The 112,250-nt window shown below is 72.1% G+C and carries 105 protein-coding genes, 2 pseudogenes and 1 riboswitch (1 of these 108 running past the window's edge); of the genes and pseudogenes, 50 read left to right on the top strand and 57 right to left on the bottom strand.

Annotated elements, in window-relative coordinates; genetic code table 11:
- Together pgi and ACIPPM_RS07875 are read left to right on the top strand one after the other, a co-directional pair.
- Positions 1–438 carry the 3' end of a glucose-6-phosphate isomerase gene (gene pgi, locus ACIPPM_RS07880; protein ID WP_401444447.1) on the top strand. It extends 1,209 nt beyond the left edge of the window, so 438 of the gene's 1,647 nt are visible here — the last part of the coding sequence; its start codon lies off the left edge, out of view; it ends in the stop codon at positions 436–438.
- 239 nt (positions 439–677) lie between these two features.
- Positions 678–5,513, top strand: a complete 4,836-nt coding sequence (locus tag ACIPPM_RS07875; RefSeq protein WP_401444445.1) for a DUF3320 domain-containing protein — start codon at positions 678–680, stop codon at positions 5,511–5,513.
- 66 nt (positions 5,514–5,579) lie between these two features.
- Here ACIPPM_RS07875 and pgl read toward each other — a convergent pair whose 3' ends face one another.
- From pgl to tkt, 5 genes are read right to left on the bottom strand one after another with little or no spacing between them, the layout of a single operon-like run.
- Positions 5,580–6,362 (bottom strand): 6-phosphogluconolactonase, encoded by a 783-nt coding sequence (gene pgl, locus ACIPPM_RS07870; protein WP_393597376.1) that lies wholly within the window; start codon positions 6,360–6,362, stop codon positions 5,580–5,582.
- Entirely contained in the window at positions 6,359–7,465 is a 1,107-nt protein-coding gene (gene opcA, locus ACIPPM_RS07865; RefSeq protein ID WP_401444442.1) for a glucose-6-phosphate dehydrogenase assembly protein OpcA, read from the bottom strand. Before opcA ends, pgl begins: the two co-directional genes overlap by 4 nt.
- The gene (gene zwf, locus ACIPPM_RS07860) at positions 7,462–9,000 is read right to left on the bottom strand and encodes a glucose-6-phosphate dehydrogenase (protein ID WP_401444439.1); all 1,539 of its coding nucleotides are present in this window, start codon (positions 8,998–9,000) and stop codon (positions 7,462–7,464) included. The genes opcA and zwf overlap by 4 nt, the downstream gene beginning before the upstream one ends.
- A gap of 1 nt (position 9,001) precedes the next feature.
- Entirely contained in the window at positions 9,002–10,120 is a 1,119-nt protein-coding gene (gene tal, locus ACIPPM_RS07855; protein WP_401444437.1) for a transaldolase, read from the bottom strand.
- 34 nt (positions 10,121–10,154) lie between these two features.
- Entirely contained in the window at positions 10,155–12,242 is a 2,088-nt protein-coding gene (tkt, locus tag ACIPPM_RS07850) for a transketolase (RefSeq protein ID WP_401444436.1), read from the bottom strand.
- 388 nt (positions 12,243–12,630) lie between these two features.
- On the opposite strand from tkt, the gene ACIPPM_RS07845 reads away from it, so the two are divergent.
- The 4 genes from ACIPPM_RS07845 (at position 12,631) to ACIPPM_RS07830 (ending at position 15,944) form a co-directional block, all read left to right on the top strand.
- Entirely contained in the window at positions 12,631–13,617 is a 987-nt protein-coding gene (locus tag ACIPPM_RS07845) for a heme o synthase (protein ID WP_393597424.1), read from the top strand.
- A gap of 65 nt (positions 13,618–13,682) precedes the next feature.
- Positions 13,683–13,997, top strand: a complete 315-nt coding sequence (locus ACIPPM_RS07840) for a hypothetical protein (protein WP_393603651.1) — start codon at positions 13,683–13,685, stop codon at positions 13,995–13,997.
- Between the two features lie 76 nt (positions 13,998–14,073).
- Positions 14,074–15,174: an amidohydrolase gene (locus tag ACIPPM_RS07835; RefSeq protein WP_401444435.1), complete on the top strand. Its 1,101-nt coding sequence runs from the start codon at positions 14,074–14,076 to the stop codon at positions 15,172–15,174.
- Between the two features lie 38 nt (positions 15,175–15,212).
- On the top strand, positions 15,213–15,944 hold the full coding sequence (locus tag ACIPPM_RS07830) for a nucleotidyltransferase (protein WP_401444434.1): 732 nt from the start codon (positions 15,213–15,215) through the stop codon (positions 15,942–15,944).
- 1 nt (position 15,945) lies between these two features.
- Here ACIPPM_RS07830 and ACIPPM_RS07825 read toward each other — a convergent pair whose 3' ends face one another.
- The 4 genes from ACIPPM_RS07825 to ACIPPM_RS07810 are packed head-to-tail and all read right to left on the bottom strand — an operon-like array spanning position 15,946 to position 19,551.
- A complete protein-coding gene (locus tag ACIPPM_RS07825; RefSeq protein WP_401444433.1) occupies positions 15,946–16,956 on the bottom strand; it encodes a heme A synthase in 1,011 nt (336 codons plus the stop codon).
- 57 nt (positions 16,957–17,013) lie between these two features.
- Complete coding sequence (locus ACIPPM_RS07820) at positions 17,014–17,784, bottom strand: ABC transporter permease (protein ID WP_401444431.1); 771 nt, start codon at positions 17,782–17,784, stop codon at positions 17,014–17,016.
- The gene (locus ACIPPM_RS07815; RefSeq protein ID WP_401444429.1) at positions 17,781–18,704 is read right to left on the bottom strand and encodes an ABC transporter ATP-binding protein; all 924 of its coding nucleotides are present in this window, start codon (positions 18,702–18,704) and stop codon (positions 17,781–17,783) included. Before ACIPPM_RS07815 ends, ACIPPM_RS07820 begins: the two co-directional genes overlap by 4 nt.
- 31 nt (positions 18,705–18,735) lie before the next feature.
- Complete coding sequence (locus ACIPPM_RS07810) at positions 18,736–19,551, bottom strand: aminoglycoside N(3)-acetyltransferase (RefSeq protein WP_401444427.1); 816 nt, start codon at positions 19,549–19,551, stop codon at positions 18,736–18,738.
- A 183-nt stretch (positions 19,552–19,734) separates the two neighbouring features.
- On the opposite strand from ACIPPM_RS07810, the gene ACIPPM_RS07805 reads away from it, so the two are divergent.
- From ACIPPM_RS07805 to dapD, 9 genes are all read left to right on the top strand, one after another.
- Positions 19,735–20,493 carry a helix-turn-helix transcriptional regulator gene (locus ACIPPM_RS07805; protein ID WP_401444425.1) on the top strand — a complete coding sequence of 253 codons (759 nt, stop codon included), beginning with the start codon at positions 19,735–19,737 and terminating at the stop codon, positions 20,491–20,493.
- Positions 20,490–21,911, top strand: a complete 1,422-nt coding sequence (gene sufB / locus ACIPPM_RS07800) for a Fe-S cluster assembly protein SufB (RefSeq protein ID WP_161146789.1) — start codon at positions 20,490–20,492, stop codon at positions 21,909–21,911. The genes ACIPPM_RS07805 and sufB overlap by 4 nt, the downstream gene beginning before the upstream one ends.
- A gap of 57 nt (positions 21,912–21,968) precedes the next feature.
- Entirely contained in the window at positions 21,969–23,192 is a 1,224-nt protein-coding gene (gene sufD / locus ACIPPM_RS07795; RefSeq protein ID WP_401444422.1) for a Fe-S cluster assembly protein SufD, read from the top strand.
- Positions 23,189–23,512: a non-heme iron oxygenase ferredoxin subunit gene (locus ACIPPM_RS07790; RefSeq protein ID WP_030815347.1), complete on the top strand. Its 324-nt coding sequence runs from the start codon at positions 23,189–23,191 to the stop codon at positions 23,510–23,512. Before sufD ends, ACIPPM_RS07790 begins: the two co-directional genes overlap by 4 nt.
- A 7-nt stretch (positions 23,513–23,519) precedes the next feature.
- Positions 23,520–24,284: a Fe-S cluster assembly ATPase SufC gene (gene sufC / locus ACIPPM_RS07785; RefSeq protein WP_164192634.1), complete on the top strand. Its 765-nt coding sequence runs from the start codon at positions 23,520–23,522 to the stop codon at positions 24,282–24,284.
- Positions 24,281–25,537: a cysteine desulfurase gene (locus tag ACIPPM_RS07780; RefSeq protein WP_401444418.1), complete on the top strand. Its 1,257-nt coding sequence runs from the start codon at positions 24,281–24,283 to the stop codon at positions 25,535–25,537. Before sufC ends, ACIPPM_RS07780 begins: the two co-directional genes overlap by 4 nt.
- An 18-nt stretch (positions 25,538–25,555) precedes the next feature.
- Positions 25,556–26,029, top strand: coding sequence for a Fe-S cluster assembly sulfur transfer protein SufU (gene sufU / locus ACIPPM_RS07775; RefSeq protein ID WP_388991962.1), 474 nt, complete (start codon positions 25,556–25,558; stop codon positions 26,027–26,029).
- Positions 26,026–26,358: a metal-sulfur cluster assembly factor gene (locus tag ACIPPM_RS07770; protein WP_388991959.1), complete on the top strand. Its 333-nt coding sequence runs from the start codon at positions 26,026–26,028 to the stop codon at positions 26,356–26,358. The genes sufU and ACIPPM_RS07770 overlap by 4 nt, the downstream gene beginning before the upstream one ends.
- Positions 26,359–26,483: 125 nt before the next feature.
- The gene (gene dapD, locus ACIPPM_RS07765; protein WP_401444415.1) at positions 26,484–27,470 is read left to right on the top strand and encodes a 2,3,4,5-tetrahydropyridine-2,6-dicarboxylate N-succinyltransferase; all 987 of its coding nucleotides are present in this window, start codon (positions 26,484–26,486) and stop codon (positions 27,468–27,470) included.
- Positions 27,471–27,553: 83 nt separating this feature from the next.
- Here the strand turns inward: dapD and ACIPPM_RS07760 are convergent, their stop codons facing one another.
- The 3 genes from ACIPPM_RS07760 to ACIPPM_RS07750 form a co-directional block, all read right to left on the bottom strand.
- On the bottom strand, positions 27,554–28,018 hold the full coding sequence (locus ACIPPM_RS07760; protein WP_401444412.1) for a hypothetical protein: 465 nt from the start codon (positions 28,016–28,018) through the stop codon (positions 27,554–27,556).
- Positions 28,019–28,123: 105 nt separating this feature from the next.
- Positions 28,124–28,291, bottom strand: coding sequence for a hypothetical protein (locus tag ACIPPM_RS07755; protein WP_401444410.1), 168 nt, complete (start codon positions 28,289–28,291; stop codon positions 28,124–28,126).
- Complete coding sequence (locus tag ACIPPM_RS07750; RefSeq protein ID WP_401444408.1) at positions 28,288–28,704, bottom strand: ATP-binding protein; 417 nt, start codon at positions 28,702–28,704, stop codon at positions 28,288–28,290. Before ACIPPM_RS07750 ends, ACIPPM_RS07755 begins: the two co-directional genes overlap by 4 nt.
- A 214-nt stretch (positions 28,705–28,918) precedes the next feature.
- Between ACIPPM_RS07750 and ACIPPM_RS07745 the strand changes: the two genes are divergently transcribed.
- Complete coding sequence (locus ACIPPM_RS07745; protein ID WP_401444406.1) at positions 28,919–29,677, top strand: DUF6879 family protein; 759 nt, start codon at positions 28,919–28,921, stop codon at positions 29,675–29,677.
- 15 nt (positions 29,678–29,692) lie between these two features.
- Positions 29,693–30,544 (top strand): helix-turn-helix domain-containing protein, encoded by an 852-nt coding sequence (locus tag ACIPPM_RS07740; protein ID WP_401444404.1) that lies wholly within the window; start codon positions 29,693–29,695, stop codon positions 30,542–30,544.
- Here the strand turns inward: ACIPPM_RS07740 and ACIPPM_RS07735 are convergent.
- From ACIPPM_RS07735 to ACIPPM_RS07725, 3 genes are all read right to left on the bottom strand, one after another.
- Positions 30,510–31,100, bottom strand: coding sequence for a TetR/AcrR family transcriptional regulator (locus ACIPPM_RS07735; protein WP_401444401.1), 591 nt, complete (start codon positions 31,098–31,100; stop codon positions 30,510–30,512). The two genes, ACIPPM_RS07740 and ACIPPM_RS07735, sit on opposite strands and share 35 nt — an antisense overlap.
- 42 nt (positions 31,101–31,142) lie before the next feature.
- Positions 31,143–32,564: an alkaline phosphatase PhoX gene (locus tag ACIPPM_RS07730; RefSeq protein ID WP_401444399.1), complete on the bottom strand. Its 1,422-nt coding sequence runs from the start codon at positions 32,562–32,564 to the stop codon at positions 31,143–31,145.
- Between the two features lie 150 nt (positions 32,565–32,714).
- Positions 32,715–34,142 (bottom strand): hypothetical protein, encoded by a 1,428-nt coding sequence (locus ACIPPM_RS07725; RefSeq protein WP_401444397.1) that lies wholly within the window; start codon positions 34,140–34,142, stop codon positions 32,715–32,717.
- A gap of 264 nt (positions 34,143–34,406) precedes the next feature.
- Between ACIPPM_RS07725 and ACIPPM_RS07720 the strand changes: the two genes are divergently transcribed.
- The gene (locus tag ACIPPM_RS07720) at positions 34,407–36,230 is read left to right on the top strand and encodes an endonuclease/exonuclease/phosphatase family protein (protein ID WP_401444395.1); all 1,824 of its coding nucleotides are present in this window, start codon (positions 34,407–34,409) and stop codon (positions 36,228–36,230) included.
- A 76-nt stretch (positions 36,231–36,306) separates the two neighbouring features.
- On the top strand, positions 36,307–37,203 hold the full coding sequence (dapA, locus tag ACIPPM_RS07715) for a 4-hydroxy-tetrahydrodipicolinate synthase (protein ID WP_401444393.1): 897 nt from the start codon (positions 36,307–36,309) through the stop codon (positions 37,201–37,203).
- 87 nt (positions 37,204–37,290) lie between these two features.
- Here dapA and ACIPPM_RS07710 read toward each other — a convergent pair whose 3' ends face one another.
- From ACIPPM_RS07710 to ACIPPM_RS07680, 7 genes are all read right to left on the bottom strand, one after another.
- Positions 37,291–38,451 carry a TerD family protein gene (locus tag ACIPPM_RS07710; RefSeq protein WP_401446360.1) on the bottom strand — a complete coding sequence of 387 codons (1,161 nt, stop codon included), beginning with the start codon at positions 38,449–38,451 and terminating at the stop codon, positions 37,291–37,293.
- 95 nt (positions 38,452–38,546) lie between these two features.
- A complete protein-coding gene (locus ACIPPM_RS07705) occupies positions 38,547–39,536 on the bottom strand; it encodes a zinc-dependent alcohol dehydrogenase family protein (RefSeq protein WP_393603617.1) in 990 nt (329 codons plus the stop codon).
- Positions 39,533–40,399, bottom strand: a complete 867-nt coding sequence (locus tag ACIPPM_RS07700; protein WP_393595949.1) for a carbohydrate ABC transporter permease — start codon at positions 40,397–40,399, stop codon at positions 39,533–39,535. Before ACIPPM_RS07700 ends, ACIPPM_RS07705 begins: the two co-directional genes overlap by 4 nt.
- Complete coding sequence (locus tag ACIPPM_RS07695) at positions 40,396–41,343, bottom strand: carbohydrate ABC transporter permease (protein ID WP_401444389.1); 948 nt, start codon at positions 41,341–41,343, stop codon at positions 40,396–40,398. Before ACIPPM_RS07695 ends, ACIPPM_RS07700 begins: the two co-directional genes overlap by 4 nt.
- A gap of 13 nt (positions 41,344–41,356) precedes the next feature.
- On the bottom strand, positions 41,357–42,730 hold the full coding sequence (locus ACIPPM_RS07690) for an ABC transporter substrate-binding protein (RefSeq protein WP_401444387.1): 1,374 nt from the start codon (positions 42,728–42,730) through the stop codon (positions 41,357–41,359).
- Between the two features lie 212 nt (positions 42,731–42,942).
- Positions 42,943–43,713, bottom strand: a complete 771-nt coding sequence (locus tag ACIPPM_RS07685) for a DeoR/GlpR family DNA-binding transcription regulator (RefSeq protein ID WP_393595946.1) — start codon at positions 43,711–43,713, stop codon at positions 42,943–42,945.
- Positions 43,714–44,009: 296 nt separating this feature from the next.
- Positions 44,010–44,819 (bottom strand): NAD-dependent epimerase/dehydratase family protein, encoded by an 810-nt coding sequence (locus ACIPPM_RS07680; RefSeq protein WP_401444385.1) that lies wholly within the window; start codon positions 44,817–44,819, stop codon positions 44,010–44,012.
- A 238-nt stretch (positions 44,820–45,057) separates the two neighbouring features.
- Between ACIPPM_RS07680 and ACIPPM_RS07675 the strand changes: the two genes are divergently transcribed.
- From ACIPPM_RS07675 to ACIPPM_RS07665, 3 genes are all read left to right on the top strand, one after another.
- Complete coding sequence (locus ACIPPM_RS07675; protein ID WP_401444383.1) at positions 45,058–46,218, top strand: hypothetical protein; 1,161 nt, start codon at positions 45,058–45,060, stop codon at positions 46,216–46,218.
- An 89-nt stretch (positions 46,219–46,307) separates the two neighbouring features.
- Positions 46,308–46,895 carry a TIGR03086 family metal-binding protein gene (locus ACIPPM_RS07670; protein ID WP_401444380.1) on the top strand — a complete coding sequence of 196 codons (588 nt, stop codon included), beginning with the start codon at positions 46,308–46,310 and terminating at the stop codon, positions 46,893–46,895.
- 200 nt (positions 46,896–47,095) lie between these two features.
- A complete protein-coding gene (locus tag ACIPPM_RS07665; RefSeq protein WP_401444378.1) occupies positions 47,096–47,893 on the top strand; it encodes an HAD family acid phosphatase in 798 nt (265 codons plus the stop codon).
- 24 nt (positions 47,894–47,917) lie between these two features.
- Here ACIPPM_RS07665 and ACIPPM_RS07660 read toward each other — a convergent pair whose 3' ends face one another.
- Both ACIPPM_RS07660 and ACIPPM_RS07655 read right to left on the bottom strand, forming a co-directional pair.
- Entirely contained in the window at positions 47,918–49,375 is a 1,458-nt protein-coding gene (locus tag ACIPPM_RS07660) for a peptidoglycan D,D-transpeptidase FtsI family protein (RefSeq protein ID WP_401444375.1), read from the bottom strand.
- 114 nt (positions 49,376–49,489) lie between these two features.
- Positions 49,490–50,263, bottom strand: a complete 774-nt coding sequence (locus ACIPPM_RS07655; protein WP_030815425.1) for an IclR family transcriptional regulator — start codon at positions 50,261–50,263, stop codon at positions 49,490–49,492.
- 176 nt (positions 50,264–50,439) lie between these two features.
- Here ACIPPM_RS07655 and ACIPPM_RS07650 point away from each other — a divergent pair, with 176 nt between their 5' ends.
- The 6 genes from ACIPPM_RS07650 to ACIPPM_RS07625 all read left to right on the top strand — a co-directional run bounded on the left by ACIPPM_RS07650 (position 50,440) and on the right by ACIPPM_RS07625 (position 55,485).
- Positions 50,440–51,966, top strand: coding sequence for an aldehyde dehydrogenase (NADP(+)) (locus ACIPPM_RS07650; protein ID WP_401444372.1), 1,527 nt, complete (start codon positions 50,440–50,442; stop codon positions 51,964–51,966).
- 26 nt (positions 51,967–51,992) lie between these two features.
- Positions 51,993–52,601 (top strand): DUF1349 domain-containing protein, encoded by a 609-nt coding sequence (locus ACIPPM_RS07645; protein WP_401444370.1) that lies wholly within the window; start codon positions 51,993–51,995, stop codon positions 52,599–52,601.
- A 56-nt stretch (positions 52,602–52,657) separates the two neighbouring features.
- A complete protein-coding gene (locus ACIPPM_RS07640) occupies positions 52,658–52,996 on the top strand; it encodes a hypothetical protein (protein ID WP_401444368.1) in 339 nt (112 codons plus the stop codon).
- Between the two features lie 52 nt (positions 52,997–53,048).
- The gene (locus ACIPPM_RS07635) at positions 53,049–53,552 is read left to right on the top strand and encodes a GNAT family N-acetyltransferase (protein WP_401444366.1); all 504 of its coding nucleotides are present in this window, start codon (positions 53,049–53,051) and stop codon (positions 53,550–53,552) included.
- A gap of 75 nt (positions 53,553–53,627) precedes the next feature.
- Positions 53,628–54,347 carry a DsbA family oxidoreductase gene (locus ACIPPM_RS07630; protein ID WP_401444364.1) on the top strand — a complete coding sequence of 240 codons (720 nt, stop codon included), beginning with the start codon at positions 53,628–53,630 and terminating at the stop codon, positions 54,345–54,347.
- Positions 54,348–54,423: 76 nt separating this feature from the next.
- Positions 54,424–55,485 carry an aminotransferase class V-fold PLP-dependent enzyme gene (locus ACIPPM_RS07625; protein ID WP_401444362.1) on the top strand — a complete coding sequence of 354 codons (1,062 nt, stop codon included), beginning with the start codon at positions 54,424–54,426 and terminating at the stop codon, positions 55,483–55,485.
- Positions 55,486–55,588: 103 nt separating this feature from the next.
- Here ACIPPM_RS07625 and thpD read toward each other — a convergent pair whose 3' ends face one another.
- The 5 genes from thpD to ACIPPM_RS07600 all read right to left on the bottom strand — a co-directional run bounded on the left by thpD (position 55,589) and on the right by ACIPPM_RS07600 (position 60,146).
- Positions 55,589–56,488, bottom strand: coding sequence for an ectoine hydroxylase (gene thpD, locus ACIPPM_RS07620; RefSeq protein WP_401444360.1), 900 nt, complete (start codon positions 56,486–56,488; stop codon positions 55,589–55,591).
- 7 nt (positions 56,489–56,495) lie between these two features.
- On the bottom strand, positions 56,496–56,900 hold the full coding sequence (locus tag ACIPPM_RS07615; RefSeq protein WP_388991875.1) for an ectoine synthase: 405 nt from the start codon (positions 56,898–56,900) through the stop codon (positions 56,496–56,498).
- A 26-nt stretch (positions 56,901–56,926) separates the two neighbouring features.
- Positions 56,927–58,198, bottom strand: a complete 1,272-nt coding sequence (gene ectB / locus ACIPPM_RS07610; RefSeq protein WP_401444357.1) for a diaminobutyrate--2-oxoglutarate transaminase — start codon at positions 58,196–58,198, stop codon at positions 56,927–56,929.
- Positions 58,199–58,221: 23 nt separating this feature from the next.
- Entirely contained in the window at positions 58,222–58,740 is a 519-nt protein-coding gene (ectA, locus tag ACIPPM_RS07605) for a diaminobutyrate acetyltransferase (RefSeq protein WP_401444355.1), read from the bottom strand.
- 305 nt (positions 58,741–59,045) lie between these two features.
- Positions 59,046–60,146, bottom strand: a complete 1,101-nt coding sequence (locus ACIPPM_RS07600; protein ID WP_401444353.1) for a pyridoxal-phosphate-dependent aminotransferase family protein — start codon at positions 60,144–60,146, stop codon at positions 59,046–59,048.
- Positions 60,147–60,345: 199 nt separating this feature from the next.
- Between ACIPPM_RS07600 and ACIPPM_RS07595 the strand changes: the two genes are divergently transcribed.
- The 5 genes from ACIPPM_RS07595 (at position 60,346) to ACIPPM_RS07575 (ending at position 65,011) form a co-directional block, all read left to right on the top strand.
- Positions 60,346–61,185: a transporter substrate-binding domain-containing protein gene (locus ACIPPM_RS07595; RefSeq protein ID WP_401444350.1), complete on the top strand. Its 840-nt coding sequence runs from the start codon at positions 60,346–60,348 to the stop codon at positions 61,183–61,185.
- 4 nt (positions 61,186–61,189) lie between these two features.
- Complete coding sequence (locus ACIPPM_RS07590; protein ID WP_401444348.1) at positions 61,190–62,023, top strand: amino acid ABC transporter permease; 834 nt, start codon at positions 61,190–61,192, stop codon at positions 62,021–62,023.
- Positions 62,020–62,802, top strand: a complete 783-nt coding sequence (locus ACIPPM_RS07585) for an amino acid ABC transporter ATP-binding protein (RefSeq protein WP_401444346.1) — start codon at positions 62,020–62,022, stop codon at positions 62,800–62,802. Before ACIPPM_RS07590 ends, ACIPPM_RS07585 begins: the two co-directional genes overlap by 4 nt.
- Before the next feature lie 43 nt (positions 62,803–62,845).
- Positions 62,846–63,937, top strand: a complete 1,092-nt coding sequence (locus ACIPPM_RS07580; protein ID WP_401444344.1) for an amidohydrolase family protein — start codon at positions 62,846–62,848, stop codon at positions 63,935–63,937.
- A 147-nt stretch (positions 63,938–64,084) separates the two neighbouring features.
- A complete protein-coding gene (locus ACIPPM_RS07575; RefSeq protein ID WP_401444341.1) occupies positions 64,085–65,011 on the top strand; it encodes an SCO1860 family LAETG-anchored protein in 927 nt (308 codons plus the stop codon).
- Between the two features lie 19 nt (positions 65,012–65,030).
- On the opposite strand, the pseudogene ACIPPM_RS07570 reads toward ACIPPM_RS07575, so the two are convergent.
- Positions 65,031–65,360: pseudogene (locus ACIPPM_RS07570) on the bottom strand (hypothetical protein); the annotation flags it as partial.
- 20 nt (positions 65,361–65,380) lie between these two features.
- Between ACIPPM_RS07570 and ACIPPM_RS07565 the strand changes: the two are divergent.
- Positions 65,381–65,809, top strand: a pseudogene (locus tag ACIPPM_RS07565) (RNA polymerase subunit sigma-24); the annotation flags it as partial.
- Here the strand turns inward: ACIPPM_RS07565 and cobC are convergent.
- Genes cobC through cobM form a run of 5 tightly spaced genes read right to left on the bottom strand, consistent with a single transcriptional unit; the run spans position 65,797 to position 71,568 of the window.
- A complete protein-coding gene (gene cobC / locus ACIPPM_RS07560; RefSeq protein WP_401444338.1) occupies positions 65,797–66,858 on the bottom strand; it encodes an Rv2231c family pyridoxal phosphate-dependent protein CobC in 1,062 nt (353 codons plus the stop codon). The pseudogene ACIPPM_RS07565 and the gene cobC sit on opposite strands and share 13 nt — an antisense overlap.
- Positions 66,848–67,771: a sirohydrochlorin chelatase gene (locus tag ACIPPM_RS07555; protein ID WP_401444336.1), complete on the bottom strand. Its 924-nt coding sequence runs from the start codon at positions 67,769–67,771 to the stop codon at positions 66,848–66,850. Before ACIPPM_RS07555 ends, cobC begins: the two co-directional genes overlap by 11 nt.
- Positions 67,772–67,829: 58 nt before the next feature.
- Positions 67,830–69,521 carry a precorrin-3B C(17)-methyltransferase gene (cobJ, locus tag ACIPPM_RS07550; protein WP_401444334.1) on the bottom strand — a complete coding sequence of 564 codons (1,692 nt, stop codon included), beginning with the start codon at positions 69,519–69,521 and terminating at the stop codon, positions 67,830–67,832.
- Positions 69,518–70,753 carry a precorrin-6y C5,15-methyltransferase (decarboxylating) subunit CbiE gene (gene cbiE, locus ACIPPM_RS07545; RefSeq protein WP_401444332.1) on the bottom strand — a complete coding sequence of 412 codons (1,236 nt, stop codon included), beginning with the start codon at positions 70,751–70,753 and terminating at the stop codon, positions 69,518–69,520. The genes cobJ and cbiE overlap by 4 nt, the downstream gene beginning before the upstream one ends.
- Positions 70,750–71,568, bottom strand: a complete 819-nt coding sequence (cobM, locus tag ACIPPM_RS07540; RefSeq protein WP_393595924.1) for a precorrin-4 C(11)-methyltransferase — start codon at positions 71,566–71,568, stop codon at positions 70,750–70,752. Before cobM ends, cbiE begins: the two co-directional genes overlap by 4 nt.
- Positions 71,569–71,715: 147 nt before the next feature.
- On the opposite strand from cobM, the gene ACIPPM_RS07535 reads away from it, so the two are divergent.
- Positions 71,716–72,447: a ZIP family metal transporter gene (locus tag ACIPPM_RS07535; RefSeq protein WP_401444329.1), complete on the top strand. Its 732-nt coding sequence runs from the start codon at positions 71,716–71,718 to the stop codon at positions 72,445–72,447.
- Positions 72,448–72,464: 17 nt separating this feature from the next.
- Here the strand turns inward: ACIPPM_RS07535 and cobI are convergent, their stop codons facing one another.
- The 11 genes from cobI to ACIPPM_RS07480 form a co-directional block, all read right to left on the bottom strand.
- Entirely contained in the window at positions 72,465–73,196 is a 732-nt protein-coding gene (gene cobI / locus ACIPPM_RS07530; RefSeq protein ID WP_401444327.1) for a precorrin-2 C(20)-methyltransferase, read from the bottom strand.
- Entirely contained in the window at positions 73,193–74,773 is a 1,581-nt protein-coding gene (locus ACIPPM_RS07525) for a cobyrinate a,c-diamide synthase (protein ID WP_401446357.1), read from the bottom strand. Before ACIPPM_RS07525 ends, cobI begins: the two co-directional genes overlap by 4 nt.
- Complete coding sequence (cobO, locus tag ACIPPM_RS07520) at positions 74,773–75,372, bottom strand: cob(I)yrinic acid a,c-diamide adenosyltransferase (protein ID WP_401444324.1); 600 nt, start codon at positions 75,370–75,372, stop codon at positions 74,773–74,775. The genes ACIPPM_RS07525 and cobO overlap by 1 nt, the downstream gene beginning before the upstream one ends.
- Complete coding sequence (locus tag ACIPPM_RS07515; RefSeq protein ID WP_401444321.1) at positions 75,372–77,375, bottom strand: putative cobaltochelatase; 2,004 nt, start codon at positions 77,373–77,375, stop codon at positions 75,372–75,374. The genes cobO and ACIPPM_RS07515 overlap by 1 nt, the downstream gene beginning before the upstream one ends.
- The gene (gene cobN / locus ACIPPM_RS07510) at positions 77,372–81,022 is read right to left on the bottom strand and encodes a cobaltochelatase subunit CobN (RefSeq protein ID WP_401444319.1); all 3,651 of its coding nucleotides are present in this window, start codon (positions 81,020–81,022) and stop codon (positions 77,372–77,374) included. The genes ACIPPM_RS07515 and cobN overlap by 4 nt, the downstream gene beginning before the upstream one ends.
- Positions 81,019–82,527: a cobyric acid synthase gene (locus ACIPPM_RS07505; protein WP_401444317.1), complete on the bottom strand. Its 1,509-nt coding sequence runs from the start codon at positions 82,525–82,527 to the stop codon at positions 81,019–81,021. Before ACIPPM_RS07505 ends, cobN begins: the two co-directional genes overlap by 4 nt.
- Positions 82,524–83,465, bottom strand: coding sequence for a cobalamin biosynthesis protein (locus ACIPPM_RS07500; RefSeq protein WP_401444315.1), 942 nt, complete (start codon positions 83,463–83,465; stop codon positions 82,524–82,526). The genes ACIPPM_RS07505 and ACIPPM_RS07500 overlap by 4 nt, the downstream gene beginning before the upstream one ends.
- Positions 83,466–83,562: 97 nt before the next feature.
- Positions 83,563–83,695: riboswitch (cobalamin riboswitch) on the bottom strand.
- A 124-nt stretch (positions 83,696–83,819) separates the two neighbouring features.
- Positions 83,820–84,374, bottom strand: a complete 555-nt coding sequence (locus ACIPPM_RS07495) for a hypothetical protein (protein WP_401444313.1) — start codon at positions 84,372–84,374, stop codon at positions 83,820–83,822.
- A gap of 245 nt (positions 84,375–84,619) precedes the next feature.
- Positions 84,620–84,841 (bottom strand): hypothetical protein, encoded by a 222-nt coding sequence (locus ACIPPM_RS07490; protein WP_401444311.1) that lies wholly within the window; start codon positions 84,839–84,841, stop codon positions 84,620–84,622.
- Positions 84,842–84,868: 27 nt separating this feature from the next.
- Positions 84,869–86,134 carry an anion permease gene (locus ACIPPM_RS07485; RefSeq protein ID WP_401444309.1) on the bottom strand — a complete coding sequence of 422 codons (1,266 nt, stop codon included), beginning with the start codon at positions 86,132–86,134 and terminating at the stop codon, positions 84,869–84,871.
- A gap of 141 nt (positions 86,135–86,275) precedes the next feature.
- Positions 86,276–87,043 carry a lysozyme gene (locus ACIPPM_RS07480; RefSeq protein WP_401444306.1) on the bottom strand — a complete coding sequence of 256 codons (768 nt, stop codon included), beginning with the start codon at positions 87,041–87,043 and terminating at the stop codon, positions 86,276–86,278.
- Positions 87,044–87,230: 187 nt separating this feature from the next.
- On the opposite strand from ACIPPM_RS07480, the gene ACIPPM_RS07475 reads away from it, so the two are divergent.
- From ACIPPM_RS07475 to ACIPPM_RS07465, 3 genes are all read left to right on the top strand, one after another.
- Entirely contained in the window at positions 87,231–87,896 is a 666-nt protein-coding gene (locus ACIPPM_RS07475; protein WP_401444304.1) for a class II aldolase/adducin family protein, read from the top strand.
- A 50-nt stretch (positions 87,897–87,946) separates the two neighbouring features.
- Positions 87,947–89,068 (top strand): alpha/beta hydrolase, encoded by a 1,122-nt coding sequence (locus ACIPPM_RS07470; protein WP_401444301.1) that lies wholly within the window; start codon positions 87,947–87,949, stop codon positions 89,066–89,068.
- A 178-nt stretch (positions 89,069–89,246) separates the two neighbouring features.
- On the top strand, positions 89,247–90,650 hold the full coding sequence (locus tag ACIPPM_RS07465; RefSeq protein ID WP_401444299.1) for a hypothetical protein: 1,404 nt from the start codon (positions 89,247–89,249) through the stop codon (positions 90,648–90,650).
- 27 nt (positions 90,651–90,677) lie between these two features.
- On the opposite strand, the gene ACIPPM_RS07460 is transcribed toward ACIPPM_RS07465, so the two are convergent.
- Positions 90,678–91,556, bottom strand: coding sequence for a helix-turn-helix domain-containing protein (locus tag ACIPPM_RS07460; RefSeq protein ID WP_401444297.1), 879 nt, complete (start codon positions 91,554–91,556; stop codon positions 90,678–90,680).
- 188 nt (positions 91,557–91,744) lie between these two features.
- Here ACIPPM_RS07460 and ACIPPM_RS07455 point away from each other — a divergent pair, with 188 nt between their 5' ends.
- Positions 91,745–92,722, top strand: a complete 978-nt coding sequence (locus tag ACIPPM_RS07455; protein ID WP_401444294.1) for an aldo/keto reductase — start codon at positions 91,745–91,747, stop codon at positions 92,720–92,722.
- 63 nt (positions 92,723–92,785) lie between these two features.
- On the opposite strand, the gene ACIPPM_RS07450 is transcribed toward ACIPPM_RS07455, so the two are convergent.
- Together ACIPPM_RS07450 and ACIPPM_RS07445 are read right to left on the bottom strand one after the other, a co-directional pair.
- Complete coding sequence (locus ACIPPM_RS07450; protein ID WP_401444292.1) at positions 92,786–93,196, bottom strand: VOC family protein; 411 nt, start codon at positions 93,194–93,196, stop codon at positions 92,786–92,788.
- Positions 93,197–93,269: 73 nt separating this feature from the next.
- A complete protein-coding gene (locus tag ACIPPM_RS07445; RefSeq protein WP_393595910.1) occupies positions 93,270–94,166 on the bottom strand; it encodes a neutral zinc metallopeptidase in 897 nt (298 codons plus the stop codon).
- A 216-nt stretch (positions 94,167–94,382) separates the two neighbouring features.
- Between ACIPPM_RS07445 and abc-f the strand changes: the two genes are divergently transcribed.
- The 3 genes from abc-f to ACIPPM_RS07430 all read left to right on the top strand — a co-directional run bounded on the left by abc-f (position 94,383) and on the right by ACIPPM_RS07430 (position 97,509).
- Positions 94,383–95,981: a ribosomal protection-like ABC-F family protein gene (gene abc-f, locus ACIPPM_RS07440; RefSeq protein WP_401446354.1), complete on the top strand. Its 1,599-nt coding sequence runs from the start codon at positions 94,383–94,385 to the stop codon at positions 95,979–95,981.
- Between the two features lie 373 nt (positions 95,982–96,354).
- On the top strand, positions 96,355–96,576 hold the full coding sequence (locus ACIPPM_RS07435) for a helix-turn-helix domain-containing protein (RefSeq protein WP_004002281.1): 222 nt from the start codon (positions 96,355–96,357) through the stop codon (positions 96,574–96,576).
- 129 nt (positions 96,577–96,705) lie between these two features.
- Positions 96,706–97,509, top strand: a complete 804-nt coding sequence (locus ACIPPM_RS07430; RefSeq protein WP_401444289.1) for an enoyl-CoA hydratase/isomerase family protein — start codon at positions 96,706–96,708, stop codon at positions 97,507–97,509.
- A 23-nt stretch (positions 97,510–97,532) separates the two neighbouring features.
- Here the strand turns inward: ACIPPM_RS07430 and ACIPPM_RS07425 are convergent, their stop codons facing one another.
- Positions 97,533–98,252 (bottom strand): nucleopolyhedrovirus P10 family protein, encoded by a 720-nt coding sequence (locus ACIPPM_RS07425; RefSeq protein WP_401444287.1) that lies wholly within the window; start codon positions 98,250–98,252, stop codon positions 97,533–97,535.
- Between the two features lie 98 nt (positions 98,253–98,350).
- Between ACIPPM_RS07425 and ACIPPM_RS07420 the strand changes: the two genes are divergently transcribed.
- From ACIPPM_RS07420 to amaP, 5 genes are all read left to right on the top strand, one after another.
- Positions 98,351–98,815, top strand: a complete 465-nt coding sequence (locus tag ACIPPM_RS07420; RefSeq protein ID WP_393595974.1) for an Asp23/Gls24 family envelope stress response protein — start codon at positions 98,351–98,353, stop codon at positions 98,813–98,815.
- A gap of 82 nt (positions 98,816–98,897) precedes the next feature.
- Complete coding sequence (locus ACIPPM_RS07415) at positions 98,898–99,131, top strand: hypothetical protein (RefSeq protein WP_393595907.1); 234 nt, start codon at positions 98,898–98,900, stop codon at positions 99,129–99,131.
- Between the two features lie 5 nt (positions 99,132–99,136).
- The gene (locus ACIPPM_RS07410; protein ID WP_401444284.1) at positions 99,137–99,547 is read left to right on the top strand and encodes a hypothetical protein; all 411 of its coding nucleotides are present in this window, start codon (positions 99,137–99,139) and stop codon (positions 99,545–99,547) included.
- A complete protein-coding gene (locus ACIPPM_RS07405; protein WP_401444281.1) occupies positions 99,544–100,191 on the top strand; it encodes a DUF6286 domain-containing protein in 648 nt (215 codons plus the stop codon). Before ACIPPM_RS07410 ends, ACIPPM_RS07405 begins: the two co-directional genes overlap by 4 nt.
- On the top strand, positions 100,188–100,778 hold the full coding sequence (gene amaP, locus ACIPPM_RS07400) for an alkaline shock response membrane anchor protein AmaP (RefSeq protein ID WP_401444279.1): 591 nt from the start codon (positions 100,188–100,190) through the stop codon (positions 100,776–100,778). The genes ACIPPM_RS07405 and amaP overlap by 4 nt, the downstream gene beginning before the upstream one ends.
- 24 nt (positions 100,779–100,802) lie before the next feature.
- Here the strand turns inward: amaP and ACIPPM_RS07395 are convergent, their stop codons facing one another.
- The 5 genes from ACIPPM_RS07395 to ACIPPM_RS07375 all read right to left on the bottom strand — a co-directional run bounded on the left by ACIPPM_RS07395 (position 100,803) and on the right by ACIPPM_RS07375 (position 105,569).
- Positions 100,803–101,558 carry an SDR family oxidoreductase gene (locus ACIPPM_RS07395; RefSeq protein ID WP_393595903.1) on the bottom strand — a complete coding sequence of 252 codons (756 nt, stop codon included), beginning with the start codon at positions 101,556–101,558 and terminating at the stop codon, positions 100,803–100,805.
- A gap of 4 nt (positions 101,559–101,562) precedes the next feature.
- Positions 101,563–103,356, bottom strand: coding sequence for a glycoside hydrolase family 15 protein (locus ACIPPM_RS07390; protein WP_401444276.1), 1,794 nt, complete (start codon positions 103,354–103,356; stop codon positions 101,563–101,565).
- A gap of 66 nt (positions 103,357–103,422) precedes the next feature.
- Positions 103,423–104,253 (bottom strand): SURF1 family protein, encoded by an 831-nt coding sequence (locus ACIPPM_RS07385; RefSeq protein WP_401444273.1) that lies wholly within the window; start codon positions 104,251–104,253, stop codon positions 103,423–103,425.
- 16 nt (positions 104,254–104,269) lie between these two features.
- Positions 104,270–104,503 (bottom strand): hypothetical protein, encoded by a 234-nt coding sequence (locus tag ACIPPM_RS07380; protein ID WP_078858611.1) that lies wholly within the window; start codon positions 104,501–104,503, stop codon positions 104,270–104,272.
- Positions 104,504–104,582: 79 nt separating this feature from the next.
- Positions 104,583–105,569, bottom strand: a complete 987-nt coding sequence (locus ACIPPM_RS07375) for a DEDDh family exonuclease (RefSeq protein ID WP_401444270.1) — start codon at positions 105,567–105,569, stop codon at positions 104,583–104,585.
- A gap of 240 nt (positions 105,570–105,809) precedes the next feature.
- Between ACIPPM_RS07375 and ACIPPM_RS07370 the strand changes: the two genes are divergently transcribed.
- A complete protein-coding gene (locus ACIPPM_RS07370) occupies positions 105,810–106,856 on the top strand; it encodes a zinc-dependent alcohol dehydrogenase family protein (protein ID WP_401444267.1) in 1,047 nt (348 codons plus the stop codon).
- Between the two features lie 4 nt (positions 106,857–106,860).
- On the opposite strand, the gene ACIPPM_RS07365 is transcribed toward ACIPPM_RS07370, so the two are convergent.
- Entirely contained in the window at positions 106,861–108,246 is a 1,386-nt protein-coding gene (locus ACIPPM_RS07365; RefSeq protein ID WP_401444264.1) for a CoA transferase, read from the bottom strand.
- Positions 108,247–108,299: 53 nt separating this feature from the next.
- Positions 108,300–109,841, bottom strand: a complete 1,542-nt coding sequence (locus tag ACIPPM_RS07360; protein WP_401444261.1) for a S8 family peptidase — start codon at positions 109,839–109,841, stop codon at positions 108,300–108,302.
- A gap of 288 nt (positions 109,842–110,129) precedes the next feature.
- Here ACIPPM_RS07360 and ACIPPM_RS07355 point away from each other — a divergent pair, with 288 nt between their 5' ends.
- Both ACIPPM_RS07355 and ACIPPM_RS07350 read left to right on the top strand, forming a co-directional pair.
- On the top strand, positions 110,130–110,480 hold the full coding sequence (locus ACIPPM_RS07355; protein WP_393595896.1) for a DUF485 domain-containing protein: 351 nt from the start codon (positions 110,130–110,132) through the stop codon (positions 110,478–110,480).
- Positions 110,477–112,120: a cation acetate symporter gene (locus tag ACIPPM_RS07350; RefSeq protein ID WP_401444258.1), complete on the top strand. Its 1,644-nt coding sequence runs from the start codon at positions 110,477–110,479 to the stop codon at positions 112,118–112,120. The genes ACIPPM_RS07355 and ACIPPM_RS07350 overlap by 4 nt, the downstream gene beginning before the upstream one ends.
- Positions 112,121–112,250: the final 130 nt, after the last annotated feature.

The following is a 112,250-nucleotide window of genomic DNA, read 5'->3' as shown; positions in this document are numbered from 1 at the left end:
GCGGACTTCATCGGCTTCGCGCGTCCGGTGGACGAGCTGAGTGACGAACTCAAGGCGCAGCACGACCTGTTGATGGCCAACTTCTTCGCCCAGACCCAGGCCCTCGCCTTCGGCAAGACCGAGGAAGAGGTCCGGGAAGAGGGGGTGCCGGAGGAGCTGGTCCCGCACAAGACCTTCCAGGGTGGGCGGCCGACCACCACCATCCTGGCGCCCGAGCTGACCCCGTCCGTGCTCGGCCAGCTGATCGCGCTCTACGAGCAGAAGGTGTTCGTGCAGGGCGCGGTCTGGAACATCGACTCCTTCGACCAGTGGGGCGTCGAGCTGGGCAAGGTCCTCGCCAAGCGCATCGAACCCGCCCTCACCGAGGGCGCCGACGTGCCCGGCCTCGACCCGTCGACCCGGGCGCTGGTCGCCGAGTACCGGGAGATGGGCGGCTGACCGGCCGGTGAGGCGGGCGCGGCGGCCCCACACCACCGCGCCCGCCACCTGAGAGATTCCGGCACCGCAGGTCAAGCGGAAGCATTCCGATCGCACAAGAGTTCCCCGTACTTTCACAACAGATCCATATCGAGTTGTCGATCTTCGGTGTGGCGACGGAAAACACCTGATAGGGAGATACCTCCAGGGGGGCCGGAGAGGGTGGTCACCCCTGCGCAGCTCCGGGAGGTACCCACCACATGGCCCATCAGCCGCACACCCTGTTGAAGGCCGTGCTCGACGGATGGCGGAACTCGCTGCTGGACATGGGCGGCCGCAACCGGCTGCTGAACTTCCGGCACACCAGGACCGCCACCCTGGAGATCACCGCACCGGACCCGGCCGCCCTCCTCGCGGAGCTGGCCAAGGGTTGGGACTTCGCCCCCGTCACCGAGCGGGAGCCCGGGGTCCAACTGGCCAAGGCGGGCGACGGGAACACCGCCCGGCGTTCCCGGCCCGGACTGGTCACCCAGAAGACCACCCAGGCCACCCTGGACAGTTCGCTGTACCAACTCCGCCAGAAGTCCGGCCAGATGTTCAACGACTACGGCCTCTGGGTGCTCTGGCTCGGCATCGGCATGCTCGACTGGCGCGAGGAGGGTGCGCACGAGAGTAGCGCCGCCCCGCTGCTCCTCGTCCCCGTGGAGCTGCGCCGGGACGGCGACCGTCGGTACCGCCTGCACCCGGCCGACGGGCAGGAGCGCATCCACAACCCGGCGCTCGCCGTGAAGGCGGACCGGCTCGGCGTCGACTGGTCGCCCGTCACCGGCACCGACGCCGCCGACCTGCCCGCCGTCCTCGCCGCCGCCCGGAAGGCCACCGCCCGGCAGGAGGGCTGGGCGGTCCAGGAGCGGGCGGTGCTCGGTCTGTTCGCCTCCCACCGCGAGGCGATGTACCAGGACCTCCAGCAGAACGAGGAGCAGATCCTCGCCCATCCGCTGGTCCGCGCCGTCGCGCTCGGCCCCGACGCCGGGCTCCCCGCCGACCTGGTCGATTTCGAGCCGCCCGGCCTCGACCGTATCGACGAGGTCCAGCTGCCCGAGCGGACCCCGCTGGTGCTCGACGCCGACGCCTCCCAGCGGCAGTGCGTCGCCGCGGCGCTGGACGGGCGGTCCTTCGTGATGAGCGGGCCGCCCGGCACCGGCAAGAGCCAGACCATCACCAACCTGATCGCCGCGCTGATGCACGCGGGCCGCAGCGTGCTGTTCGTCAGTGAGAAGGCCGCCGCGCTGGACGTCGTACGCAACCGGCTGGGCGCGGTCGGCCTCGGTGACTTCGTCATGGCGTTGCACAGCGGGGACACCAGCAAGAAGGCGGTGGCCACCGAGCTCGCGCGGGTGCTCACCACCGAGGCCCGCGTCACCGGCGCCGCCGCCCACGAACTGGAGCGGGCCCGCACCCTGCGCGAGGAGCTCTCCGCCTACGCCGCCGCCATGAACGAGACCCGTGACCCCCTCGGCCGCACCCTGCACGATGTACTCGGCCGACTGGTCCTGCTGGAGCAGGCCGGGACCCCGCAGCTCCCGCTCGGCGCCCGCAACGCCAAGGCCGCTCGCGGCCTGAGCGCCGCCGCGTTCCAGGAACTCCTGGCCGCCGCCGGTACCGTCGCCCGCGCCTGGCGGCCCGCCGCCGAGGGCGACACCTTCGCCTGGCGCGGTCTGACCGGCACCGCCCCGCACCAGGCCGTCTCCGAGGCCGCTGACGCCCTGGGCGCCCTGGTCACCGCCGCCGGACGCCGTCCCTTCGCCGTCACCGTGGACGAACCCCGCACGGTCCGCGAACTCCAGCAGCTCGTCCGTACCGTGAGCGCGGGACTGGGCGTCACCGCGTCGGCCGACGGCGCGCTGCCCGACGACATCACCGCGCAGACCGCCCAGCTCGCGGACCTCTTCGGCATGCCCAAGCCGGACCGGCCCGACGCCGCGTTCGCCCTGTGCGAGCTGGCCGCGCTCACCACCGCCGGACACCGCCCGCCGCGCGACTGGTTCGACGCCGGGACGCTGCGCCGCGCCCACACCGCCGCCGGTGAACTGCGCGCCGCCCTCGACACCGAGGAGCGGGCCCGTGCGGCCGCCGCCGACGTGTTCGGCGAGCAGCTGCTCGCGGAGCCCGGATTCCCCGCGCTGGTCGCCCGGTTCGGTGAAGAGCACAAGGGGCTGATGGCACGCTTCTCCGCGCGGTACAAGGCCGACCGCGAGCACCTCACCGGACTCACCCGCACCGGCACCTGGGACAAGACCCTCCTCGGCAGGCTGGACGACGCCCTCGCCTGGCATCAAGCGGCCGCCGAGGTCGCCCGGCTCACCCAGGCCCACCGGGACCTCCTCGGCCCGTACACCCCGCACACCCTCCCGGCCTGCGCCGACACGGATCGCGCCCTGGCCACCGCCGACCGCATTGCCGTGCTCGGCGCCCCGGCCGAGCGGTCCGCCCTGCTCGGGGACCGCCTCGCCGCCGACGCCGACCCCGATCCGCTGCCCGCGCTGCTCGCCGACCAGATCCGGAGCGCGCTTGCCGCCTGGTGCGCCGCCGCCACCGCCCGCGCCGAACGCTGGAACGCAGCCGTCACCGAGCTGCTCGACCAGTTCGGCCCGGCCCGCCGCACCCAGCTCTCACCCGCCCTGCTCGGCCCCCTCGACCAGGCAGGACAGGCGATCGACGCCCTGCTGAACGACCCGCAGGGCCCCGAGGTCTGGCACACCCACCTCGGCGGCGTCGCCGTACTCGCCCGGCACGGCGCCGACGCCCTGGTGGCCAGTGCCGCTGAGCGCGGACTCGACCCGGAGCGGCTGCCCGAGGTCGCCGAACAGGCGGTGTTGCGCGCCTGGGCCGACGACCTGCTCGCCACCGACCCCCGGCTGCGCAGCACCCGCTCCGAGGACCTGGACACCCGCGTGGCCGACTTCCGCGCCGCCGACCTGCGCCTGGTCGCCGCGGCGGGCGGGGCGGTGACGGAGGCGTGCAACAAGCGGCGCCCGCGCAACTTCGCGAGTGGCGGCGGCGCCGTCATCGTCCGCGAGGCGGAGAAGAAGACCCGGCACATGCCGGTGCGTGAACTCCTCGGCCGCACCCGCGAGGTCGTCCAGGCGGTCAAGCCCTGCTTCATGATGAGCCCGCTGACCGTCAGCCAGTTCCTGCCCTCGGACTTCCACTTCGACGTGGTGGTGTTCGACGAGGCGTCCCAGGTGCGGCCCAGCGACGCGGTGAACTGCATCTACCGGGGCCGTACCCTGATCGTCGCCGGTGACGACAAGCAGCTCCCGCCGACCTCGTTCTTCGACTCCTCCGTCGACGACGACTCCGACGAGTACGCCGAGGACCTGCCCGACTCCTTCGAGTCCCTGCTGCACGCCTGCAAGGCGGGCGCGATGCGCGAACTCCCCCTGCGCTGGCACTACCGCAGCCGCCACGAGAACCTGATCACCTTCAGCAACCGCGAGTTCTACGCCAACTCGATGATCACCTTCCCCGGCGCGGTGGCCGAGGGCGAGGACGTGGGCGTGGCCTTCCTGGCCGCCGACGGTGTCTACGACCGGGGCGGGCGCCGGGACAACCAGGCCGAGGCCGAGTTCGTGGCCCGGCGGGTGCTGCACCACTTCGACACCCGGCCCGGCAAGACCCTCGGCGTCGTCGCCCTCTCCCAGGCGCAGGCGTCCGCGATCGACCTGGCCGTGCAGCAGGCCCGGCTCGCCCGGCCCGACCTCGACCACTGCTTCACCGAGGACCGGCTCGACGGGTTCTTCGTGAAGAACCTGGAGTCGGTGCAGGGCGACGAGCGCGATGTGATGATCATGTCGATCGGCTACGGCCCCGACGAACACGGCCGCCTCGGCCTCAACTTCGGCCCGATCAACAAGAACGGCGGCTGGCGACGCCTCAACGTGGCGGTCACCCGCGCCCGCTTCCGCATGGAGGTCGTCTCCTCCTTCCGGGGCACCAGCCTGGCCGACAGCACCAACGAAAGCGTGCAGTACCTCAAGCGCTACCTGGAGTACGCCGAGAACGGGCCCGCCGTCCTCGCCCGTGACGTGGTCCAGTCCGACGCCGAACCCGACAGCCCCTTCGAGGAGTCCGTCCTCGCCGTGCTGCGCGACTGGGGCTACCGGGTCCAGCCGCAGGTCGGCGTCGCCGGGTACCGCATCGACCTGGGCGTACACCACCCGGAGCGGCCCGGCGCCTACGCCCTCGGCATCGAGTGCGACGGCGCGATGTACCACTCCTCCAAGGCCGCGCGCGACCGGGACCGGCTGCGCGAACAGGTGCTGAACGGACTCGGCTGGCGGCTGCACCGCATCTGGGGCACCGACTGGTACCGGGGCCGCGCGGCTGCGGAGCTCCGGCTGCGCGAGGCCGTCGAACAGGCCGTCGCCGACGGCCCGTTGGTCACGCCGACCGGCCCGGCGCCCGTCGCCACGGTGCCCGAGCAGCGGACCGAGCCCGTCCAGACCCCGCCGGAGCGCGTCCCCGTCGACCTCGGCACCGGGCGCGAGTGGAGCGCGCCGTACACCGCGGGCATCGTCACCGTCGCCCCGCGCCACGAACTGCACACTGCCGAGGCCCGGCCCGCGCTGCGCGAGCTGCTGGCCCGGATCGTCGAGGCCGAAGGGCCCGTGCACGAGGACCTGTTGGTGCAGCGGGCGCGGGAAGCCTGGGGCGTCGGCCGGGCGGGCAGCCGCATCCGGGACAACGTCCGCGCCGTCGCCGACGCCCTGGTGCGCTCCCGGAGGATCGCCTCGGACGACGGCTTCTACGCGCTCGCGGACCCAGGCCCGCTGAAGGCCCGTCACCCCCGCGAGGGCGACACCCCGCGCAAGGTCGTGCACATCGCGCCCGGCGAACGCCATGTGGCCCTGCGCGAACTGGCCGCCGAGTGCCCCGGCATGACCGAGGACGAACTCATCAAGCAGACCTGCGAGTTCTTCGGCTGGCGGCGCACCGGCAAGGACATTCGCGACCGGCTCGCCGCCGACATCGCGGAACTCCGCCGCGCGGGACGGCTCCAGGGCGGCCCGGACCAGGTGAGCGCCGTACGCTGACCCGCCGTCCGCCGACACACGAAAGGGGCGACGGGGAAACCCCGCCGCCCCTCTCCCGCGCTCAGCTCACGGTGAAGCAGGCGGATACATCGAACGCGGCAGGTCCGACGCCGCGGCCGAGTCCAGCAGCCACAGCGTGCGCGCCCGGCCCTGGGCACCGGCCGCCGGGGCCTGCACCTCGCCCGCGCCGGACAGCGCGATCGCCACCGCCTCGGCCTTGTCCTCGCCCGCCGCCAGCAGCCACACCTCACGCGCCGCGCGGATCGCGGGCAACGTCAGGGAGGTCCGGGTCGGCGGCGGCTTGGGCGCGCCGTGCACACCCACCACCGTGCGCTCGGTCTCCCGCACCGCGGGCAGCTCCGGGAAGAGCGACGCCACATGCGTGTCCGGGCCGACGCCCAGCAGCAGCACGTCGAACTCCGGCACCTCGGCGTGGTCCTCGGGACCGGCCGCCTTGGCCAGCTCCGCCGCGTACGCCCCGGCCGCCGCGTCCACATCCGCACCGTAGGGCCCGTCGGAGGCGGGCATCGGGTGCACCCGCGCCGGGTCCAGCGGTACGGAGTCCAGCAGGGCCTCGCGGGCCTGCGTGTAGTTGCGGTCCGGGTCGCCCTCGGGGAGGTAACGCTCGTCGCCCCACCACAGGTCGAGACGGCCCCAGTCGATCGCGTCCCGCGCCGGTGCCTTCGCCAGCGCGGCCAGCAGACCGTTGCCGTTGCGGCCACCGGTGAGGACCACCGAGGCATGACCGCGCGACGCCTGCGCGTCCACGATCTTGGTGATCAGCCGCGCGGCGGCGGCCTCGGCCATCAGTTCCTTGTCGCGGTGCACGACCAGTTGCGGAGTGCTCACTTCGACGCCGCCTTCCTCGCGAGGGAGTTCGGGGTCGGCCGCTCGGCCTCGCCCTCCTCGGTACCCGCCTCGGACTCGGCCACGGCCACCACGGTGACCGCCTCGTCCTCCGAGGTCTCCGCACCCTTCTCCGTGGACGCCGCCGGAGCGCCGCCCAGCGCCGCCACCGCGTCCGCGCCCATCGCCAGCCGCTCCACGCCGTAGCGCAGGGCCGCCGCATAGGTGTCGTCCGGGTCGAGCCTGCGCAGTTCCTCCGCGATCAGCTCGGCGGTGTCCCGGCGCTGGAGCGCCACCGCGCGGCCCGGCTGGCCCTTGATGGACAGGTTCGCCAGCGAACCGTCCGCCCGGTCCAGCACGACCGGCCCGCACGTCGTCTCCATGCGGACCGCCGTCAGACCCGGCCCCGCGGACAGTGAACGCCGCACCGGCACGCCCAGCCGGTCCGCCAGCCACATCGCCAGCAGCTCACAGCTCGGGTTGAACTCCTCGCCCTCGACCTCGACGGACCGCACCTCGCAGTCCACCTGGTCCAGGGCCGCCGCCAGCATCGAACGCCACGGCGTGATCCGCGTCCACGCCAGGTCGGTGTCGCCCGGCGTGTACGTCTCCGCACGCGCCGCCAGCTCACGCACCGGCTGCTCGGAAGCGTAGGTGTCGGTGACCCGGCGCTGCGCCAGCGCGCCCAGCGGGTCTTCGGCGGGGTTCAGCGGAGCCGTCACCGGCCACCAGACCACCACCGGGGCGTCCGGGAGCAGCAGCGGCAGCACCACCGAGTCGGCGTGGTCGGACACCTCGCCGTACAGCCGCAGCACGGCCGTCTCGCCGGTGCCCGCCTCCGCGCCCACCCGGACCTCGGCGTCCAGCCGGGAGCCGGTGCGGTCGCGCGGGGTGCGCGAGACACGCCGGATGACGACCAGCGTGCGCGAGGGGTGTTCCCGCGAGGCGTCGCTCGCCGCCCGCAGCGCGTCGTAGGCGTTCTCCTCGTCGGTGACGATGACGAGGGTCAGCACCATGCCCACGGCGGGCGTGCCGATGGCGCGGCGGCCCTCGATCAGGGCCTTGTTGATCTCACCGGCGGTGGTGTCGGTCAGGTCTATCTTCATGGCCGGCGCCAGCTCCGTCCGTCTCGTGCGAGCATCTCGTCGGCCTCGGCCGGACCCCAGGTCCCCGACTTGTACTGCGCGGGCCGCCCGTGCTCGTCCCAGTACTCCTCGACCGGGTCGAGGATCTTCCAGGACAGCTCGACCTCCTCCGTGCGCGGGAAGAGGTTGGCGTCGCCCAGCAGCACGTCCAGGATCAGCCGCTCGTACGCCTCGGGGCTGGACTCGGTGAAGGACTCGCCGTACGCGAAGTCCATCGACACGTCCCGGATCTCCATCGAGGTGCCGGGCACCTTGGAGCCGAAGCGGACCGTGATGCCCTCGTCCGGCTGGACGCGGATGACGATCGCGTTCTGGCCCAGCTCCTCGGTCGCCGTGTGGTCGAACGGGGAGTGCGGCGCCCGCTGGAAGACCACCGCGATCTCGGTGACCCGGCGGCCCAGCCGCTTGCCGGTGCGCAGATAGAAGGGGACACCCGCCCAGCGGCGGTTGTCGATCTCCAGCTTCAGCGCCGCGTAGGTGTCGGTCTTCGACTTGGGGTCGATGCCGTCCTCTTCGAGGTAGCCGATGACCTTCTCGCCGCCCTGCCAGCCGGAGGCGTACTGGCCGCGCACGGTGTGCTCGCCCAGGTCCTTCGGCAGCCGTACGGCACCGAGCACCTTGGTCTTCTCCCGGGCCAGCGCGTCCGCGCCGAAGGAGGACGGCTCCTCCATGGCGGTCAGCGCGAGCAGCTGGAGCAGATGGTTCTGGATCACGTCACGGGCGGCGCCGATGCCGTCGTAGTACCCGGCGCGGCCGCCGATGCCGATGTCCTCGGCCATGGTGATCTGGACGTGGTCGACATAGGACCGGTTCCAGATCGGCTCGAACATGGTGTTGGCGAAGCGCAGTGCCAGGATGTTCTGGACGGTCTCCTTGCCCAGGTAGTGGTCGATCCGGAACACCTGGTCCGGCTCGAACACCTCGTGCACGACCTTGTTCAGGTCCTCGGCCGACTCCAGGTCGTGGCCGAACGGCTTCTCGATGACCGCGCGCCGCCAGGAGCCCGTGGACTGGTCGGCCAGCCCGCTCTTCTTGAGCTGCTGGATGACGACCGGGAAGGCACCCGGCGGCACCGACAGGTAGAAGGCGAAGTTGCCGCCCGTGCCCTGCTGTTTGTCCAGCTCGTCGATGGTCGAGCGCAGCCGCTCGAACGCCTCGTCGTCGTCGAAGGTGCCCTGGACGAAGCGCATCCCCTGGATGAGCTGCTGCCAGACCTCCTCGCGGAACGGCGTACGCGCGTGCTCCTTGACGGCGTCGTGCACGACCTGGGCGAAGTCCTCGTCCTCCCAGTCGCGGCGGGCGAAGCCGATCAGGGAGAAGCCCGGCGGCAGCAGACCGCGGTTGGCCAGGTCGTAGACGGCCGGCATCAGCTTCTTGCGCGACAGGTCGCCGGTGACGCCGAAGATCACCAGGCCCGACGGCCCCGCGATGCGCGGGAGCCGTCGGTCCGCGGGATCACGAAGCGGGTTCGCTCCGGAACCGTTGAGGGGTGACAAATCAGCCCTCCGAGGGGGCGAGGCGCTTCAGCTCCGCCTCGGTCGACTTGAGCAGGTCGTTCCAGGACCCCTCGAACTTGTCCACGCCCTCGTCCTCCAGCACCTGGACGACGTCGTCGTAGGAGATGCCGAGGGCCTCGATCGCGTCGAGGTCGGCGCGGGCCTGCTCGTAGGTGCCGGACACCGTGTCGCCGGTGATCTCACCGTGGTCCTCGGTGGCCTCCAGGGTGGCCTCCGGCATGGTGTTGACCGTGTTCGGCGCGACCAGGTCGGTGACGTACATCGTGTCCGAGTACGCCGGGTCCTTCACACCGGTCGACGCCCACAGCGGACGCTGCTTGTTCGCGCCCGCCTTCTCCAGCGCCTTCCAGCGGTCGGAGGAGAAGACCTCCTCGTACGCCTGGTAGGCGAGGCGGGCGTTGGCGATCGCGGCCTTGCCGAGCAGCGCCTTCGCCTCGTCGGTGCCCACGGCCTTCAGCCGCTTGTCGATCTCGGAGTCCACGCGGGACACGAAGAAGGACGCCACCGAGTGGATCTTGGACAGGTCCAGGCCGCGCTCCTTGGCCTTCTCCAGGCCGGTCAGGTACGCGTCCATGACCTTGCGGTACCGGTCGAGGGAGAAGATCAGCGTGACGTTGACGCTGATGCCGTTGCCGATCGTCTCCGCGATGGCGGGCAGGCCCGCCTTCGTCGCCGGGATCTTGATCAGGGTGTTCGGGCGGTCCACCAGCCACGCCAGCTGACGGGCCTCGGCGACCGTGGCACGCGTATTGTGCGCGAGCCGCGGGTCGACCTCGATGGAGACCCGGCCGTCCTTGCCGCCGGTCGCGTCGAAGACCGGGCGCAGGATGTCGGCGGCGTCACGGACGTCCGCCGTGGTGATCATCCGGATGGCCTCTTCGACCGTGACCTCACGCGCGGCGAGGTCGGTCAGTTGCTGGTCGTAGCCGTCGCCCTGCGAGATCGCCTTCTGGAAGATCGTGGGGTTGGTGGTGACGCCCACGACGTGCTGCTGGTCGATCAGCTCGGCGAGGTTGCCGGACGTGATCCGCTTGCGCGACAGGTCGTCCAGCCAGATCGCCACGCCTTCCTCGGAGAGGCGCTTCAGTGCGTCTGTCATGGAAATTGCATCTCCTACGTGTCGTTTACGGGCGTCAGCGCTGTGTGGCGGCGAGGGATTCCCGCGCCTTGTCCGCCACGTTCTCCGGAGTGAAGCCGTACTCGCGGAACAGGACCTTGCCGTCCGCGGACGCGCCGAAGTGCTCCAGCGAAACGATGCGGCCGGCGTCACCCACGTACTTGTGCCAGGTCAGACCGATGCCCGCCTCGACGGCGACGCGGGCCTTGACCGACGGCGGCAGCACGGAATCCCGGTACCCCTGGTCCTGCTCCTCGAACCACTCGACCGACGGCATCGAGACCACGCGGGTGGGCACGCCCCCGGCCTGCAGCTGCTCGCGCGCCTCCACGGCGACGTGCACCTCGGAACCGGTGGCGATCAGGATCACCTCGGGCTCGCCACCCTCGGCCTCGAACAGGACGTAGCCGCCACGCGCGGCGTCCTCGTTCGGGTCGTACGTCGGCAGGCCCTGGCGGCTCAGCACCAGGCCGGTCGGGGCGCCCTTGCCGAACTCCTTGGTCCAGCGCTTGAGCACCTCGCGCCAGGCGATGGCGGTCTCGTTGGCGTCCGCCGGACGGACCACGTTCAGACCGGGGATGGCGCGCAGCGCGGCCAGGTGCTCCACCGGCTGGTGGGTCGGGCCGTCCTCGCCGAGACCGATCGAGTCGTGCGTCCACACGTACGTCACCGGCAGGTGCATCAGCGCCGACAGCCGGACGGCGTTGCGCATGTAGTCGGAGAAGACGAGGAACGTACCGCCGTAGACCTTGGTGTTCCCGGCCAGGGTGATGCCGTTCATCTCGGCGGCCATGGCGAACTCACGGATGCCGAAGTGGATCGTGCGGCCGTACGGGTTCGCCTCCGGCAGCGGGTTGCCCGCCGGGAGGAAGGAGCTGTCCTTGTCGATGGTCGTGTTGTTCGACCCGGCGAGGTCGGCGGAGCCGCCCCATAGCTCGGGGATGACCGGGCCCAGCGCCTGGAGGACCTTGCCGGAGGCGGCACGGGTGGCCACGCTCTTGCCGGTCTCGAAGACCGGGATCTTCAGCTCCCAGCCGGTGGGCAGGGCGCCCTCGCTGATGCGGTCGAACTCGGCCGCGCGGTCCGCGTTGTTCTCGCGCCAGACCTGGAAGCCCTTCTCCCACTCCGCCTTGGCCTGGCGGCCGCGCTCCAGGGCGCCGCGGGTGTGGTCGAGGACCTCGTCGGCGACGGCGAAGCTCTGCGCCTCGTCGAAGCCGAGGACGCGCTTGGTGGCCGCCACCTCGTCGTCGCCGAGCGCCGAGCCGTGCGCGGCCTCGGTGTCTTGGGCGTTCGGGGCGGGCCAGGCGATGATCGAGCGCATGGCGATGAAGGACGGCCGGTCGGTGACCGCCTTGGCCTTCTCGATCGCCGCGTAGATCGCCGCCGGGTCGAGGTCGCCGTCGGCCTTGGGCTCGACGCGCTGGACGTGCCAGCCGTACGCCTCGTACCGCTTCATCGTGTCCTCGGACACGGCGGTCTCGGTGTCGCCCTCGATCGAGATGTGGTTGTCGTCCCACAGCAGGATCAGGTTGCCGAGCTGCTGGTGGCCCGCGAGCGAGGACGCCTCGGAGGAGATGCCCTCCTGCAGGCAGCCGTCACCGGCGATGCAGTAGACGTAGTGGTCGAACGGGGACGTGCCCTCGGGCGCGTCGGGGTCGAACAGGCCCCGCTCGAAGCGGGACGACATCGCCATGCCCACCGCGTTGGCCACACCCTGGCCCAGCGGGCCGGTGGTGGTCTCGACGCCCTTGGTGTGCCCGTACTCCGGGTGACCGGGGGTCTTCGAGCCCCAGGTGCGGAAGGACTTCAGGTCGTCCAGCTCCAGGCCGAAGCCGGCCAGGTAGAGCTGCGTGTAGAGGGTCAGGGACGAGTGACCGGCGGACAGCACGAAGCGGTCGCGGCCCACCCACTGCGGGTCGGCCGGGTCGTGCCGCATCACCTTCTGGAAGAGGGTGTAGGCGGCCGGGGCCAGGCTCATCGCCGTGCCGGGATGGCCGTTGCCGACCTTCTGTACGGCGTCGGCGGCCAGGACCCGGGCGGTGTCCACGGCCCGCTGGTCCAGCTCGGTCCACTCAAGGTCTGTGGTGGTCGGCTTGGTGCTCACCCTGGCTCAGGGCTCCTCTCCACATGTGGTTCGCCGGTTCGCGGCGCGTGGCGCCCGCCGGCCGCCGGTGCACTGGTGTCCACCGGCCGTTGTCGAGCCTACCCCCGAGGGGACGTGCGTTTTTTCGAGTCATTCCAGACTGCCGGGACTCATCCCGATCCGCCTCCCGACCGGCCCGGAAGCCGCTTGGCACATGAATACGGAGCCGCTCGTCCGAGTGCTCAACCGAGCCCGGGAAGACCTCGGACGGGCGGTGTGTCGCCGGGGGCGCCAACACGAGCCGACCCCGGCGAAAAACCGGATATGGGCAACGTCTAAAGTGGCGTGGTACGCGCGAGCCTTTACCCCGCTTTCACACGGGAACGCTCGCTTGATGTCTCTGTCAGGGGTGTGCGTGACGGCCGTCGAATCCCGTCCTGTGGGCACTTCCCAGGCCCTTGAGGCTCTGGGGGAGGCCGGTCCCGATACGAGCCGGAGCCCGGTCAACCGGTCGTTCGGAGCCCGTGTCAAGGGCTTCGTGGCGCTGACCAAGCCGCGGATCATCGAGCTGCTGCTCATCACCACGGTCCCGGTGATGTTCCTGGCCCAGCAGGGGGTGCCCGACCTCGGTCTGGTGCTGCTGACCTGTGTCGGCGGCTATCTCTCCGCGGGCGGCGCCAACGCGCTCAACATGTACATCGACCGGGACATCGACGCGCTGATGGACCGCACCTCACAGCGGCCGCTGGTGACCGGCCTGATCAGCCCGCGCGAGTGCCTGGCCTTCGGCATCAGCCTGGCGGTCGTCTCGACGCTGCTGTTCGGGCTCACCGTCAACTGGCTGTCCGCCTGGCTGTCGCTCGGTGCGCTCCTCTTCTATGTCGTCGTCTATACGATGATCCTCAAGCGGCGTACCTCGCAGAACATCGTCTGGGGCGGTATCGCGGGCTGTCTGCCGGTGCTGATCGGCTGGTCCTCGGTCACCAACTCGATGTCCTGGGCCCCGGTCATCCTCTTCCTCGTGATGTTCTTCTGGACGCCGCCGCACTACTGGCCGCTGTCCATGAAGGTCAAGGACGACTACGCCCGCGTGGGCGTGCCGATGCTGCCCGTCGTCGCCTCCAACAAGGTGGTCGCCCGGCAGATCGTGATCTACAGCTGGGTGATGGTCGCCGTCTCCCTGCTGCTGACCCCGCTCGGCTACACCGGCTGGTTCTACACCGTGGTCGCGCTCGCCGCCGGTGGCTTCTGGCTCTGGGAGGCGCACGGCCTGCAGAACCGCGCCAAGGCCGAGGTGACGGGGGGCAAGCTCAAGGAGATGCGGCTGTTCCACTGGTCGATCACCTACGTCTCCATCCTCTTCGTCGCCGTCGCGGTGGACCCCTTCCTCCGCTGACCCCTCCCGTTCCTCCGTGACCCCACCCGTCGCCCTTCGGCTTACTCGTCGGTAGCATCCCTGTCATGGCTGACACGGAGCAGGTTGACGCGAAGAGCGAGCGCCAGGTGAAGCGGCTCGCCCACCAGATCGGTACGTTCGCCAAGGCGCACGGCGGGGCCGAGGGGAACGTGGCGTACATGGGGGAGCGGGGCGCCCGGATCGCCCTCGTGGGCGAGGACGGCGAGTGGGGCAACCTCGTCGCCCCCAGCGTGGAGATCGGCCGCCGGGCGGTGGAGAAGGCCGGGGTCGCGCTCCAGGACGACTTCGACGGGGAGTTCGCGGCGAAGATCCGTACCTCCGCGTACGAGTGGAAGCGGATGGCCGGGATTCAGCTCTGAGTCCGCGGTCCGCGCCACCTGAACCTCTCCCGCCCCGTTAGGACGGTCAAGCAGCACACCGTTCACGGGAGCCTCGATGATCGACACGCCCATGCTCGTGGATCAGTACTGTCATGGGGTGCTCCGGACCGAACTGGGGCTCGGCACGTTCGAGGCGCGGCTGGGGCGGGGCGCGGGGCCCGCCGCGCCGGGGACCACGCTCTTCGACACGCAGACGGGGTTCGCGGTGCGGCGCTGGTGTCCGCCGCTGCTCGGTCTGGAGCCGCACTGCCCGCCCGCCCGCTATCTGGCCCGCCGCCGTGAACTGGGCGTGCTGGAGGCGGGACGCAGGCTGCTGCGCGGGTCCGGGATCACCACCTACCTGGTCTCCAGCGGGCTGCCCGACGATCTCACCGGGCCCGAGGAGATGGCCGCCGCGGGGGACGCGGAGGCGCGCGAGGTGGTCCGGCTGGAGCCGCTGGCCGCGCAGGTCGCCGACACCTCCGGGACCGTCGCCTCGTTCCTCGCCAATCTGGCCGAATCGGTGCACGGGGCCGCCACGCACGCCGTCGCCTTCGCGGCCACGGCCCCGCTCGCCGACGGGGGTCCGGCCCTCGCCCCCGAACCACCCGGTCCCGGCGCGGTACGGGCCGCCGCCGCACGCTGGCTGGCCGGACGGCGCGTAGGGGCGGAGCCCACCGATCCCGCACTGCTGGGCCACCTGCTGTGGACCGCGGTCGCCACCGGCCGCCCGCTCCAGCTGCACGCCGGTCCCGAGGGCCCCGGTGTACGCACCGACCCCGCCCCGCTCACCGGCTTCGTACGGGCCACCGCGGGGCTCGGCACCGACCTGGTCCTGCTGCCCGGCCACCTCCACCACCGCCACGCCGCCCGGCTGGCCGCCGCCCACCCGCATGTCTACGCCGACTCCGGCGCCGCCCTCGCCCGCACCGGCGCCCGCGCGGCCACGGTCCTCGCGGACATCCTGGAACTCGCCCCCTTCGGCAAGATCCTCTTCTCCACCGGCGCCCAGTCCCTCCCCGAACTGCACGTCGTCGGCGCCCACCTCTTCCGCGAGGCCCTGAACCGGGTGCTCGGCACCTGGGTCACCGAGGGCGCCTGGTCCGCCACGGACGCCCGCCGGGTCGCCCACCTCCTCGCGGCGGACAACGCCCACCGGGTGTACGGGCTGCGCTGACCCTGTACGGACGGCCGCCGGTCCCCCACACTCGCTCCATGCCGACCGAAGCGCTCCTCGCCCGCTTCCTGGACGACCTCGCACCCTTCCGTCCGCTCGCCGTCTGGGCCCATGGCTCCCTGGGCGGCGGGGACTACCAGGAGGGCCGCAGCGACCTCGACCTGATCGCGGTCCTGCCCGGCCCGCTGACCCCGGCCGCTCTGGTGCGGCTGATCGTGCTGCACCGCAGGCTGCGCACCGAACCCCTGGCGGGCAAGCTGCACTGCTCGTACCTGACCCCGGGCACCGCGGCCGATCCGGCGAGGTCACATCCGACCTGGGCGCACGACGGGGTCAGACGGCGCCCGGTCACCCCGGTGACCCGGAGCGAGCTGCACGCGTTCGGCCGGGTGCTGCACGGGGCGCCGCCCGCCGCGTATCTGCCACCGATGCCGGACCGGGAGCTGCGGGACTTCGTCGCGGCCGACCAGCGGGACTTCTGGCGCCCGACCGTGGACAAGGAGCGCCTGTGGACGCGGGACGTCTGGGTCGACCTCGGCCTGCTGACCTTCGCCCGCGCCACCGTGACCCTGCGCGAGGGGCGGCTGATCTCCAAGCGGCAGGCGCTCGCCGAGCTGCCCGCGCTGGGGGCGCCGGGTGAGGTCGTCGAGGACGTCACCCGGCGGCGCTACGGGGAACAGGGCCCGGGGCCGTCGCCGGACCGCAGGGCCCGGCTGACCCGGGCCTACCTCGGCCCGGCCATCGACGCGCTGGTCGCCGGATACCGCTGAGTCAGGCGGGCGCGCCCACCGAGACCTCGGTCGCCGGGCCCGGGACGTGGGTCAGGGACTCGGGGCGCTCGCGGAGCGCGAGAAGGACGCGCAGCGTGGCGATCCACATGAGGCAGGAGCCGAACATGTGCAGGGCCACCAGGGCCTCGGGGAGGTGGGTGAAGTACTGGATGTAGCCCACCACACCCTGGCCCAGCAGGATCAGGAACAGGTCGCGGGTGCGGGACAGGGGGACCTTCGGGGCGTCCACGGCCTTGAGGACGAACCACAGGGCGAAGGTCAGCGTCACCACGATCCACGCCAGCACCGCGTGCAGCTTGGCGATCATCTCCCAGTCCAGCGGGATGCGCGCCACCTCGGAGGAGTCGCCCGCGTGCGGACCGGCGCCGGTCACCACCGTGCCGACCGCGATCAGCAGCGCGGACGCGACCACCAGGACCCACACCAGCTGCCGTACCGCTCCGCCGACCAGCGGACGCGGTTCCGCGTCGCCCTCACGGGTGCGCTGCCACATCACGGTGGCCACGGTGATCAGCGCCGTGGACAGCAGGAAGTGCGCCGCCACGGTGTACGGGTTCAGGCCGACCAGCACGACGATGCCGCCGAGCACCGCGTTGCCCATGACCACCCAGAACTGCGCCCAGCCCAGCCGGGTCAGGCTGCGCCGCCACGGCTTCTGCGAGCGGGCGGCGATGATCGCCCAGCCGACGGCCGCGCAGAGCACGTACGTCAGCATGCGGTTGCCGAACTCGATGACACCGTGCACGCCCATGGCGCGGGTGGTGGTGAGCGAGTCGTCGGTGCAGGTGGGCCAGGTCGGGCAGCCCAGTCCGGAGCCGGTCAGGCGCACCGCGCCGCCGGTGACCACGATGACCACCGACATCACGAGTGCGGCGAGCGCCGCTCGGCGGACGGTCCGGGGGTCCGGGGTCCAGCGGTCGGCGATGAAGGCGAGTGGATTGCGGAGGGCCGCCGCGGCGTCGGCGGGGGTCAGCTTTGGCACGCGCACCATCGTAAGGCGCCGCTTGTGCACGCTTTCACGAGGGGGCCGTCCCGAGCCGTGCGGGACCTACTCCCAGCGGAAGAACTTCCCCGCCGCCCCGAGCCCCACGACCGCCCACACCGCGAGGATCGCCAGATCGCCCCAGGGCATCCCGGCGCCGTGCTGGAGCACGTCCCGCAGGCCGTCGGAGAGCGCGGAGATCGGCAGCAGCCCCAGGACGTGCTGCGCGGAGCCGAACTTCTCCAGCGGCACGATCACGCCGCCGCCCACCAGCAACAGCAGGAAGACGAGGTTCGCCGCGGCCAGCGTCGCCTCCGCCTTCAGGGTGCCCGCCATCAGCAGCCCGAGCCCGGAGAACGCGGCCGTGCCGAGGACGAGCAGCAGCAGGACGGCGGCCGGGTTGCCGTGCGGGGACCAGCCCAGCGCGAAGGCGATGACCGTCAGCAGGATCACCTGGAGCACCTCGGTGACCAGCACCGCGACCGTCTTCGCGGTCATCAGGCCCCAGCGCGGCAGCGGCGAGGAGGCGAGCCGCTTCAGCACGCCGTAGCGCCGCTCGAAGCCGGTGGCGATGGCCTGCCCGGTGAACGCCGTGGACATGACCGCGAGCGCCAGGATGCCGGGCGCGAGGAAGTCCACCGCCTTGCCGGACCCGGTGTCCACGACGTCCACCGAGCTGAACAGCACCAGCAGCAGCGTCGGGATCACCACGGTCAGCAGCAGCTGCTCGCCGTTGCGCAGCAGCATCCGCGTCTCCAGCGCGGCCTGCGCGGCGATCATGCGGGGGAGCGGCGCCGCTCCGGGCCTCGGGGCGTACGTGCCCGGCGCGGTCGTCATGAGCGCAGCTCCTTGCCGGTCAGTTCCAGGAAGACGTCTTCGAGGGTGTGCCGCTCCACCGAGATCCGGTCCGGCATCACCCCGTGCTGCGCGCACCAGGAGGTCACCGTGGCGAGCAGCTGCGGGTCTATCTTGCCGGTCACCCGGTAGCCGCCCGGCGTCAGCTCGTCGGCCGTGCAGTCCGCCGGGAGCGCCTTGAGCAGCGAGGCGACGTCCAGTCCGGGGCGCCCGCTGAAGCGCAGGGTGTTCTCGGCGCCGTCCCGGCACAGCTCCTCGGGCGAGCCCTGGGCGATGACCCGGCCGCCGTCGATGATCGCGACGTCGTCGGCGAGCTGCTCGGCCTCGTCCATGTGGTGCGTGGTGAGGATCACCGAGACACCGTCGGTACGCAGGTCCCGGACGAGGTCCCAGGTGGCGCGGCGGGCCTGCGGGTCGAGCCCGGCGGTCGGCTCGTCCAGGAAGACCAGTTCGGGGCGGCCCACGACGGCCATGGCGAGCGCGAGGCGCTGCTGCTGGCCGCCGGAGAGCCGCCGGTAGGAGGTCCGGCCGCAGGAGCCGAGTCCGAGGCGCTCGATCAGGGCGGCCACGTCGAGCGGGTGCGCGTGCAGCTTGGCGACATGGCGCAGCATCTCGTCGGCGCGGGCGCCGGAGTAGACGCCGCCGGACTGGAGCATCACGCCGATCCGGGGGCGCAGCGCGGCCGAGTCCCGCACCGGGTCGAGGCCCAGGACGCGCACCGTGCCGGAGTCCGGCCTCCGGTACCCCTCGCAGGTCTCGACCGTGGTCGTCTTGCCGGCGCCGTTGGGACCGAGTACGGCGGTCACGCCCGGCCGGGCCTCCAGGTCGAGGCCGTCCACCGCGGTCTTCTGGCCGTACCGCTTCACCAGGGCCTGGACCTGGACCACGGGCTCACTTCGCATGGGGTCAGAGTCTAGGGAGGCGCGGCGGTGATCAGGCGCGGGGGTCGGAGAACTCCTCCCCCCGGGGCTGGTGCACCGGCAGCCAGCGCTCGGCGTAGGCCACGGCGTCCGCGAGCGGGAAGAGCCGTGCCTCGGCCGTACCGATCAGGCCGCGCACGACCGGCCGGTCCCGCTCGAAGTCGTGGCCCAGCTCGTCGAACCGGTCCGAGTCGATGGACACGTCCCGCACCTCTTCCCAGCCACCGCCGGGCGCGGGCCAGCCGATCCGCTCGGAGGGGCACGGTACGCGGTATTCGGCCAGGTGGAAGGCGGTGCAGGAGCCGTAGCCGACACCGAGCAGCAGCACCCGTGCCCCGGCTCGCTCCAGCCGGGCCAGCGGACTGCGCTCGCCGAGCCGGCAGTCCGGGGCGTGCCCCCCGGTGATCTCGGCGGCGAGCGGCCCGAGCGCGGCGAACGAGGTCTGCGGGTGGGCGCTGCGCCGGACGCCCGGCCAGGTGCGTACGGTCTCCGGGACCGCCCCCATCCCCAGCGTGGGCGTGGTCCGGGGGTCGTAGGCGGGCATCGTCGCGCGGATGTCGTCCCACCACTGCTCGGGCGCCGGTGGATTGCGCCAGCGGGCCGGGTCGGAGAGCTGGACCGAGTGTGTGGGGACCGTCAGCGTGCCCGTCGGGCCGAGGGCGGCGAGGAGGCCCTGGACGACGGCGACGGGTCCGCCGTTCACCCAGCCGAGGGAACTCAGCGAGGAATGGACGAGGAGGGTCTCGCCGGGTTCGACACCCAGGTCGCGCAGTCGTCGGGAGATCGTGTCTCGTGTGATCAGCGGGCCGGTCGGGGCAGGTGTGGGCATGCGCGGAGTGTGTCGGGCCGGGGTGCCGGGCGCCAGCGCTTTTGGCTGGTGAGGGGGGTCGCGCAGGGTGACCCGGAGATCGTTTCCGCAGGTCAGGTTAGGTGTGCCTAAGTGACGCAGGGCACCGCCGCACGGTCCCGGTCCGGCTTGTCAGGCCCTCGGGAATTACGCAACAATAGCGTTGTGAAAAACGTCGGCGAGGCTCGGGAGACCCCCATGGGCACCCACGAGGAGCTTGCGACCGGTGAGCGTTCGACGCGCAACCGGGTCGCGCGGTCCATCCTGGACCACGGACCCTCGACCGTCGCCGAACTGGCCGGCCGGCTGGGCCTGACCCAGGCCGCCGTGCGGCGGCACCTGGACGCGCTCGCCGCCGACGACATCGTGCAGGCCCGCGAGCAGCGGGTGTACGGCGCCCGCACCCGCGGCCGCCCCGCCAAGGTCTTCGCCCTGACCGCCTGCGGCCGGGACGCCTTCGACCAGTCCTACGACCAGCTCGCCGTCGACGCCCTGCGCTGGATCGCCGAGCGCGAGGGCGGGGACGAGGCGGTCGCCGCCTTCGCCCGCGCCCGCATCGCCGCCCAGGCCGACACCTACCGCGCGGCCGTCGAGGGAGTCGAACCCGACCGGCGCGCCGAGGCCCTCGCCAGGGCCTTGACCGCGGACGGGTACGCTGCTACGGCACGCAGTGCCCCCCTCCCGCAACAGGGCGAGCAGCTGTGCCAGCACCACTGTCCGGTCGCCCACGTCGCCGAGCGGTTCCCCCAGCTGTGCGAGGCGGAGACGGAGTTCTTCGCCGAACTGCTGGGAACCCACGTACAGCGACTGGCGACCATCGCCCACGGCGACGGCGTCTGCACGACGTTCATCCCCAAGATTTCCAAGTCCGACAAGTCCGATCAGAGCCACCACGCAAGCACGGCCGGGAGGAACCCCGCATGACGCTCCCCACGGAGACTGCCCACCCCGAACTCGAGGGTCTGGGCAAGTACGAATACGGCTGGGCCGACTCCGACGTAGCCGGCGCCTCGGCCAAGCGCGGCCTGAGCGAGGCCGTCGTCCGCGACATCTCGGACAAGAAGTCCGAGCCGGAGTGGATGACCAAGCTCCGCCTCAAGGGCCTGAAGCTGTTCGAGAAGAAGCCCATGCCCAACTGGGGCTCGGACCTGTCGGGCATCGACTTCGACAACATCAAGTACTTCGTGCGGTCCACGGAGAAGCAGGCGGAGTCCTGGGAGGACCTGCCCGAGGACATCAAGAACACCTACGACAAGCTGGGCATCCCCGAGGCCGAGAAGCAGCGCCTCGTCGCCGGTGTCGCCGCCCAGTACGAGTCCGAGGTCGTCTACCACCAGATCCGCGAGGACCTGGAGGAGCAGGGCGTCATCTTCCTGGACACCGACACCGCCCTGAAGGAGCACCCCGAGCTCTTCAAGGAGTACTTCGGCACGGTCATCCCGGTCGGCGACAACAAGTTCGCGTCGCTGAACACGGCCGTGTGGTCCGGCGGCTCCTTCATCTACGTGCCGAAGGGCGTGCACGTGGAGATCCCGCTCCAGGCCTACTTCCGGATCAACACCGAGAACATGGGCCAGTTCGAGCGGACGCTGATCATCGTCGACGAGGACGCCTACGTCCACTACGTCGAGGGCTGCACCGCGCCGATCTACAAGTCGGACTCGCTGCACTCCGCGGTCGTCGAGATCATCGTCAAGAAGGGCGCCCGCTGCCGTTACACGACCATCCAGAACTGGTCGAACAACGTCTACAACCTGGTCACCAAGCGCGCCGTCGCCTACGAGGGCGCCACCATGGAGTGGGTCGACGGCAACATCGGCTCCAAGGTGACCATGAAGTACCCGGCCGTCTACCTGATGGGCGAGCACGCCAAGGGCGAGACCCTCTCCATCGCCTTCGCGGGCGAGGGCCAGCACCAGGACGCGGGCGCCAAGATGGTCCACATGGCGCCGAACACGTCGTCCAACATCGTCTCCAAGTCGGTGGCGCGCGGCGGCGGCCGTACCTCCTACCGCGGTCTCATCGAGATCGGCGAGGGCGCGGCCGGATCGAAGTCCAACGTGCTGTGCGACGCGCTGCTCGTCGACACGATCTCCCGCTCCGACACCTACCCCTACGTCGACGTCCGCGAGGACGACGTCTCCATGGGGCACGAGGCGACCGTCTCCAAGGTCTCCGAGGACCAGCTCTTCTACCTGATGAGCCGCGGTCTCTCCGAGGACGAGGCGATGGCGATGATCGTGCGCGGCTTCGTCGAGCCCATCGCGAAGGAGCTGCCCATGGAGTACGCCCTCGAGCTCAACCGGCTGATCGAGCTGCAGATGGAGGGCGCGGTCGGCTGACCGCCGTCCCGCACCCCCGTCAAGCCCTTACGCAAGAAAGCGAGCATTACGACAGCCATGGCTGAGGCTCAGAACTCCCCCAAGCCCTCGACTTCGCTCGGGCAGGGGGGACCCCCACCGGTGGGATCGACCACCGCCGGCTCGATCGCGGTTGCCGCCGAGTCGACCGTCGCCACGCGCATGAGCGCGCCCCCCTCCTTCGACGTCGCGGACTTCCCCGTCCCGCACGGCCGTGAGGAGGAGTGGCGGTTCACCCCGCTGGAGCGCCTGCGCGGCCTGCACGACGGCACCGCCGTCGCCACCGGCGAGGGACTGAAGGTCGTCATCGAGGCCCCCGAGGGCGTCACGGTCGAGAACGTCGGCCGTGACGACGCCCGGCTCGGCAAGGCCGGCACCCCGGTCGACCGTGTCGCCGCCCAGGCGTACTCGGCCTTCGAGCAGGCGTCGGTCGTCACCGTGCCCAAGGAGACCGTCCTCACCGAGCCGATCCGCATCGCGGTGCACGGCGAGGGCGGCACCGCCTACGGCCACCAGGTCATCGAGCTGGGCGCCTTCGCCGAGGCCCTCGTCGTCATCGACCACACCGGTGACGCCGTGCTCGCCGCCAACGTCGACTACGTGCTCGGCGACGGCGCCAAGCTGACCGTCGTCTCCGTCCAGGACTGGGACGACAAGGCCGTGCACGTGGCCCAGCACAACGCCCTCGTCGGCCGCGACGCCTCCTTCAAGTCCGTGGTCGTCACCTTCGGCGGCGACGTCGTCCGCCTGCACCCGCGCGTCAGCTACGCGGGCCCCGGCGGCGAGGCCGAGCTGTTCGGCCTGTACTTCACCGACGCCGGCCAGCACCAGGAGCACCGCCTCCTGGTCGACCACAACACCCCGCACTGCAAGTCCCACGTCGTGTACAAGGGCGCGCTGCAGGGCGAGGGCGCGCACGCGGTCTGGATCGGTGACGTGCTCATCGAGGCCAAGGCCGAGGGCACCGACACCTACGAGATGAACCGCAACCTGGTCCTCACCGACGGCTCCCGCGTCGACTCGGTCCCCAACCTGGAGATCGAGACCGGTGAGATCGTCGGCGCGGGCCACGCCTCCACCACCGGCCGCTTCGACGACGAGCAGCTCTTCTACCTGATGGCCCGCGGCATCCCGGAGCACGAGGCCCGCCGCCTCGTGGTCCGAGGCTTCTTCGCCGAGCTGGTCCAGCAGATCGGTCTCCCCGACATCGAGGAGCGCCTGCTCGTCAAGATCGAGGAGGAGCTGGAGGCCGCGGTCGCATGACGACGACCTTCCAGCGCGCCTGCGGACTGAGCGAACTGTCGGAGGACACCCCCAAGCGGGTGGAACTCGACGGCACGCCGGTCTCGGTCGTGAAGACCGAGGGCGAGGTGTACGCGATCTACGACATCTGCTCGCACGCGAACGTCTCCCTCTCCGAGGGCGAAGTGGAGGACGGGCAGATCGAGTGCTGGCTGCACGGCTCCTGCTTCGACCTCCGCAGCGGCAAGCCGTCCGGTCCGCCCGCGACGCGCCCCGTTCCCGTATACCCCGTAAAGATCGAAGGGGACGACGTGCTCGTCTCCCTCACCCAGGAGTCCTGAGGCACCCATGGCAACGCTTGAAATCCGAGACCTGCACGTCACCGTCGAGGCCGACAACGCCACGAAGGAGATCCTCAAGGGCGTCGACCTCACCGTGAAGCAGGGCGAGACGCACGCCATCATGGGCCCGAACGGCTCCGGCAAGTCGACCCTCGCCTACTCGCTCGCGGGTCACCCGAAGTACACGATCACCGGCGGCACCGTCACCCTCGACGGCGAGGACGTCCTCGCCATGTCGGTCGACGAGCGCGCCCGCGCCGGCCTGTTCCTCGCCATGCAGTACCCGGTCGAGGTCCCCGGCGTCTCGGTCTCCAACTTCCTGCGCACCTCCGCCACCGCCATCCGCGGCGAGGCCCCCAAGCTGCGTACCTGGGTGAAGGAGGTCAAGGAGAACATGGAGCGGCTCCACATGGACCCCTCCTTCGCCGAGCGCAACGTCAACGAGGGCTTCTCCGGCGGTGAGAAGAAGCGCCACGAGATCCTCCAGCTCGAGCTGCTCAAGCCGCAGGTCGCCATCCTCGACGAGACCGACTCCGGCCTGGACGTCGACGCCCTGCGCATCGTCTCCGAGGGCGTCAACCGCGTCCGCGAGACCGGCGAGACCGGCACCCTGCTGATCACGCACTACACGCGCATCCTGCGCTACATCAAGCCCGACTTCGTGCACGTGTTCTCCGGCGGCCGCATCGTCGAGTCCGGCGGTCCGGAGCTGGCCGACAAGCTGGAGAACGAGGGCTACGAGGCCTACACGAAGGGTGGAGTATCCGCATGATCCAGCTGCCGGGCCTCCTCGACACCGAGGCGATCCGCAAGGACTTCCCCATCCTGGACCGACAGGTCCACGACGGGCAGAAGCTCGTGTACCTGGACAACGCGGCGACCTCCCAGAAGCCGCGCCAGGTGCTGGACGCCCTGAGCGAGTACTACGAGCGCTACAACGCCAACGTCCACCGCGGCGTGCACGTCCTCGCGGAGGAGGCCACGGCGCTGTACGAGGGCGCGCGTGACAAGGTCGCCGACTTCATCAACGCGCCCAGCCGCGACGAGGTGATCTTCACCAAGAACGCCTCCGAGTCGCTCAACCTCGTGGCCAACATGCTCGGCTGGGCCGACGAGCCCTACCGGGTCGACCACGAGACCGAGATCGTCATCACGGAGATGGAGCACCACTCCAACATCGTGCCGTGGCAGCTGCTCGCGCAGCGCACCGGCGCGAAGCTGAAGTGGTTCGGCCTCACCGACGACGGCCGTCTCGACCTGTCCAACATCGACGAGATCATCACCGAGAAGACGAAGATCGTCTCCTTCGTGCTGGTCTCCAACATCCTGGGCACGGTCAACCCGGTCGAGGCGATCGTGCGCCGCGCCCAGGAGGTCGGCGCGCTGGTCTGCATCGACGCCTCGCAGGCCGCGCCGCACATGCCGCTGGACGTACAGGCGCTCGGCGCCGACTTCGTGGCCTTCACCGGCCACAAGATGTGCGGTCCGACCGGCATCGGGGTGCTCTGGGGCCGCCAGGAACTCCTGGAGGACCTGCCCCCGTTCCTCGGCGGCGGCGAGATGATCGAGACGGTGTCGATGCACTCCTCGACCTACGCGCCCGCCCCGCACAAGTTCGAGGCGGGCACCCCGCCGATCGCCCAGGCGGTCGGTCTCGGCGCGGCCATCGACTACCTGAACTCGATCGGCATGGACAAGATCCTCGCCCATGAGCACGCGCTCACCGAGTACGCGGTGAAGCGTCTTGGCGAGGTCCCCGACCTGCGCATCATCGGCCCCTCCACGGCCGAGGACCGCGGCGCGGCGATCTCCTTCGCGCTCGGCGACATCCATCCGCACGACGTGGGCCAGGTCCTCGACGAGCAGGGCATCGCCGTCCGCGTCGGCCACCACTGCGCGCGGCCGGTCTGCCTGCGGTACGGAATTCCGGCGACCACCCGGGCGTCGTTCTACCTGTACTCCACGCCCGCCGAGGTCGACGCACTGGTCGACGGGCTGGAGCACGTACGGAACTTCTTCGGCTGAGAGGCGTGGGCTGACACCGTGAAGCTGGACTCGATGTACCAGGAAGTCATCCTGGACCACTACAAGAACCCGCACGGGCGTGGTCTGAGGGACGGCGACGCCGAGGTGCACCACGTGAACCCGACGTGCGGCGACGAGATCACCCTCCGGGTGAAGTACGACGGGAGCAAGATCGCGGACGTGTCGTACGAGGGCCAGGGCTGTTCCATCAGCCAGGCCTCGGCGTCCGTGCTGAACGAACTGCTGGTGGGCAAGGACCTGCCCGAGGCGCAGAAGATCCAGGAGACCTTCCTGGAGCTGATGCAGTCCAAGGGCCGGATCGAGCCCGACGACGCGATGGAGGAGGTGCTGGAGGACGCGGTCGCGTTCGCCGGTGTCTCCAAGTACCCCGCGCGGGTCAAGTGCGCCCTCCTGAGCTGGATGGCGTGGAAGGACGCGACGGCCCAGGCCCTGGGCGAGGCCGGCGCGGACGCCGAAAGGAAGACGGCATGACCGACACCGCTGAGATGAAACCGGTCTCGGAGGAAGAACTCCGCGAGGCCCTGATGGACGTCGTCGACCCCGAGCTGGGCATCGACGTCGTCAACCTCGGTCTGATCTACGGCATTCACGTCGACGACGCGAACATCGCCACGATCGACATGACCCTGACCTCCGCGGCCTGCCCGCTGACGGACGTCATCGAGGACCAGGCCAAGTCCGTCACCGACGGCCTGGTCAACGAGCTCCGCATCAACTGGGTCTGGATGCCCCCGTGGGGCCCGGACAAGATCACCGACGACGGCCGCGAGCAGCTGCGGGCGCTGGGGTTCAACGTCTGAGGCTTGTCTTTTCACGGTGAAGGCGGCGATGCCCTCGGGCATCGCCGCCTTCGCGTACCCGGCGCGCCGCGCACCGATCAGGCGCCGGTTAGGCCCCCACCCCGCTCCCACGTTAGGTTTTCCGCATGACCGACACTGCTTCCCGTACCACCGGCGCCGTCGCCGCCGGCCTCGCCACCATCGCCGCCGACGGCACCGTTCTCGACACCTGGTTCCCGGCGCCCGAGCTGGTCGCGGAGCCGGGTCCCTCCGGCACCGAGCGCCTCTCGGCCGACGGTGCCGCCGAACTGCTGGGCGACAACGCCGTCTCCGCGCTCGGCCCGGACGCCCGGCGTGGCGTCGAGGTGGTCGCGGTCCGTACGGTCATCGCCTCGCTGGACGAGAAGCCGCTCGACGCGCACGACGTCTACCTGCGCCTGCACCTGCTCTCGCACCGCCTGGTCAAGCCGCACGGCCAGAGCCTGGACGGCATCTTCGGCCACCTCGCGAACGTCGCCTGGACCTCGCTCGGCCCGGTCGCGGTGGACGACATCGAGAAGGTCCGGCTGAACGCCCGCGCCGACGGCCTGCACCTCCAGGTCACCTCGATCGACAAGTTCCCCCGCATGACGGACTACGTCGCCCCCAAGGGCGTCCGCATCGCCGACGCCGACCGCGTCCGCCTCGGCGCGCACCTCTCCGAGGGCACCACCGTCATGCACGAGGGCTTCGTCAACTTCAACGCGGGCACGCTCGGCACCTCCATGGTCGAGGGCCGCATCTCCGCGGGCGTCGTCGTGGGCGACGGCTCCGACATCGGCGGCGGCGCCTCCACCATGGGCACCCTCTCCGGCGGCGGCGCGGTCATCATCGCCATCGGCGAGCGCTGCCTCGTCGGCGCTGAAGCGGGCGTCGGCATCGCGCTGGGCGACGAATGCGTGGTCGAAGCGGGCCTCTACGTCACCGCGGGCACCCGCGTCACGATGCCCGACGGCCAGATCGTGAAGGCCCGCGATCTCTCGGGCGCGTCCAACATCCTGTTCCGCCGGAACTCGGTTTCGGGGGCGGTGGAGGCTCGGCCTAATAACGCGGTGTGGGGCGGGCTGAACGACATTCTGCACAGCCACAACTGAGCCCGTACACCCGAGCGCCCTCCCGCCCAGCCTGGTGTGGGAGGGCGCTTGTGTGTGCGCCCGAGCGGGACCGGGCGCACACCTCACAAGTGCTGTTTCGCCGAGCCGACGAGTTGGCTGATACCGGTACGGGTCCGCTCTCTCAGCTCGTCCAGACCGGCCCTGCTGTCCACCTTGGGCAGCGTCATGATGACCTCGAGCAGGTCTGCCGCGGCCCGTCTCAGCCCTTCATCGTCCGTCAGCATGTCCACTCGGAAGAGGGCTTCCTGGGCGTTGGAGCGCAGGTCGTACGCGCGGATTCGTACCGCGTCGGGATCCTCCGGCGGTGGCTGTTCGTGCTGACAGAACCAGAGATGAACCAGACAGCGCCGATAGTTGACCAGCGCTCCGGCATAGGCGGAGTAGGCGTCGAGCCGCTCTTGCCGAAGCTTCTCGCGGCGAGTGAACCGCTGGCTCCTGTCCGTCGTGCGCTGCTGGAACGCCAGGGTGATCCCCGACCCGAGCAGCGTCCCCAGAACGGCTATGGCGCTGGCGATGATGGACTCCACACACCAACCTGATCACGTTCTGTCGGTTTGAGTGAGCTGTTGGCCCATCTTCATGCTCAATCGTCAAAGGTGATGCGATAGGGGGGTGTTGGAGCTGGAAGTACCTCAGGCCGGCCCGTCGTTCTCCGGCTCGCTGCAGTCGAGGGCGATGTCCGGGGTGGTGAGGGCAGCGGTCGTGCTGATTCGCAGCCAGCCGTCCGAGCCGAACATGTCGATCAACTGCGACAGGTGGGCTCGGGCCGTGCTGCGGCCGCCTGTCTCTTCGTCAGTCACCCGCGTTCCTCCAGGTTCGCCCACACGACCTTCCCCCAGCGCCGTTCGTCCGTGCCCCAGTTCGTCGTGAGTGCCATGACGACTACCAGGCCGCGACCGCTCTCGTCGTGGTCGTTCGGTGTGCGGGGCTCGGGCAGAGATCGGGAGAAGTCCGCCACGGCCACCCGGACCGTGCCCGGCGTGCTCCGCTCCACCACCACGCGGATGGACTCCCGTCGGGCATGTCGCACGGCGTTGGCCACCAGCTCGGAGGTGACCAGGACCGCGTCGTCGGCCAGGTCGTGCATGCCCCAGGCGGTGAGCGCGGCGCGTACCAGGCGGCGCGCGAGGCCAGCGCTTCCGGGTTCCCGCGGCAGCGTCTCGCTGTAGCCGGGATGCCCGGTCGGCCGGGCACGCGTGGTCGGATGGGGCATGTCGGTCTGCTTTCTCTGGACGGGCAAGCCTTGTAGCCGCGACACGCGACGGTAGGGAGCAAGGGTTGCGCCGCGCCACGCAAGTTGCGCGAAGTTGCTCTACTGCTCGGTGGAGTTGCGTAAGGTTGCTGATCCAGGCCAACCGAACATCGTGCATGGGGTGTTGGCCTCGTGGAAGCTTGGGAGATCAGTCCACGGACGGAAGGGCCTGATCATGACCCGACGACTGCGCTTCAATGGCACGGGCAGTGGTGTCAACGGATGCCCGTCCATTCATGAAGACCTCCTCACCGGTGAGGTCATCGTGCATGGCCCCGCCCTCACCGACCCCGACGACATCGCCCAGCTCCGGCACCTGAACGAGGGTGAGGTGCCCATCGTCGTGCCGCGCGAGCTGCTGGTGGACTTCGGCCCGAAGGAGGTCGCCCGAGTGCCCCATGTCATCGGGCTGGACGAATTCGATCGGCTCTTCACCCAGTTCGAGCACACGGCATGGCGCCTTGAGACGCGCCGCCGCTACGCGTCGGACGAACTCACCGACACCTACGCTCAAATGACGCGCGGAGAGACCGTCGACTGGGCGGGGGTGGACGCGGAATGGTGCGCGGAACGCCGCGAACAGGTGGCTCTCGGCAAGCGGTTCGAGCGTGTCCGCATCATCGACAATCCGCCCACGGCCGGCCAGCTCTACCTGCTCGACAACGCACGCCGTAACAGCGCCGTCGGGGAGAAGATCCTCAATGTGTGGCGAGAAGACGCCGACCGCCTTGGCCTGCCCGGTGAAGATTTCTGGATCTTCGATTCCCGACTGGTCGCCCTGCTCAACTTCGATGACGCCGACAACCTGATCAGCGTCGAGCTGATCACGGAGCCCGCCGCAGTACTGCGGTACTCGACGGTGCGTGACGCGGCGCTGCATCATGCCGTCCCGTACGAGGAGTTCGCCGGACGGTTGGCCGTGAAGGAGGACTGAGGCAGGTGCGTACCGGTGAGCACGGATTACCAGCAGGCACGAGAGGCACTCGGGGTACGCCTGCGCGAACTCCGGCTCTCCGCCCCTGGAGGCAGGCTCACCGGCGCTGAGGTCGCCGGACGCAACGGGTGGCACAAGTCCAAGGTCAGCAGGCTGGAGAACGGCAGGCAGACCCCGACCGCCGAAGACCTGCGCGGCTGGGCGGAAGCAACCGGTCAGCCGGAAGCGTACGAAGAGTTGGTCGCGCGCCTTCGTGGCTTCGAGTCCCACATCAGGTCATGGCGGCGTCACCTGGCCTCGGGGCACAAGGCCGTCCAGGACGCCCACCTGAGCGCTCATGCCGACGCCTCGGTGTTCCGCGGCTGGGAGTCCTCCATGATCTTCGGAATCCTCCAGACGCCGGACTACGCTCGGTCGGTCTTCACGAGGTACGCGGAGCTGCAAGCATCGCCACGCGACACCGAGGAGGCGGTCCGATCCCGGATGAAGCGGCAAGAAGGGCTGTACGACCCCGCGAAGCGGTTCCACCTCATCCTGTGGGAAGCCGCCCTCCGCGCCCTGATCTGTCCGCCGTCGGTGCTCGCGGCCCAGCTTGATCGCCTTGCGGGGGCCGTCGGTCTGGATACGGTCGAGCTGGGGATCATCCCCCTGTCCGCCCCGCTCAAGATTCCCCCGGCCACGGCCTTTTGGATCTACGACGATCGCCAGGTGATCGTCGAGAACTGGCACGCCGAGTTGTGGATCGACGACGGGGCGAGTGTCGACACGTATCTGCGGACCTGGAGGACGCTGCGGGAGTCCGCCGTGTACGGCATCGAGGCTCAGAAGCGCATCAGCGCGGCACGGCAGGCGCTGATCTTCCACTGAGGGGGACCACGGGCGTGGTTCGCTGTCGGATTCCGTCCAGCAGCAAGCCCAGGTACCGGCCGATCTCACCCTCTCCTCCCCCCAGCTCCGCCGCCGTAGCCACCCCGTGGGTCAGGCGGAGGAGGTCGGTCGGGGTCAGGTCGGGGCGGAGGGTGTTCTCGGACTGGGCGGACTCCAGTAGGCGGGTTGCCGTGGACTTCACCACCGTGCCGCAGGTGGTCAGGGGGGTGTCGGTGGCGGCTGTGCCCAGGAGGGTTTTCAGGCCACGGACCTGGATCGTCGCCGCGCAGACCTCATGCAGCCACTCCGTCAGGGCCTCGCCCGGGGGGAGCAGCCGGGACAGTTCCTCGCCGCGCTCACCCAGTGCGTCGATGCGCGCCGCGTAGGCCGCCTCCAGCAGCGCGCGCCGCGTCGGGAAGTGGCGGTACAGGGTGCCCGAGCCCACGCCTGCGCGCCTTGCGATGTCGTCCAGGGAAGCGCCCTCGCCGTGTTCGGCGAAGGCTGAGGCGGCGGCGTCAAGGAGGCGGGCGTGGTTGCGTCGGGCGTCTGCCCGCATGGGCCGTGCTTTCTGTCGGGCGGGGGTGCGTGCCCGCAGAGTTTAGCCGCGCCGCTGCCGCTTCCACGGCCCCGTGATCGCCAGCATGATGCCCGGCTCCTGGATGTTCGCGAAGAGGGTGTGGCCGTCGGGGGAGAAGGTGACGCCGGTGAACTCACTGTACGCGGGGGCGGATTCCGTGCCGGTGTTCAGTTCGTTGCGGGCTATCGGGTACGTGCGGCCGCTCTCCGTCGCGCCGAACAGGTGCTGTTCGCCCTCGCCGTCCTCGGCGATGACCAGGCCGCCGTAGGGGGAGACGGTGATGTTGTCGGGGCCGTCGAACGCGCCCCCGGTGCCGAGGAGGACCTTCAGCGTCAGGGTTCGGCGGCGGGGGTCGTAGAACCACACCTGGCCGTCGTGCTGGACCGGGCTCTCCTCGCGGGCGTAGGAGGAGACGACGTACACCCCGCCGTCGCCCCACCACATGCCCTCCAGCTTGCGGGCCCGCGTGACCTGGTCGTCGGTGAACTGCTTGCGGACCGGGGCCGTGCGCGCGTCGCGGTCGGGTACGTCGACCCAGTCCACGCCGTACACCGTGCCGGTGCGGGTGGCGCGGGAGAGGTCGTCCACGTAGCGGCCGCCGGAGTCGAAGCAGCGGAACGCCTGGAGGGTGCCCGCGTCGTCCGCGAGGGTGCGCAGTCGGCCCCGGCCGTGGTGGAAGCCCTCCGGCGGGGTCCAGCGATAGAGCAGGCCGTTGGGGCCGGAGGCGTCCTCGGTGAGGAAGAGGTGGCCGCGCTTGGGGTCGACGACCACCGCCTCGTGGGCGTAACGGCCCAGCGCCTTCAGGGGCTTGGGCGCACGGTTGGCCCGGTGGTCCGCGGGGTCGACCTCGAAGACGTAGCCGTGGTCCTTGGTCATGCCGTTCTGACCGGCCCGGTCCTCGGTCTCCTCGCAGGTCAGCCAGGTGCCCCAAGGTGTGCTGCCGCCCGCGCAGTTGGTCGACGTACCGGCGATGCCCACCCACTCGGCGACGTGGTCCCGGCGCACCTCCACCACCGTGCAGCCACCCGCGGCCGCCGGGTCGTACACCAGGCCCTCGGTCAGCGGCACCGGGTGCTCCCAGCTCGCGCGCGGGCCCTTCAGCTCATGGTTGTTGACCAGCAGCACGGCGCCGCGCGGACCGGCGAAGGCCGCCGTGCCGTCGTGGTTCGACGGGGTCGACTCGCCCGAGTCCAGGCGGGTGCGGCCGCTGTACGTCACCACGCGGTACGAGAAGCCCGCCGGGAGCGCGAGGATGCCGTCCGGGTCGGGGATCAGCGGGCCGTAGCCGATGCCGGGGTGGCCGTGCGCGTCCTCCGCGCCGTCCAGGTCCGTGGCGGCGAGGGCCTGCGGGGCGGTGGCGAGGGCGCCGACGCTGCCCGCGAGCACGACCCCGGCACCGGTGACCGCCGTCGTCCTGGCGAAGTCCCTGCGGGTGAGCGACATGGTGTCTCCAGTGACGGTCGGGATGCCCGTGGCGGAGGGCGAGGGTGGCTGGCCTCGTTCGGCCCACACACTCCCGCCCTCCGCTGAACGGCAGTTGAACACCGCACCGCGCCGAGGACACCGCTGCCGTACACCCCTGGGACAGGGCCGTCAGTTCCCCTGCTGCTGCGACCTCGCCTTGAACGCCGCCTTGCGCGCCTCCTTGGCCACCCGCTTGTCCGGGTGCAGCCGACCCATCGCCTCCAGCACGTCCGGCGTCGCCGGGTGCTCCACCCGCCAGGCGGCCGAGAAGAATCCGCTGTGCTGCTCGGCCAGCCCCTCCACCAGCGCCTGCAGCTCCTCGGAGTTGCCCTCCGCCTGGAGCTGCGCGGCGATCGTGTCGACGGTCAGCCAGAACACCAGGTCCTGCGAGGGCGGGGGCACGTCCGGCGCGCCCCGCTCGCTCAGCCAGACCCGGGCGAGACCGCCCAGCTCCGGATCGTCCAGCACCTCCCGCAGCGCGGGCTCGGCCACCATGCCGACCAGGGAGAGCGCCTGCTGGCAGCGCAGCCGACGCAGCGGCGCCCCGGCGTCCGCACCCCGCGCGGCCGCCAGCAACTCCCGCGCGGCGGCGAGGGGTTCGCGCTGCCCGAGCCACTGCTCGGTCTCGGCGCGCGCGGCGAACTCACCGTAGGACGCGGTCCCGTCGAGCAGCGCGTCCGCGCCCTTGTCGGCCAGCTCGCCCACGGCCGGGGCCTCGAACCCGGCCTCCCGCAGCCGCGCGCGCAGGCCGTACAGCCCGAGCGGGGTCAGCCGGACCATGCCGTAGCGGGCGATGTCGTCCTCGTCGACCGGCTCGGCGGGCTCCTCCTCCGCGCCGGCCATCAGCTCCTCGTCGACCGGCTGGTACTCCACCAGGCCGATCGGCTCCAGCATCCGGAACTGGTCATCCAGCTTCATCATCGTGTCGGAGATCTGCTCCAGCACGTCGTTGCTGGGCTCGTCCAGGTCCTCGGGGACGATGACGGAGGCGGCCAGCGCGGGCAGCGGCACCGGGCTGTCGTCGGGGCCGTCCTCGCCGACGGTCAGCAGGTAGAGGTTGCCGAGCACGCCGTCGAGCAGCTCCGCCTCCCCCTCGGGGTCCCAGTCGAGTGACGAGAAGTCGATCTCGCCGCCCTCTTCCAGGGCCGCGGCCAGCCCGTCCAGGTCCGGCACCCCGGCGTCCGCGACGACCGTGTCCAGCGCGGCGAGCCAGAGCGTCAGCACGTCGTGCGGGGCGCCGGTCAGCAGCGCCAGGTCGGCGCCGGGGGCCACGGTCCCGGCCTCCTCGTCGGTGATCTCGACCAGGCCGGTGTCCACCGCCACCCGCCACGCCTCGGCGGCGTACGCGACGGCGTCGTCCCCGGTCAGCGCGAGCAGCTCGGCTGCCGCGGGCAGCTGCTCCTCGACCAGGCTGCCGCCCGCGTCGACACGGGTCTCCGGGCCCGCCCAGCGGGCGAGCCGGGCGGCGCGGGCGAGCAGCGGGGTGGACAGCGCGGCACGCGCCAGCTCCGCTTCGGGACGCAGCCGTACGGGCGGCAGGGGGGAGCTGTCTGACATCGGCTGGTTCTCCTCGGACCGGGAAAGCACTCAACCGCTCAGCCTAGACGGCTTTGGCCGCGGGCCGCCCGCTTCCGGCCCCGACCACCCCTCGTACGTGGCCGAAACCTTGACAACTCCAGCCGCGAGGCAGGAGATTGACGCGCGTAGAGGTGGGGGGACAACTGTTCACTCGGCTCTACGCGTGTCACAGAGGGCGACGAGCCCCACACGCCTACGTGCATTCCCGTCCCGGCGTTCCGTCACGTTCCCGGAGGAATCCCCTTGCCGAGCAGGACTTCCGCGCGTCTCGCCGCGCTCACCGTCGCCGCCGTGTGCGGCGCCGCGTCCGCCGTCGTCGCCACCTCGCCCGCGCACGCCGACTCGGTGCGCGTCCATGACATCCAGGGCACCACCCGCCTCTCGCCGTACGCGGGCAAGCAGGTCGCCGACGTGCCCGGCGTCGTCACCGCCGTACGCACCTACGGTTCGTCCAAGGGCTTCTGGCTCCAGGACCCGAACCCGGACGCCGACCCGGCCACCAGTGAGGGTGTCTTCGTCTTCACCAGCTCCACGCCGAAGGCCGCGGTGGGCGACTCGGTCACCGTCACCGGCACCGTCTCGGAGTTCGTGCCGGGCGGCACCGCCTCGGGCAACCAGTCGGTCACCGAGATCACCAAGCCCGTGGTCACCACCGTCTCCACCGGCAACGCGGTCCCGGCGCCGGTCGTGATCACCAAGCGCGCGGTGCCGGAACGATACGCCCCGGCGGGTGACCCGGCCGCGAACAACTCGATCAACGCCCTGCCACTCGCCCCCGCGACCTACGCCCTCGACTACTACGAGTCGCTGGAGGGCATGAACGTCCAGGTCAGCGACGCGCGCGTGGTCACCGGCACCGACCCGTACAGCGAGCTGTGGGTCACCGTGAAGCCGAAGGAGCACCGCACCGAGCGGGGCGGCACCCTGTACGGCTCCTACGACGCGCAGAACACCGGCCGCCTCCAGATCCAGTCCCTCGGCGCGACGGCGGACTTCCCGAAGGCGAACGTCGGCGACACCCTCGCCGGTACCACCACCGGCCCGCTGGACTTCAACCAGTTCGGCGGCTACACCCTGGTGGCCAGCGCCCTCGGCACGCTGGACAGCGGCGGCCTGGAGCGGGAGACCACGCGCAAGCAGGCGTCCGGCGAGCTGGCGGTGGCCACGTACAACGTCGAGAACCTCGACCCGTCCGACGCCACCTTCGACGCGCACGCGTCCGCGATCGTGAACAACCTGCGCTCGCCCGACATCGTCTCGCTGGAGGAGATCCAGGACGACAACGGCGCCACCGACGACGGCACGGTCGGCGCGGCCAAGACGGTCGGCAAGCTGATCGACGCCATCGTGGCCGCGGGCGGCCCGCGCTACGACTGGCGCTCCATCGACCCCGTCGACAAGCAGGACGGCGGCGAGCCGGGCGGCAACATCCGGCAGGTGTTCCTCTTCAACCCCGAGCGGGTGTCGTTCACCGACCGCGCGGGCGGCGACTCCACGACGGCGGTCGGCGTCGTCAAGGAGAAGGGCAAGGCCCGGCTGACGGTGTCGCCCGGCCGGATCGACCCGGCGAACGCGGCCTGGGCCAACAGCCGCAAGCCGCTGGCCGGGGAGTTCGTCTTCCAGGGCCGGACGGTCTTCGTGATCGCCAACCACCTCAACTCCAAGGGTGGCGACCAGCCGCTGACTGGGCAGTACCAGCCGGTGGTCCGCAGCTCGGAGACGCAGCGGCACGCGCAGGCGACGGAGGTCAACACCTTCGTCAAGTCCCTGCTGAGCGCCCAGAAGGACGCGGACGTCATCGCGCTCGGGGACATGAACGACTTCGAGTTCTCCGACACCGCGAAGATCCTGGAGGGTGACGGGCAACTCTGGTCGGCGATCAAGTCGCTGCCGCGCAGCGAGCGTTACACCTACGACTACCAGGGCAACGCGCAGGTGCTCGACCAGATCCTGATCAGCAAGGCGATCCGGCGGGGCTCGTTCGACTACGACAGCGTGCACATCAACTCGGAGTTCCACGACCAGATCAGCGACCACGACCCCCAGGTGCTGCGCTTCCGCCCCTGACTCTTCAGGTCTGCTTAGCCACATCTCGTAGCAGATTTAAGTGGAGCTTCATGATCGTGGTGTCGAGACTACGACCATGAAGCATCGGAACGCACCCTTCGGCCGCACGCTCTGCGCGATGGTCACCCCGTTCACGTCGGCCGGCACGCTCGACGTGGACGGGGCGGCCCGCCTGGCCACCCGTCTCGTGGCCGGTGGCTGCGACGGGCTGGTCCTGAACGGCACCACGGGCGAGTCGCCCACCACCACGGACGCGGAGAAGCGTGAGCTGATCACGGCGGTCCGCTCGGCGGTGGGCGACACCGTCCCGCTGGTCGCGGGCGTCGGCACGGCGGACACCCGGCACACGATCGAACTGACCCTGGCCGCCGAGAAGGCGGGCGCCGACGCGGCCCTCGTCGTCACCCCGTACTACAGCCGCCCCCAACAGGCCGCTGTGGAAGCCCACTTCCGGCAGATCGCGGACGCTTCGGGCCTCCCTCTGATGCTGTACGACATCCCCGGCCGTACGGGCACCCGCATCGCCCCGCCCACGATGATCCGCCTCGCGTCCCATCCCCGCATCGTCGCCGTCAAGGACTGCTCCTACGACTTCCTCGGCACCCAGAAGGTGCTCGCGGAAACGGAGTTGGCGTACTACGCCGGATGCGACGAACACATCCTCCCGCTGTACGCGGTGGGCGCGGCAGGCTGCGTGAGCACGGTCGCCAATGTGGTGCCGGGGGAGGTGTCCGGAATCCTGGCGGCGTTCGACGTGGGCGACACATCGCTGGCCGCCGAACTCCAGTCCCGCGTCACCCCGTTGATCGAGGCGCTGATGGCCTCGGACCTCCCGGGCACGGTGACGGTCAAGGCCCTGCTCAACGCCCTGAACCTCCCGGCGGGCCCGGTACGAGCACCACTGCTGGCGGCGGACGCGGAAATCACGGCGGACCTGCTGGCCCTTTACGAGGCCCTCGCCGAGCACCCGTGACAGGTTGCCGACCGTCGGGACGGACGCGCTCCGGCCGTCCGGCCGGGGTCCCGGTGACGGGCCCCGGCCTGGCGTCCTAGACCTCTGTCACAGAGCCGCGCCTCCCGGCTTCACCATGTTCCGCACCGTGCGGGCCTTCACGAAGTCGCCCAAGGCGGTCATGTCCCATTCGCCGGAATACTGGCGGATCAGCTTGGCCATCAGGACCCCCGTCTGGGGCTCCGCCGACGTCAGGTCGAAGCGGGCCAGCTCTTCGCCGGAGGTGGGGTCGATCAGGCGGCAGTACGCCTTGGCGACCTCGGTGAACTTCTGGCCGGAGAAGGAGTTCACGGTGAAGACCAGGCCGGTGACCTCCGGGGGGATGCGGCCGAGGTCGACCGTGATGACCTCGTCGTCGCCGCCACCCTCGCCGGTGAGGTTGTCGCCGGAGTGCTTGATGGCGCCGTTCAGGATGGACAGCTTGCCGAAGTAGCAGCTGTCGATGGCGTTGCGCTGGGGGCCGTAGGCGATGACCGAGGCGTCGAGGTCGATGTCCTTGCCGCGGTAGGCGGGCTCCCAGCCGAGGCCCATCTGGACGCGGGAGAGGAGCGGGGCGCCGCCCTTGACCAGGGAGACGGTCTGGTTCTTCTGGAGACTCACCCGGCCCTTGTCCAGGTTGATCTTGCCCGTGCCCGGCGCCGGAGCCTGGGGTGCCGGGGGCGTCTGGGGGACCGGGGGTGCCTGGGCGGCCGGAGGAGCGGAGACCGGCTGGGACGGTTCCTCCACCGTCACGCCGAAGTCCGTGGCGATGCCCGCCAGGCCGTTCGCGTACCCCTGGCCTACCGCGCGGGCCTTCCACTGGCCGTTGCGCCGGTAGATCTCCACGACCACCAGGGCCGCCTCGGCGCCGAGGCCGGGCGGGGTGAAGGAGGCGACGACCGCGCCGCCGTCCGTGTCGCGGATGGTGGCCGTCGGCTCGATGCCCTGGAAGGTCTGGCCCGCCGCGTCCGGGCTCGCGGTGACGACGATCTTCTCGATGTCCGGCGGCACCGCGGCCGTGTCGACCACGATCGCGTCCGGCGCGGAACCACCGCCCGAGCGGTAGGTCACACCGGGCCCGGTCGGCTGGTTGTAGAAGATGAAGTCGTCGTCGGAGCGCACCTTGCCGTCGGCGGTGAGCAGCAGGCCCGACACGTCGAGCCGCACCGGTGCGGCCACGTCCACCGTCACACGGGCGGCCGGAAGCGGGACGTTGGAGCCAGGGGTCATAGCGGTCATGCCGGGTGAACGAACGACATCACTTTGCCGTTCCCTTACCCGGCGCCGAGACCCCCGTTCGGGTCAGGGCGCCGGGCAGGCACGGTTCAGGGGGTGACGACGATCTTGCGGCCGACGCCCGCCGCGAACTGCTCCAGCGCCTGCGGGTAGTTCTCCAGCGCGATCCGGTCGCTGATGAACACGTCCGGGTTCAGCACCCCGCCCGCGAACAGCTCCGCCGCCCGCTCGAAGCTGTGCAGCACCGCCATGGAGCCGGTGATGGTGATCTCCTGGTTGTAGATGCGGTACGGGTCGATCGTCACCCGCGTCGCGTAGTCGGCCACGCCGAACTGGAGGTAGGTGCCCGCCTTGGCGACCCGGCCCAGGCCGTCCTGGATCGCCGCCGCGTTGCCGGTCGCGTCGATGACGACCTCCCAGCCCTGCGGCCGGTCCAGCTCGTCCGCGTTCGCCGCCGAGCCGGAGACGCCGAGCAGCTTGGCCGTCTCCAGCCGGGCCGGGTTGATGTCGACCATGTCCACGCTCGCCGCGCCCGTGCGCTTGGCCAGCTCCAGCATCATCAGACCCATGGTGCCGGAGCCGTAGATCAGGACATGGGCGCCGAGGCGGGAGTTGAGGATGTCGTAGCCGCGCACCGCGCAGGACAGCGGCTCGATGAGGGCCGCGTCCTGGGGGCGGACGTGCTCGGGCAGCTTCACGCAGTTGGCCACGGGCGCGACCGCGTACTGGGCGGCACCACCGGCCGTGGTGACGCCGATCGCGGCCCAGCGCTCGCACATGTTGTTGTGGCCGTCGCGGCAGAAGCGGCACTCGTAGCAGTACAGGGACGGGTCCACCGCGACCTGGTCGCCGACCGCGACCTCGGTGACCAGGCTGCCGATCCCGACGACCTGGCCCGCGAACTCGTGGCCCGGCACGATCGGCAGCTTGGGCGCGAACTCGCCCTGCAGGATGTGCAGATCGGTCCCGCAGATCCCGCAGGCCGCGACCTCCACGACCACGTCGCGCGGACCCGGCGTCGGGTCGGGGACCTCGGTGACGACGGCGCGGCCCACGGACTCGATGACGGCGGCCTTCATTTCACGGCTCCCAACGACAGACCCTGGACCAGCTTGTCCTGGGCGGCGAACCCCGCGGCGAGTACCGGCAGGGAGATGACGAGCGACGCGGCGCACACCTTGGCCAGGAACAGGCCCTGGCTGGTGATGAAGCTGGTCAGGAAGACCGGGGCGGTCTGCGCGACCACACCGGTCAGCACCCGGGCGAACATCAGCTCGTTCCAGCTGAAGATGAAGCAGATCAGGGCGGTCGCCGCGATGCCCGGAAGGGCGATCGGCGCCACCACGCGGCCCAGCACCGTGGGCAGCCTGGCCCCGTCGATCTGCGCCGCCTCGATGATCGCCACCGGTACCTCGGACAGGAAGGACTGCATCATCCACACCGCGATCGGCAGGTTCATGGACGTGTAGAGCACGATCAGCGCCCAGATGTTGTCCAGCAGCCCGGTGTCCTTGGCGAACAGGTAGATCGGCAGCAGGCCCGCCACGGCAGGCAGCATCTTGGTGGACAGGAAGAAGAACAGGACGTCGGTCCACTTCTTCACCGGCCGGATGGACAGCGCGTACGCGGCGGGCAGCGCCAGCACCAGCGTCAGCACGGTGGACACCACGGACGCCATCGTCGAGTTGATCAGCGCGGGCCAGGGGCTCGCCCCGCCCGCCACGCCGAAGAAGTCGCGGTAGCTGTCCAGGGTGAGCGAGGCGGCGACGGAGGGCGGGTTGGTCGCGGCGTCCGCCTCGGAGTGGAAGGACGTGAGCGTCATCCACAGCAGAGGCAGCACGAACAGCAGCCCGGCCAGCCAGGCGACCGCGGACAGGGCGGCGCCCTTGGCGCCGGGGCCGGAGCGGGTCCGGCGCGCGGGAGCGGTGACGGAGGTCGTCATGCGCGGGTGGCCTCCTCACGGAACAGGGACGACACGACGCGCAGAGCGAAGGTCGCGATGACGATCGAGCCGATGACGACGAGGACACCGGCGGCGGACGCCAGTCCGTTCTCGTGCGCCTGGTAGAAGGTCTGGTAGACGGTGTACGGCAGGTTCGCGGTGCCCAGGCCGCCGGAGGTGATGGTGAACACCGCGTCGAAGTTCTGCACGATGTAGATCGAACCCAGCAGCACGCCCAGTTCGAGGTAGCGGCGCAGATGCGGAAGGGTGATGTGGACGAACACCTGCCAGCCGTTCGCCCCGTCCATCCCCGCCGCCTCGATCAGCTGGGAGTCGCGGCTCTGCAGCCCGGCCAGCAGGATCAGCATCATGAACGGCGTCCACTGCCACACCAGGGAGGCGGCGACCGCCGCCAGCGGCATCTCGGAGATCCAGTCCGGCTGCGGCGCGTCACTGCCGCCGAGCCAGTGCAGGACCCCGTTGAAGAGGCCGTACTCCGGGTTGAACAGCACATGCTTCCAGAGCAGGGCGGACGCCACCGGCACCAGCAGGAAGGGCGCGATGAGCATGGTGCGCACGGCGCCCCGGCCACGGAACCGGCGGTTCAGCAGCAGCGCCAGGACCAGCCCGAGCACCAGGCTGACCAGCACCACGGAGACGGTCAGCAGGACGGTCGTCCACACCGACTGGCGCAGCTCGGACGTGCTGAGGACGTCGGCGTAGTTGGACAGCCCGGTGAAGTGGCGGTCGTCCGGGTAGAGCGCGTTCCAGTTGAAGAACGAGATCACCAGGGTCGCCACGAACGGCAGCTGCGTGACGGCGATCATGAAGATCAGGGCGGGCAGCAGCGGGGCGCGGGTGGCCCAGCCGCGCATACGGTTCGAGCGCCCGCCCGCCCGCCGCGCGGGGGCGGCGGCGACGGGGGCCGATGTGGTTGCGGTCATGTCCTCGTACTTCTTACTTCTGGTACTTCTTGCCGACGGCCTCGGCGTACGACTGCGACTTCTTCAGCGCGCTGTCCACGGACTGACGGCCCGCGATGGCGGTGCTGATCTCCTGGGCGACCTTGGTGCCCAGGTCGGTGAACTCGGGGATGCCCACGAACTGGATGCCGGGCGCGGGCCGGGGCTGCACGCCCGGGTTCTTCGGCTCGGCGCTCGCGATGGCGTCCCGGGTGACGTCCGCGAAGGCGCCCGCCTCCTTGGTGTACTCCGGGATCTCGTAGGTGGACGCGCGCTTGCCCGCGGGCACGTTCGACCAGCCCGCGTTCTTGCCGACGAGGTTCTCGTAGCCCTTGCCGGACGCCCACGAGATGAACTTCCAGGCGTCGTCGGGCTGCTTGGACGCCTTCTGGATGCCCCACGCCCAGGTGTAGAGCCAGCCGGAGCTCCTGGTCTTGTCGACCGGGGCCGACACGTAGCCGATCTTGCCCTTGACCGGGGAACCGGCGGCCTCCAGCGAGCCCGCGCCCGCGGTGGCGTCGTACCACATCGCCGTCTTGCCCTGGGTCATGTTGTTCAGGCACTCGGCGTAGCCGGACTGGGCGGCGCCCGACTCACCGTGCTTGCGCACCAGGTCCACGTAGAACTGGGTGGCCTTCTTGAACTCGGGGGAGTCGAGGCGCGCGTTCCAGTCCTTGTCGAACCAGGTGCCGCCGAAGGTGTTGACCACTGTGCTCAGCGGGGCGATGACCTCGCCCCAGCCGGGCAGGCCGCGCAGGCAGACGCCCTTCATGCCGGGCTCGGCGCCGTCCGCCTTCGCGGCGATGTCGGCCACCTGCTGCCAGGTGGGGTGGGCCGGCATCGTCAGCTTCTTCTTCGCCAGGACGTCCTTGCGGTACATCAGGAAGGAGGACTCGCCGTAGAAGGGCTCGCCGTAGAGCTTGCCGTCGGCGCCGGTCAGCGCCTGCGTCATCGGGGCGAGGATGTCCTTCTGGTCGAAGGCGGTGTCGCTCTTGACGTAGCTGTCCACGGGGTGGAGCCAGCCGTTCTTGGCGTAGATCGGGATCTCGTAGTTGCTGAGGGTGGCGACGTCATACTGGCCCGCCTGGTTGGCGAAGTCCTGGCTGATCTTGTCTCTGACATCGTTTTCCGGCAGGACGGTGAAGTTGACCTTGATGCCGGTCTTCTTGGTGAAGTTGGCGGCGGTGAGCTTCTGCAGCTCCACCATCTGCGGGTTGTTCACCATCAGGACGTTGATGGAGTGGCTCGCCGATCCACCGCCGCCCGCGCCGCCCGCTCCCGCGCAGCCGGTCAGGAGGGGGCTGATGACCGCTCCCGCGGCACAGGCGGCGAGGAGGACGCGTGACGTACGTCGGCTCTGGGTTGGCATGAAGGGTGCTCCTGATGGCTGGTCGGTCCCGGAAGGCCGAAGGTCGGTGGTGCGGACGGCTCTGGTGAGGCGGGTGGTGCGGTGATGCGCGTGGTTCAGGTGGTGCGTGGGGTGTGCGGGGTCGACCGTGTGGCTCGCCGCGGGCGCGGCGGACGGCCGGGTGGTGTGGGTGCTGTGCGGGGGCGGGTGCGGCGGTACGGGGTGGGCCGGGGTCAGACGCGGATGACCTGTGGGCCCAGGAGCGAGTAGCGGTGGGCCTCGGCGGCCGGGAGCTGGGTGCTCGTGACGATCGCGTCCAGCGCGCCGATCTCGGCGAACCGGCAGAAGCTGACCGCGCCGAACTTGGTGTGGACGCCCGCGAACACCGTGCGCCGGGCGGCCCGGATGGCCTGCGCCTTGACCTCGCTGACGGCGGGGTCGGGCGTGGTCAGCCCGTATTCGCGGGAGATGCCGTTGGCGCCGAGGTAGGCGAGGTCCACCACGAAGCCGGCCAGCATCTTGGTCGTCCAGTGGTCGACGGTGGCGAGCGTGCCCGACCGGACCCGGCCGCCCAGCAGCAGGACCGACACGTTCTCGGCCTCCGCCAGAGCGCCCGCGACGGGCAGCGAGGCGGTCACCACGGTCAGCGCCCGGCCGGTCGGCAGGGCCTCGGCGATGAGCTGGGGGGTGAAGCCCTCGTCGACGAAGACCGTCTCCGCGTCCCCGAGCAGCTCGGCCGCGGCGGCCGCGATCCTTCGCTTCTCGGGTACGTGGCTGGTGGCGCGGAAGGCGAGCGTGGTCTCGAAGGCGGCGCTCTCCACCGGGTAGGCGCCGCCATGGGTGCGGCGGACCAGCCCGTGGTCCTCCAGCGCGCGCAGATCGCGCCGGATGGTCTCCTTGGCCACGCCCAGCTCGACGGCGAGCGCGGTGACGTCGACGGAACCGGTGGCCCGCGCCGCGCGCACGATCTCGCGTTGGCGTTCCTCGGCCGTCCTGGTGGTCATGTCGTCACCCGCTCTCGTCATTGAGATGCCCGCTGGGATGCCCGTTCGGGCCCTGGGGGAAGTTCTACAGCGGACACGCGGCGCTGACCAGGTCTGTTCGATGCCCGATCCTGCCCGTGTGTGCCCGATCACATCCAGGTAAACCCGCCCCGGACCTGCGCGGCAGCGGGGTGCGCGGTGGGAGCGGGCATCGCGCGTGCCCGAACAGACCCGCGGGCGGGCCCGTTTGGTGCCCGCCCGCGGTCGTGAGCGATCGTTTTCGGCCTGCCGGGTCGCCGGGGACCCTGGCGGCCCGGTCAGTACGGCCAGATCGGCGGGTCGGTGAGGAAGTGCCCGCCGAGGCGGTCGTGGGCCGGGTTCGCGGGGTCGAGTTCGCCCTGCTCGGCGATGAGCTTCTCCGCGTACGGCTCCGAGTCGTCCTCGGGGGTGTAGCCGAGGGCCCGCGCGGAGGTGAGGTCCCACCACAGGCGGGTGTTGGCGGAGGAGCCGTACGCGACGGTGTGGCCGACGCCCTCGGCGGTCAGGGCCGCGTGGAAGAGGCGGGCCGCGTCGGCGGGGCTCAGCCAGATCGAGAGCATGCGCACGCTGGTCGGCTCCGGGAAGCAGGAGCCGATGCGGACGGAGACGGTCTCGATGCCGTGCCGGTCCCAGTAGAGCTGGGCCAGATCCTCGCCGAAGCACTTGGACAGGCCGTAGAAGGTGTCCGGGCGGTGCGGGACGTCCACCGGGATACGGGGACCGTCCGGGGCCGGTACGGGGGTGTGGCCGACCGCGTGGTTGGAGGAGGCGAAGACCACGCGGGGGACGCCTTCGAGACGGGCGGCCTCGTAGAGGTGGTGGATGCCCTCGATGTTGGACTTCAGGATCTTCTCGAACGGGGCTTCCAGGGAGATGCCCGCGAGGTGCAGCACCGCGTCCGTGCCGCGTACCGCCTCACGCAGCGCGTCCAGGTCGGCGAGGTCGGCCGTGATGGCGTCCGGGGCGTCGGGGATCGGGCGGACGTCGAGGAGGCGGAGGTCGTAGCCGTGGGCCGGGAGCAGGGAGCGCATCAGGGTGCCGAGGCCGCCTGCGGCGCCGGTGAGCAGGATGGTGCGGGGAGCGGGCATCTTCGGTCTCCTTGCCGGTCCGGCCGGTGCTCGGCCGTGAGCGCCTTGTTCACATCCTTGGCGAAGCTAGAGAGGGGGCGGGGGTGGGTCAAGTGACTTGGCGGATGCGGTCAATTGGCTGGTGGACACGGAATGTGCGCGGTCTTGACCGACCCCGGCCGGGATCGTAGCGTTCACGGATGCGGACGCCGGTCAGCCTGCTGCCTGGCGGTGCGGTCGGGCCGCCGGAGGAGGAAACGTGCGGGCGTCGGCGTTCGTCTACCCCTGGGACGTCGACGGCGACCCCGGTGCCCCCGGTCGGATCGCCTCCCTCGGGGTGGACCAGGTGACCCTGGCCGCCGCCTACCACTCCACCCGCGCGCTCACCCCGCGTCATCCGCGCCACCGGATCGTCACCGCCGAGTACGCGGCCGTGCTGTATCCGCCGGACGAGCGGTGGGCCCGCCACGACCTCAGGCCCCACCCGGCCGGTGACTGGGCCCCCGGCGACGCCTTCGGCGAGGCCGCGTCGGCACTCGCCGCCGCCGGTCTCGAGGTGCACAGCTGGGTCGTCCTCGCGCACAACTCCCGCCTGGGCGCGGAACATCCGCACACCTCCGTCGTCAACGCCTACGGCGACCGCTACCCCTGGGCCCCCTGCGTCGCCCAGCCCGCCACCCGCGCCTACCTGGTTGCCCTGGCCGCCGAGGCGGCCGTACGCCCCGGCGCGAGCGGCACCGAACTGGAGTCCCTCGGCTGGTACGGCCTCCAGCACCTCCACGCCCACGACAAGACGGGCGGGGTGGGCCTGGGGGAGGCCGGGCAGTACCTGATGTCCCTCTGTTTCTGCCCGGCCTGCCGGGTGGGGTACGGCGAACAGGGTCTGGACGCGGCGGAGTTGGCCGCGTCTGTACGGGCCGCACTGGAACCGGTGTGGCGGGGTGCGGGCGACGGTGGCTGGAGGGACGTGGAACGCGGACTCGGTGTGGAGACGGCGGCGGCGACGCTGGCGTGGCGGGAGACGGCGGCCCGTACGCTCCAGGAGGAGGCGATCGAGGCGGTTCGCGCTGCCGCGCCCGACGGCTTCCGGGTACTGCTGCACGCGGACCCGGTGTCGTACCACTGCGGCGCCAACGCGGGGGTGGACCCGGCCCACATACTCTCGGCGGCGGACGGTGTGGTCGTCCCCTGTGTGGACGGCACACACCGCCTGGCACCGTTCGCCCGGCACGCCCACGTGGACACGGTCCTGGCGGCCAACCTGACAGTGGTCTCGGGCATGGGCGGCCACCCCGAGCGCCTCGCGGCGGACGCGGCCCGTGCGCGGGACGAGGGGGCGAACGAGCTACGGCTCTACCACGCCGGTCTCGCCTCGGACGCGGACCTGGCGGCGGTACGGGAGGGGCTCGCGGACGTGTGAGGCGGGTCGGGGGCCGGACACCGATGAGTTCCGGGCGGCCGGGCGGTCACCCCTTCGTACCCCCGGTGCGCACCCGCGAGGAGACCGACATGACCGACCCGACCCCGGATCTCGGACCGCAGGCCCGGATCGTGGCCCGGCTTGCCGAGGCCGTGACCGACGAGCAGCTGTCGGCGCCCACACCGTGTCCGGACAGCTCGGTACGGAATCTGCTGGGACATCTGCTGCACCTGTCCCTCGCCTTCCGGGACGCCGCCCGGAAGAACCTCGGCGCGACGACGGACACCGATCCCAACGCCACCGTCCCCGACATCGGCCCCGGCTGGCGCGCCGACCTGCCCAAGGCGCTCGACGAACTCGCCGACGCCTGGCGCGACCCCGCGGCCTGGACGGGGCAGACCCGCGCGGGGGGCGTGGACCTCCCCGGCGAGATCGCGGGCGCCGTCGCCGCCGACGAACTGGTCATCCACGGCTGGGACCTGGCCCGCGCCCTCGACCTCCCCTACACCCCCGACCTCCCCGCCCTCGCCTCGGCCTACGGCTTCCTCCAGGCCGCCGCCGAAGACCCGAACCGAGGCGACGGCCTGTTCGGCCCGGTCGTCCCGGTCCCACCGGAGGCCCCGCTGCTGGACCGAGCGGTGGGCCTGAGCGGCCGCGACCCGGAGTGGCGGGCGTAGGGACCGCTGCTCACCGGTCAGCCGACGTTCGCCCCTCCCGAAGGGGCCCGCCTGGCGTCCGGCACGGCGTCCGCCGGTAGGTCCCGGGCCCCTCGGACCACCTCCCGTGCGACCCCCACCCACGCCCCGCAGGGCCTGGCTTGATCTCGATCCTGCAACGTCCGTCGCGCGCGTGCGATGACGCGCGTAGAACACCTGTCATGCATAAATCACTGCGGATCGCGGCCGCCACCGCCGCCTGTGCGCTCGCCGGTGGTGCCCTGTACGGCGCCGGTGCGGCCACCGCCGGGCAGTCGACGGCGAACTCCACCCACGAGCCCTACAACATCGGGCTCCTGGTCAAGGACATCGACACCTACTACGGCACCACCGCCGACAGCGCGGGCAAGTACCAGGCGTCGCCGACCAGTCCGTACGCCAAGGACCTGGCGCGGATCGACGCCGACGCCAAGCGGTACATCGACAAGGCGGCCCGCAAGGCCCACCACCGGGGCGAGAAGCCGGCCGTCGTCTTCGACATCGACGACACCCTGCTGCTCAGCCTGGACTACGAGAAGCGCTACAACTACACGTACGACTCCGCCACCTGGAACGACTACGTGAACCGCGCCGACCGCCCCGAGGTGTTCGGCAGCCCGGAGCTGGTGCGGTACGCCACCGCCAAGGGCGTCACGGTGTTCTACAACTCCGGCCTGAGCGAGGCCCAGCGCGCCGGTGCCGTGGAGAACCTGAAGAAGGTCGGCGCCGACGTCAACCTGGACGCCGGGCACATGTTCCTCAAGGACAAGGCCAACCCGCCCGCCTACCTGTCGGGTTGCGCCACGCCGGGCGCCTGGACCTGCACCACGGTCCAGTACAAGGGCGGCACCCGCAAGCACATCGAGCAGGACCTCGGGTACGAGATCATCGCCAACTTCGGCGACCAGTACTCCGACCTGGACGGCGGCTACGCCGACCGCACGTACAAGCTGCCCAACCCGACGTACTTCGTCTCCTGACGGACTCCGTCGATCCGGCGGCGCTCAGCTCCGCTTGAGCGCCGCCGCCATCATCGCCCGGGCCACCGGAGCCGCGAGGCCGTTGCCGCTGACCTCGGAGCGGGCCGCGCTGGACTGCTCGACCATCACCGCGACCGCGACCTCCTGGCCGGTGCTGTCCGACTTGCCGTACGCGGTGAACCAGGCGTACGGCGTCTCGCTGTTGTTCGGGCCGTGCTGGGCGGTGCCGGTCTTGCCGCCGACCGTGACCCCGTCGATGAGCGCGTTGCGGCCGGTGCCGTCCTTGACCACCGTCTGCATCGCGGACTGGAGCTGCTCGGCGGTACGGGTGCTGACGATCCGCTTCCGGTCGGCGTTGCCGAAGTCCTCCAACATGTCACCGTCGCCGGTGGTGAGCTGCGAGACCATATGCGGCGCCACCAGCTCCCCGCCGTTCGCTATGGCGGAGGACACCATGGCCATCTGGAGCGGGGTGGCGGTGACGTCGTACTGGCCGATGCCCGACAGCGCGGTCAGCGCCTTGTCCATACCGGTCGGGTACACGCTCTGGTAGGCCCGCACCGGGATGTCCAGCTCGTCGTCGTCGAAGCCGAACTTCTCGGCCATGGCCCGCACCTTGTCCTGGCCGAGGTCGACGGCCAGCTTGCCGAAGACGTTGTTGCACGAGTACTGCAGGGCCACCCGGATCGAGGCGTTCGCGCAGGGCGCCGCGGTGTTCTCGTTCGGCAGCTCGCGGGTGGTGCCCGGCGGGGTGTAGGGGGCCGGGCTGTCGGTGCGCTGGTCCACGTCCGTGTACAGCCCGTCCTCCAGCGCGGTCGCCGCGACGACCAGCTTGAACGTCGAGCCGGGCGGCAGCGGTTGGCGCATCGCGCGGTTGACGAGCGGCTTCTCCTTGTCCTTGGTGAGCCGCTCCCAGGCCGTCCCCGCCGTGTTCGCGGAGGTCAGCGCCGAGGGGTCGTAGGACGGCGTCGAGACCATGGCGAGGATCTTGCCGGTCTTCGGGTCGATCGCGACGGCGCCGCCCGTGTTGCCGCCCAGCGCCCGGGCGCCGGCCTTCTGCACGGCCGGGTCGATCGTGGTGATCACGTTGCCCGGGTCGGCCCGCCGCCCGGTGACGGTGTCCATCACGGTGCGCAGCCGGGTGTCGGTGCCGTTGAGCAGGTCGGCGTAGACGCCTTCGAGCTGGGTGGGGGCGTACGCCTGCGAGGCGTAGCCGGTGACCGCCGCGTACAGCGAGCCGTCGGTGTACGTGCGCCGGTACGCGAGGTCGCCCTTGCTGACCCGGCCCGACCCGGTGACCGCCTTGCCGCCCACGACGATGTCGCCGAGTGGGCGGGAGTAGGTGCCGATGGCGTTCCGGCGGTTCTCCGGGGCGTCCGCGAGGGCCTTGCCGTCGTAGAACTGCACCCAGGTCGACCGGAGCAGCAGGGCGAGCACGAGCAGCAGGGAGAAGACGGCGGCGCGCCTGATGGTCTTGTTCATGGCGCAGAGGAAGACGACCGGGACGACCGGTTCCGTTCCCAACCGGACGCGGTTCTCATCGCATGTTCAGATTTTCGGTGCCGACCGTGTCGATGTCCTGTGCGCGCCGCCCCCTCACAGCCGCCGCGTCGCCAGCGTCAGCCGGTCCCGCGCGTCCAGCAGCGCGTCCTTGATCATCTGCTCGTGCGCCGGGGTCAGCCGGGCCACCGGCACCGAGCAGCTCACGGCGTCGCGGGCCGGGGTGCGGTACGGCACGGCGACGCCGAAGCAGCGCAGGCCGAGGGTGTTCTCCTCGCGGTCCACGGCATAGCCCTGCTCACGGACGCGGTGCAGCTCGGCGATCAGCTCCTCCCGGTCGGTCACCGTGTGCTCGGTGAGCGCGGGCAGCTTCTCCGGCAGCAGCGCCCGTACCTGGTCGTCGGTGTGCGTGGCGAGCAGCGCCTTGCCCAGCGAGGTCGAGTGCGCGGGCAGCCGACGGCCGACGCGGGTGAAGGGGCGCAGATAGTGCTGGGACTGGCGGGTGGCGAGGTAGACCACGTTGGTGCCGTCCAGTCGGGCCAGGTGGATGGTCTCCGTGGTGTCGTCCGCGAGCCGGTCCAGCGCGGGCCGGGCCGCCGCGACCACCTCGTCGCCGTCGATGTAGGAGGTGCCGACCAGCAGCGCCCGCACCCCGATGCCGTACCGGGTGCCGGTCGCGTCCGTCTCCACCCAGCCCAGCTCCACCAGGGTGCGCAGCAGCATGTACAGGCTGGACTTGGGATAGCCCACGGCCTCCTGCACGTCCGCCAGGGAGTGCATGCCGGGGCGCCCCGCGAAGTACTCCAGCAACTCCACCGTCCGCACCGCGGACTTGACCTGCGCCCCGCCGCCCGTCTCGGCTGCCGTCATCGCTCGTGGACCCTTCGCTCGGCCGGTGCCCGGAGGCCGCGGACCCTGGTTAAGGAAGCCCCCCGGCCTATAGTCTCCGAGCAGCTCATTCACCATCAGAGACAGCGTTCAGCATATCGAACGAGCCGATGGCCGGATCGATCCCGGCGGTGCGGCCTTGTCCGGAGGGAACCGCGGTGACAGCAGCACCAGTCTGGAGTGTCGACCCGCGTACGGGGAAGCACCGGGAGCAGGTCGCGGTGGAAGCCACGGCCGACGAGGTGGACGCCACCGTCCGGGAGGCGCACGCCGCGCGCGGCACCCTCGCGGACCGCACCGTCCGCGCCGCCTTCCTCCGCGAGGCGGCCACCGGTCTGGAGGCGGTCAGCGCGCTGCTGATCGAGGTCGCCGACGCCGAGAGCGCCCTCGGCCCGGTCCGCCTCACCGGCGAACTCGCCCGCACCGCCCACCAGTTGCGGGCCTTCGCCGACCTGGTCGACGAGGGCGCCTTCCTGGACGTCGTCATCGACCACCCCGACCCCGCCGCGACCCCGCCCGTGCCGGACCTGCGCCGCTGGAAGATCCCGCTCGGTGTGGTGGCCGTCTACGCCGCCTCCAACTTCCCCTTCGCCTTCTCCGTCGCGGGCGGCGACACCGCGAGCGCCCTCGCCGCGGGCTGCCCGGTCGTGGTCAAGGCCCACCCCGACCACCCGGCGCTGTCCGAGCTGGTCGCCAAGGTGCTGCGCCGGGCCGCCACCGCGCACGGACTGCCCGCGGGCGTCGTCGGCCTGGTGCACGGCTTCACCGCGGGCGTCGACCTGATCAAGAACCCGCTGGTCGCCGCCGCCGGTTTCACCGGGTCGGTGCGCGGCGGGCGGGCCCTGTTCGACGCGGCCGCCGCGCGGCCGGTGCCGATCCCGTTCCACGGCGAACTCGGCTCGCTCAACCCGGTCGTGGTCACCGAGGACGCGGCGGCCGAGCGTGCCCAGGACATCGGCGCCGGACTCGCCGCCTCCATGACCCTCGGCGTCGGCCAGTTCTGTGTGAAGCCCGGCCTGGTGCTGGTGCCGTCCGGGGCGCACGGCGACGGCCTGGTCAAGGCGCTCGTGGACGCCGTCAGCGACACCGAGCCCGGTGTGCTGCTCGACCACCGGATGCGGGACGCCTTCCTCGCGGGCGTCGGCGAGCGTACGGCCCTGCCCGAGGTGGACTCGCCGGTCACGCCGGGCGCGGCCGGGGCGCACACGGTGAGCGCGGGCTTCCTCACCGTCCCCGCGGCCCGGCTCACCGAGGACGCGTACGCACCGCTGCTGGAGGAGTGCTTCGGCCCGGTCACCGTCCTCGCCCGCTACACCGGCGCGGACGAGCTGACCGCCGTACTGGAGCGGCTGCCGGGGAGCCTCACCGCGACCGTGCAGCTCTCCCCGGCCGAGGCTGCGGGGGAGGGGGGCGCCGCCGCGCTGCTGGCCCGGCTGACCCCGCTGGCGGGCCGGGTCCTGGTCGACGGCTGGCCGACCGGGGTTGCGGTGGCCCCGGCCCAGCACCACGGCGGCCCGTATCCCGCCACCACCTCCACCTCCACCTCGGTCGGCGGCACCGCCGTCGAACGCTGGCTGCGCCCGGTCGCCTACCAGAACACCCCCGAGGCGCTGCTCCCGCCCGAGCTGCGCGACGACAACCCGCTGCGGCTGCCCCGGCGTTACGACGGAGTGCTCGAACGCTGACGCGAACAGGCTGCGAGAATCGCCCGATGGACATAGAGCTTCCCGAACTGCCCTTCCCCTTGCGGACATACGGCCCGGACGGGCACTGGTCCTACGAGAAGGGGGTGCTCACCGGCTGGGCCGGGCCCCGGCAGGACCGGTTCGTCACGCCGACCGGGGAGGCGCTGGACCCGGCCGCCGACGCACCCCGGCTGCTCGGCTCGCCCGAGGGCGACTTCCAGCTGATCGCCCGCGTCACGGTCGGCTTCAACGCGGCCTTCGACGCCGGGGTGCTCTACGTCCACGTCGGCGACCGGCACTGGGCCAAGCTCTGCCTGGAGAACTCCCCGGACGTGCCCACCATCTGCACGGTGGTCACCCGGGGCCACTCCGACGACGCCAACTCCGCTACCGTGTCCGGCAGTTCCGTCTGGCTCCGGGTTAGCCGCACCGGCCGCGCCCTGGCCTTCCACGCCTCCCGCGACGGCGAACACTGGACCTTCGTCCGCCTCTTCACCCTCGGCGACGAGAAGGAGACCGGCGCGGCCCTGGTCGGCTTCATGACCCAGTCACCGCTGGGCGAGGGCTGCGTCGTGACCTACGACCACCTGGAGTTCCGCCCCACCTGGCCCGCAGACCTGCGCGACGGAAGCTGATCGGTCCGTACGACGTCCTGGAGAACCACAACATGGCGACCGAGCGGCGGAGGCGCATGAAGAACACGCGGCTGTGGAAATCCTTCGTCCCGGTGGCGGTCAACGTCCTGCTCGGCATCCCGGCGATCGTGCCGATCTTCCTGGTCTGGTACGTCCTGTCCAACGGCCCCCTGGCCGATCTCGGCTGGACCAGCCGGAATCCGAACGAGGACGACGGGATGCTGCTCTGGCTGGTCATCGTCGTCCCCGTCGTGGCCTGCTACGGGGGACTCTGGGCGCTGGTCAACATCTGGCTGCGACGCAAGGTGCTCGATACCCCGGCTCCGTACCCGTACTGGTCGGTGTGCGTGACGGCGACGCTCGCCCCGTTCTTCGTGGGTATCGGAATCGGCTGAACCCGCACCCGGCTCCGGAACCGCAGCCGTGGCACCGGGCGTCCTCACCCCCATGATCCGTGACGAGGCAGCGGGCGCCCTGGTGATTCGTCCCGCCGAGGCCGGGGAGGCCGAGGTCGTCGCCGCGCTGCACGCGCGGGCCCGGGCGACCTACTACCCGGACGGGCTGCCGCCGGCCGACTTCGACTGGACGGACGCCTGGCGGGGCTCCATCGAGCGGCCGGACGGGGAGGTGCTGTGCGGGGTGCGGGGCGGGGAGATCGTCGCCGTCGCCTCCTTCCGCACCCCGGAGAGCGAGCCGGTGGACACGGTGAAGCTGTACCAGTTCCATGTGGCGCCGGACCGCTGGCGGGCGGGTCTCGGCAGTGCCCTGCACGCCGCCTGCGTCGCGCGGTGGCTGGCGGGGGGCAAGCGGGCCGCCGTGCTCGACGTGCACGTGGACAACCGGCGCGCCCAGGCGTTCTACGCCCGCCAGGGCTGGGTCCCCGACCCGGCGAAGCCGCCCGCCGAGGACGACCACCACCTGTTCCTGCGCTGGACCCCGCCGGGGGAATGAACCCAGCTGTTTGAATGTTCACGTACCGGACGGAGAGAGTCCCCGTCCGGTACGAGCGAGAAGAGAGCCCTGAAGATGCGCGTCGAGATCTGGAGCGACATCGCCTGCCCCTGGTGCTATGTCGGAAAAGCCCGTTTCGAGAAGGCGCTCGCCGCGTTCCCGCACCGGGACGAGGTCGAGGTCGTGCACCGCTCCTTCGAGCTGGACCCCGGCCGCGCCAAGGGCGACGTCCAGCCGGTGCTCGACATGCTCACCCGGAAGTACGGCATGAGCGCGGCGCAGGCCGAGGCCGGGGAGGACAACCTCGGCGCCCAGGCCGCCGCCGAGGGGCTCGACTACCGCACCCGCGGCCGCGACCACGGCAGCACCTTCGACCTGCACCGCCTGCTGCACTTCGCCAAGGAGCAGGGCAGGCAGGAAGCGCTGTTGGACCGCCTCTACCGGGCCAACTTCGCCGACGAGCAGTCGGTGTTCACCGGCGGCGACGACCACCTGGTGGAGCTGGCGACCGAGGCCGGCCTGGACGCCGACGCCACCCGTGCGATCCTCGCCGACCCCACCGCGTACGCCGACGAGGTCCGCGCCGACGAGCGCGAGGCCGCGGGGCTGGGCGCCAACGGCGTCCCCTTCTTCGTCCTCGACCGCGCCTACGGCGTCTCCGGCGCCCAGCCCGCCGAGGTCTTCACCCAGGCCCTCGCCCAGGCGTGGGACGCCCGCTCCCCGCTGAAGACCGTCGCCCAGGACGACGCCGGGACCTGCGGCCCGGACGGCTGCGCGGTGCCCCAGCAGGGCTGACGCATAAGGGTTGCTTGGAGACACCCTGTAGAGACGCGTGATGGACGACTGCTTACGGGCGCCGCACAGTGGACCCATGGAGACCACGGAGACGTTCGAGAGCCTCGTCCGCGCCGAGTTCGCCCCGGTCGGCACCTTCCTCAACACCGCGAGCAACGGGCTGCTGCCCACCCGCGCCGTCACCGCCCTGCACGACGCGGCCCTGCTCCGCGTGCAGGGCAAGCCGCTGACCACGCTCTACGACGACGCGGAGGCGTGCCGGGCCGCCTTCGCCCGGCTCGCCCGGGTCCCCGTCGAGCGGGTCGCGCTGGGCGCCTCGGTCGCCGCGCACGGCGGGGTGATCGCCGCCTCGCTGCCGCCGGGCGCCGAAGTCCTCACCGCTGAGGGCGACTTCTCCTCCGTGCCGAACCCGTTCCACGTCCGGGGCGACCTCAAGGTGCGCGCGGTGCCCGTGGAGCGCCTCGCCGAATCGGTCCGTCCCGGCACCGCGCTCGTCGCCGTCAGCGCGGCCCAGTCCGCCGACGGCAAGGTGGCCGACCTGCCCGCGCTGCGCGAGGCCGCCCGCGCCCACGGCACCCGCACCTACGTCGACTTCTCCCAGACGGCGGGCTGGCTGCCGATGGACGCGGGGGAGTGGGACTTCACCGCGGCGGTTTCCTACAAGTGGCTGCTCGGCCCGCATGGCGTCGCCTTCCTCGTCCTGCCCGAGGACTTCGGCGGCCTCACCCCGCTGCTGGCGGGCTGGGTCGCGGGCGAACGGCCCTGGGACAGCTGCTACGGCCCCGTCACCGAACTCGCCCACTCCGCACGGCGGTTCGACCTCAGCCCCGCCCTGTTCTGCTACCCCGGACTGCGCCGCTCCCTGGAGCTGATCGAGGAGCTGGGCGTGCCCGCGATCCACGCCCACGACATCGCCCTGGCCGACCGCTACCGGGCCGGGCTCGCCGCACTGGGCCACGAGGCGCTGCCCGCGCCGGGCTCCGCGATCGTCTCGGTGCCGGGCCTCGGCGCCCGGCAGCCGGAGCTGGGCCGGGCCGGCATCGAGGTGTCCGACCGGGCGGGCAACCTGCGCGCGGCCTTCCACCTCTTCAACACCGAGGCGGACGTCGACCGCCTGCTGGACGCGCTGGACGGCTGAGCCGGTACGTACACGGACATGGCCCGTACACAGACATGACCGGGCCGATGCCTCCCGTCCCACACGAAGAGGCACCGGCCCGGTGATCGGGGGGTGAGGCGCGCTACCGCACCGGAGTGAAGTCCCGCGCCCCGATGAACTCCGGCCTGCGCACCGGCGCCGCGAACGGCTCCACCGCCGTGTTCTCCACACTGTTGAACACGATGAAGACGTTGCTGCGCGGGAACGGCGTGATGTTGTCGCCGGAGCCGTGCATGCAGTTGCAGTCGAACCAGGTGGCCGAGCCCGCCGCGCCGGTGAACAGGCGGATGCCGTGCTCACTTGCCAGGTCGGTCAGCGCCTCGTCGGACGGGGTGCCCGCGTCCTGCATCTGGAGCGACTTCTTGTAGTTGTCCTTCGGGGTGGCGCCCGCACAGCCCAGGTACGTCTTGTGCGACCCCGGCATGATCATGAGGCCGCCGTTGGTGTCGTGGTTCTCGGTCAGCGCGATCGAGACGGACACCGTGCGCATGTTGGGCAGGCCGTCCTCGGCGTGCCAGGTCTCGAAGTCCGAGTGCCAGTAGAAGCCGCTGGCGCCGAAACCGGGCTTGACGTTGATCCGCGACTGGTGGATGTAGACCTCCGAGCCGAGGATCTGCCGCGCCCGGCCGACCACCCGCTCGTCGTGCACCAGGTTGGCGAACAGCTCGCTGAGCCGGTGCACCTCGAAGACCGAGCGGATCTCCCCGGACTGCGGCTCCACGATCGAGCGCTCGTCGGCGCGCACCGCCGGGTCGCCGATCAGCCGGTCCAGCTCCCGCCGGTAGACCTGTACCTCGGCGGGGGTGATGATCTGGTCGACGGTGAGGAAGCCGTCCCGCTCGAACCCCTCCAGCTCGGCCGCCTGGATCGGGCCGGGCGTGTCCGGGGCGCCCCAGACGACCGGGTCCTGGCGTGGCACGCGGACCTCGGTCGCGCCCCGGCTCGGGTACAGGTCGGTGGGCGTGGTGGTGAGCGTGGTCATGGTTCTCTCACACCTCCTCGGGCTCGGTGAGCAGCGGGTAGACGCCGTTCTCGTCGTGGTCCTCCCGGCCGGTCACGGGCGGGTTGAACACACAGAGGCAGCGGAAGTCCTCCTTCACCCGCAGCGTGTGCCGCTCGTGCCCGTTCAGCAGGTACATGGTGCCGGGCGTGATGGTGTACACCTGCCCGTCCTCGTGGTCGGTCAGCTCGGCCTCGCCCTCGGTGCAGACGACGGCCTCGATGTGGTTGGCGTACCACATGGACGTCTCCGTCCCGGCGTACAGGACCGTCTCGTGCAGGGAGAAGCCGACCCGCTCCTTGGCGAGCACGATGCGCTTGCTCTCCCAGGTACCCGATTTGGCCTTCACATGCCGGTCGGTGCCCTCGATGTCCTTGAACGAACGGACGATCACGGTGTCTCCTCCTCTTTGCTGAGTGGTCAGGCGGTCTCGCGGACGGCGCGGGCGAGGATGCTCAGCCCCTCGTCCAGCTCCTCCGGGGTGATGGTCAGCGCGGGCAGCAGCTTGACGACCTCGCCCTGCGGGCCGGACGTCTCGATGAGCAGCCCCAGCTCGAAGGCGCGCTTGGCGACCTCGGAGGCGCGGTCGGGGCGGTGGAACTCCAGCCCCCACACCAGCCCGCGGCCGCGGTACTCCTTGACGTCGGCGAGGTTCTCCTCGGTGATGGAGATCAGCTCCCGCTCGACCTGCTCACCGCGGGTGCGGGTCTGCTTCTCCATCGCGGCGCCGTCGGCCCAGTACGTCTCCAGCGCGGCGGTGGCGGTGACGAACGCCGGGTTGTTGCCGCGGAAGGTGCCGTTGTGCTCGCCCGGCTCCCAGATGTCCAGCTCCGGCTTGAACAGGCACAGCGACATCGGCAGCCCGTAGCCGGAGATCGACTTGGACACCGTCACGATGTCCGGGGTGATGCCGGACTCCTCGAACGAGAAGAACGCCCCGGTACGGCCGCAGCCCATCTGGATGTCGTCGACGATCAGCAGCATGTCCTGCCGCTCGCACAGCTCCTTCAGCGCGCGTAGCCACTCGGGCCGGGCCACGTTGATGCCGCCCTCGCCCTGCACGGTCTCCACGATCACCGCGGCGGGCTTGTTCAGACCCGAGCCCTGGTCCTCCAGCAGCCGCTCGAACCACAGGAAGTCCGGCACGGTGCCGTCGAAGTAGTTGTCGAACGGCATCGGGGTGCCGTGCACCAGCGGGACGCCGGCCCCGGCCCGCTTGAAGGCGTTGCCGGTGACGGCCAGCGAGCCCAGCGACATGCCGTGGAAGGCGTTGGTGAAGGACACGATCGCCTCGCGGCCCTTCACCTTCCGGGCCAGCTTCAGCGCGGACTCCACCGCGTTGGTGCCCGTCGGGCCCGGGAACATGACCTTGTACGGCAGGTCACGCGGGCGGAGCACCAGGTCCTGGAAGGTCTGGAGGAAGGTCCGCTTGGCCGTGGTCGACATGTCCAGGCCGTGGGTCACCCCGTCGCGGGACAGATAGTCGATCAACGCCCGTTTCAGTACCGGGTTGTTGTGGCCGTAGTTGAGTGAGCCGGCCCCGGCGAAGAAGTCGAGGTAGGCATGGCCGTCCTCGTCGTACATCCTGCTGCCCCGCGCCTGGTCGAACACGACGGGCCAGCCGCGGCAGTAGCTGCGGACCTCGGACTCCACGGTCTCGAAGACGCTCAGGTCGGGCTGGGTGATGGTCACGGTGATTCGCTCCTCGGGGGACGTCAGTGCGCCGGGACGTGGGTCAGCGGGCCTATGCGGTACAGCACTTCGGGGTCGTGCGGGCCGTCCGGGAACAGCTCCTCGCCGAACAGCACCTCGCGGGTCAGGTCGGCGCCGTGGCGCTCGGCGAACGAGGTGAACAGCCGCTCGGAGGCGGTGTTGCCGGGGGTGATGGTCGTCTCCACATCCGTCACGCCCTGCTCGGCGGCCAGCCGTGCGACGAGCCCGTCCAGCAGCGCGGCGGCGATGCCCCGGCCGCGCTGGGAGCCGTCCACGGCCACCTGCCAGACGAGCAGGGTGTGCGGGCGGTCCGGGCGGACGTAGCCGGTGACGAACCCGACGGGCTCGCCCTCGGGTCCCCGGGCCACCGCCGAGGTGCCGGCGAAGTCCCGGCACCACAGCAGATAGCTGTACGAGGAGTTCAGGTCGAGCGTTTTCGAGTCCTTGGCGAGACGCCAGAGTGCGGCGCCATCGGTCACCGCGGGTCTGTCGATGAGCAGGTCGGCGGATGCGGAAGTCATGCGGCCCGAATTTAGCGAGGTGAATAGCAAAATGCACGGTGGCGATCTTGGTTTAACCTAGGTCGCTGACTTGAATGTCCGGTTTGACCTATGAAAAAACGGCACAAAAGGCTTCGCTTGTGGAGTGTGTCACAAGACGGAAACCCACTGGAAACCAAGGTTGTTTAGCTCTGCAAAAACAGGGCAGGAGATTATGGCCGAGCCAGATCGATTGAATTCACGGGGAATTTAAGACGCATGGGTGAGCGGCTGGAAAAGGAAATGGCCCGCGCGAATTCGCGCGGGCCGCACTCCGGTGTCCGGTGTCAGAGCACGATCTCGTCCAGCGCCAGCAGGGCCGCCTCCAGGTCCACCGTCAGCCCCTGCCGGGCCATCGCCGCGCCCAGCGCCACGAGCGCGCGGCGCACCACCATCGGCGTGGCGTCGGTCCCGTAGTGGTTCACCCGGATCATCTCCCCGGCCAGCGCCCCGCCCCCGGCGGCCATCGGCAGCGCCGGGTCGCTCTCCAGCGCGCGGGCCACCAGCTCCGAGGCCACCGTGCCCGGCGGCACCCGCAGCGTGGTCGCCACCGGCGCCGCGTCCCGCTCCTCGCGTACGTACGGCTCCAGGCCGCCGCCCAGGGCGATCGCCCCGGCCCGCGTCGCCCGCGCGAGATCGCGGTGCCGGGCCATCACCGTGTCCAGTCCGTCCGCCTCGATCCGCTCGACACAGGCGTCCAGCGCCAGCATCTCCAGCTGGGCCGGGGCGTGCGGCAACGCCTTGCGGCCGCCGTCGATCCAGCGCTCCTTCCAGTCCAGCAGGGACAGGTAGGAGCGGCGCGGGGCGTCCGGGTTGGCGGCCATCCGCTGCCAGGCCCGCTCGCTCACCGAGATCGCGGACACCCCGGCGGGCCCGCCCATCGCCTTCTGGGCGCCGATCACGCACAGGTCCACGCCCCACGCGTCCGGCAGCACCGGCTCGGCGCCGACCGAGGCGACCGCGTCCAGGTAGAAGAGGGCGCCCTGTTCCCGTACCGCCTCGCCGATCTCCGCGACCGGGTTGGTGTTGCCGGTGGCCGCCTCCGCGTGCACCAGGGAGACGAAGTCGATCTCCGGGTGCTCGGCGAACGCCGCCCGGACCTGGTCGGCGGTGACCGCCGAGTCGAACGGCACCACGAGGTCGTGCACGGTCGCGCCGGAGTCCCGCAGCCAGTCGCCGAAGGTCTGGCCGTAGGGACCCGTGATCACGTTCAGCGCGACCGTGCCCGGACCGGCGGCGGCGCGGATCGCGCCCTCCAGCGGCAGCAGCGCCTCGCCCTGGGTGATCAGCACGTCCTGCCGGGTGTCCAGCAGCCGGGCCACCCGGTCCTCGATGGCGGCGAACCGCGCGGCGGTCAGCGGGGGCAGGTCGAGGAGGGGATGGGTCACGGCGGGTGCCTTCTTCGCTCACGAGGTCCACGAGGCCGGCCGTCAGCCGACGGTGACGAGGGTAACTGGCGGCCTCCGTGCCGTTTTGACCGGCGACATCTTAGGCTGGACGGCCGCGAAGCCATCAGTTTGATTTGAGAGGCCCAAACCTCTCCTTATAATCGGAACCCACAGTTCCCCCGATCGGGAGATTCCCCCCATGAAGACCCTCCTTCAGCGCCGGCCCCGTGTGCTGGCAGCCATCACCGCGGCGGCCGCGATCGCGCTCGTCGCAGGCTGCTCCTCGGGCAGCGGTGGCGGGAAGACCACCGTCAAGGGGGTCCACCTCGCCAACGGCGGGGCGCTGACCGTCTGCACCCACCTGCCCTACCCGCCGTTCCAGTCGGTGGTCGACGGCAAGGTGCAGGGCTTCGACGTCTCCCTGATCGACCTGGTCGCCAAGGACCTGGGCGTCAAGCAGAAGATCGTGGACACGCCGTTCGAGAACTTCAAGACCGGCGCCTTCCTCAACTCGGGCCAGTGCGACCTGGCCGCGGCGGGCATGACGATCACCGACGAGCGCAAGAAGAACGTCGACTTCTCCGACCCGTACTTCGAGGCCACCCAGGCCGTCCTGGTCGACAAGAAGAGCGGCATCAAGTCGCTCGCCGACCTCAAGGGCAAGAAGCTCGGCGCCCAGGCGCAGACCACCGGTGAGGACCTCGCCAAGAGCAAGGGCCTCGACCCGGTCTCCTTCCACTCCTCCGACGCGGTCCTCAACGGCCTGCGCACCGGGCAGGTCCAGGCCGTGGTCATCGACTACCCGGTGGTCCAGGGCTGGCTGAAGGACAAGGCCAACGCCTCCGCCTTCCAGGTGGTGGACAACATCAACACCGGCGAGCAGTACGGCTTCACGGTGAAGAAGGGCAACACCGCCCTGAAGACCGCCATCGACAGGGCGCTCGCCCGCGCCAAGTCCGACGGCGAGTACAAGAAGATCTACGAGAAGTGGATCGGCCCGTACGACCCGTCCGCCGCCTCCCCCTCCGCGAGCTCCTGACCCCATGACCGACACGGACACCCGCATCCAGCCCCGCAAGAAGGGCCTGACCCGCAGGCAGCGGCGCAGGCTCTCGCGCGGCGCGCAGTACGTCGTCTTCGTCGCCGCCGTCCTCGCCTTCGCGTTCTCCGCGGACTGGGGGCGGCTGAAGAACCAGTTCGCGCAACTGCCCATCGCCGAGCAGATGTTCCCGGACATCATCACGCTGGCGCTGAAGAACACCGTGCTCTACACGCTGTCCGGCTTCGTGGTCGGACTCGTGCTGGGCATCGTCGTCGCCCTGATGCGGCTGTCCTCCGTGGGGCCGTACCGCTGGCTCGCCGGGATCTACATCGAGATCTTCCGGGGCCTGCCCGCGCTGCTGATCTTCATCTTCGTCGGCGTCGGCGTGCCGCTGGCCTTCCCGGACGTGCAGTATCCGGGCGGCACCTACGGCAAGGTCGCGGTCGCCCTCGGGCTGGTCTCGGCCGCGTACATGGCCGAGACGATCCGGGCGGGCATCCAGGCGGTGCCCAAGGGACAGCTGGAGGCGGCGCGCTCGCTGGGCTTCTCGCCCGCGCGGGCCATGATCTCCATCGTCATCCCGCAGGCGTTCCGGATCATCCTGCCGCCGCTCACCAACGAACTCGTCCTGCTCTTCAAGGACTCCTCGCTGGTGCTGTTCCTCGGGGTCACGCTGGAGGAGCGCGAGCTGTCCAAGTTCGGCAACGACCTGGCCAGCACCACCGCCAACTCCACCCCCATCCTGGTGGCCGGCCTGTGCTATCTGCTGGTCACCATCCCGCTCGGCTTCGTCGTCCGGCGGATGGAGTCCAAGTCCCAGGAGGCGATCCGGTGACCAGCCCCGAGATCCGCGTCGAGGGGCTGCACAAGTCCTTCGGCGACAACCACGTCCTGCGCGGCATCGACCTGGAGATCGGCCAGGGCGAGGTGGTCTGTGTCATCGGGCCGTCCGGCTCCGGCAAGTCCACCCTGCTGCGCTGCGTCAACCTGCTGGAGGAACCCCAGCAGGGCACGATCGTGGTCGGCGGCACCGAGCTGACCGACCCGGACGTGGACATCGACGCCGTACGCCGTCGTATCGGCATGGTGTTCCAGCAGTTCAACCTGTTCCCGCACCTCGATGTCACCGAGAACCTCACGCTGCCCCAGCGCCGGGTGCTCGGGCGGGACAAGGCGGCGGCGGAGAAGGTCGCGGCGGAGAACCTGGCCCGGGTCGGGCTCTCCGACAAGGCCCACGCCTACCCGTCCTCCCTCTCCGGCGGCCAGCAGCAGCGGGTGGCCATCGCCCGCTCGCTCGCCATGGGCCCCGAGGTGATGCTCTTCGACGAGCCGACCTCCGCGCTCGACCCCGAGCTGGTCGGTGACGTGCTCGCGGTGATGCGGGGGCTCGCCGAGGAGGGCATGACCATGATGGTCGTCACCCACGAGATGACCTTCGCCCGCGAGGTCGCGGACCGGGTCGTCTTCATGGACGGCGGCGTCATCGTCGAGCAGGGCACCCCGGAGGAGGTCATCGGGAACCCGAAGAACGAGCGGACCCGGCACTTCCTCTCCCGCGTCCTCGACCCGGCGATGGCCGAGGTCGACGACGTACCGGGCAAGACGGAGAAGTAGCCGGGGCTTCAGTGCGCGGGGACCCGTCACTAAGGTGCGGTGCATGAGCGATCACGCGGTGCTGCACGTGAAGGGGCGGGTCCTGGCCGGGCCCGACGACGTCCGCGACGAGCTGTGGGTGGTCGGCGGCCGTGTCACCTACGACCGCCCCGCCGGCGCCGGTGACAGCACGACCGTCGAGGGCTGGGCGCTGCCCGGCCTGGTCGACGCCCACTGCCATGTCGGCCTCGGCGCCCACGGCCCGGTCGACGCGGACACCGCCGAGAAGCAGGCCCTCACCGACCGCGAGGCCGGTGCCCTGCTGATCCGGGACGCCGGTTCGCCCTCCGACACCCGCTGGGTCGACGACCGCGACGACCTCCCCAAGATCATCCGCGCCGGACGGCACATCGCCCGCACCCGCCGCTACATCCGGGGCTACGCCCACGAGATCGAGCCCGCCGACCTCGTCGCCTACGTCGGCCAGGAGGCGCGGCGCGGCGACGGCTGGGTCAAGCTGGTCGGCGACTGGATCGACCGGGGCGTCGGCGACCTGGCGCCCTGCTGGCCGCGCGAGGCCGTCGAGGCGGGCATCGCGGAGGCGCACCGACTGGGCGCACGGGTCACCGCGCACTGCTTCGCGGAGAGTTCGCTGCGCGACCTGGTCGAATCGGGCATCGACTGCGTCGAGCACGCCACCGGTCTCACCCCCGAGCTGATCCCGCTGTTCGCGGAGCGCGGCGTCGCCATCGTGCCGACCCTGGTCAACATCGCCACCTTCCCGGACCTGGCGGCGGGCGGCGAGGAGAGGTACCCCCGCTGGTCGGCACATATGCGACGCCTCCATGAGCGGCGCTACGACACTGTGCGCGACGCCTATGACGCGGGCATCCCGGTGTACGTCGGCACCGACGCGGGCGGCTCGCTGCCGCATGGGCTGGTCGCCGCCGAGGTGGCGGAACTGGTCACCGCGGGCATCCCGTCCGTCGAGGCACTGGCCGCCACCAGCTGGGCCGCCCGCGCCTGGCTCGGCCGCCCAGGCCTGGAGGAGGGCGCCCCCGCCGACTTGGTGGTCTACGACTCCGACCCGCGCGCCGACGTACGGGTGCTCGCTGCGCCGCGCCGGGTGGTGCTGAACGGGCTGGTCGTGCAGTAGGCGGGGCGAACGGGCGTGCCCGCCTATTCGAATGCGGAGGCGGAAACCCCACGATGGAGTGAAGTAACCCAGGAACGCTGACCGTTCACCCACACTGCGTAAGGGTTGGCGTGTCCCGAGCACGTTCCTCCTGGGGGTCCCACCGCCTTGAACAGCGACAACTTCCGCATGCCCGCACGCCGCCTCGCCGCCGTCGCGACGGCCGCCGCCCTCACCGCCGCGCCCCTGCTCCTGAGCGCGCGCCCGGCGCACGCCACCGGCGGCCACGGACGCGCCTCCGCCGCCGTACTGCGCGCCGGACTCGACGTGTCCCTGCTCCACCACACCGCCGACGTCCCGCTCACCCTCTCCCTCAACGAGGTCCGGGCGCCGGGCGACGCCGACCGCACGGCCCTGTCCGCCCGGCTCGACGGCGTGAACCAGGGTCAGCCCTTCTCCGTGCTGCGCGCCGACGTCGCCTCGGCCAGAGCCACCGCCACCGACGAGCGCGCCGAAGGCTCGGTCCGCCTCACCGACGCCCGGCTGCACGTGCCCGGTCTGCCGCTGCTCTCCCTGATCGAGGTCGGCACGGTCACCGCCCGCGCCACCTGCGCGGCCGGGGAGGAGCCCGAGGCCGAGGCGAACGTCCTCGGTGCCGTCACCGTGCTCGGCAAGCGCACCACCCTCACCGCGGGCGGCCCCACCGAGGTACGGGTCCCCGGCGTCGGTGAGGTCCGCCTCGACCTCGCCGAGCAGCGGACCACCTCCAGCACGGCCGCCGCCACCGCGCTCCGGCTCAAGGTCTCGGTCAACCCGCTCCGGCTGAACGTGGCCGAGGTGACGGGCACGGTGACGCTGGCGGAGGCGAGTTGTGAGACACCGGCGGGCGCGCAGGAGGAAGAGGCGGCACCCGCCGAGCCTCAGCAGCAGGCATCCAGCGAGGCCCCCGCGCCCCAGGTCGAACCCCAGGGCACCCAGACCAACCTCGCCGAGACGGGCGGCAGTTCGACCACCCCGTACATCGCGGGCGGCGCGCTGGCGCTGCTCCTGCTGGGCGGCGGCGCGGTGACGGTGGCCCGCAGGCGCCGGGGCTGACGGGGGCCCGCCAGGACTCTCACCGCCGGACCAGCGCGAGCAGGCTCAGGCCGAACATCAGCACGCCCAGCGGGAGATGGACCGACGGCACGTGCGCGATGCCGAGCACGACCTGCACCGAGGCGAGCGCGAGGAAGCCCGAGGCGTGCCAGATGGGCCGTGCGGAGCCGCCGCCCGGCTTCCACGCCAGCACCGCCACGAGCACGTACAGCATCGACGCCCCGTACATCACGCGGGCGCCGATGCCGTGCAGTGTCTCCCCGTAGGAGGTGGTGAGCAGCAGTCCGGCGGAGACGGCCTGGAGGAAGATGGTCAGCGTCTGGAGGGCTAGGGCGACGCGGAGGAACGTGGAGCCGTCGTGCCGCGCGTCCGTCGCAGTTGGCGGCCTCCGCGCGGCGGGGGGTGAGCGCCGCGCGGGCTCCGGCGCCGGTGCGGGCCGACGTGGTGCGGCGGGTGAAGGAGGCGTGGGAGAGCAAGGACATCGCCGCCCTCGTCGGCCTCCTCGACCCGGCCGCCGTGATGACCGCCGACGGCGGCGGCATGGTCGGCACCGTCCTGCGCCCGGTCGAGGGCGGCCCGCGCATCGCCCAGTACATGGCCGCCATCGCGGACCGGGCTCCCGGCCTCGAACTCCTGGAACGCTCGGTCAACGGCTTGCCCGGCCTGGTGGCGCGCCGTGACGGCGCGGTGGTCACCGTCGCCGCCTTCGAGATCGACGGTGACCGGGTCACCCGGATCTGGGTGGTCCGCAACCCGGAGAAGCTGCGGCCGTGGTCCGCGGCGCCTCAGCCCTCCTGAGCCAGTACCTTGCCCAGCGCCGCCACGAACCCCGCCATCGTCGTCCGGTCCCGGACCGCCACCCGGAGCCAGTCGGGGCCGAGTCCGGGGAAGGTGTCGCCCCGGCGGACCGCGTACCCCAGCTCGCGCAGGCGGTGGCGTACGTGGTGGGCGTCCGGGAGTTGCAGGAGGACGAAGGGGGCCTCCGCCGGGCCGGTGACCTTGACACCGTACGGGGCCAACTCAGCCAGCCCGGCGAGGAGATGGGCGCGGTCGGCGGCCGTGCGGTGGGCCGCGTGGGCCGCCTCGGCGAGGGCGCGGGGGGCCACGCAGGCCCGGGTCGCCGCCAGGGCCGGGGTGGACACCGGCCAGAGGGGCTGGGCGTGTTCCAGGGCGGTGACCGTCTCCGGAGGCGCGAGCACGTAGCCGACCCGGAGCCCGGCCAGGCCCCAGGTCTTGGTGAGGCTGCGCAGCACGACCAGGCCCGGCACGTCCGTCCGCCCGGCCAGTGCCTCCCGCTCACCCGGCACCGCGTCCATGAACGCCTCGTCGACGACCAACGTCCGCCCAGGACGGGCGAGTTCGGTGAGCGTCCCGGCCGGGTGGAGCACCGAGGTGGGGTTGGTCGGGTTGCCGACGATCACCAGGTCCGCGTCCTCGGGCACCGCCGCCGGGTCCAGCCGGAAGCCGTCCCGCGCGCTCAGCAGCACCCGCTCCACCGGGTGCCCCGCGTCCCGGAGCGCCGCCTCCGGCTCGGTGAACTGCGGATGCACCACCACCGGCCGCCGCACCTGAAGCGCGCGGGCCAGCAGCACGAATGCCTCCGCCGCGCCCGCCGTCAGCAGCACCCGCTCCACCGGCAGCCCGTGCCGCTCCGCCACCGCCGCCCGCGCGGCCCGCCCGTCCGGGTAGGCCGCGAGACCGGTCAGCGAGGCGGCGATCTCCTCGCGCAGCCAGCGCGGGGGCGTGTCCGCGCGGACGTTGACGGCGAGGTCCACCAGGTCAGCCCCGGCGTCACGGACCTCGGCGTCCCCGTGGTGGCGCAGGTCGGGACCGGCGTCAGTGCGCATGGCTGTGGGTGTGGCCGCCGTGGTGGTGTCCGTGTCCGTGCCCGTGGTCGTGGCCGTCGTCGTCCGGGTGGAAGTGCGGCTGCTGCGGCAGGCCCACCTTGTCCTCGAAGCCCGGCAGCGCGATCCGGTACACGCACGAGTCGCAGTTCATCCGCAGGTCACCGGCGACCGCCTCCGCGTACCGCTCCATCACCAGGTCCAGCAGCTCCGGCTCGGGCCCGATCACGTCCGCCGACCGAACCTCCGTCTCCGGGTGCGCGGCCGCCCACTCCTCGGTCTGCCGCCGCACCCGCTCGGGGAGGATGCCGGTGAACAGGAAGTACGGCAGGACGACGACCCGCCGTGCCCCGAGCCGGGCGACCCGGTCCAGGCCGCTCGGCACGTCCGGCGCCGCCAGCGACACGAACGCCGTCTCCACCCCTGCGTATCCGCGTCCCTCCCACAGCAGCCGGGCCGCCTTGCAGACCTCGGCGTTGGCGTCCGGGTCGGTGGAGCCGCGCCCCACCAGCAGCACGGTCACGTCCTCCCGGGGGGTGTCCCCGAGCGTGTCGTCCAGTCGCCGTTCCAGTACCCGCAGCAGGGCGGGGTGCGGGCCGAGGGGGCGGCCGTAGGTGTAGGTGACGCCCGGATGGCGCTCCTTCTCGCGGGCCAGCGCCGCCGGGATGTCGCCCTTGGCGTGCCCGGCGGACACCAGCATCAGCGGTACGGCGGCGAAGCGTCGGACGCCCCGCTCGACCAGTTCGGTGACGGCCTCGCCCAGCGGGGGCGGGGACAGCTCGATGAAGCCGCCCGCGACGGGCAGTTCGGGGTGGCGGCGGCCCAGCTCCTTCACGAAGTCCCGGAACGCCTCGGCTCCGGCCTCGTCACGGGTGCCGTGTCCGGCGATGAGCAGGGCGGGCGGCTGGGTGGTCACGGTTTCTCCTCGGGGTACGTCGGTCGGTACAAGGGGGTGTCGGGGGAAGTGGCACGGCTCATCGGGCCGCCTCCGGGGTGTGCTGCCAGCGGTAGCCGCGCGGCGTCACCATGCGCCCGGCGATGTTCCGGGTGGCGGTGTTGCCGACGGTGACCACGGTCATCATGTCGACGGTCGCCGGGTCCAGTTCGGCGAGCGTGGTCAGCCGTACGGACTCGTCCGGCCGGGAGGCGTTGCGCACCACACCGACCGGTGTCTCCGGCTCCCGGTGCCCGGCCAGTACGGCGAGCGCCTTGGGGAGCTGCCAGTCCCGGCCGCGGGAACGGGGGTTGTAGAAGGTCACCACGATGTCCGCCTCGGCGGCCGCGCGCACCCGGCGCTCGATGACCTCCCACGGGGTGTGCAGGTCGGAGAGGCTGATCGAGACGTGGTCGTGGCCCAGTGGCGCGCCGAGCACCGCCGCGGCCGCGAGAGCCGCCGTGACACCGGGCACGCCGACCACGTCGATGTCGTCGGACGCCTCGGCGAGCGCGGGGGAGGCCATGGCGTACACGCCCGCGTCCCCGCTGCCGATCAGCGCCACCGCGTGCCCCTGACGGGCCTCCGCGACCGCCGTACGGGCCCGCTCCTCCTCCGCGCCCAGCCCCGACTCCAGCACCCGGGTGCCGGGGCGGATCAGGTCGCGGATCTGGTCGACGTACTGGTCCAGGCCCACCAGCACCGAGGCGCGCCGCAGTTCGGCGGCCGCGCGCGGGGTCACCAGGTCGCGGGCGCCGGGCCCGATCCCGACCACCGCGAGCCGCCCCCGGCCGGGACGCCTTACGACCGCGCAGGTCGCCATCGCGGGCGACGCCGCCGACTTCCGCTTGGGTACGAGGAGTTCGCCGCCCCGCCTGAGCGCCGCGGCCTCCGCCACGGACGGGGTGCCGACCGCCGCGAGGGGCGCGTCGGACGGGTTCGGCACCGGCACCGAGGCCAGTTCGTCCGACGGGTACGTCACCAGGGGCACGCCCAGCCGCTCCGCGGCGGCCACGAGGCCCGGCTCCTCCGACTTGGCGTCCACCGTGGCGAGTTCGGCCACCGAGCGCACCGAGAGCCCCGCCTCACGCAACGCCTCCGCGATCAGCCCGAGCACCTCCTCGACGGGCGCTCCCTTGGACGCGCCGACGCCGACGACCAGAGACGGCGGGCGCAACAGCACCTCCTGCGGGCCGGGTTGTACGTCCCGGTCGGTCAACCGCACGGTGTACGCGCCCTGTCCGGCGAAGGGCACCGGCGGCAGCGGCCAGGCCAACTCGGCCTCCAACGCCACCGGCTCACCGTCCAGCAGGGCTCGCGACACCGCCGCGACCGCGCCCTCGACCGGCAGGCCGAGCGTGTCCAGCCCGGCCAGACCCACCGCGTCCGTCGCCGTCGTCACCACGGGCTCCGCACCCAGCAACTCGGCAACCTGGTAAGCCAGTTCATTGGCACCGCCGCCATGCCCGCCGACCAGGGACACCGCGAACCGGCCGCCCTCGTCCACACACACCACACCCGGATCGGCCGCCTTGTCCCCGAGCAGCGGGGCCAGCAGCCGGACCGTGGCGCCGGTGGCCAGGAAGCACACCAACTGCTCGCACTCCGCGAACGCCGCCCGTATCGCCTCCCCGGCCGGGCCCTCGTACACCCGCGTACGGTCCGGCCAGGCCGCGGCCAGCCGGTCGCGGGCCGCCGCCCCCGCCGCGGTGGCGGAAATCAGGCCGATCACTGGACTCCTCCTTCACTCCGTGCCGGGAGGCGGTCGCCCCACAGCAGGAAAACGGGGTTGGCCGCCGCCAGCCGGGTCACATCACCCGGCAGCGGTGCCAGCCGCGACGACTGCAACAGCACCCCGTCACAGCTCAGCCCGGCCCGCGTCAGCGCCTCGCGCACCGGACCGACCCGGTCCAGCGCGGCCACGGCCACCACGACCGTCCGCCGCGCCCGCTCCGCGCAGACGCCGACCACGGCGGGCAGATCTCGCCCGCCACCGCCCACGAACACCGCGTCGGGCTCGTCCAGACCGGCCAGCGCCTCCGGTGCGGTGCCGTGCACCACGCTCACATCGACGCCGTGGGCGCGGGCGTTGGCCCGTACCCGCCCGGCGCCGTCCTCGGTCTTCTCCACGGCGGTCACGGCCGCGCCGAGCCGCGCGCACTCCACGGCCACCGAACCCGACCCGGCGCCGACGTCCCACACCAGGTCGCCCAGGCGCGGCCCGAGCCGGGCCAGCGCCAGCGCCCGCACCTCGAACTTGGTGATCATGGAGTCCCGGTGCGTGAACTCGCCCTCCGCCAGCGCCCATCGCGCGGGCCCGGCACCCGTCCCGGCGATCGTGCGCGGACCCTCCGCCGTCCGCGCCTCGTCCAGGCACAGCACCACGCTCACCGCCGTACCCCAGTCCCGCGCGGCGGCCTCGGCGGGCGTCACCCGCTCCACCCGTTCCCGCTCCGGATCGCCGAGCGCGCTCACCACGACCAGCACCCGGCCGGTACCGTCCAGCCGGGCACCCAGCTCGGCCGGACCCGAGCCGGGACCGGTCAGCACGGCGACCTTCGGGCGCGCCCGGCACACATTCACCGCCGTCCGCAGGTCCCGCCCGTGCGCGCTCACCACGACCGCGTCGTCCCAGGTCAGCCCCAGCCGGGCGAAGGCACCCGCCACCGAGGACACCCCCGGCCGGACATCGAGCAGCCCGGCGCCGAACCGCTCCGCCAGCACCCGCACGATCCCGAAGAACCCCGGATCACCCGACGCCAGCACCACCACCGACCGCCCCCCGGCCACACACTCCTCGATCGCGTCCAGGGCGGGCGCCAGCGGGCCGAGCACCACCCGTGCCGCGCCCTCGGGCACCGGCGCAGCGTCCAGATGACGCTGCCCGCCGACGACCAGCGCGGCCCCGGCGAGCGCGTCCGGCGGGACCGGGGTGCCCGTCCCCGCGCCGACGACCGTGATCAACTGCTCGCCCCCCGCTCACGCAGCGCCCGCCGCGCCTCCGGGTCGGCCCGGCGGAAGCCGTGGAAGTGGCCGGGGTGGTAGAGGTGCGAGCGGGTGCCGTGCGCGTCCAGCGCCGCACCGACCAGGAACAGGGTGTGCTTCCACAGCCGGTGCTCCTTGACCGTCTCCTCCAGCGTGCCGATCGTGCACCGCACCACCAGCTCCTCCGGCCAGGTCACCTGATGGGCGACCACGACCGGGGTGGACGTCGGATAGCCGCCCTCCAGCAGCTCGTGCACCAGCTGGCCGCTGCGCGCCGCCGACAGGAACACCGCCATCGTGGTGCCGTGCCGGGCGAACTCGCGCACCTCCTCACCGGGCGGCATCGGCGTCTTGCCCCCGCCGAGCCGGGTCAGGATCACCGACTGGGCCACCTCCGGGATGGTCAGCTCCCGCCCGGCCAGCGCGGCCACCGCAGAGAACGACGACACGCCCGGCACGATCTCCGTGCCGATCCCGACCTCCGCGCACCGGTCCAGCTGCTCCTGCGTACCGCCCCACAGCGAGGGGTCACCGGAGTGCACGCGGGCCACCTTCAGCCCCTCCGCGTGGGCGCGCCGGTAGACGGCCACCACGTCCTCCAGGGACAGGGCCGCCGAGTCGAGGATCTCCGCGTCCGCGCGGGCGTGCTCCAGCACCTCGGCGCGGACCAGGCTGGCCGCCCAGATCACCACGTCCGCCTCCGCGATCGCGCGGGCCGCGCGGAACGTCAGCAGATCGGCGGCACCGGGCCCGGCACCGACGAACGTCACCTTGCCGGTGGGGGCATCGGCCATGGGAAGGGTCCTCTCCTGAGGGAAGCCCGGACGCGCGTGGTCGTGGTCCGGGTGGGGCAGTGGAAACTGGGGTGAATGTCAGGGTCTGGTGAGGTTTGCGGGCCGCTGGATGTGCGCACAGGGCCCCGCATCGGATAGCAAGGGCCTATGGCGGTCCTTGTCGCGCTCGGCGCGTTCCTGATGACGCTGGCCGGCGGCTGGACGGCACAGCGCGTGACCGACCGTCGCCACCTGGTCCTGGGCCTGGCCGGCGGGCTGATGCTGGGCGTGGTCGGCCTCGACCTGCTGCCCGAGGCGCTGGAGGCGGCCGGTCACCCGTGGTTCGGCGTCCCCGCGGCGCTCGTGCTGTTCGTCGCCGGGTTCCTCCTCGCCCATCTGGTGGAACGTCTCCTCGCCGGACGCCAGGCGGCGCACGGCGCGGCCGAGCACAGCCACCGGACGCCCGAGGTGGGCCTCACCGCGGCGGCCGCGATGGTCGGACACAGCTTCATGGACGGCGTCGCGATCGGCGCCGCCTTCCAGATCGGCGGCGGCATGGGCCTGTCCGTCGCCCTCGCCGTGATCGCGCACGACTTCGCCGACGGCTTCAACACCTTCACCATCACCAGCCTCTACGGCAACGCCCGCCGCCGGGCCGTGGCCATGCTGGTGGCCGACGCCTGCGCGCCGATGCTGGGCGCCCTGTCGACGATGTTCGTCCACATCCCGGAACCGCTGCTCGGCGGCTACCTCGGCCTCTTCGGCGGCGCGCTGCTCTACCTCGCCGCCGCCGAGATCCTCCCCGAGGCCCACCACGACCACCCGGCCCGCTCCACCGTGCTGTGCACCGTCGCGGGCGCCGCCTTCATCTGGCTGGTGGTCGGCCTCTCCGGCGGCTGACCCCTCGGTCACCCCCGTCACAGCTTCCCGCCCCGGCCGCCCTCGCGCCGGGGCGGCGCTATGAGCGTCGACAGGTACGGCAGCGCGTCCCCGTCCAGCTCCGCGGCGGGCCGCACCGACTCCTCCGGCAGCCCCAGCGCCGACCCCCACACCGCGTCGTCCAGCCGCCCGGCCTCCCGCAGCGCCTCGGCCACCTCGGCCGCACGCCGCCCGAACTTGTACGCCACCACGGTCCCCGGACCCGCCAGCGCCTCCTTCAGCGCCGCCGCGCCCGCCGTCACCGGCACCAGCGTCAACGGCTCGGTGCCCTCGGTCAGCACCGCGCCCGACCTGGCCGCCAGATCCTGCATCGCGGTGATACCGGGCACCGTCTCCACGACCAGCCCCGGCACCAGCTCCTTCAGCGTCTGCGCGAGGTAGGTGAAGGTCGAGTACACGTTGGGATCGCCGATGGTCGCGAACGCCACGTACGCGTGCTCCCGCAGCAGCTCCGCGACCCGCGCGCCCGCCGCGTCCCACGCGGCCTCCCGGCGCGCCCGGTCCGTCCGCTCGTTCAGCGCGAACACCACCCGGACGATCTTCTCGCCGGACACATGGTGCAGCACCGTCGCCTCGGCCCGGCCCCGCTCCATGGTGTCCATCACCGGTACGACGACCACATCGGCGGCCCGCAGCGCGTTGACGCCCTTCACGGTCACCAGTTCCGGGTCCCCGGGACCCACTCCGACCCCGACCAGCCTGCTGCTCATGACGTCCGGCACCTCTCCGTGAACCTCCGGGCCACACCGGGCTCCGACGCCCAGTGGGTATGCAGATAACTCGCGTGCACGCCCCCCTGCACGAACCCCTCCACCCGTCTTTCGGGCGCGACGACCCCCCACGCGGGCGCGGGCCCCGCCCCCGGCTCCAGCACGGTCCGGTGGAACTCGTGCCCCCGCATCCGGGTCCCGGCCACCGCCAGCACGCTGTCCCCGACGGCCACGGCATCCCGGTACCCGAGCGTCAGCCCCTCCGCCATCCGCGCGGACGCGTCCAGCACCCCGCACATGGGGACTCCGTCCAACTCCCGGCACAGATACAGCAACCCGGCACACTCGGCGGCCACGGGCGCCCCGGAGAGCGCAAGCGCGGCAATCTCCTTACGCAGCGTGTCATTGGCCCCCAGCTCACTCGCGTAGACCTCGGGGAACCCCCCACCGATGACGAGCCCCCGAGTCCTGTCGGGCAACCGCTCGTCCCGCAGCGGGTCGAACGTGACGACCTCGGCCCCGGCAGCTTTGAGCAACTCGGCATGCTCGGCATAGGAGAAGGTGAAAGCGGGCCCACCGGCAACAGCGACGACGGGACGCTCACGTGCAGCGTCGCCGTTGTCGTCCCGCCTCTCGGCCAAGCGAGACGGGTGGTCGTGCGAGGGCTCGCCGGGCCCGCTCGCCGTTTCCGGCAGGGGCCCCGCGCCGGTCGTCCGCCTCTCAGCCGACCGAGACGGGTGGTCGTGCGAGGGCTCGCCGGGCCCGCTCGCCGTTTCCGGCAGAGCTCCCGCGCCGGACGCCCGCCTCCCAGCCAACCGAGACGGATGGTCGTGGGTGGGCAAAGAAAGGGCCTCAGCCGCAGACCACCCGCCACCCGGCAACGCCCCCGCACTCCGCGCCAGCCCCATCAGCGCATCCAAGTCGCACCCGGCAGCAACCTGAGCCCCCATCGCCGCCACCGCAGCCACAGCGGCAGCACCCCGCTCAGCCACAGGAACCAGCCCCAGATGCCGAGACGGCGTAGAAACCTGCGAGGCCCGCCGCAGCGCGCCAAGCACCGGCACCCCCGCCTCGTCCAGCGCCTCCCGCAGCAGAGCCTCATGCCGCGAAGACCCCACCTTGTTGAGGATCACACCCCCGATCCGCACCCCCGCATCCCAGGACGCGAACCCATGCACCAGCGCGGCCACCGACCGCGACTGAGACGACGCGTCCACGACCAGCACCACCGGCGCCCGCAGCAACTTCGCGACCTGCGCCGTGGACGCCAGCTCCCCCTGCCCCGCGGCCCCGTCGTACAGCCCCATCACACCCTCGACGACGGCCAGATCGCAGCCCCGAGAACCATGGACGAACAGCGGAGCGACCAGCTCCGGCCCGCACAGGTACGCGTCGAGATTCCGCCCCACCCGCCCGGTCGCGAGCGCGTGATACCCGGGATCGATGTAGTCCGGCCCCACCTTGTGCGGGGACACGGCGAGCCCCCGCGCGGCGAACGCGGCCATCAGCCCCGTGGCGACGGTGGTCTTCCCGCACCCCGACGAGGGCGCGGCGATGACCAGCCGGGGAACGGACATCACCACTCGATGCCCCTCTGCCCCTTCTGCCCGGCGTCCATGGGGTGCTTCACCTTGGACATGTCGGTCACCAGGTCAGCGAACTCCACCAGCGGAGCAGGCGCGTTGCGCCCGGTGATCACCACATGCTGATTCCCCGGCCGGGACCGCAGCACCTCGACGACCTCCTCCGTGTCCACCCACCCCCAGTGCATCGGGTAGGCGAACTCGTCCAGCACGTACAGCCGGTACGTCTCGGCGGCCAGGTCCCGCTTGACCTGCGCCCACCCCTCCCGCGCCTTCTCCTCGTTGTCGAGCTGGGCGTCCCGCTGCACCCAGGACCAGCCCTCGCCCATCTTGTGCCAGTCGACCGACCCGCCCTCGCCGGAGGCGCCGAGCACGCGCAGCGCGTTCTCCTCGCCGACCTTCCACTTCGCCGACTTGACGAACTGGAACACCCCGATCGGCCACCCCTGGTTCCAGGCCCGCAGCGCCAGCCCGAACGCGGCCGTCGACTTGCCCTTACCGATCCCGGTGTGCACGACCACCAGCGGACGGTTGCGCCGCTGCCGCGTCGTCAACCCGTCGTCCGGCACCACACTCGGCTGTCCCTGCGGCACTACGCGGCCCTCCTCGAAGTCGTCCCCCGCACATCCCTGACCAGCCCGGCGATGGCGTCCGCGCGCAGCTCGTCCAGCGTCACCGCCGTACCCCCCAGCTCCTCCGCGAGCCGCCCCGCGAGCCCCAGCCGCACCGGCCCCGACTCGCAGTCCACGACCACCGAGGCCACCGACTCCGCGCCGAACAGCCGCGCCGCACGCCCCGCCAGCGCCACCGGCTCCGGACCACCGGTCGCCCGGCCGTCCGTCACCACCACGAGCAGCGCCCGCCGGGACGGGTCCCGCAGCCGCTCCACCCGCAGCACGTCGTGCGCCTTCAGCAGCCCCGCCGCCAGCGGCGTACGGCCACCCGTCGGCAGCGACTCCAGCCGGGCCGCCGCCGCGTCCACCGACGAGGTCGGCGGCAGCGCCACCTCGGCGGCCGTACCCCGGAAGGTCACCAGGCCGACCTTGTCCCGCCGCTGGTAGGCGTCCAGCAGCAGCGACAGCACGGCACCCTTCACCGCGCTCATCCGCTGCCGCGCCGCCATCGAACCGGAGGCGTCCACCACGAACAGCACGAGGTTCCCCTCGCGCCCCTCCCGCGCCGCCTGCCGCAGATCGTCCCGGCGCAGCACCAGCCCCGGCCCCGACCGGCCCCGCGCCCGCTGATGCGGCGCGGCCGCCCGTACGGTGGCCGCCAGATGCAGCTTGGTCAGCGCCCCACGCGGCCGCAGCGCACCGGTGGTCCGGCCACGCTCGGTCCGCGCCCGCGAACGCCGCCCGGCCGCACCCGCCCCGACACCCGGCACGGTCAGCGCCTTGGTACGGAACGGCTCCGCGGCCCGCGCGGGCGCCTGCTCACCGGCACCCCCGGCGGACGGCTGCGGCTCCCCGCCCTCCCCGTCCTCCGGCTGCGCCCCGGCGTCCCCGCCCTGCGGACCGTCCTCGGGCGAGGGCGACGGCTGCCCGCCCCCGCCACCGGGACCGTCCGGATCGGGATCGTCGTCGTCCCCGGCCGACTCCTCCAGCGTCTGGTCGAGCTTGTCCTCGTCCAGCCCCGGCGCGTCGAAGGGGTTGCGCCGCCGCCGGTGCGGCAGCGCCAGCAGCGCGGCCTGCCGCACGTCCTCGGCGAGTACGTCGCTCCGCCCGTCCCACGCGGCCAGCGCGGTCGCGGTACGCGCCATCACGATGTCGGCCCGCATACCGTCCACCTCGAACGCGGCACAGGTGGCCGCGATCTGCTTCAGCGCCCCGTCACCCAGCCGCACCTTGGGCAGCAACTCCCGCGCCGCGACGATGCGTTGCCGTACGGCACGCTCCTCGTCCGCCCAGCGCGCCGCGAACCCGGCCGGATCGTCGTCGTACGCCAGCCTGCGCCGCACGACCTCCACCCGCTGATCCGGCTCCCGCGAGGCGGCGACCTCCACGGTCAGCCCGAACCGGTCGAGCAACTGCGGCCGCAGTTCCCCCTCTTCGGGGTTCATCGTCCCGACGAGCAGGAACCGCGCGGCATGCCGGACGGAGACGCCCTCGCGCTCGACATAGGAGGCGCCCATCGCGGCCGCGTCCAGCAGTACGTCCACCAAGTGGTCGTGCAGCAGGTTGACTTCGTCGACGTAGAGGATGCCCCGGTTGGCCGCCGCGAGCAGGCCCGGCTCGAACGCCTTGACCCCCTCCGCGAGCGCCCGCTCGATGTCGAGCGCCCCGACCAGCCGGTCCTCGGACGCCCCGACGGGCAGCTCGACCATCCGCGCGTCCCGCGCCTCGGCCGCCGCCACCGTGTGCGGCCCGTCCGGGCAGGTCGGATCGGGCGACGCCGGATCACAGGAGAACCGGCACCCGGCGACCACCTCGACCTCGGGCAGCAGCGCGGCCAGCGCGCGTACGGCGGTGCTCTTGGCGGTGCCCTTCTCGCCCCGCACGAGCACCCCGCCGATGTTCGGCGCGACGGCGTTGAGCAGCAGGGCCAGTTGCAGATCCTGCTGTCCGACCACCGCGGTGAACGGGAATCGCGTGCTCACTCGTCTCCCTCCAGCTCTCCCTCGAGTTCCAGATACGTCGCCCGGAGCCGCTCCAACGTCTCCTGGTCCGGTTCCGCCCACAGCCCCCGGTCCGCCGCCTCCAGCAGGCGCTCGGTGATGCCGCGCAGGGCCCACGGGTTGGACTTCTTCATGAAGTCCTGGTTCTCCGGGTCGAACACGTATTCGGCGCTGAGCTTCTCGTACATCCAGTCGTCCACCACGCCGGCGGTCGCGTCGTACCCGAAGAGGTAGTCCACGGTCGCCGCCATCTCGAAGGCGCCCTTGTAGCCGTGCCTTCTCATCGCGCTCATCCAGCGGGGATTGACCACCCTCGCCCGGAACACCCGATGCGTCTCCTCGCCGAGGGTGCGGGTCTTGACCTGGTCGGGGACGGCCGAGTCGCCCACGTACGCCTCGGGGCTGGTGCCGGTCAGATGGCGGACCATGGCGACCATGCCGCCGTGGTACTGGAAGTAGTCGTCCGCGTCGACGAGGTCGTGCTCCCTGGTGTCGACGTTCTTCGCCGCCACCGCGATCCGCTTGAACGCCGTCTCCATGTCACCCCGCGCCGCGCGCCCGTCCAGTCCGCGCCCGTAGGCGTAGCCGCCCCAGACCGCGTAGACCTCGGCGAGGTCCGCGTCGGAGCGCCAGTTGCGGGCGTCGATCAGGGGGAGCAGGCCCGCGCCGTACGCGCCCGGCTTGGAGCCGAAGACGCGGGCCGTGGCGCGGCGGCGGTCGCCGTGCTCGGCGGTGTCCTCCTCCACGTGCGCGCGGACGTAGTTGGACTCGCCGGGCTCCGCCAGCTCGGCCACCGCGCGCACCGCGTCGTCGATCAGCCCGACCACGTGCGGGAACGCGTCCCGGAAGAAGCCGGAGATACGGACGGTGACGTCGATGCGCGGACGGCCCAGCTCGGCGAGCGGCACGATCTCGAAGCCGGTGACCCGGCGCGAGGCGTCGTCCCACACCGGGCGGCAGCCCAGCAGCGCGAGGATCTCCGCGATGTCGTCGCCCTGGGTCCGCATGGCGGAGGTGCCCCACACGGTGAGGCCGACGGACTTCGGGTACTCCCCGGTGTCGGCCAGGTACCGCTGCACCAGCGAGTCCGCGAGCGACTGCCCGACCTCCCAACTCAAGCGAGAAGGAATCGCCTTGGGGTCGACGGAGTAGAAGTTGCGCCCGGTCGGCAGCACGTTGACCAGACCCCGGGTGGGCGACCCGGAGGGCCCCGCCGGGACGTAACCGCCGTCCAGCGCGCGGAGGATGTGCCCGATCTCGTCGGTGGTCCGGGCGAGCCGGGGGACGACCTCCGTGCAGGCGAACTCCAGCACGGCGGTGGCGTCGGCCAGTTCGAAGCCGAGTACCTGACTCAGCACCGCCGGTACGGCCGCCCGGTCCCAGTCCCGCGCCTCCATGCCCTCGGCGATGCCCCGGCACAGCCGCTCCAGCAGGTCGATCGCGTCGGCACCGGTGCGTGCCGGGCCCTCTGCCAGGTCGGTCAGCTCCACCGGCACCTTCACCGGGGCGCCCGGCTCGGCCAGCAGCTCCTTCTCCACCAGCCCGAAGTGCTGCGCGAGCGCGGCTCGCAGCCCGGGGAGGGCGTTCGCCTGGCCGCCCCACACCTGGGAGGCGCGCAGCACCGCGAGGACGAGGTTGACGCGGGCCTCGCCCTCGGGGCCGCCGCCCAGGATGTGCAGTCCGTCGCGGATCTGCACGTCCTTGATCTCGCAGAGGTAGCCGTCGATGTGCATGACGAACGAGTCGAAGTCGTCGTCCTCCGGCTGCTCGTCCACATGCAGGTCGTGGTGCAGCTCGGCGGCCTTGACCAGCGTCCAGATCTGGGCGCGCACGGCCGGGGCCTTGGTCGGGTCCAGGTCGGAGACGAGCGCGTACTCGTCCAGCAGCTGTTCCAGCTTGGCGAGGTCGCCGTAGGTGTCGGCGCGGGCCATCGGCGGCACCAGATGGTCGACCACCGTGGCGTGCCCGCGCCGCTTGGCCTGGGTGCCCTCGCCGGGGTCGTTGACGATGAACGGGTAGATCAGCGGGAGTTCACCGAGGACCGCGTCCGGGGCGCAGCCGCGCGACAGGCCGAGGCCCTTGCCCGGCAGCCACTCCATGGTGCCGTGCTTGCCCATGTGCACGACCGCGTCCGCGCCGAAACTGTTCTCCAGCCAGCGGTAGGCGGCCAGGTAGTGGTGCGAGGGCGGCATGTCGGGGTCGTGGTAGATGGCGATGGGGTTCTCGCCGAAGCCGCGCGGCGGCTGGATCATCACGACGACGTTCCCGAACCGCAGGGAGGCGAGCACGATGTCGTCGCCGTCCACGTACAGGTTGCCCGGCGGCTCGCCCCACGCCTCCAGCATGGCGTCGCGCAGCTCGGGGTCGAGGGTGTCGAACCAGGCCCGGTAGTCCGCGAGCGGCACCCGTGCGGGCGCGGCGGCGAGCTGCTCCTCGGTCAGCCACTCCACGTCGTGACCGCCCGCCGCGATCAGCCGGTGAATCAACTCATCGCCTTCGGCGGGGTGTTCGTCCACCCCGTACCCGGCGTCGCGCAGCGCGTCCAGGACCCGGACCGCCGAGGCGGGGGTGTCCAGGCCGACGGCGTTGCCGACGCGGGAGTGCTTGGTCGGGTAGGCGGTGAAGACCAGCGCGATCCGCTTCTCCGCGTTCGGCTTGTGCCCAAGTGCCGCGTGCCGTACGGCGATCCCGGCGACCCGTGCCGCGCGCTCGGGGTCGGCGACGTAGACCGGGACCTCGTCGGGTCCTGGCTCCTTGAAGGAGAAGGGCACGGTGATGAGGCGGCCGTCGAACTCCGGGATGGCGACCTGCATCGCCGCGTCCATGGGGGAGAGGGCCGCGTCCGAGGCGTCCCAGGCGGCCCGCGTGGAGGTGAGGCAAAGTCCCTGCAGCACAGGGACGTTCAGGTCGGCGAGGGCGCCGATGTCCCACGCCTCCTCGTCGCCGCCCGCCGAGGCGGCCGAGGCGTGCGCGCCACCGGCCGCGAGCACGGTGGCGACCAGCGCGTCGGCCCGGCCCAGCAGCTCGTACAGCCCGGCGTCCGCGTCGCGCAGCGAACCGCAGTACACCGGGAGGGCGTTGGCGCCGCGTTCCTCGATGGCCGCGCAGAGGGTGTCCACGAAGGCGGTGTTGCCGCTGAGTTCGTGGGCCCGGTAGAAGAGCACACCCACGGTGGGGCGGCCGGGACGCTGCTCGTAGGTGCCGTGGAGTCCGAACTCCGGCATCCGGTGCGGCTCTTCGAAGCCCTCGCCGGTCAGCAGCACGGTGTCGGAGAGGAACCGGGACAGCTCCAGCAGGTTCGCCGGGCCGCCCTCGACCAGATAGCGCAGCGCCTCCGCCACGACCCCGGCCGGGGCGGTGGACTCGGCCATCAGCTCGGCGTCCGGCACGCTCTCGCCGCCCAGCAGCACCGTCGGCACGCCGGACGCCTTCAGCGCGGCGAGCCCGTCCTCCCAGGCCCGCTTGCCGCCCAGCAGCCGGACGACCGCGAGGTCCGCCCCGTCCAGGAGGGCGGGCAGGTCGGCGGCCGCGTCGACGCGGGACGGGTTGCCGATCCGGTAGTCGGCGCCGCTGGCGCGGGCGGCCAGCAGGTCCGTGTCGGCGGTCGACAGCAACAACACTGTGGTCATGCGGGCGCTCCCGGTGGAATGAAGGGCAGTCCTGCGGGCGCGCCCGACTCGATGAGCCGCCAGAGCGCGTCCGTGTCCGCGTGGTGTTCGATCAGGTCGCCGAGCAGGTCGAGCTGCTCCTCGCGCAGCGCGGCGAAAGACGTGTCGGGGGCCGGGACGAAGCGGCGCCCACAGGCGGCGGCGACCTCGCGCAGGAAAGCGCGCCGGAAGCCGTTCGACTCCAGCGAGCCGTGCCAGTGGGTGCCCCAGACCTGCCCGGTGCGGCAGCCGTCCAGGAAGGGCGTCCCGCCCAGCACCTCGGCGACCCCGTGATGGATCTCGTACCCCTCGACGGGCTCGCCGAGGGCCTCCCCCACGGGCCGGGCGAGGGTCTTCTCCGGGTGGAACCGCACCCGCACCGGGAGCAGCCCGAGCCCCGGCACGCTTCCGGCGCGGGACTCGACGTCGTCCTCGATGTGCTCGCCGAGCACCTGGAAGCCGCCGCAGATCCCGAGCACCGGACGCCCCTCGGCGGCCCGGCGCACCAGCGCCTCCGCGAGACCCCGCTCGCGCAGCCAGGCAAGCGCCCGTACGGTTCCGCGGGTGCCCGGCACCACCACGAGGTCGGCGTCGGCCAGTTCCTCGGGCCGGTCCACGAAGCGGACCACCACGCCGGGTTCGGCGGCGAGGGCGTCCACGTCGGTGAAGTTGGACATCAGCGGGACCGCGCACACGGCGACCCGCAGCACGTCCTCGCCGTGCGGGGGAGCGACGGTGGATTCCCGCACGGTCCCGCGCAGGGACACCCGGAGACCGTCCTCCTCGTCGATGCCGAGCCCGTGCCGGAACGGCAGCACCCCGTAGGTGTGCCGCCCGGTGAGGCCGCGCAGCATGTCCAGGCCCGGTTCCAGCAGCGAGACATCGCCCCGGAACTTGTTGACCAGGAACCCGGCGACCAGCGCCTGGTCCTCGGGGGAGAGCAGGGCGACCGTGCCGAAGAAGGAGGCGAACACCCCGCCCCGGTCGATGTCGCCGACCACGAGCACGGGCAGCCCCGCGCCCCGCGCGACGCCCATGTTGACGATGTCGGTGCGCCGCAGATTGATCTCGGCGGGCGAACCCGCGCCCTCACAGATCACCGCGTCATACGTGCCCCGCAACTCCTCCAGGCACTCCAACACCGTTCCCAGCAGCGCCTGTTGACGGCCACCGTGATACCCGCGCGCACTCAGCTCACCCACCGGCCTGCCCAGCAGCACCACTTGGCTGCTGCGCTCACCACCGGGCTTGAGCAGTACGGGATTCATCAGCGCGGTCGGCTCGGTGCGGCACGCCTGTGCCTGCATGGCCTGCGCCCGCCCGATCTCCGCGCCCTCCCGCGTCACGAAGGAGTTGAGGGACATGTTCTGCCCCTTGAACGGCGCCACCTTGACGCCCTGCCGGACCAGCCACCGGCAGATCCCGGCCGTCACGACGCTCTTGCCCGCGTCGGACGTCGTCCCCGCGACCAGCAGACCACCGCTCACCTGCCCCGCCCCTTCCCGATGAGGCGCGCGGCGACGGTGACGCCGAGCGCGAGCATGCCGACCCGGCGGGAGAGCCGTACGGCCCGCCCGATGTCGGAGACCTGGACCGGCCGCCCGGTGCCGTTGAGCACGGGCCGGTGCTCGACGCGGCCGCCGTAGGACAGGGTGCCGCCCAGCCGGACGCCGAGCGCGCCCGCGAACGAGGCCTCCACCGGGCCCGCGTTGGGGCTCGGATGCCGGTGCGCGTCCGCCCGCCAGGCCCGTACCGCCCCGCGCGGGTCGTCCCCGGCGAGCACGGCCAGTACGGCGGTCAGCCGGGCGCCCGGCCAGCCCGCGACGTCGTCCAGCCGGGCGGAGGCCCAGCCGAAGCGGCGCAGCCGCGGCGACTTGTGCCCGACCATCGCGTCCAGCGTGTTCACGGCCCGGAAGCCCAGCAGTCCGGGCACCCCGGCGACCGCGCCCCACACCAGGGCGCCCACCACGGCGTCGGAGGTGTTCTCCGCGACGGACTCCACCACGGCGCGCGCGATCGCGTCGGCGTCCAGCGCCTGTGGGTCGCGCCCACATAGGTGCGGCAGCCGGGCGCGCGCGGCCGTGAGGTCGCCGCGCTCCAGGGCGTCGCCGACGGCGGACGCCTCACGGGCGAGCGAGGTACCGCCGACGACGGCCCAGGTGGCGGCGGCGGTCAGCGCGGCGGAGCCGGTGAAGGAGGGGCGTACGGCGCGTGCGGCCACCACGCCGAGCGCGGTGACGCCTCCGGCGCACACCAGGGTGTGCAGCGTGCCCCAGCCGCGGTGGTCGTGCCACAGCGCGCGCTCCACGCGCCCGGCGGCCCGCCCGAAGGCGGCGACGGGGTGCATGCGCTGGGGATCGCCCAGGAGGAGATCACCGAGGAGTCCGGCGGCGGCACCGTACGCGTACGAGCGATCGGCGCCCATCGGCTAGCTCGCCGTGGGCGTGCCGGTGTTCCTGGTGCGGGTTCTCGGGCGACGGCCGGGCATCACGGTAGTCCTCACTCAGGGTGTCCACGCCCTGGTTCGACGAGACCGGCGACGAGAGTTCCTGGCTTCCGGGGACTTCTCCCCGGTGACAGTGGCGGGACCGCGCCGGATTCGCACCGGCTTCCTCTGCTGTCGCCGTACATGGCCCGCGAAGTCCACCACGTGCCCGGAAGGGCCGTCAACCTGCCTGTGACCTGCGGGAGAAGAGTGTGTGGAGCCCCACACCGGCACCGGTGGTAACAGCGGAAACCCCGCGGCCCCATCCGCCTCGTACGGGCGTGGCCCGGCCCCCTACAGGCCCCCGGCACCTGTCGGGCCGGCACCGTGGCCTCCGGCAGCAACCCCCGGTTCTTCCGCGGCTGTGTCGCCACTGGGGTGGGCTGCGAGGCGGCGGGCTTCCGCGGTGACCTCGGCATCGACCTGAGCCACGGCTCTGTCGCCGTATTCGAGGATGCCGTACTTGTCGTCGAGTTCAGCGAGGCGTTCCGTCAGGGCCGGCTCATGTCCGTGGCGCTGGTGCATCCGGAAGGCGAACTCCCGGGGCGTGAGCTCTCCGGCGAGCACGCGGCGTGCGAGGGCCCGGGCGGCGGCTTCCTGGCCGGCTTCGTCGGCGAACGGATAGAAGGTGAGGCCGAGTTCGTCGAGTGCTTCGGGAAGCAGGTGGGGGACGTCGTAGTCCGCCTCGGCGCGGGTGCAGGCGGCGAGAATGCGCAGGCCGGGGGTGTCGAGTCCGGCGACGAGCGCACTACAGGCCGCATCGACGACATCGCTCGCGCGGACGTCCCCCGCGCTCCACAGAGCGGCATGGTCCTGGAGAGCGAGTGCCGCTGCTTCGGTCGATGTCACTCGGCCATGATTCCCCTCGTGCGACGTCCCCGTCGAGCAGATTTCAGCGAAGGTGCTGTGGAGCGGCCTGTTCCAGCAGGGATGGTGCGAGGTCCTCCGTACGGCTGGTCGACCCGGAGCCGTTCCGGCGTGGCGTCCTGTCCCCGCGGCGGAGCACCGCCGTCGCCGGACCCGAGCCCCCTCACGGGACAGCGCGGACCCCCGCACGACACATGCCGTGCGGGGGTCCGCGTGAAGTGCGGGTGCTAGGCGACGATCAGGTAGAAGCCGTACGCCACCGCCGCCGCGCAGGCGGCGAAGCAGACGTAGGCGCCGGTCACCGCGAGCGGGGCCGAGCCGCCGGTGGCCACCGCGCGCTCGCGGCGGGCCAGGCCGTTGACGCCGAGGGTGAACAGGCCCACCAGGGCCACCGTGACCACGAGGCTGACGCCGAAGACGGAGCCGAGGGCCGCCCAGTCGATCTTCATCGGGATGTTCCTCCAGTTGCCGGGTGGTCAGACCCGGGCGGACGGCGCGGTGGTGGCGGGGGTGTGCTCGGTCGTACGGGACTCGGCGGTGGCGGCCGGGATGGTGGCCGTCAGGTCGTCCGCGACGATGCCCACGGGGGGCGGCGTGACCATGGCCATCGCGGTGGTCACCACACCGGCCGGCTCGACGTACTCCTCGGTCGTGACGTGGGTGTGGTCGATGACCTCGCGGCGGGAGATCTTCCAGATGGCGAAGCTTGAGCCGATCAGGAAGAGGGCGACGAGCCCGGTGCCCCAGTCGCCCAGGCCGGTCACGGCCTCGGCGCCCGCGCCGACCAGCGCGGCGGCCGGGAGGGTCAGCGCCCAGGCGGCGAACATCCGGGTGGCGGTGGACCAGCGGACCACACCGCCCTTGCGGCCGAGGCCCGCACCCATCACCGAGCCGGAGACGACATGGGTGGTGGAGAGGGAGAAACCGAGGTGCGAGGAGGCCAGGATGGCGGTCGCGGCGCTGGTCTGCGCGGCGAAGCCCTGACGGGGCTCCAGGTCGGTCAGGCCCTTCCCCATGGTGCGGATGATGCGCCAGCCGCCGATGTAGGTGCCGAGCGCGATGGCCAGACCGGCGGAGAGGATCACCCAGGTGGGAGGGTTGGAACCGGGGGCCAGCGCACCGCCCGCGATGAGCGCGAGGGTGATGATGCCCATGGTCTTCTGCGCGTCGTTGGTGCCGTGCGCCAGGGAGACCAGACCGGCGGAGGCGATCTGGCCCGCGCGGTAGCCCTTGCGGGTGGCCTCGCCGTCGCCCTGGCCGCCGACGCGGTAGGAGAGGCGGGTGGCGAGCATCGTGGCGAGACCCGCCACGATCGGCGCGGCGACCGCCGGGAGCAGCACCTTGGTGACCAGCATGTCGCCGTGGACGGCGCCGAAGCCCGCCGAGGCGACGGTGGCGCCGACGAGGCCGCCCATCAGGGCGTGCGAGGAGCTGGAGGGCAGACCCACCAGCCAGGTCAGCAGGTTCCAGAGGATCGCGCCGGTCAGGGCCGCGAAGATGACCTCGGGACGGATGCCGGTCTCGTCGACGAGACCCTTGGAGATCGTGTTGGCGACCTCCACCGAGAGGAAAGCGCCCACCAGGTTGAGCGCGGCGGACATGGCCACCGCGACCTTGGGCTTGAGAGCGCCGGTCGAGATGGTGGTGGCCATCGCGTTGGCGGTGTCGTGGAAACCGTTCGTGAAATCGAACGCGAGTGCGGTTATCACCACTATCGCGAGGATCAGCGAGAAGCTTTCCATGTACCCAGGCAATCGTTCGAGGTCGTTGGCAGGATGAACGTAGGGAACCTGGATGAACGGAAGGTGAACTGGGACGGGCGCCTTGGTGCCGGAAGCGGGAGCCCGGATTCCGGGGGCATCCGGCCGCTCTCGGGGGGCCGTTCAGCGCCCGCGCGCGAAGGCCCGCAGCCGGGTCGCCGAGCCGTCGAAGAGATCCTGGTCACCCGGCAGGCGGCCCTTGGTGTCGTGCTGCCAGAACGTCCAGTACCGCCAGCCGCCGGGCAGCCTGCCGGGGCCGGACGAACCATGGCTGGCGATCCACAGGGCATGGCTGCCGGAGAAGGCGCGGCTGTCGCCGGTGCAGGCGGCCCACCAGTTGGCGGTGGTGTAGATGACCGGGTGGCGCCCGGTCTCCCGGCGGACCTCGTCGCTGAAGGACCTGATCCAGCGCACCATCCGCTTCCGGCTCAGCCCGTAGCACTTGTGGTGCTTGTCGTACGGGTTGTACTCGATGTCGAGCGCGGGCGGCAGCGTCACCCCGTCGGCCCGCCAGCCGCCGCCGTGCCGGACGAAGTACGCGGCCTGCGCGGCGCCGGAGGAACGGTTCGGCAGGGCGAAGTGGTAGGCGCCCCGGACCAGTCCGGCCCGGCGCGCGCCGTTGTACTGGCCGGTGAAATAGGGGTTGCGGTAGGTCGTGGACTCGGTCGCCTTCACGTACGCGAACCGGGCGCCCTCGGCGCGGGCCGACCACCAGTCGACGCGCTTCTGGTGGGAGGAGACGTCGTGCCCCCTCGGCTGGGTCCCACGCAGGCCGGGCCGCGCGTCGAGCGGGGCGTGGGCGGCGGTGAGGGCCCCGGTGAGGGTGAGGGCCGCGAGGGCCGCGGCGAGGACGCCCGCGCGGCGACGGGTCGGGATGCGGTCACGGGCCATGCGGTCCCCCGGCGAGACGTGGTCCAGCGGGCAAAGTGGTCCAGCGGGCAAGAGGGATCAGTGAAAGCCGGGGGAGCGGCAGAAGTGTGACTATTTCTGGCGTTTCTGATCGGTTTCGCTCGTTCGGAGGCGCGTGCGGAGCGCGGAAGCGGGCACGCGTCCGGCCCCCGGCTGGCAGGATCGCCGCATGGCGGAACAGCGGCGGGACCCGGACGACGACGAGGCGCGGACCTGGGCCGAGCTGGTGGCCACCGCCCGGCGGACCGTCACCGACGGGCTGGTCGTCGGCACCTCGGGCAACGTCTCCGCACGGGTGGGCGACACCGTGCTGGTCACCCCCTCGGGCGTGCCCTACGACCGGCTCACCCCCGCCGACATCACCGGCGTCGACCTCTCCGGCCACCAGGTGCTCGGGTCCCTGGTGCCGACCAGCGAGCTCCCCCTGCACCTCGCGGTGTACCGCACCACCGACGCCCGCGCGGTCGTCCACACCCACGCCGTGCACGCCACCGCCGTCTCCACCCTCGTCACCGAGCTGCCCGCGATCCACTACATGACCTGCGCCCTCGGCGGCCCCGTACGGGTCGCCCCCTACGCTGCCTACGGCACCCCCGAACTCGCCGCCCACATGCTGCGCGCCCTGGAGGACCGCGCCGGCTGCCTGCTCCGCAACCACGGCACGCTCACCTATGGGGACACCCTGGACGGCGCCTACGACCGCACCGCCCAGCTGGAGTGGATGTGCCGCGTCTGGCTCACGGCGTCCTCGGTGCCGGGCCTGACCCCGGCCCTGCTGACGGAGGCGGAGCTGGCCGAGGCGGGGGAGCGGCTGCGGGGGTACGGACAGCGCTGAGCGCGGGTGCTCCACTGGCCGGTACCGGCCCCGCCCCCGACACTGGACGCGTGCGCAAAGTCCACGTAGTCGCCGCCGCCATCGGTGCCGTGCTCGCCGCGGGCGCCGCGTCCGTGGCCGTCGGCAGACTGGCCAGCGGTGCCGCGCTGAAGCTGCCGCCCGGCCGCCCCCTGCCCGGCGAACCCCGCCTCACCGTGCACGGTGTGGAGGGCGGCCGGATCACCCTCACCCGCGGCCTCGCCTCCCGCCGCCCCGGCGTCTACGGCCTCGCGGGCAACGGCTCGCACGCCGTCGTCGGACCGGTGCGGGAGGGCGACGAGCAGAGCGCCGACACGGTCGTCCGCGCCCTCGAACGCCTCACCCACGGGTCCTTCACCCCCGGCGACTCCGCCTGGCTCACCCCCAACGCCTACGTGGGCGACCCCGGCTCCGCCCTCGGCCTCGAGTACGCCGACATCGACATCCCCGGTGAACTCGGCCCGCTCCCCGCCTGGTTCGTGCCCGGACCCCGGGACACCTGGGTGATCGCCGTGCACGGTCTCGGCACCACCCGCGAGCAGACCCTCAACGTCATGGGGATACTCCACGCCCTCGGGCTGCCCGTGCTCGCCCTCGCCTACCGGGGCGACCTCGGCGCACCGCGTTCCCCGGACGGCCTCAGCCACCTCGGCGAGACCGAGTGGCGCGACGTGGACGCCGCGATCCGCTACGCCGTCCGCTACGGCGCCCGCCGGGTCGTCCTCCTCGGCTGGTCCACCGGCGCCACGATGGCCCTGCGTGCCGCCGAACGCTCCTCCGTACGGGACCGCGTGGCCGGGCTGATCCTCGACTCGCCCGTCCTCGGCTGGGAGGCCACCCTCCGCGCCCTGGCCCACGCCCGCCACGTCCCCGGCCCCCTGCTGCCGCTGGCGGTACGCGCCGCCCAGGGCCGCGCCGGGATGCGCACCGCCCGCCAGGCCGTGGGCGTGGAACCCCTCAAGGTGCCCACCCTGATCATCCACGGCCCGGACGACACGATCGCCCCCTGGGCGGACTCCCGCCGCCTGGCCGCCCGTCAGCCCGGCCTCATCTCCCTCCACCCCGTCCCCAAGGCCCCCCACGGCGCCATGTGGAACGCGGACCCCACGGCCTACGAGGACCTGCTCCGCCGCTTCCTGACCCCGTTGCTGTAGCCCTCCGGACGCGCGGAACCAAGGCGGAAGCCCCGGTTCCCCGGCAAGTTCCGGCCGAACGGGACGCGCCTGCCGGGACCCCGGCCGACGCGCCGCGAGGCAGCTGCCTTGGCCCTCTGTGTTGCCCGCTGTGACATCCCGTTTGGGTTTTCGGACCGTCAACCGGAAGACTGCACCCGTGACGTCCCGTATCCCGCGCGACTCCAGGCTTCGACTCGTCCGACCGCGACCCCTGGCCGCCGCCCCCAGAGCTGTGAACCAGCGGCGCACGCGCCGCGCCGCGCCCCGGCCGCCCGAGGGCACACCGGCCCCCGCCGAACTGGCGAGACTCGCCCGGACCGTCCTCGCCGGGGCGGTCCGCGTGGCCCGGTGGGCCGACCTCGCCCTCGGACCCGGCAGCGACGCCGCCACCGCCGACGGCAAGGCCACCCTCTCCGAGCCGACCGCCGACCGCGCCGCCGCCGACCTCGGCCTCACCACCGCGCAGATCCGCGCCGACTGGGACACCGCCCGCCTCTCCGGCCTGGTCGAGGTGCACGGCGACAGCGCCCGCCCCGGCTGGCGGCTGCGCGCCTGGGACCGGGACGACAGCGCCGTACTGCGCGGCTGGGTCGCCCTCTTCGACGCCTGGTCGCTGGCCAGCCCCGAGCCGCACGGCCATGAGGCGGCCACCGTCGCCGAGGTCGTCTCGGCCATGCCCCAGGTCCTCTCCTTCCTCCAGCTCTCCGCCGGGCCCGTCCCCGCCGAGCAGCTGCTCGACCTGCTCCAGCAGCGGGTCACCGAACTGCGCACCGAACGCTGCGAGGTCACCTACGCTCCCGGCGCCGTCGAGGCCCCCGTCCTCGCCGCCCCCGCCCCGGACGTCCCCCTCGCCCCCCTCCTGGACTGGGCCGTCGAAGCGCTCGCCGCCGTCGGCGCCCTCACCCACGGCGACGGCCACGCCACCCTCACCCCCCTCGGCAGCTGGGCGGTCTGGGTCAAGTTGGAGCAGATCTGCGTCGCCGCGCAGAGCCCCGCCGGGAACATCGAGCAGTCCGCCGAGGACATGCTCCGCGGCTGCGCCCAGCTCCGCCCCAACGCCGCCCGCGCCGAATACCGCGCCTGGCTCGCCGCCCGCACGGTCGGCGGCGCCGTCGGCCAGCTCCTGGCCGCCGCCCGCGGCGACGACGCCCTGCTGCGCGGCCTCGCCTTCGAGGCGCTCCGCGTGGTCGGCGCCCCCGCCGAGCACGACGTACGCGCCGTCGTCGCCGAGCCCGCGCTGCGCCCCTACGCCCTGCTGTGGCTCGCCGAGTACGACGGCGTCGACCCGGAGGACGCCCACGAGGTCCTCACCCGCGAGGAAGCCACCTGGCTGTGGGTCGACACCGCCGCCGCCGTCGCCGACCACGGCGAGACCGACATGCTGGTCCGGCACCTGGAGGCGGCGGTGCAGCCCACCGTCCCCGCCCTGCTGGAGGAGGTCCGGGCCGTCGGCCACCCCCGCACCGTGCAGGTCCTGGTCGCGCTCGCCGCCGCCCACCCCGACCCCGCGCTCGCCAAGGCCGTACGCCGCGCCGCCTTCCAGGTGCACACCGGAGGCTGAGCACCGCCCGCCGCGATGTGCCCGGGATCAGTCCTGCGGGCCACCGGCCGGCCGGGCCGGTGCGGGGGCGGACTGCCAGGAGCCGAGGATGCGCAGCGCGTGGTCCTCGGGGCTGCCGGGCTCGGCGGTGAGGACCATGAACATGACGTCGGGGTCGTCGGGGCTGACCCAGGTGTCGCATTCGAGGGTGAGAGGCCCGGCGAGCGGGTGCCGGTAGCGCTTGGGGCCCGAGGTGGTGTCGGAGACGATCCGCCCGTTCCACCAGGCGCGGAACTCGGGGCTGCGGACCGACAGCTCACCCACCAGCGCGGCCAGCCGCGGGTCGTCGGGGTTGCCCGCGGTCTCCATCCGCAGCAGTGCCGCGCTGAGCCGCGCCGCGTCCTCCCAGTCGGTGTACAGGCCGCGCATGCCGGGATCGAGGAACAGCAGCCGGGTGTAGTTGCGCTCGCGCGGCGCCAGCTTGCCGAAGTCCTGGTACAGGGCCACGGCGGCCTGATTCCAGGCGAGGATGTCGTTGTAGCGGCCCAGCACCAGGGCCGGCAGATGCCCGAGGGCGTCGAGCATCCGCTGCACCGAGGGCCGCACCCGCTGGACCTTGCGGTGACGCCGTGCGGCGGGTGCCTTGCCCGCCAGTTCGTACAGGTACGCCTGCTGTGCCGTGTCGAGCCGCAGCGCGCGCACCAGGGAGGCGAGCACGGTCGCGGACGCCCGTACGCGCCCCTGCTCGATGCGGGTGTAGTAGTCGGTGCTCATCGTGGCCAGACGGGCGACCTCGTCCCGCCGCAGCCCCGGTACGCGCCGCTGGGTCCCGTCATCGGCGAGACCGACCTGCGCGGGCGACAGCTCGGCCCGGCGCGCCTTGAGGAACGCGCCGAACTCCGAGCGGGGTGAACGCGAATCGGTCATGACAGCCACTATGCCTCCGCGACGACTCCGGCTCGCGCCGTCGAGAGGGGGCAGGAATCTTCCCCGGCACACGTGCTCCCCGGCAGGAACCTTCCTCTCCCGCACCCGGGCGACAGCGTGCAGCGTGGAGTCGAAGAACCACGAGAACCACAAGAACCACAAGAACCGCGAGAACAAGGAGCTTTCTGATGCGACACGTCTTCCTGGGTGCGCTGGACGTCTCCCGGATCGGTCTGGGCGCCATGTCGATGTCCGGTGTCTACGACGTCGGACAGGGCAGCGAGGCCGAGTCGATCCGTGCCATCCACCGGGCCCTCGACCTGGGCGTCACCCACATCGACACCGCGGAGGCGTACGGCCCGTTCACCAACGAGGAACTGGTCGGCCGGGCGCTCAAGGGCCGCCGTGACCAGGTCGTCCTGGCGACCAAGTTCGGCGTGATCTCGCACGCCGGTGGCGTCTCGGGCGGGCTCGACAGCAGCCCGGCGAACATCCGCACCGCTGTCGAGGGCTCCCTCGAGCGGCTCGGCACCGACTACATCGACCTGTACTACCAGCACCGGGTCGACCCGGACACCCCGATCGAGGACACGGTCGGCACGCTCGCCGAACTGATCGCCGAGGGCAAGGTCCGCCACCTCGGTCTGTCCGAGGCCGCCCCCGCCACGATCCGCCGGGCGCACGCCGTCCACCCCGTCACCGCGCTGCAGACCGAGTACTCGCTGTGGACCCGGGACGTGGAGGCGGAGATCCTGCCGCTGCTGCGCGAGCTGAACATCGGCCTCGTCCCGTACTCGCCGCTCGGCCACGGCTTCCTCACCGGGCGGCTCCGCTCCGCCGACGACATCGCCGACGACGACTGGCGCAAGAACAACCCGCGCTTCACCGGCGAGAACTTCCGGCGCAACCTCGGGATCGTCGACGAGGTCAGGGCCGTCGCCGCCGAGGCCGACGCCACACCGGCCCAGATCGCCCTGGCCTGGCTCCTCGCGCAGGGCGACGACATCGCGCCCATCCCCGGCACCAAGCGGGCCGCCCGTGTCGAGGAGAACTCCGGCGCCGACGCCGTCCGGCTCAGCGCCGGGCAGCTCGAACGGCTCGACAACCTGACCCCGGCCGCCGGTGAACGCCACGAGGAAAGCTTCATGGCCACGATCGACCGCTGACGACCGCCGGAGGTGTCACCCGGACCGGCCGCCGCGCACGGCCCGCCGAAGCGCCCCCGCCGCTCAGGGAGTCAAGGCGGGGGCGTACGTCCCGAAGCTCCAGATGTTGCCCTCGGCGTCCCGCGCCATGTAGTCCCGCGAGCCGTAGTCCTGGTCCGTCGGGGGCATCAGGATCTCCACGCCGTGCTCCACCGCACGCCGGTGATGGGCGTCCACGTCGTCCACCACCACGTACGTCCCCGCCGGGCCCGCGCCGCGCATCGTCTCGTCGAAGACGCCGCCCCGCCCCTTGGACCCCAGCATCACCGCCCCGTTCCCCTGGGTCAGCTCGGCGTGCAGCACCGTGCCGTCCTCCGACTCGTACACCGCCAGCTCGGTGAAGCCCAGCGCCTCCGTCAGCTGGGCGATGGCCGCCCGCGCGTCCGCGTACAGCAGCGTCGGGTACACGCTCGGGCGCCCACTCGTGTCCGCCATGCCGGTCACTCCCTCGTGCACGGTTGTCGTCCCGCTTCGTCCCCTCAGTCTGGCAGCGACCACTGACAACGCCTCAGCGGAACGTGTCGCACCGGTCCGGATCGCCCGTCCGGTACCCCTGGTCGAACCACTGCTGGCGCTGCAGCGAGGAGCCGTGCGTCCAGGTCTCCGGGGTGACCTTCCCCTGGAACTCCTCCTGGATACGGTCGTCGCCCACCGCGGCCGCCGCGTTCAGCCCGTCCTTGATGTCGGCCGGGGTCAGCTCGGTGATCAGCGGCTTGCCCGTCGACTCGTCCGGCGTCGTCGTCGCGTGGTGCGCCCACACCCCGGCGTAGCAGTCCGCCTGCAGCTCGACCCGGACCGAGTTGCTGTTCTCGCCGGTCAGCCCGTCCTGGCTGCGGCCCAGCGTGCCCTTGAGGTCCTGCACATGGTGGCCGTACTCGTGCGCGATGACGTACGCCTGCGCGAACGGGCCGCCGCTCGCCCCGAACTTGGTGCGCAGTTCGTCGAAGAACCCCAGGTCGAGATAGACCCGCTGGTCACCGGGGCAGTAGAACGGCCCCACGGCCGCCGTCGCCGCCCCGCAGGCCGTCCGGATCTGCCCGCTGAAGAGGTACGTCTCCGCCGGGGTGTACCGCTGCCCCCGCTGCCGGAACTCGCCCGACCAGTAGTCCTGCACGCTGTTGACCACCGCGACCACCCGGCAGTCCTCCCGGCTGTTCGCGTCCCGGCCGGTCCGGCACTCCTGCTGCACCTCGCCGATCGAGGAGGGCTGGGAGGCGGCCTCGTCCCCGCCGGAGGAGAGCCCGAGCTGGTCCGGGCCGACGCCCAGGAACAGCGCCAGCAGCAGCCCGACCAGCCCGACGACCCCGCCGCCGATCGTCGCCCGGCCGCCCGGCAGCCGACTCCCGCTCCCGCGCACGTCCCGCACCTCGGAGGTGTCCAGATTCGCGTCGTCGTCGAACTGCACAGCCCGTCACTCTCCGTCCATGGCGCCACGTCCGTCCCGCGGTCCTGGCGGCATTCCTACCCCGAGACGCCCCGGACCCCGCCACCCGAGGCAGGAAAAGGGGCTTGCCCGCCCCCGTTAGACTGGGCCCCATGGCCATTCTCCTCGCGCATTAGACGGCGGGAACGCCCTCGACAGCCGCCCATCCGTCAACCACGTACGCCCAGGAGTATGTCCGTGATCTCCGCCTCCGGTATCGAGCTGCGCGCCGGTGCGCGCGTCCTCATCGAGAACGCCACCTTCCGCGTCGCCAAGGGCGACCGCATCGGCCTCGTCGGCCGTAACGGTGCAGGCAAGACCACCCTCACCAAGTGCCTCGCCGGTGACGGCGTCCCGGCCGCCGGCACCATCACCCGCTCCGGCGAGGTCGGCTACCTGCCGCAGGACCCCCGCACCGGCGACCTCGACGTCCTCGGCCGTGACCGCATCCTCTCCGCCCGCGGCCTCGACGTCCTGATCCGCAAGATGCGCGAGAACGAGCAGCGCATCGCGAACGGCTCCGGCGCCACCCGCGAGAAGGCCATGCGCCAGTACGAGCGCCAGGAGACCGAGTTCCTCACCAAGGGCGGGTACTCCGCCGAGGCCGAGGCCGCGACCATCGCCGCCGCGCTCAACCTGCCCGACCGCGCCCTCGGCCAGCCGCTGCACACCCTCTCCGGTGGTCAGCGCCGTCGTATCGAGCTGGCCCGCATCCTGTTCTCGGACGCCGACACCCTGCTGCTCGACGAGCCGACCAACCACCTCGACGCCGACTCGATCGTCTGGCTGCGGGACTACCTCAAGACCTACCGCGGCGGCTTCATCGTGATCTCCCACGACGTCGACCTGGTCGAGACGGTGGTCAACAAGGTGTTCTACCTGGACGCCAACCGCGCCCAGATCGACGTCTACAACATGGGCTGGAAGCTCTACCAGCAGCAGCGCGAGGCCGACGAGAAGCGCCGCAAGCGCGAGCGGCAGAACGCCGAGAAGAAGGCCGCCGCCCTGCACACGCAGGCCGACAAGATGCGCGCCAAGGCCACCAAGACGGTCGCCGCGCAGAACATGGCCAAGCGCGCCGACAAGCTGCTCTCCGGCCTGGAGGCGGTCCGCCAGTCCGACAAGGTCGCCAAGCTCCGCTTCCCCGAGCCCGCGCCCTGCGGCAAGACCCCGCTGATGGCGGAGGGCCTGTCGAAGTCGTACGGCTCGCTGGAGATCTTCACCGACGTCGACCTGGCCATCGACAAGGGCTCGCGCGTCGTCATCCTCGGCCTCAACGGCGCGGGCAAGACCACCCTGCTGCGCCTCCTCGGCGGCGCGGAGCAGCCCGACACCGGCTCGGTCGTCCCCGGCCACGGCCTCAAGCTGGGCTACTACGCGCAGGAGCACGAGACCCTGGACCCCGAGCGCACGGTCCTGGAGAACATGCGCTCGGCCGCGCCGGACCTGGACCTGGTCGAGGTCCGCAAGACGCTCGGCTCGTTCCTGTTCTCCGGCGACGACGTGGACAAGCCCGCCGGGGTCCTCTCCGGCGGTGAGAAGACCCGGCTCGCGCTCGCCACCCTGGTCGTCTCCTCGGCCAACGTGCTGCTGCTGGACGAGCCCACCAACAACCTCGACCCCGCCAGCCGCGAGGAGATCCTCGGCGCCCTGCGCACCTACAAGGGCGCGGTGGTCCTGGTCACCCACGACGAGGGCGCCGTGGAGGCGCTCCAGCCGGAGCGGATCATCCTGCTCCCGGACGGCGTGGAGGACCTGTGGGGCGCCGGGTACGCCGATCTGGTGGCCCTCGCCTGACCTCGCAGGCCCCTGCTCGGCCCGCCCGGAGGCCGGGTGATCCACCCCGACCGGATCATTCGGCCCAGCGGTGATCCACCATCTGAGTGAGATCTCCTCATACCGAGGTGTGTCCTACACGGATTTCGCGGCCGGTCCCCCTGTACCCCAGCGGTACCGGGGGACCGGCCGTCTCACGTCTCTGACCTGGGACTTCCCGATTCCACCCGTTCGGCGGTACGCGCACGCCGCTTCGGAATGAGCGGTTCCGTATGTGGGGACCCGCTCCTGTCGTCACAACCTCGTCTCACGGACCTTGCCGAATGGGTGGCCAACCCGCCGAGAAGGGGTGATCATGAGAAGACCAGAGCGCACTTCCCATGAGGAGGACCGGGTGGCCGAGACTCTGAAGAAGGGCAGCCGGGTAACCGGCGCCGCGCGCGACAAGCTCGCGGCAGACCTGAAGAAAAAGTACGACTCCGGTGCGAGCATCCGGGCGCTGGCCGAGGAGACCGGTCGCTCGTATGGCTTTGTGCACCGGATGCTCAGCGAGTCGGGCGTCACGCTCCGTGGGCGTGGCGGTGCGACGCGGGGCAAGAAGGCCGCGTCGTCCTGACTCCGGGCGGTCCATCGGCTTCGATGGTGGCCACCCGGTCGGTCCCGTGATCGTCCGGGTGGTTACTGTGCAGTCACTTCGCGGTGCCGTACGGCTCCGCGCGATGACCGCACCCATCGGAGGCGCCCCATGGCTTCGCCCGACCAGGACCTCACTCCTGTTCTCGACAAGGACGGGGTACGGCTCACCGTCGACGACGCGCTCGCCACGGTGACCCTGACCAACCCGGCCAAGCGCAACGCGCAGAGCCCCGCTCTGTGGCGGGCACTGGCCGAGGCGGGCCGGGCGCTGCCGGGTTCCGTCCGGGTCGTCGTGCTGCGCGGTGAGGGCAAGTCCTTCTCCGCCGGGCTGGACCGGCAGATGTTCACCCCGGAGGGGATCGAGGGCGAGCCGACCTTCATCGATCTCGCGCGCCGTGACGACGCCGGGGTCGACGAGGCCATCGCCGCGTACCAGGAGGCGTTCACCTGGTGGCGGCGCAACGACATCGTGTCCATCGCCGCCGTGCAGGGACACGCCATCGGCGCCGGGTTCCAACTGGCCCTCGCCTGTGACCTGCGCGTCGTCGCCGACGACGTGCAGTTCGCCATGCGCGAGACCAGCCTCGGCCTGGTCCCCGACCTCACCGGCACCCACCCGCTGGTCGGCCTCGTCGGCTACGCCCGCGCGCTGGAGATCTGCGTCACCGGCCGCTTCGTGCACGCCGAGGAGGCGGTCGTCTCCGGCCTCGCCAGTGTCGCCGTGCCCGCCGCCGAACTCGACGGCGCCGCGCACGACCTGGCCGCCGCGGTGCTAGCCGCCCCGCGCGACGCCGTGGTGGAGACCAAGGCACTGCTGCGCGGTGCCGTCGGCCGCTCCTTCGACGAGCAGGTCGTCGCCGAGCGCGCCGCCCAGGCCCGCCGTCTGCGGGACCTCGCGGGCATCGGGGACTGATCCCGGCATCCCTCGCCCGGCGCTCACTCCACGCCGGTCACCAGGACCGCCACCGTCGGGCGGTCCTCCAGCGTCTCCCGCACCGCCGCGCGCACCCGCTGGGCCACCTCCGTGGCCCGGTGGGCGGAGTCCGTGGCCAGTTCCACGTACACGTGCCGGTGCGGGAGCGCCGCGTCCGAGGCGCGCCGCTCGACCCGTACCGCGTGGCCGCGGTCGCCGAAGGCCGCCGTCAGCCGGGTCACGCCGGACACCGTGAGCACGGCCGCGGCCACCAGCGCCTCGTCCGGGTCGGTGGTCCGCTCGGCGTCCGGCGGGCGCTGGACCGGGGCGGCCGGGGCCGGTGCGGCGGGCGGCTCCAGCAGGTCCGTCACCCGCAGGTCCACCTCCGTCACCGTCAGCCCCAGCCGGTCCGCCGCCGTCGTCAGCGCGGACCGCAGCCGGTCCGCCGTCACCGGCAGCGGCCGGTCGCCGACCGCCGCGAAGTCCGCCGTCACCCGCAGCGGCCCCGGCCACAGCGCGCTCGGCGGCGCCGGTACGACCGGCTCGCGCACCTCCCCCGGATCGCCCGGCCCGATCCGCAGCGTGCCCAGCCGGGCCCCCGGCACCTCGGCCGCCGCCGCCCCGGCCAGCACGGACACGGCCGCCCGCTCCGTCATCCACGCGCCGTCCCTGCTGCCGCCGAGCGGCAGCACTCTGCCGGGCGCCAGTCGCTGCCGTACCGCCTGTGTCCAGTCCGCCGTCATTGCTCCAGCCTGCCCTCTCCACGGCGCGCGACGGCGCAGGCGTGCTTACGGTGGTCGGAGAACGACGACCGAAAAGGGGAGCAGTGGCGATGAGCGAGATGGCAACCCACGGCGGCGAGAACGAGCCGCAGACCTCGGCCCGCAAGCAGACCCGGTCCGGCGGCGGCGACCCGGCGACCCGAGGCCGCACCACGATCGCGGACGGAGTCGTCGAGAAGATCGCCGGAATGGCGGCACGTGACGTGGTGGGCGTGCACGCCATGGGCAGCGGGATCTCCCGCACCTTCGGCGCCGTGCGCGACCGGGTGCCGGGCGGCGGCAAGGCGGTCACCCGAGGGGTGAAGGCCGAGGTCGGCGAGGTGCAGACCGCGCTCGACCTGGAGATCGTCGTCGAGTACGGCTTCCCGATCGGCGAGGTGTCCCGCGCGGTCCGGGAGAACGTGATCGCCGCCGTGGAGCGGATGACCAGCCTCGAGGTCGTCGAGGTCAACATCGCGGTCAGCGACGTCCACCTGCCCGACGACGAGGACGACGAGGAGCCGGAGCAGCCTCGTATCCAGTGAGTCACGGGGTACTCGGAGAAGGGGCCGACCGGCTGAGTGAGCCGGCCGGGCGGGCTGACTCAGTCGAAGGAGCGCTGCAGAGATGAGCATGGCAGCAGTCGGCATGATCGCCGGAATGGCGCTGGGCTTCGCCGGGTTCTACGGCGGCTTCGGAGCCTTCGTGCTGGTGGCGGCCCTCGGGGCCGTCGGATTCTTCGCCGGCCGCTTCGTGGACGGCGAACTGGAACTCGGCGACTTCTTCCGCCGCCGTGACGACCGCACCCGCCGTGACGACCGGTTCCGCTCCGGCGGCGACCGGCGCGACTGGCGCCGGTGACCGCGATGAGCACGGACACCGGCGCGGCGGCGCCGGTGGCTGTCCCGGACCGTAACCCGCCGGGCGAGCGCGGGTTCACCCGGATCGCGGACCGGGTCGTCGCCAAGATCGCCGCGCGGGCCGCGCGCGAGGCGATCGCCCCCCTGCCCCGGAACCTCTCCGCCCCGCACGCCACGGTCAACGTCCGTCCCCGGGCGCGCGGCACCGGCCCGGTGGAGGACAGCCCGTTCGCCACGGCCCGGGTGCGGGTCACCCTGGAGCTCGAGTACCCCGGCGACATCGGCGCCCGCTGCGCCGCCGTACGCCACCGGGTCACCGAGCGGGTGGGCACGCTGGCCAACATGGAGGTGCCGGAGGTGGTCGTCGAGGTCGAGCGGCTGCGGCTGCCCGGTGAGCGGCAGGGGAGGACGGTATGAGCGAGCCCCCGCAGGACGCCACCCGGCCCATGCCCGTGGTCGACACCCGCAAGCACCCCGATCCGACCGCCGAGCAACCCGCCCTGTCCCCGGACGCCAAGGGCAGCGGACGTTTCTGGTCCGCCCGCCGCGTCCCCTCGGCGCTCATCGCCCTGCTCACCCTGGGCGGCGCCGGGCTGCTGCTGTACGACGTCGTCGCCGTCCGTACCGGGCACCCGGCGATGTACTGGCGCCGCGAACTCGCCCGCCAGCTGGCCCAGCGGCCCCTGGACGACATCCCGGTGCTCGCGGGCGCCGCCTTCGTCACCGCCGTCGGCCTCTGGTTGATCCTGCTCGCGATCACCCCCGGCCTGCGCAACCTGCTGCCCATGCTCCGCCCGCGCCCCGACGTACGCGCCGCGCTCACCCGCGACGCCGCCGCCCAGGTGCTGCGGGACCGGGCCGTGGAGGTCTCCGGGGTGCGCGAGGCGCGGGTGAAGATGCGCCGCCGCCGGGCCGACGTACGGGTGATCTCGCACTTCCGGGACCCCGCCGAGGTGCGGAGCGACCTGGACACCGCGCTGGCCGGTGCGGTCACCGACCTCGGCATGACCAGGCGCCCCAAGCTGTCGGTACGCCTCCGGGGACCCGGGAAGAAGGGATGAGCGGCATGCGTTCAGGAGCCGTCAACCGTGTTCTGCTGGCGCTCGCCGGACTGGTGCTGTTCGTGCTCGGCGGGTCCGTGCTGGCCGTCGGCCTCGGCGCGCCCTCGCCCTCCTGGTGGCCGCACTCCGGCCGCCACGACGTGCTGCTCAGCCGGGCCGAGCGCACCGCCTGGCGGGACCAGGACTGGTGGTGGCCCGCGCTGATCGCGCTGCTCGCCGTCCTGCTGCTGATCGGGCTGTGGTGGCTGGTGTCGGTGCTGCGCAGGCACCGGCTGCACGAGATCCTCGTCGACACCGGCGACGGCACCGGCGCCTTGGTGCGCGGCGGCGCGCTGGAGTCCGCACTCGCGGACGACGCGGCCCGGCGGCCGGGCGTGGCCGGAGCCGACACCCGGCTGAGCGGCCGCCGTACGTCCCCCGCGCTGCGCGCCGGGCTCCGGCTGGAACCCGACGCGTCCCCGGCCGCCGCGCTGGCCGACTTCGCGACGCACCCGCTGGGCGCCGCCCGCGACTCGACGGGCCTGGAAGCGCTCCCCACCGAGGTGCGGCTGCGGAAGGTCCGGCACAAGGCGGACCGGGTGAGCTGACGGCCCGCCCCCAAAAAAAGCGGGCTAGAACCCGTGCCGCATGCCCCCGTCGACCGGCAGCATGACGCCCGTCAGATAGGACGCGGCCGGGGACAGCAGGAACGCGGCCACCCGGCCGAACTCGTCCGGCGTGCCGTAGCGGCGCAGCGGGATGCGGGACTCGTTCGCCGCCCGGGTGGCCACCGGGTCGGCGGACATCGAGTCCAGCTCGCGCACCCGGTCGGTGTCGATGCGGGCCGGGAGCACACCGACGACCCGGATGCCGCGCGGGCCCAGCTCGTCGGCGAGGGACTTGGCGAACCCGGCGAGGCCCGGCCGCAGCCCGTTGGAGACGGTCAGCCCCGCGATCGGCTCGTGCACCGAACCCGACAGCACGAACCCGATGACCCCGCCCGGTTCCAGTTCGGCCGCCGCCGCGCGGGCGAGGCGCACCGCGCCGAGGAACACCGACTCGAACGCGTCCCGCCACTGCTCGTCGCTGTTGTCCGCGACGAAGCCGGGCGGCGGGCCGCCGACGCTGATGAGGATGCCGTCGAAACGGCCGAAGCGCTCACGGGCCAGGGCGATCAGCCGCTCCGGGGCGTCCGCCTCGGCGTTGCCGACGGCCACGCCCACCGCGTCCGGGCCCAGTTCGGCGGCGGCGTCCGCCACCCGCTGCTCGTCCCGGCCGGTGACGACCACCTTTGCCCCGTCCGCGACGAGCTGCCGCGCGGCGGCGTTGCCCAGGCCGCGCGAGGCGCCGGTGACGATGTACACCCGGTCCTTCAGTCCAAGATCCATGCCCCTATCCTGCCTCCTCGGTGCCGAACAGCGTCAGGGCGGTGTTCACCAGCGCGATGTGGCTGAACGCCTGCGGGAAGTTGCCCAGCTGGCGCCCGGCCACCGGGTCGTACTCCTCGGCCAGCAGCCCCACGTCGTTGACCAGCCCCGCCAGCTTCTCGAACAGCGCGCGGGCCTCGTCGGTGCGGCCGGTCATGTGCAGGGCGTCGGCCAGCCAGAAGGAGCAGGCGAGGAAGGCGCCCTCGCCCTCGGGCAGCCCGTCGACCACCGGGCCGCCGGGGTTCTCGGTGTCGTAGCGGCGCACGAAGCCGTCCTCGCCCAGGTCGGCGGCGATCGCGTCGACCGTGCCGATCACCCGGGGGTCGTCCGGGGGCAGGAAGCCCACGCGCGGGATCAGCAGCAGCGAGGCGTCCAGCTCGCGCGAGCCGTAGTACTGGGTGAAGGTGTTGCGCTCCGGGTCGTAGCCCTTGGCGCACACCTCGTCGTGGATCTCGTCGCGCAGCGCCCGCCAGCCGGTCAGGTCACCCTCCAGCTCCGGGTGCTCCTCCAGGGTGCGTACGGCGCGGTCCACGGCCACCCACGCCATCACCTTGGAGTGCGTGAACTGCCGCCGTCCGCCGCGCACCTCCCAGAGTCCCTCGTCCGGCTGCCGCCACTGTTCGTCGAGGAAGTCGATCAGTGCGCACTGCAGGGCCCACATGTGCGGCCGGGCCGACAGACCCGACCGTCGGGCCAGCCACAGGGAGTCCATCACCTCGCCGTACACGTCCAGCTGGAGCTGGTCCACCGCGCTGTTGCCGACGCGGACCGGGGCCGAGCCCGCGAACCCGGCGAGCCAGGGCAGCTCGGTCTCCGGCAGTCGGCGCTCGCCCGCGACCCCGTACATGATCTGCAGGTCCTCGGGGCTGCCCGCGACCGCCCGCAGCAGCCAGTCGCGCCATGCCTCGGCCTCCTCGTGGTAGCCCGCGGCGAGCAGCACGTTCAGGGTGAGGGTGGAGTCGCGCAGCCAGCAGTAGCGGTAGTCCCAGTTGCGCACCCCGCCCAGCCACTCCGGCAGCGAGGTGGTGGCCGCCGCGACGATCCCGCCGGTGGGCCGGTAGGTGAGCGCCTTCAGGGTGATCAGCGAGCGGACCACGGTGTCCCGGTACGGCCCGTCGTAGCGGCAGCGGCCGGTCCAGCGCCGCCAGTCCCGGACGCTGGAGCTGAGCGCCTTGTACGGGTCGATCAGACGGGGGCGCGGCTGGTGCGAGGGGTGCCAGGTGAGCACGAACGCGACCCGCTCGCCCTCGGCCACGGTGAACTCCGAGTGGGTGCCGAGATCCTCGCCCCAGGTCCGTACGTGCGGTTCGGACCGCAGCCAGGTGGAGTCCGGGCCCGCGACGGCCACCCGGTGCCCGTCCGCGCGGCGCATCCACGGCACGATGGAGCCGTGGTCGAAGCGCAGCCGCAGCGTGCTGCGCACGGTGACCCGCCCGCTGACCCCCTCCACGATCCGTACGACGTCCGGGACCTTCTCGCGCTGCGGCATCAGATCGGTGACGCGCAGCGTGCCCTCGGGGGTGTCCCACTCGGTGTCCAGGACGAGGGTGTCGGGGCGGTAGGCGCGGCGGGTGCAGGTGTCCGCGCCCTTCGGCGCGATCCGCCAGTAGCCGTTGTCCTCGTCGCCGAGCAGCCGGGCGAAGCAGGCGCCGGAGTCGAAGCGGGGCAGGCAGAGCCAGTCGATCGAGCCGTCCCGGCCGACCAGGGCGGCGGTCTGCTCGTCGCCGATGACGGCGTAGTCCTCGATGCGCGGGGTCACGGGATGGCGATTCCCCGTGCGGACTGACGGGCAATCAGGTGGTGCGCCGGGGGAGTGACGCCAGGGTCACACGGTGGCGGGTTCCGCCTCGGCCGGGCTCTCCTGCGCGGCGTCCGCCGCCCGGTCGCGCAGCTCGCGCCGGACCAGGAACCACCAGCCGACGGGCACGGCGGCGGCGAACAGCCACCACTGGATCATGTACGCGTAGTTCAGCGGGGCGTCCTCGCTGCCGGGGCTGGAGATCTGCTCCGGGGTGCCGCCCCTGGGCTCCGGCGCGGTCTGCTCGACGTAGCCGCCGAGCACCTGGGCGCCGAGCCGCTTCGCCTGGTCCGCGCTGTCGATCAGCATCAGCTGGCGGGCCGGCAGACCCGCGAGCTGCTTGATGCCGCTGGCCTCGGTGGTCTCGTCGGCCTTCAGGCGGCCGGTGATCGTGACCTTCCCGGCCGGGGGCGCGGGGACCTTCGGGAAGTCGGTCTGGGCGCCGTTCGCCGGAATCCAGCCCCGGTTGACCAGCAGTACCCGGCCGTCGGTCAGCCTCAGCGGGGTCAGGACGTGGAAGCCCACCTCGTCGTCGGCGTTGGTGCGGCGCCGGACGACCTCCTCGTGGGCGGTGTCGAAGGTGCCGGTCGCGGTGACCGTGCGGTACTTGTCGGCGTGGGTGACGGCGCGGCCGGGGGCGGCGAGCCGTTCCACGGGCACCGGGGTGGCGTGCAGGGCCCGCGCGACCAGGTCGTTGCGGGCGGTGCGTTCCTCGTACCGGTCGTGCTGCCAGAAACCGAGCCTGATCATCGTCGGGATCAGCGCGATCACGACGAGGGTGAGGATCACCCACTGGCGGGTGAGCAGGAAGCGGTAGCGGTGCACCCCACGACGGTACCTCCGGGCCGTGGGGCGCATTCGGGCGGGTACCGGGTCAGACCCGGTCCACCACCCCCGCCTTCCCCTCGGCGCGGGCGCAGTGGGCGCCGCAGTACCAGTGGCCCTCCACCTCGACGCCCTGGCCGATGATCTGCACCCGGCAGTGCTCGCAGATCGGTGCCATGCGGTGGATGGCACAGGAGAAGCAGTCGAAGACGTGCACCGCGCCCTGTGCGTGGACCTCGAAGGTCATTCCGTAGTCATTGCCGCAAACTTCGCATCTCGCCATGCGCCTCAGAGTGGGCCGTTCCCGGTCGCCGGGCGGGCGGACGCGGGCGCGAATCGCGGGGAATCACCCGTCCGTACGGCTATCCGGCCGCGTCCTCGACGTCCCGCAGCAGCTGACCGAAGGCCGCCTCGTCGATGACCGGGGTGCCGAACTGGCGGGCCTTGGCCGTCTTGGAGGTGCCCGAGTCGGGGTCGTTGGTGACCAGCAGGCTGGTCAGCCGGGACAGGCTGGTGGCCACGTGCAGCCCGGCCTCGGTCGCCCGGTCCTCCAGCAGTTCGCGCTCGGTGGAGGTGTCACCCGAAAAGGCCACCCGCATGCCCTGCTTGAGACGTTTGCCCGGTTCGTACCGGCCGGGGTTGGGGTGCGGGCAGGCGGGCCGCTTGCGGGCCGGGCGCCAGCCGGGGCCGCGTCCGCCGCCGTAGGAGCCGGTCGCCTGACGGCCGATGAGCGGGGCGTCCGACCACTCGGTGAGCGGACGGCACTCCAGCAGGGGCAGCCGCACCTCGTTCGCAGCGGCCGCGCGCAGGCTCGGCCGGAACGCCTCGGCCAGCACCCGCGCGTCGTCCAGCGCGTGGTGCGCGCGCTGCTGCACGACCCCGAAGTGCGCGGCGAGCGACTCCAGCTTGAAGTTGGGCAGCGGCAGCCGCAGCTCCTTGGAGAGCGCGATGGTGCACAGCCGCTGCCGCACCGGGGGCTCGCGCCGGGCGCGCGCGTACTCCCGCGCGATCATCTGCCAGTCGAACACCGCGTTGTGCGCGACCAGCACCCGGTCCGCCAGCCGGGCCGCGAACTCCTCCGCCACCTCCGCGAAGAGCGGGGCGCCTTCGAGCACGTCGCTCGTCAGCCCGTGTATCCACACCGGGCCGGGGTCGCGCTCGGGGTTGACCAGCGTGTACCAGTGGTCCTCGACCTCGCCGCGCGCGTCCAGCCGGTACACGGCCGCCGAGATGATCCGGTCGTCGCGGGCCAGCCCGGTGGTCTCGACGTCGACGACCGCGTATCCCTTCGGATACACGGCCGGCCACGGGGTGGGCGAGGACACTGCGGTCGCGGGGTCTTCGAGCATGGTCAATGAGGATACGGGGCCCCACCGACAGCCGGGCCGCCCAGGGGCTCGCACCCACCGGCCGGGTTGCGCCTCGCATGGGTGTACGTCCGCAAGAGCGTTACGGGGAACCGCCCTTGAGGACGTCCCCGCTGGTCCGGGGCCCCTCGCGGCACGTGGCCGCCCCGCGACGGCGTACCGTTGGTGCGCTCGGACGATGTCCGGGCGCACCCGCCTCCCTGTACGAGAAGGACCTCCGCCATGCGCGCCACCACCATCCACGCCCCGTACGACATGCGTGTGGCGGACGTGCCCGAGCCGATCGTGCAGCTGCCCACCGACGCCGTCGTACGGGTGCTGCGCGCCTGTATCTGCGGCAGCGACCTGTGGGCCTACCGGGGCGACGCGGCCCGGCAGCCGGGGCAGCGGATCGGGCACGAGTTCCTCGGTGTCGTCGAGGAGACCGGCTCCGAGGTGGGCACCCTGAAGCGCGGGGACCTCGTGGTCGCGCCGTTCATGTGGTCCGACGGCACCTGCGAGTACTGCGCCGAGGGCCTGACCACGTCCTGCGTGCACGGCGGCTTCTGGGGCTCCGTCGGCTACGACGGCGGCCAGGGCGAGGCCGTGCGGGTGCCGTTCGCCGACGGCACCCTGGTGAAGCTGCCCAAGGAGGCGGCCTCCGACGAGCACCTCCTCACCGGCCTGCTCACCCTCTCCGACGTGCTCGGCACCGGCCACCACGCCGCCCTCGGCGCGGGCGTCCGCCCCGGCGCCACGGTCGCCGTCGTCGGTGACGGCGCGGTCGGCCTGTGCGCGGTGCTGGCCGCCAAGCGGCTCGGCGCCGAGCGGATCATCGCGCTGGGCCGCCACGAGGCGCGTACCGACATCGCCCGCCGCTTCGGCGCCACCGACGTCGTCGCCGCGCGCGGCGCGGAAGCCGTCGCGGCCGTCCGTGAGCTGACCCGGGGCCAGGGCGCGCACGCCGTCATCGAGGCGGTCGGCACCGAGCAGTCCATGAACACGGCCGTCAACATCACCCGCGACGGCGGCGCCATCGGCTTCGTCGGCGTCCCCCACGGCAGCGGCACCGGCCTGGACCTCAGCGTCATGTTCGACCGCAACATCGCCCTGCGCGGCGGTGTCGCCCCGGTCCGCACCTACATCCCCGAGCTGCTCCCCGACGTCCTGGACGGCACCATCGACCCCTCCCCGGTGTTCGACATGACCGTCGACATCGAGGGCGTCCCGGACGGCTACAAGGCGATGGACGAGCGCACCGCGCTGAAGGTGCTCGTCACCAACGGCTGAACCGTCAGCTCCACGTCGCCGGGCTCGACCCCAGAGGGACCGGCGGAGCTGCCCAGTCCGTCGGCCCCCCGGTGAACGACACCGGGGGCCGCGCGTACCGCAACCGGCCCAGGGGGCCGTCCCGTTCGGCCAGCCACGCGTCCGGGCCCTCGTACTTCTGGCCGCCCGGGCGCGGGTCCCGTCCGGCGTCGTCGGTCAGCCAGTGCGCGGTCCGGGCGAGCGCGAGGCGCACCAGGCGGCCCTGGCCGTCGCGGGACCGTTCGGCCAGGGCGCGCAGGATGCCCGCCGCCATCAGATAGCCCGAGCCGTGGTCCAGGGCCTGCGCGGGCAGCGCACCGGGCTCCATGGTCGAGCCCTCGGTGGCCGCGATGCCGGTCGCCACCTGGACGAGGCTGTCGAAGCCGCGCCGCTCCGCCCAGGGCCCGTACGCGCCCCACGCCGAGATCTCGGCGACGACCAGGCCGGGGTACCGCTCGGCCAGTGCCTCGGCGGAGAGGCCGAAGCGGTCGAGGGCGCCGGGGCGGTAGCCGGTGACGACCACGTCGGCGGAGGCCAGCAGCTCTCCCAACACCTGCTTGTCGGCGCCCAGTTCGAGAGTGGCCGACCGCTTCCCGAAGCCGGTGTCCGCGTGCTGGTCGGCGAGTTCGGGCCGCTCGGGTCCGTCCACGCGCAGCACGTCGGCGCCGAGCAGCGCCAGGGTGCGGGTGGCGACGGGACCGGCGAGGACACGGGTGAGGTCCAGGACACGCAGTCCGGCGGCGGGCAGCAGGGGTGCGGACGCCCTTTCCAGGGGCGGGAGTTCGCGTCCCGAGGCCGCCCCGATCGGGGCGCGCTCCACCAGGGGGCGCTTGGCCACCTCGGCGGCCTGCGGATGAGCCGCCCACTGGCCGGGGGTGCGCAGGGCGACGGCCAGGCCACCGGCGGCGTACACCGTCTCCTCGATCTCCAGGGCGGAGCGGTCGAGGAGCAGCCGCTCCACGTCCTCGGGGGTGGCGCCGTCGGGCAGGCCCAGCGCGTCGAGGAGGCGGAGCCGGTGGTGCGGGTAGTTGGCGTGGGTGCGCACCCAGCCGTACGACGCCCGCCACCAGCGGGACAGCGGCGCGAAGTTGACCGGGGCACGGCCGTCGATCCGCAGCACCCGCTCGCTGTGGAAGGCGGTGGCGACCGCGCCGTCGTCCACCACGGCGCGCGGCACGGTGCCGAGCCCGGCCCGCAGCGCGCCCAGCTCGGCGGCGGCCAGCGCGCACGCGCCCACGCACGCGCGCGCCAGCCGCTGCACGGGCAGACGGGCGGCCATGGCCCCCGGCCGCTCGACGCAGACCAGCCGCGCGAGCAGCTCACGGTCGCCACCGAGCGCGACCCAGGCGGACTTGATCATGGGATCGATCATCGCTGCACTATGCACCAGCCGCCCGGGCCCGACAAGGAGGCACCAGAAAGGCCCTAGTGCGTCACCGCCGCCAGCGCGTCGGCCGTGCCCCAGCCGTAGAAGCCGTTGTGGTTCTTCGTGCCCTCGCACACCGCGTCGACCTTGCCGTCACCGTTGATGTCGTACGGGTCGGTGCACGGCGTGGCGGTCGCCTCCGCGTACAGCAGTGCCTTCACCACGGCGGCGGGGGCGTGCGGGTGGACCGACTTGATCAGCGCGGCGACGCCCGCGACATGCGGCGAGGCCATCGAGGTACCGGCCATGTAGCCCCACTTGCCGCCGGGCAGCGGGCCCAGGATGAGGCCGCTGACGGCGGGCGGGGCGGGGGTCTGGTAGGCGGTCGAGTCGCCGCCGGGGGCCGCGATGTCGATGGTGCCGAGGCCGTAGTTGGAGAACGACGACTTGATGCCCTTCGCGCCGGTCGCCGCGACCGTCACCACACCCGGCAGCTGGGTGGGTATGTCGAAGCACTTGCGCGGGTCGACGGTCCGGTCCGAGGGGGTGCCGTCGTTGGGGGAGGAGGAGTCGGTGATCGAGTCGGCGGCGAAGTCGTAGTTCTCGTTGCCCGCCGCCGCGACGTTGACCGTGCCCTTGCCCTCCGCGTACCGGGTGGCCCGCGTGATGGCGTCCACCAGGGCCTTCTGGTCCGGGTCGCCGGTGCAGTTGAAGTACCACGGGTCGGTGTAATAGCTGTTGTTGGTGACGTCCACGTGGTGCTCGGCCGCCCACACGAACCCGCAGACCACGGCCTCGGTGTAGAAGTAGCCGTCCGGGTTGCCCACCTTGATGCCGGAGACCTTCACGCCCGGCGCCACGCCCGTGATGCCGACGCCGTTCTTGGCGCCCGCTATCTCGCCCGCGACATGCGTGCCGTGCGGGGACTCCGACGCGCTCGGCCGCCAGGCGCCGTCCGCCGTGTCGGGGGCGCCGGAGACGCAGTTGACGGAGGCGGCCCGGTCGAAGTTGGGCGCGATGTCCGGGTGGGTGTCGTCCACCCCGGTGTCGATGACGGCGACCGTCACCTTGCTGCTGCCGAGCGTCTTCTCATGGGCCTTGTCCGCCTTGATGGCGGGCAGGTCCCACTGCAGCGGCTCCAACGGGTCCTGCCCGTCGACCGCCTTGGCCTTCGACAGCTCCGCCGCCGTCAGCGGCTTCGGCGTCCCGACGTCGGTGGTGGACTGCGCGGGCAGCGGCGCGTTGCGGGTGGCCCCGGCCGAGGAGACGCCGGGCGCCCGGCGGATCGACTTGGCGAAGTCCGGGTTGGCGGAGTGGACCACGATCACGCCGATACGGTCGTAACTGGCCACGACGGTGCCGCCCTCGCGTCCTATCGCGCGGCGCACCGACTCGATCGTGCGATGGTCCGTTCTCGTGTTGACCACGTAGGACAGGTTCGGGCCGTCGTACGTGGTGCCGGAACCCTCCGCCGCCCGCGTCGTCAGGGCCGTGGACGGGGTCGCCGAGGCCGCCGTCGGCAGGAAGCCGAGCGAGGCGGTCAGCGACAGCACGACCGGGACGGCCGGCGCGAACCGGCGCCGGGAGCGCAGATGAGCCATGGGATCTCCACATCATCCGGAAACGAAACCGCCCGAGGCACGGATGGCGCTCGGGCAGGTACATGACGGGTGGAACAAGGTGAAGCTATCCCGGTGGCGCGGATCTCCGAAAGGGCCGGGCCCGCGTGAACCGGCGTACGCGCCGGGCCGTGTGCGTCAACAAGGGGGCACGGCCGGATCGCGCCCCCCGGAAGATCACAACGGGGAGTCGCGCGTTGACGCCCGGTAACGTGATCTCCGTTCCAGTGAGGTCGGCAACCGCCCGTCCGTGACGCGAGGAGACCTTGAGTGGCGACCGAGACACCGCCCCCCGCGAAGCCCCCCCTTCCTTCACCCGAGGAGTTCACCGAGGCGCAGGCGAGCGCGGAGTTCGGTGAACTGCGCCGCGCCCACCGCTCGTTCGCCTTCCCGCTGACGATCGCCTTCATCGCCTGGTACCTGCTCTACGTGCTGCTCTCCTGCTACGCGGGCGGCTTCATGGGCACCAAGGTCGTCGGCAACATCAACGTGGCCCTCGTACTGGGCCTCGCCCAGTTCCTCACCACGTTCCTCATCGCCTGGTGGTACGCGCGGCACGCCGCCGCCAAGCTCGACCCCAAGGCCGCGGCCATCAAGTCCCGGATGGAGGGCGGCGCATGACCGGCGCTCAGTACACGACGACCGCTCAGCACACCCTGCTCGCGGCCGGTGAGGCCAGCGAGCACAGAGGTCTGATCATCTCCCTGTTCGCGGTGTTCGTCGCCGCGACCCTCGTCATCACCGTCTGGGCGGGCCGCCAGACCAAGGACGCCGCCGACTTCTACGCGGGCGGCCGCCAGTTCACCGGCTTCCAGAACGGCCTGGCCGTCTCCGGCGACTACATGTCCGCCGCGTCCTTCCTCGGCATCGCGGGCGCCATCGCCCTCTTCGGCTACGACGGCTTCCTGTACTCCATCGGCTTCCTGGTCGCCTGGCTGGTCGCCCTGCTCCTGGTCGCCGAGCCGCTGCGCAACTCCGGCCGCTACACCATGGGCGACGTGCTGGCCTACCGGATGCGCCAGCGCCCGGTGCGCACCGCCGCGGGCACCTCCACCATCGTGGTGTCGATCTTCTACCTGCTCGCGCAGATGGCGGGCGCCGGTGTCCTGGTCTCGCTGCTCCTCGGCATCACCAGCGACAGCGGCAAGATCGGCATCGTCGCGCTGGTCGGCGTGCTGATGATCGTGTACGTCACCATCGGCGGCATGAAGGGCACCACCTGGGTCCAGATGGTCAAGGCGGTGCTGCTGATCGCGGGCGCCCTGCTGCTGACCTTCCTGGTGCTGCTCAAGTTCGACTTCAACGTCTCCGACCTGCTGGGCAGCGCCGCGGACAACAGCGGCAAGGGCGCGGCCTTCCTGGAGCCCGGCCTGAAGTACGGCGCCACCGGCACCTCCAAGCTGGACTTCATCTCCCTCGGCATCGCCCTGGTCCTGGGCACCGCGGGCCTGCCGCACATCCTGATCCGCTTCTACACGGTCCCCACCGCCAAGGCCGCCCGGAAGTCCGTGATCTGGGCCATCGGCCTGATCGGCGCCTTCTACCTGATGACCCTCGCCCTCGGCTTCGGCGCCGCCGCGCTGATCAAGCCCGACGAGATCATCGCCTCCAACAAGGCGGGCAACACCGCGGCCCCGCTGCTCGCCCTGCACCTCGGGGGAGTGGACTCCAACTGGGGCGCCATCCTGCTGGCCAGCATCTCCGCCGTCGCCTTCGCCACGATCCTCGCGGTCGTCGCGGGTCTCACCCTGGCCTCCTCCTCGTCCTTCGCCCACGACATCTACGCCAACGTGATCAAGAAGGGCCGGGCCACCGAGAAGCAGGAGCTGCGCGCCGCCCGCTGGGCCACCGTCGGCATCGGCGCCGTCTCCATCGTGCTCGGCGCGCTCGCCCGCGACCTGAACGTGGCCGGACTCGTCGCGCTGGCCTTCGCGGTCGCCGCGTCGGCGAACCTGCCGACGATCCTCTACAGCCTGTTCTGGAAGCGCTTCACCACCTCCGGAGCCCTGTGGTCGATCTACGGCGGCCTGGTCACCGCGGTCGGCCTGGTGCTGTTCTCCCCGGTCGTCTCCGGCAAGCCCACCTCGATGTTCCCGGACGCCGACTTCCACTGGTTCCCGCTGGAGAACCCCGGCATCATCTCGATCCCGGTCGGCTTCCTGCTGGGCGCGGTCGGCACCCTGCTGTCCAAGGAGGTCCCGGACGCGCAGAAGTACGCCGAGCTGGAGGTACGGTCCCTGACCGGCACCGGAGCGCACTGAGCCGCCCGCCGAGGACACCTCACGGCCGCGGGGGGGGGGGGGGCGCCCCCCCCCCCCCCCCCGCGGGGGGGGGGGGGGGGGGGGGGGGGGGGGGGGGGGGGGCGCCCCCCCCCCCCCCCCCCCCCCCCCC

It is taken from the genome of Streptomyces sp. NPDC090119 (assembly GCF_044747085.1).
Classification (GTDB): domain Bacteria; phylum Actinomycetota; class Actinomycetes; order Streptomycetales; family Streptomycetaceae; genus Streptomyces.
Note: the sequence above shows the minus strand (reverse complement) of the source record. Positions and strands in the feature narration are given on the sequence as shown.

Bases quoted from the DNA above. Each gene is read 5' to 3' on its own strand.
- ACIPPM_RS07875 (WP_401444445.1), top strand. From the start codon at position 678: ATGGCCCATCAGCCGCACACCCTGTTGAAGGCCGTGCTCGACGGATGG.
- opcA (WP_401444442.1), bottom strand. From the start codon at position 7,465: ATGAAGATAGACCTGACCGACACCACCGCCGGTGAGATCAACAAGGCC.
- tal (WP_401444437.1), bottom strand. From the start codon at position 10,120: ATGACAGACGCACTGAAGCGCCTCTCCGAGGAAGGCGTGGCGATCTGG.
- ACIPPM_RS07840 (WP_393603651.1), top strand. From the start codon at position 13,683: ATGGCTGACACGGAGCAGGTTGACGCGAAGAGCGAGCGCCAGGTGAAG.
- ACIPPM_RS07835 (WP_401444435.1), top strand. From the start codon at position 14,074: ATGATCGACACGCCCATGCTCGTGGATCAGTACTGTCATGGGGTGCTC.
- ACIPPM_RS07830 (WP_401444434.1), top strand. From the start codon at position 15,213: ATGCCGACCGAAGCGCTCCTCGCCCGCTTCCTGGACGACCTCGCACCC.
- ACIPPM_RS07825 (WP_401444433.1), bottom strand. From the start codon at position 16,956: ATGGTGCGCGTGCCAAAGCTGACCCCCGCCGACGCCGCGGCGGCCCTC.
- ACIPPM_RS07820 (WP_401444431.1), bottom strand. From the start codon at position 17,784: ATGACGACCGCGCCGGGCACGTACGCCCCGAGGCCCGGAGCGGCGCCG.
- ACIPPM_RS07815 (WP_401444429.1), bottom strand. From the start codon at position 18,704: ATGCGAAGTGAGCCCGTGGTCCAGGTCCAGGCCCTGGTGAAGCGGTAC.
- ACIPPM_RS07810 (WP_401444427.1), bottom strand. From the start codon at position 19,551: ATGCCCACACCTGCCCCGACCGGCCCGCTGATCACACGAGACACGATC.
- sufB (WP_161146789.1), top strand. From the start codon at position 20,490: ATGACGCTCCCCACGGAGACTGCCCACCCCGAACTCGAGGGTCTGGGC.
- sufD (WP_401444422.1), top strand. From the start codon at position 21,969: ATGGCTGAGGCTCAGAACTCCCCCAAGCCCTCGACTTCGCTCGGGCAG.
- ACIPPM_RS07790 (WP_030815347.1), top strand. From the start codon at position 23,189: ATGACGACGACCTTCCAGCGCGCCTGCGGACTGAGCGAACTGTCGGAG.
- sufC (WP_164192634.1), top strand. From the start codon at position 23,520: ATGGCAACGCTTGAAATCCGAGACCTGCACGTCACCGTCGAGGCCGAC.
- ACIPPM_RS07780 (WP_401444418.1), top strand. From the start codon at position 24,281: ATGATCCAGCTGCCGGGCCTCCTCGACACCGAGGCGATCCGCAAGGAC.
- ACIPPM_RS07770 (WP_388991959.1), top strand. From the start codon at position 26,026: ATGACCGACACCGCTGAGATGAAACCGGTCTCGGAGGAAGAACTCCGC.
- dapD (WP_401444415.1), top strand. From the start codon at position 26,484: ATGACCGACACTGCTTCCCGTACCACCGGCGCCGTCGCCGCCGGCCTC.
- ACIPPM_RS07750 (WP_401444408.1), bottom strand. From the start codon at position 28,704: ATGCCCCATCCGACCACGCGTGCCCGGCCGACCGGGCATCCCGGCTAC.
- ACIPPM_RS07745 (WP_401444406.1), top strand. From the start codon at position 28,919: ATGACCCGACGACTGCGCTTCAATGGCACGGGCAGTGGTGTCAACGGA.
- ACIPPM_RS07735 (WP_401444401.1), bottom strand. From the start codon at position 31,100: ATGCGGGCAGACGCCCGACGCAACCACGCCCGCCTCCTTGACGCCGCC.
- ACIPPM_RS07730 (WP_401444399.1), bottom strand. From the start codon at position 32,564: ATGTCGCTCACCCGCAGGGACTTCGCCAGGACGACGGCGGTCACCGGT.
- ACIPPM_RS07725 (WP_401444397.1), bottom strand. From the start codon at position 34,142: ATGTCAGACAGCTCCCCCCTGCCGCCCGTACGGCTGCGTCCCGAAGCG.
- dapA (WP_401444393.1), top strand. From the start codon at position 36,307: ATGAAGCATCGGAACGCACCCTTCGGCCGCACGCTCTGCGCGATGGTC.
- ACIPPM_RS07710 (WP_401446360.1), bottom strand. From the start codon at position 38,451: ATGACCCCTGGCTCCAACGTCCCGCTTCCGGCCGCCCGTGTGACGGTG.
- ACIPPM_RS07705 (WP_393603617.1), bottom strand. From the start codon at position 39,536: ATGAAGGCCGCCGTCATCGAGTCCGTGGGCCGCGCCGTCGTCACCGAG.
- ACIPPM_RS07700 (WP_393595949.1), bottom strand. From the start codon at position 40,399: ATGACGACCTCCGTCACCGCTCCCGCGCGCCGGACCCGCTCCGGCCCC.
- ACIPPM_RS07695 (WP_401444389.1), bottom strand. From the start codon at position 41,343: ATGACCGCAACCACATCGGCCCCCGTCGCCGCCGCCCCCGCGCGGCGG.
- ACIPPM_RS07690 (WP_401444387.1), bottom strand. From the start codon at position 42,730: ATGCCAACCCAGAGCCGACGTACGTCACGCGTCCTCCTCGCCGCCTGT.
- ACIPPM_RS07685 (WP_393595946.1), bottom strand. From the start codon at position 43,713: ATGACCACCAGGACGGCCGAGGAACGCCAACGCGAGATCGTGCGCGCG.
- ACIPPM_RS07680 (WP_401444385.1), bottom strand. From the start codon at position 44,819: ATGCCCGCTCCCCGCACCATCCTGCTCACCGGCGCCGCAGGCGGCCTC.
- ACIPPM_RS07670 (WP_401444380.1), top strand. From the start codon at position 46,308: ATGACCGACCCGACCCCGGATCTCGGACCGCAGGCCCGGATCGTGGCC.
- ACIPPM_RS07665 (WP_401444378.1), top strand. From the start codon at position 47,096: ATGCATAAATCACTGCGGATCGCGGCCGCCACCGCCGCCTGTGCGCTC.
- ACIPPM_RS07660 (WP_401444375.1), bottom strand. From the start codon at position 49,375: ATGAACAAGACCATCAGGCGCGCCGCCGTCTTCTCCCTGCTGCTCGTG.
- ACIPPM_RS07655 (WP_030815425.1), bottom strand. From the start codon at position 50,263: ATGACGGCAGCCGAGACGGGCGGCGGGGCGCAGGTCAAGTCCGCGGTG.
- ACIPPM_RS07645 (WP_401444370.1), top strand. From the start codon at position 51,993: ATGGACATAGAGCTTCCCGAACTGCCCTTCCCCTTGCGGACATACGGC.
- ACIPPM_RS07640 (WP_401444368.1), top strand. From the start codon at position 52,658: ATGAAGAACACGCGGCTGTGGAAATCCTTCGTCCCGGTGGCGGTCAAC.
- ACIPPM_RS07635 (WP_401444366.1), top strand. From the start codon at position 53,049: ATGATCCGTGACGAGGCAGCGGGCGCCCTGGTGATTCGTCCCGCCGAG.
- ACIPPM_RS07630 (WP_401444364.1), top strand. From the start codon at position 53,628: ATGCGCGTCGAGATCTGGAGCGACATCGCCTGCCCCTGGTGCTATGTC.
- ACIPPM_RS07625 (WP_401444362.1), top strand. From the start codon at position 54,424: ATGGAGACCACGGAGACGTTCGAGAGCCTCGTCCGCGCCGAGTTCGCC.
- thpD (WP_401444360.1), bottom strand. From the start codon at position 56,488: ATGACCACGCTCACCACCACGCCCACCGACCTGTACCCGAGCCGGGGC.
- ectA (WP_401444355.1), bottom strand. From the start codon at position 58,740: ATGACTTCCGCATCCGCCGACCTGCTCATCGACAGACCCGCGGTGACC.
- ACIPPM_RS07595 (WP_401444350.1), top strand. From the start codon at position 60,346: ATGAAGACCCTCCTTCAGCGCCGGCCCCGTGTGCTGGCAGCCATCACC.
- ACIPPM_RS07590 (WP_401444348.1), top strand. From the start codon at position 61,190: ATGACCGACACGGACACCCGCATCCAGCCCCGCAAGAAGGGCCTGACC.
- ACIPPM_RS07580 (WP_401444344.1), top strand. From the start codon at position 62,846: ATGAGCGATCACGCGGTGCTGCACGTGAAGGGGCGGGTCCTGGCCGGG.
- cobC (WP_401444338.1), bottom strand. From the start codon at position 66,858: ATGCGCACTGACGCCGGTCCCGACCTGCGCCACCACGGGGACGCCGAG.
- cobM (WP_393595924.1), bottom strand. From the start codon at position 71,568: ATGGCCGATGCCCCCACCGGCAAGGTGACGTTCGTCGGTGCCGGGCCC.
- ACIPPM_RS07535 (WP_401444329.1), top strand. From the start codon at position 71,716: ATGGCGGTCCTTGTCGCGCTCGGCGCGTTCCTGATGACGCTGGCCGGC.
- cobI (WP_401444327.1), bottom strand. From the start codon at position 73,196: ATGAGCAGCAGGCTGGTCGGGGTCGGAGTGGGTCCCGGGGACCCGGAA.
- ACIPPM_RS07525 (WP_401446357.1), bottom strand. From the start codon at position 74,773: ATGTCCGTTCCCCGGCTGGTCATCGCCGCGCCCTCGTCGGGGTGCGGG.
- cobN (WP_401444319.1), bottom strand. From the start codon at position 81,022: ATGACCACAGTGTTGTTGCTGTCGACCGCCGACACGGACCTGCTGGCC.
- ACIPPM_RS07500 (WP_401444315.1), bottom strand. From the start codon at position 83,465: ATGGGCGCCGATCGCTCGTACGCGTACGGTGCCGCCGCCGGACTCCTC.
- ACIPPM_RS07490 (WP_401444311.1), bottom strand. From the start codon at position 84,841: ATGAAGATCGACTGGGCGGCCCTCGGCTCCGTCTTCGGCGTCAGCCTC.
- ACIPPM_RS07485 (WP_401444309.1), bottom strand. From the start codon at position 86,134: ATGGAAAGCTTCTCGCTGATCCTCGCGATAGTGGTGATAACCGCACTC.
- ACIPPM_RS07480 (WP_401444306.1), bottom strand. From the start codon at position 87,043: ATGGCCCGTGACCGCATCCCGACCCGTCGCCGCGCGGGCGTCCTCGCC.
- ACIPPM_RS07475 (WP_401444304.1), top strand. From the start codon at position 87,231: ATGGCGGAACAGCGGCGGGACCCGGACGACGACGAGGCGCGGACCTGG.
- ACIPPM_RS07460 (WP_401444297.1), bottom strand. From the start codon at position 91,556: ATGACCGATTCGCGTTCACCCCGCTCGGAGTTCGGCGCGTTCCTCAAG.
- ACIPPM_RS07455 (WP_401444294.1), top strand. From the start codon at position 91,745: ATGCGACACGTCTTCCTGGGTGCGCTGGACGTCTCCCGGATCGGTCTG.
- ACIPPM_RS07450 (WP_401444292.1), bottom strand. From the start codon at position 93,196: ATGGCGGACACGAGTGGGCGCCCGAGCGTGTACCCGACGCTGCTGTAC.
- ACIPPM_RS07430 (WP_401444289.1), top strand. From the start codon at position 96,706: ATGGCTTCGCCCGACCAGGACCTCACTCCTGTTCTCGACAAGGACGGG.
- ACIPPM_RS07425 (WP_401444287.1), bottom strand. From the start codon at position 98,252: ATGACGGCGGACTGGACACAGGCGGTACGGCAGCGACTGGCGCCCGGC.
- ACIPPM_RS07420 (WP_393595974.1), top strand. From the start codon at position 98,351: ATGGCAACCCACGGCGGCGAGAACGAGCCGCAGACCTCGGCCCGCAAG.
- ACIPPM_RS07415 (WP_393595907.1), top strand. From the start codon at position 98,898: ATGAGCATGGCAGCAGTCGGCATGATCGCCGGAATGGCGCTGGGCTTC.
- ACIPPM_RS07410 (WP_401444284.1), top strand. From the start codon at position 99,137: ATGAGCACGGACACCGGCGCGGCGGCGCCGGTGGCTGTCCCGGACCGT.
- ACIPPM_RS07405 (WP_401444281.1), top strand. From the start codon at position 99,544: ATGAGCGAGCCCCCGCAGGACGCCACCCGGCCCATGCCCGTGGTCGAC.
- amaP (WP_401444279.1), top strand. From the start codon at position 100,188: ATGAGCGGCATGCGTTCAGGAGCCGTCAACCGTGTTCTGCTGGCGCTC.
- ACIPPM_RS07395 (WP_393595903.1), bottom strand. From the start codon at position 101,558: ATGGATCTTGGACTGAAGGACCGGGTGTACATCGTCACCGGCGCCTCG.
- ACIPPM_RS07385 (WP_401444273.1), bottom strand. From the start codon at position 104,253: ATGCGCCCCACGGCCCGGAGGTACCGTCGTGGGGTGCACCGCTACCGC.
- ACIPPM_RS07380 (WP_078858611.1), bottom strand. From the start codon at position 104,503: ATGGCGAGATGCGAAGTTTGCGGCAATGACTACGGAATGACCTTCGAG.
- ACIPPM_RS07375 (WP_401444270.1), bottom strand. From the start codon at position 105,569: ATGCTCGAAGACCCCGCGACCGCAGTGTCCTCGCCCACCCCGTGGCCG.
- ACIPPM_RS07370 (WP_401444267.1), top strand. From the start codon at position 105,810: ATGCGCGCCACCACCATCCACGCCCCGTACGACATGCGTGTGGCGGAC.
- ACIPPM_RS07365 (WP_401444264.1), bottom strand. From the start codon at position 108,246: ATGATCGATCCCATGATCAAGTCCGCCTGGGTCGCGCTCGGTGGCGAC.
- ACIPPM_RS07360 (WP_401444261.1), bottom strand. From the start codon at position 109,841: ATGGCTCATCTGCGCTCCCGGCGCCGGTTCGCGCCGGCCGTCCCGGTC.
- ACIPPM_RS07350 (WP_401444258.1), top strand. From the start codon at position 110,477: ATGACCGGCGCTCAGTACACGACGACCGCTCAGCACACCCTGCTCGCG.